The organism is Agromyces sp. Y182 (assembly GCF_059445385.1).
Window position 1 is genome coordinate 453,892 of sequence record NZ_JCAIUF010000001.1, and the last position, 115,343, is coordinate 569,234.

The following is a 115,343-nucleotide window of genomic DNA, read 5'->3' on the forward strand; positions in this document are numbered from 1 at the left end:
CGAGCAGGATGGCCCGGCCGAGCACGCGGCGGAACCGTGTGTAGACGGGGCTCACCCGCCGCAAGCCGCGCAGCGCGGCATCGACGATCGCGTAGAGCACGCCGATGACGATCGCCGCGACGCCGAGAACGTCGATGACCTCGCCAACTGCTTCGATGACGCTGCCGAATTCCATGGGGCCCCCTCGCGGCACACGCTAGCGCCGCACAGCCCGTGCGACCACGCGACGTGCCGAGGATGTCCGCGACGGATGCCGCAGGGCATGCCGCAGGGCATGCCGCAGGGGATGCGTACGACGGATGCCGCGGGCGGCGACGCACCTTCCCGAGCGCGCGCGTCCGCGGCATCAGTGACCCGCACGGCGGTGCGCCTCGCAGGCTCGCGAGGCGCACGGCCGACCGCGCTACCCGCCCTGGTGCTGCAGGTGGTAGCGCAGGCTCGCGAGTTCGGCCTTGAGCGCCGCGGGCACGCGATCACCGAACTGCGCGAAGTACTCGTCGGTGAGGTCGCACTCGGCGAGCCACGAGTCACGGTCGACGTCGAAGAGGTGCTCGAGCGCGGCATCCGTGATCTCGAGGCCGTCGAGGTCGAGCGAATCGGATGCCGGGACGAGGCCGATCGGCGTCTCGACGGCGTCGCTCGAACCCTCGATGCGCCCGACGATCCACTCGAGCACACGCGAGTTCTCGCCGAAGCCCGGCCAGAGGAACGAGCCGTCGGCCCCCTTTCGGAACCAGTTGACCTGGAAGATCTTCGGTGCGTTCGCGCCGAGCACCCGGCCCATCTTGACCCAGTGGCCCCAGTAGTCGGCCATGTTGTAACCGCAGAACGGGAGCATCGCGAACGGGTCGCGGCGCAGCTCGCCGACGGTGCCCTCTGCGGCCGCGGTCTGCTCGGACGAGATCGTCGCGCCCATGAACACGCCGTGCTTCCAGCTGCGGGCCTCGGCGACGAGCGGCACGTTCGTGGCGCGGCGCCCGCCGAAGAGGATCGCGTCGATCGGCACGCCGTCGTGCGCATCCCAGTCGTCGGAGATCTGCGGGCACTGCACTGCGGCGACCGTGAACCGGGAGTTGGGGTGCGCGGCAGGGCGACCGGATGCCGGCGTCCACGGCTTGCCCTCCCAGTCGGTGAGTTCGGCGGGCGGCGTATCGGTGAGGCCCTCCCACCAGACGTCGCCGTCTGGCCGGAGCGCGACGTTCGTGAAGATGGTGTTGCCCCAGAGCGTCTGCACAGCGGTGGGGTTCGTGGTTTCCCCTGTGCCGGGTGCGACACCGAAGAACCCGGCCTCGGGATTGATCGCGTAGAGGCGCCCGTCGTCGCCGGGTCGCATCCAGGCGATGTCGTCGCCGATCGTCTCGACCTTCCAGCCGGGGATCGTGGGGCGCAGCATCGCGAGGTTCGTCTTGCCGCACGCCGACGGAAACGCCGCCGCGACATGGTACGACCGGCCCTCGGGCGAGGTGATCTTGATGAGCAGCATGTGCTCGGCGAGCCAGCCCTCGTCGCGTGCCATGACGCTCGCGATGCGCAGGGCGAAGCACTTCTTCGCGAGCAGGGCGTTGCCCCCGTAGCCCGAGCCGTACGACCACACCTCACGCGAGTCGGGGAACTGCACGATGTACTTCGTCTCGTTGCACGGCCAGTCGGTCTCTGCCCGGCGGTGCCCGATGCCGTCCACGAGCGGGTAGCCGACCGAGTGCACGGTGCGCACCCACGGCTCGCCCGCCTCGATCAGGCGGTACACGGCGTCGCCCATGCGGGTCATGATGCCCATCGAGAGCACGACGTAGGGCGAGTCGGTGATCTCTACGCCGAGCTGCGAGATCGGGCCGCCGAGGGGGCCCATCGAGAACGGCACGACGTACATCGTGCGCCCCTTCATGGAGCCGTCGAAGACATCGGTGAGTTCTTCGCGCATCTCGCGAGGGTCGCGCCAGTTGTTCGTGGGGCCCGCATCTTCTTCGTAGGTCGAGCAGATGAACGTGCGGTCCTCGACTCGGGCGACATCGCCCGGATCGGTGCGCGCGAGGTAGCTGTTGGGTCGCCACTCCGGGTTCAGCTTGATGAGCTTTCCCTCGGCGACGAGCTGCTTCGTCAGCAGATCGGCTTCGTGCTGGGAACCGTCGCACCAGACGATCTCGTCTGGCTTGGTGAGGCCGGCGATCTCGTCGACCCAGGCGCGCAGCGTGGGGTCGGTGGTGCCGCGTCGGGCGCCGCCGACGGCGTCGGGAGCGGTTGCGGGGGCGGAGGCTGCGGACGCCTCGGATGCCGCGGTGCCGATCGAGGCCGTGCCCGATGCGAACTCGGAGATGGTCATCATCGTCCCTTCCAGAGTGTGTGCCGACCAGTGGCCGGAAACGGTTCGTACTTCAAGAATGCGCGCGGATGCGGCATCCGTTCGGTCAAATCACCCGTTAAGAACTGCGCTTCTTTCGCTATTCTTAAGGCATGAAGGCAGGCTCCCCCGACCTCGCGACCCTCGGCCAGCGCATCCGCCACTTCCGCGGCGAGCGCGGCCTCACCCTCGACCAACTCGGCGATGCGGTCAGCCTGGCGGGCAGTCAGCTCTCGCTCATCGAGAACGGCAAACGGGAGCCGAAGCTGTCGACCCTCGACGCCCTCGCTGCGACACTCGGCGTCGAACTCGCCGACCTCCTCGCGCGCGAGGCACCGAGTCGAAGGGCCGCGCTCGAGCTCGAGCTCGGCCGTGCGCAAGCAAGTCCGCTCTACGCGAGCCTCGGACTGCCGGCCATCAGGCCGGGCCGCGGCATCACCGACGAATCGCTCGAAGCGATCGTGGGCCTCCACCACGAGTTGCAGCGCCGGGCGAGCGAAGCCATCGCCACCCCTGAAGAGGCGCGACGGGCCAACACCGAGCTGCGCGAACTCATGCGCGAACGCGACAACCATCTCGCCGAGATCGAGCAGCTCGCCGAAGACCAGGTGCGGTCATCCGGCCACCGCTCGGGCGCCGTCACCCACCGCGAAGTGGGCGTCATGGCCGAGCGCCTCGGCTTCCAGCTCATCTACGTCGACGATCTGCCCGACTCGACCCGGTCGATCACCGACATCGCGAACGGCCGCATCTACCTGCCGCCGGCATCGATCCCCGGCGGACACGGACTGCGGTCGATGGCGCTCCAGGCGATGGCGCACCGGCTGCTCGGGCATGAGCGGCCGGCGAGCTACGCGGAGTTCCTCTGGCAGCGGCTCGAGATCAACTACTTCGCGGCTGCGTGCCTCATGCCGCGCGAGGCATCCATCACCTTCTTGCAGGCCGCCAAGAAAGAGAAGCGGCTCGCCATCGAAGACTTCCGCGATGCGTTCGGCGTGACGCACGAGGCGGCGGCGCTGCGGTTCACGAACCTCGCGACCACTCACCTCGACATGACGCTGCACTTCCTCCGCGTCGCCGGCGACGGGGCACTGCTGAAGGGCTACGAGAACGACGGCCTGCCGCTGCCGTCCGACGTCACCGGCTCGATCGAGGGGCAGTGGGTGTGCAAGAAGTGGAGCGCGCGCAGCGCGTTCCGGCACACGAACCGCACGACCGAGAACTACCAGTACACCGACACCCCCGTCGGCACCTTCTGGTGCGCGACGCAGACGGGGCGCACGGATGCCGCGGAGTTCTCGATCTCTGTCGGGGTGCCGTTCAACCAGGCCAAGTGGTTCCGCGGGCGCGAGACGACGCAGCGCGCCGTGTCGACCTGCCCCGACGAGTCCTGCTGCCGGCGCGCGCCGTCGGACCTCGCCGCACGCTGGGCCGGGCGGGCGTGGCCGAGCGCCAGGTTGCACGCGCACGTGCTGTCGCCGTTGCCGTCGGGCACGTTCCCCGGGGTCGACGACTCCTCGGTCTACGAGTTCCTCGAGGCGCACGCCGAGCAGTAACCGGCAGCCGCCCCTCACCCCACGCCCGTCGCCCCTCGCCCCTCGCCCCTCGCCCCTCGCCCCTCGCCCCTCGCCCCTCGCCCCTGCAGCAATTCAGGACAGGAGTCGGCGTGTCCGGACGACACGCCGCCCAAGATGGTCGCGACACGCCTCCCCTCCTGAATTGCTGCGCCGGATGGCGGGAGACAGTGCTGCGGGCGACGAGGCATCCGTCGCGCTATGAAGTGTGGGTTGCAATAGTGTGTGTCGCACAGTAACGTGTGAGGCATGAGCACAGATGAGACCACCGCGGGGCACCTGCAGGAACTGAGACGCGGCACCGTCGTGCTCGCCTGTCTCATTCGCCTGCGCACACCCGACTACGGCTACGCACTGCTCGAGTCGCTGAACGGGCTCGGCATCCTCGTCGATGCGAACACCCTCTACCCGCTGCTGCGGCGGCTCGAGAAGCAGGCCCTCCTCACGAGCGAGTGGAACACCGACGAGGCGCGGCCCCGAAAGTTCTACCGCACGAGCCCGACCGGCGAGGTACTCGCCGGCGCCCTCATGACCGAATGGCAGCGCATCGACGACGCGCTCGCCGGACTCACGACTGGAGACGAACGATGACCACCCTGACCGACCGCTACGTGTGGGCCGCCGCCCGCACCCTGCCCGAAACGCAGCGCCCCGAGTTCGATCGCGAACTGCGCGAGCGCATCGGCGACGCGAGCGACGCACTGGTCGAAGCCGGCCAGCGCCCCGACGACGCCGAGCGCGCCGCCCTCACCGAGCTCGGCGACCCGGCCGTACTCGCCGCGCATTACGTCGACCGGCCGCTGCAGCTCATCGGGCCGCGCTACTTCCTGACCTGGTGGCGCATGTTGAAGCTGCTGTTCGCCGTGGTGCTGCCGTTCGCCGTCCTCGGCGTAGTGATCGCGCAGGCGGTCGCCGGCACATCCGTCGGCGGCATCATCGGCGCCGTCATCGGCATCACGATCTCGGCAGCGGTGCACATCGGATTCTGGACGACGCTCGTGTTCGCGATCCTGGAACGCTCACCGGCCCCGGCCGGCCGGCGCGGAATCGACCTGCCATGGACGCTCGACATGCTGCCGGCCCTGCCCGAGCCGGGCAGGGCGTCGCGCCTTGCCGAGCTCATCGCGTCGGTGGTGTTCCTCGTCGTCTTCGCTGCCGTACTCGTCGCGCAGCAGTTCGGAATCCCGTGGGTTCCCGAGCTCGCATCGGTGCCGATCCTCGACCCAGCGCTGTGGTCGTTCTGGCTGCCGTACTTCCTCGCGCTCATCGCGCTCGAGGTGCTGTTCGCCGTTGCGATCTACGCCTGGGGTTGGAACTGGTGGCTCGCCGGGGCCAACCTCGTGCTGAATGTCGCCTTCACGGTGCCGGCGTTGTGGCTGTTCCTCACCGGCCAACTCATCAACGAGCCCGCACTCGACGCGATGCAGTGGCCATGGGGAGAGTCGGGGCCGATCATCGTGGCGATCATCGTCGTGGTGACGATCGGCGCTTCGCTCTGGGACGTCATCGACGGTGTCATCAAGACCGTCCGTGCCCGCTCGGCGGTGCGCAACGCACGAGCAGACTGAGCCGCACGGATGTCGCGGGGCGGGCGCTCGAGCTGGGCGCCCGCCCCGCGGCATCCCACCTGCATCGAGTGCCGAGTTGCACGACGACGCGCGTGACACGCCGTGAACACACGGCGCGCCGTGCGAATCGTCGTACAACTCGGCAACGGTCGTTCGTTCCGCGTGCTCGGCATTCGCCGCTCGGCGTTCGTGCAGGCCGGCCGACGCCCTACTTCGGCTGCATGCGAATCGCGCCGTCGAGGCGGATCGTCTCACCGTTCAGCATCGGGTTGGCGATGATCGACCGCACGAGCGCGGCGTACTCGGTCGGATGTCCGAGCCGTGACGGGTGCGGCACCTGGGCCTCGAGCGACGCGCGCACGTCGTCTGGCATTCCGGCCATCATCGGCGTCTCGAAGATGCCGGGCGCGATCGTGACGACACGGATCAGAAGCTTCGAGAGGTCGCGCGCGATCGGCAGAGTCATACCGGCCACTGCGGCTTTCGACGCCGCGTAGGCGGCCTGGCCGATCTGCCCGTCGAAGGCGGCGACCGACGCCGTGTTGACGATGACCCCGCGCTCGGCAGTCGCCGGACCGCCTGGCACGCTGCCGGAAGCCGGCTCGGTGGCCGCCATCGCCGCGGCTGCGAGCCGGGTCACGTTGAACGTGCCGATGAGATTCACCCGGATCGTGCGTTCGAACGCGTCGAGCGGCGCCGGGCCGTCGCGGCCGACCGTGCGGTTCGCGGTCACGATGCCGGCGCAGTTGACCGCGACACGTAGCGGTGCCAGAGCGGATGCCGCGTCGATGGCGGCCTGCACCTCGGCCTCGTTCGCGACATCCGCCGCGACGAAGCGCGCCCGGTCGCCGAGCTCGGCAGCGGCTTCTTCGCCGCGTGGGCCCGGCAGGTCGACGAGCACGACGGATGCCCCGCCGTCGACGAGTGCGCGTGCCGTCGCGCGTCCGAGGCCCGAGGCCCCGCCGGTGACGATCGCCGATGCTCCGTCGAGTTCCATGTGGTGTCCCTTCGTCGTTCGTTCGTTCGTTTCATCGAGAGTGCCGTTGTCGTCGCTCTGAGTCGGGTATTCCGACGGGAGCTGCACTTTCGATGTGCGTGCGGGTGAGCGGGTGAGTGAGCGAGTGAGCGAAGGACGGCGCGGCGTCAGGGGCGGGTGGGAGTCAGATGCGTTCGATGATGGTGGCGTTGGCCATGCCGCCGCCCTCGCACATCGTCTGCAGTCCGTAGCGGCCGCCCGTCGCCTCGAGTTGGTTCACGAGGGTCGTCAGCAACCGCGTGCCCGATGAGCCGAGCGCGTGGCCGAGAGCGATGGCGCCGCCGCGGGGGTTCAGCTTCGCGGCATCCGCCCCCGTGTCATGAAGCCACGCGAGCGGCACCGACGCGAACGCCTCGTTGACCTCGTAGGCGTCGATGTCGTCATGGCCGAGCCCGGCACGCTCGAGCACCTTCGCAGTCGCGGGGATCACGCCCGTCAGCATGTAGAGCGGGTCGCTGCCCACGACCGAGAATGAGCGGAACCTGGCCCGCGGCGTAAGGCCGAGCTGTTCGGCGCGCTCGGCGCTCATGATGAGGGCGGCGGATGCGCCGTCGGTGAGCGGCGAGGAGTTGCCGGGCGTGATGCGCCAGTCGAGCTCGGGAAAGCGTTCGGCGAGCTCGTCGGTGCGGAACGCCGGGTTGAGCCCAGCGAGCGATTCGACGGATGTCGCGGGGCGCACGGTCTCGTCGGTCAGCGCGTCGATGCCGGGCACCGGCACGACCTCGGTCGCGAACGCGCCCGACTCCCCAGCCTCTGTCGCGAGCGCGTGCGAACGGGCCGCGAACTCATCGAGCTCGGCGCGCGAGAAGCCCCACTTCGCGGCGATGAGCTCAGCCGAGACGCCCTGGTTCACGAGCCCGTCGGGATAGCGGGCGCGGATGCGGCTGCCGTACGGATCGGCGCCCGCCGCGCTCGATCCGAGCGGTACACGACTCATCGACTCGACGCCGCACGCGATGACGATGTCGGCGTGGCCCGAAAGCACGGCCTGCGCGGCGAACGTCGCCGCCTGCTGGCTCGACCCGCACTGCCGGTCGATTGTCGTGCCCGGCACACTCTCGGGGAAACCGGCCGCGAGCACCGCGTTGCGAGTGATGTTGTAGCTCTGCTCGCCGATCTGGCTGACGCACCCGCCGATCACATCGTCGATGAGCGCAGGGTCGAGGTCGTTGCGGTTCACGAGAGTGTCGAGCACCCCCGCGAGCAGGTCGACGGGATGGATGCCCGACAGGATGCCTCCGGGCTTGCCGCGCCCGACGGGCGTGCGGACGACGTCGACGATGACGGCTTCTCTGCTCATGCTGACAGCCTAGATCGGCTGCGATCCCGACACGACGCCTTTCAGCAGCCGAGCCGGTCGAGCACCGCGGACGCCACCGCGACGGGAGACGAGTTCGACCCATCGTCGCTGCCGATCGCGCTGCGCCATGCCTCCTCGATTCCGACGATGCGAGCGCGGAGCACCGCGACATCGGGTTCGGCTCCGTCCTCGGCGGCGTCGGTGGCCCCCGCAGCGTCGGCGGCCTCGGTAGCCTCGGCGAGCCACCCGGCCCACGCCTCCCAGCGAGGCAGGTAGAGATCGCGGATCAACCCGGACCAGTGCCGGCCCGAATAGTCGTGCAGGCCGCTCGACTGATGTCCCCAGACCGACACCAGGCTGCGCGCGTCCCGTTCCATCACCGCTGCCTCGCCCGGAGTATCGGCCCACCCTCGGGCCGCGTCGATCCAGGTCGATGCCCGCGATTCGGGGCGAGTGGCCGCCAATGCGTCGAGGTCGCGCAGGTCGATGGCCAGTTTCGCCGCGCAGACACGGATGCCGGCGGCGTCGCGGTGCTCGAAGGCGGCGAGGATGCCGCGAATGTGCTCGCGCGTGCGCTGGGCGAGCACGTGGCCGGTCAGTTCGACGAGATCGTGCTCGAGGGCATCGGGCGACGGCGAGACATCCGCCAGCCCGACGAGGAGTCGAGCCGCGCGAGCGATGCGCGGCAGGTCGCCGAGCACGGCCGGGTCGTTCTCGGCGTCGATGTTCGCCGACATGCGTGCGGCCCCCGTCGGCAGCGCCTCTCCCGCCAGCCGTTGCGTGGCGAACGGCGCGGTCGCACTCCAGGGACGCGCGAACACCGGCGACGGGATCGAACGTGTACGCCCCGGCGCGTACAGGGTCTCGGCCAGCAGGCGCCAAGCCTGCCGGGCGCGCTCGTCGTCGACGCCGTAGCGCTGCACCGCGAAGGCATCGAGCCAGTGCTCGACGACGACCGGGCCCCACACGAGGTCGCCGGCCAACTCGTAGAACACGGTGTTGTTCTCGATCGCCTCGGGCGCGAGCCCGATGCCCTCGAGTCGCTCCGGCCGCTCTCGTTCGAGCTCCGTGATGTCTCGAGCAAGTCCGGCGAGGTCGCCGAACAGGGCGAACCTCCCGCCGAAGTTGTGGATCGCGGTCCAGATCCACCGCCGTCCGTGCATGCCATCGCGCCACATCGGCGCGTGCTCGCCCCAGAGGTCGATGAGCAGAAGACTCTCGTGCGGCACCTCGGAGAGATACGCTGCAACGCGCTCGGGCGTCCAGAAATCTCGGTGGTAGTGGAACGGCCAGCCCTGCAGGAGCCAGGTCGCATCGGGGTAGACACCGGAGACGGCACGATGGATGCCCCGGCCCGCCGCCGCGAGCGCGGCCTCGTCGCCCGACGGCGGCAGCGACTCGATGTACGGGTCGACCGCGATGACGGGCCGCGGGCCGGGATCTCCGAGGAGTTCGCATTGCACCTCGAGGAAAGTGCGCACGAGATCCGCGTACTCGGCCGACGACGGCTCGAGCATCGGCGTGCTCCAGCCCTGCCACTCGATCTCCGCCGCGCCGGCACCGGCGAGGGAACGAGGTACATGCCCGCCCGTCACCGGCAGTACGGGCGTCATGCCGAGTTCGCGAGCGCGACCGAGGATCCGGCGCGCGAGCTCGACACGACGCTCCGACCAGCGTTCGGGCAGCGGCCCGCCGAAGTCGTGCATCCCGCCCACCGACATCCAGGGGGTGTGCGCGGCGCTGCCCACCCACGACCGCGCTTCTGTGCGCGGGACTCCGGATCTCGTCAGGGTCTCCTCGAGCACGACCTCGTACGCGGTGAGCACGAACGGATGCGTGACCCCGTGCAGCGCCATCCAGTCGAGTTCGCGCTCCCATCGGTCCCAGTCCCAGAAGGGCGTCGAGTAGGCGTGGGTGACCATGTTCAAGTGGGAGCGAATGGCGAACGGTGTGCGGATCGACGTCGGCGGGGAATCCGGCCAAGCCTCGAACGCCGGGTCGAGTCGCGGCGTCTCCCAGGTGATGCGGCGGCCGTTGCGCTGCAGGTACCGAGACAGCGCACTCAGCGCCGCCACCGGATCGGTCCCCCGCAGGGTGAGTACGCCGCCCTCCGCGGCATACTCGCCGACGGCGGCGTGCTCGCCGACCGCCGCGTCGTCCGATGTGTCGACGATCCGCTCGATCCTCACGCGATCCGCGTCACCCCCGATGCGGGCGACGATGCCGCGCACGGCCTCGGAGAACCCGTCGGAACCGGTCATCGCACCCACCTCACGCTGCCTCGTCGGGCGCGATGCCGAGCTCGCTCACCCATTCCGCGAACTCGATGCGCGACCCGCTCAGCCGCGACTCCTCCGCCGCGAACGCCATCAGATGGCTGTCGAGCGCCGTGCTGAACGAGAGCTCACCGGAACCCACCGTCCCCCGCCCGAGAGCGGCGACGAACTCGGCCATCAGCCCGGCATCGCCGCCGGCGTGGCCGGCGTGGTCGCCGAGATCGGCGTTCGGCATCGTGACGGTCACCGTGTGTCGCGAGTGCCCCATCGGCTTCATCGGGGTCACCTCGTGCCGGGCGATCGGCAGCCCGTCGGGCAGCGCGGCGCCGGGTGAGAACAGGTCGACGACGAGTTCGCCGCGTTCCATGTGACCCGTCAACTGGCCGCCCGACCCGGTGATCGCGACGACTCGCGTGTTCTCGGCCGTGAATGCCGACGCCGTCAACGTCGCCGTCAATCCGTCGGGGAACTGCATGGTCGTCTGCTGATGATCGGCCACGTCGTTGTCGCTGTGGAACACGCATCGGCCGTAGTCACCGGAGCGCAACGCCTCGAGCCGCCCGGCGATCGACGTGTCGTCGCCGAGGAGATGGACCGGATGGCCGTCCACATCGGCGAGCGCCTCGACGTAGTACCTCGGCGCGAAGAACGGGCACGTCTCGGCGACCGGGCATCCGTCGACGCAGAACGCGGGCGCACCGGCCGGTGCGTTCTCCGGGCGGAACCACGAGAGCCCCCCGATGCTGTACAGCGTCTCTGGGGCATTGCCCGCGATCCATCGGATGAGGTCGAGATCGTGGGAAGTCTTGGCGAGCACCATCGCGCTCGACGTGGCGGTGTTGCGCCAGTTGCCGCGCACATACGAATGCGCGAAGTGCCAGAACCCGATGTTCTCGCGGACCTCGATCGTCATGAGCCTGCCGATGGTGCCCGAGTCGACGATCTGCTTGATCGTGCGCCAGAACGGAGTGAACCGCAGCACGTGCCCGATCGCCAGTCGCGCCGAGACCCTGCCCGCGTGGATCGCGAGGCGTTCCAGCTCGGCGAGGGTGGGAGCCGCCGGCTTCTCGAGCAGGAACGGCACCCCGGCATCCGCCACTGCGATCGCGACGTCGACGTGCATCGCGTCGGGAACCGCGATGATGACGCCGTCGGCGGCGAGCGCGCCGAGATCGGCGACGACCTCCCGCCAGTCGCCGTACTCCGCCGCTCCGCCCGCGTCAGTCGCCAGTGTCGTGCGCCGAGCCTCGTCGATATCGGCGACCGCGACGATGCGCGCCAGGTCGGGGTGTTCGATCGCCCAGCGGCCGTACGCATCGCGACCACGACCGCCCGCACCGATGATGACGATCCGCTGAGGTGTCGAACTCATTTCTCCGCTCCAGAGGTCAAGCCGTCGACGAGATAGCGCTGCGCGACGAAGAACAGGATCACGACGGGCACGGTGACGGCGATGGATCCCGCCAAAAGCACCGGAACGGGCACGTTGAAGTCGGCGAGCTGCGAGATGCCGAGCGGCGCCGTCCACAGCGATTGGTCCTGCACGAGGAAGAGCAGCGCGTAGAAGTACTCGTTCCAGGCGATCATGAAGACGTAGACCGCCGTGGCCACGACGCCGGGGAGCGCGATCGGCAGCACGACGCTCCGCAGCATCTGGGGCAGTGAAGCTCCGTCGATGGTCGCGGCCTCCTCGATGCTCTCGGGCAGGGCGAGGAAGTAGTTGCGCATCATGTAGATCGAGACGGGAACCGTCGTGGCGACGTAGACGAAGAACAGGCCGACGAGTGATCCCGTCAGCCCTGCCTTGGCCAGCAGCACGAACAGCGGCACGGACAGCACGATGCCCGGGAACAGGTAGATGCCGAGGATGATCGCGTTGACCGTCTTGCGTCCGCGGTAGCGCAGGCGGGCGGCAGCGTACGCCCCGAGGATCGACACGATGATCGAGAGCACGACGGTGAAGCACGCGACGATGAGCGAGTTCAGCACGAACCGGCCGAGTCCGAATCCGCCCTGCGACTGATCGAGCATCGCCGTCGAGTAGGCGGAGAAGTCGAGTTCGCTGAACGCGGGGATGAGGTCGAGCGGCGCCTGGACGATCGCCGAGTACGGCCGGAGCGAGAGCAGGAACCCGTAGGCGACGGGCCCGATCGAGATCACGAGCGCGATGACGATGAGGATGACCCGGCCCGCGTTGGCCGCGGGACTCGGCGCCAGCGGGGAGCGTTTGCGGCTCATTCGAGGTCCACCTTCCGGCGTGAGAACACGACGTATACCGCCAGCAGCGCGATCAGCACCACAGACATGAGCAGGCCGTACGCCGCGGCGCTTCCGATGTCGGCACGCGTGACGAGTTCGGTGTAGACCTTGAGTGCCATCACCTGGGTGCCGCCGGCCCCCTCGGTGAGCAGGTAGATCTCGCTGAAGCTCTGGAACGTCCAGATGAAGCGCAGCAGGCACAGCAGCAGGATCACGCCCTTCAGTTGCGGCATGACGATGCGGGTGATGATCTGGAAGCCGTTCGCACCGTCGAGCGCTGCGGCCTCCTCGATGCCGGGGGTGACGCCCTGCAGGCGGGCGGTGATGAAGAGGAACGAGAGCGGCGCCGACGTCCAGATCTCGAAGAGGACGACCACGAGCAGCGCCAGCGGGACCTCGACGCCGAGGACCTCGTACCGAGAGGTGTTGAGGAACCCGATCGCGGTCTCCCACCCGAGGAACTCGCGGCCGAAGGAGTTGACGAGCCCGTACTGCGGGTTGAGCATGGTCTGCCAGATCGTCGCGGCCGCGATGAGCGGCAGCACGTAGGGCACGAGCAGCAGTGCCCGGACGATGCCGCGTCCGCGGAACGGCCGGCGCAGCGCGAGGGCGAGCGCGAGTCCGACGCCGACCGATCCGATCATGGTGAGCGTCGAGTAGAGCAGTGTCGTGCCGAGCGCGTTCCAGAACGACGGGTTGCGCAGGGCACGGGTGAAGTTGTCGAGCGTCCAGTCGATCGGCTGGGTGCCGAGGAGGGGGATGTCGACGAGGCGGATCTCGCTGAAGGCGAAGACCACGACGAGGATCATGGGAAGGATCGACGCCAACAGTACGACGACGAGCGTCGGCGCCGTGAGGATCAGGCCGTTGCGGTTCTCCCGCCGGGGGCGGCTGAGCTGCCGCCCCCGGTCGGTCCGAGCTGGTGCAGTGCGGGTCACAGGCCTGCCTGGACCTCCTCGACGGCCGTACGCATCGCGGCCGTCACGTCGGCCGCGGAAGTGCCGGTGTAGAGCTGGTCGATCTGCCCGGCGAGCACGCCTTGGCTCGCGACGAGTCCGGCCAGGGTCGCGTCGTCCGTGCCCATCCCCCACTGGTAGACGGCATTGATGCCGCTCTGGATGCCGGCGACGAACTCCTCGCCGTAGAGCTCGACGGAGGTCTTCTCCTGTCCGGGGCCGATGCCGAGTTCACCCCAGGCCGAGATGAACTCGGTCGGGTCATCGGCGGTGCCGTTCCGCAGCGGGATGCGACCCTCGGTCGCGACTGCGAGCGTGTCGACGTATCCGGTGCTCATCACGTACTCGATATACTGCTGCGCAGCCTCGACGTTCGCGCCGGTCGGAATGCCGTAGCTGAGGATCGCGCCGTACTGTGCAGGGTGCTCCTCGTCGACCACCGTGATGAACTGCGTGTTGTCCGCGAGGAACGTCGGGGTCTCGGCGCACTCCGCGCACGTGGCCGGGGTGGCCTCGTCGAGTCCCGCGAGCTCATCGAGGATGTGCGTCGAGAAGAGCAGCATCGCGGCGTCGCCGTTCATGTACGCAGCGCGTGCGCTCGTCACGTCGAAGTCGCCCGCAACTGAGGAGTTGCGGAGCGTGAGGAACTGTTCGGCGGCCCCTGTGCACTCCTTCGAGTCGATCGCGACCTCACCGTCGACGACGAGGTCGCAGCCTGCGCTCTGGAAGATCGACTGGATTCCCTCGGTCGCCGACGCCGTGCCGGCCTGGGTGCCGAAGGCGAGGCCCGTGATGCCGAGCTCGTCCTTGACCGTCGTCGCTGCGTCCGCGAGCTCCGCGACACTCGTGGGCACGTCGACCCCGACCTGCTCGAGCAGGTCGGTGCGGTAGGCGATCACATGCGTCCAGCCGTCGCTCGGCACGGCCGAGATCTGGTCGTCGAGCGTGATCGCCTCGATGGCGTGCTCATTGAACGTCTCCTGCCCGAGCGTGTCGACGACCGCTGTTGCTGCTTCGGTGTCGAGGAGGCCCTGCGACGTCCACGCGCCGGTCTGCGTCGAAGCGTGGAGGATCACGTCCGGCACGTCTCCCGATGCGGCGCCGGTGACGAGCGCCTGATCCTGATCAGCACCGGCCATGGGCACGACTTCGACCTCGATGCCGGTCTCCTCGGTGAATGCGGCAGCGATCGCCTCCTGCGCGGCGAGACGCTCGGGTGTGGTCTGCGGCGTCCAGAACGTCACGGACTGGTCGGCGACCGGTTCGTTGTCGCCGGAACAGCCCGCGAGCAGGGCGAGTGCGGCCACGGCCGCGATGGATGCCGCGATGCGCGGCTTGAACTTGGGGGTCATGTGCGTCACTCCTCGTGTCGTGGCGCGAAGCGCCGTTGCTGTCGTGCGGGGCGGGCCTGCCGCCACCGCGCGGGTACGCCGATCCTCTCTGCGATTGAGGGTCATCGACGACATTTGCGAGTAGGTTGCAAGAAAGCAACCCCGTCGACCCTACTCATGAATCGAAGGTGCATCCGTTGGATGATCTCGACCGTCGCATCGTCGGCGCCTTGATGGCCAATCCGCGCGCGAGCAATGCGCAGATCAGCGAAGTGGTGTTCACCTCCGAGGCGACCGTGTCCCGTCGCGCATCGCGTCTGCTCCACGACGGCACCGTGCGGGTCGTCGGAGTGCTCGACGGCGAGGCGACGAGGCGCACGCGCTCGTTGTTCGTCCGGCTGCGGTGCCGTCCGGGCGAGGCCCTTCGTTCGGCCGAACGACTGGCTGCCTGGCCGGAGTCAGGGTCGGTCAAGCTGCTGACCGGCAGCGTCGACTGCATCGCCGAGATCAGCTACACGACGAACGAGCACCTCCTGGCGATCACGCTCGAGCAGCTCCCCGCCCTCGATGGGGTACTCGCCGTTTGGAGCAACCAGGTGATCCGCCGCTTCGCGACGCCGCACAGCTGGCTTCCCGACCTGCTCGTCGGCGATTTGGTCGAGCAGCTGCGCAGCCAGCGACTGGATCCGTGGCACGAGCCACTGCCGGGTCAGCCTGCCGCGACCGACGCGCTCGATGAGCGGATCGCAGCATCGCTCGCACTCGACGGCCGGCTCGGCTGGCAGCGGCTCGCCGAGCTCTGCGGCGCCAACCCGGTCACGGTTCGTCGCCGTACCGAGGCGATGATGGCGTCGGGCGCACTGCGCATGCGCACGGTTGTCGAGCCCGAGCGCATCGGGCTGCCGGTGAACGCCTTCGTATCGCTCAACGTGAATCCGACCCAGCTCGGGCGCGCCGGGGAGTTGCTCGCCGAACACCCGTCGGTACTGATGATCGCGGCGACGACGGGCGACCGGAACCTATGCGGTGAGATCGCACTCGCCTCCGACGCTGCGCTCTACGGCTTCATCTCCGACACGATCGGCGGCCTTCCCGGACTGCAGCACGCCGACGTCGCGGTCGCGCTGCAGTCGCTCAAGCGCGCCGGCCTCACCGGTCCACCCGTTCCGGCCGAGCTCGCGATCAGACGGTGAGGCCTCTGAGCACGCCGTCCTGCGCGCCGACGATCGGCTGCCGTCCGACGACGACCGGGGTGGAGAAGGTGTTGGCCGTGAAGAGCTGACGATCCACCGTCACCGCACCGCTCGCCGGGTCGATCGCGACCAGTAGTCCGCCCGTGCCGACGAGCCAGACCGTGCCGCTCCGCTCGTCGCGCACCGGGCCGGCGTTGACAACGCGCGGCACTGCCTGCGTGCTCCACCGTCTCACCCCCGTCGCAGGGTCGATCGCGTCGACGATGCCCCACTCCGTCGTCAGCAGCAGGCTCCCGTCGTCGAGCATCACGCCGGGCGCGAAGATGTAGCTTCCGTCGATCCGCCACAGCTCCGCGCCCGTGCGCGGGTCCACGGCGATGGCGTTGGCGACGGTGCTGAAGAGCACGGCGCCCGTCGGGAGGATCTCGACCCAGTCGTCCCATGGCCCGTAGATCAATTGCCGGTACGTGTCGGGTCTGGTGTTCGTCAGCACCGACCACAGGCGCGCGCCGGTCGCCACGTCGTACGCGTATCCGCGCCCATCGCCCGCGCCGACGTAGACGCGCTCGCCGTCGAAGCCCGCTCGCCCAGCCGAGAGCCGCGGCACCTCCGATTCCCACACGATCGCTCCCGAGCTGTCGAGGCAGAAGAGCCGGTCGCCCGCCGCAACGATGACCTGGTCGACTCCTCCGACGTCGAACACCGCCGGTGTCGACATCACGGGGCGCCCGAGATCCGCGGCCCAACGGGTTCGACCGCTCGCAGCGTCGAGCGCCGTGAGCGTGTGATCGGCTCCGGGCACGACGACGATCGCGCCGTCACTCGAGAAGGCCGCGCCGCGGTGCACGGCGCCGAGTTCGCGCTCCCACAGTCGGTGGTGGGCGGCGCCCGTGATGCGCAGCGCCGCGACTCGGCCTGTTGTCGATGCGGCGACGACCGTCGACCCGAACGCCGCGAGCGCACCCTGGATCTGTCCGCCGAGCTGCTGCTCCCACTTCGGCTTCGACAGCGATCCGCCGCGACGCTCGACCGTGACCGTCTCGTGCCAGAGTGCACCGGCCCCGTCGACCGCTTGGAGGCGGACCCGGTGCACGCCGGGCGGGAGCGCCGCCGCGTCGAGGGATCCACTCCATGTGCCACCGGTGCGGTCGAGCGGTACCCAGACGCCGTCGGCCGCAGTGCCGAACAGCTCTTGCGGGTACAGCTGGGCCGACACGCCCGCGGCGGCCGATCCGGCGGTGGCGCTGACTTCGATGCGTTCATCGTCGATGCGTGCGCCGCCCCGAACCGGACCGGCCGCTTGGCCCGGCCCCGCGTCGAGCGGCATCTCCGTGAGGAGGTCGATCGTCGGCGGGTCGGTGTCGGCCGCGCCGAGGGTGACCTGTTCGACCACGAGCACCCGCCCTGCCTCGTCATCGCGTTCGGTGACACGGAGGTAGAAGGGCCCGCTGCGCGTGGCGACGGCCGCGACCTGCGTGAGTCCGTTGAACCGATCGACCTCGTTGCGGTGGATGTGCCCCGCGAAGATCCCCCGCACGGGGAACGGCTCGATGGTGCGCAGCAGCGCATCGGCGTCGTTGACGTAGTGATTGCGTCCTGCGAGGGGGAAGTGCAGGAACATCACGCTCGGCGTCGTGCCCGCGGCATCCAGATCGCGACGGATCGTGTCGAGGTCGTCGCCGAACAGTCCGGGTTCCTGCAGCGCCTGGGTCGGATCGAGCGCGATGAAGTGCACGCCGCCGGCGTCGAAGCTATAGCTCGTGGGCCCGAACCAGTGCTGGAACCGCTCTCGCGCCGTGACATCCCATCTGATCTCATGATTGCCGGGCACGTGGCGGATCCGCTCCCACAGCGCCGCGGGAATGGTCGAACGGTAGGCCTCGAATCCCGAGTCGTCGCCGTAGTCGCTGATGTCACCGCAGTGCAGCACGAACTCCGGGTCCTCGGCTTCGACGGCGGCGAAGACCCTCGACAGGTTCTCGAGACGAGCGGTCTCCTCGTCGTTGCCGTGGGTATCGGTGAGCACGACGAAGCGCATCGGGGCCTCGGATCCGGCGGCGCGCGCCGCGCCCACCGCGGCTCCGGGCCACGGCCCCCAGTCCGTCGCAGCCATGCCCAACCCGACTCCGACCGCCGACAGGCCGAGGAATCCCCGTCGGCTCACCCTCGGTCGCTTGCCTGTCTCGATCGCCCGGTCCACCATCGTCGCGCTCCACTTCGTCGTCGGTCTGCTCTTCCCTGCACCCAACCGACCGCCGCATGCCGACGGCCAGCGCGCCGCGATGGTTTGCGAGGGATCGACATGTGTCCGAGCATCGGCGCAAGAAACCGGCATCCGAGCGGGCGGATGTCGCTGAGGTGACGGATTCCCGTCAACCTCCCCCGCACGGTTCCCGGTTCCTTGCACGCACCGTGTCCGTGGTTGACCGACCCTCGACGTGCGCGCCAGCGTCGAAGCATCCGGGACCCCCGGTGTCCATTCGCCAGAACACTCAGGAGTCAGATCGATGCATACCCGATCCCGTTCCCTCGTCGCGTTCGCCGTGACGGCCCTCACCGCCGCTGGCATCGCGGGCGCCTCCGCGACGGCTGCGAGCGCGTTGCCGCCGCCCCCGGCCGAGCATGTCGTACTCATCGCCCTCGACGGGTTCGACGCCCGGTACCTCGACGACGCCCCGATGCCGAACCTCCGCCATCTCGCCAAGCGGGGCAGCCTCACGACCTCGACCGGGGTGATGACCTCGATCACGAACCCGTCGTGGTCGTCGATCGCGACCGGCGCCTGGCCCGAGACGCATCTGAACACGGCGTACTGGTTCGACGCCGAGACCGGCACCGCCCGCAGCCAGCAGCGCGACCTCGCAGTGCCGACCATCGCAGAGGCGATCCGCGATCAGGGCGGCACGGTGATGTCATCGCAGTGGTTCATCCTGCAGAACCACGGCGTCGCCTACGGCGATCCCGACGGGCTCTACACACAACCCGGCGGCACCTGCGACCGCCGGGCCGATGACGCCATCGCCGTACTGAACGGCGAACCCGTCGACAGCGGCGGGCAGCTGACCACCGCGAACGGCATCCCCGACCTGATCGCGGTGTACTGCGACACGCTCGACGTGCTCGGTCATGCCGACGGCTCCGCCGCGGCTGGCATGCCTGCAGCGCTCGCCGAGGTCGACGAGCAGATCGGGCGTCTCGTCCAGGCGACGAAGGACGCCGGCATCTATGGACGCACGGCCTTCGTCGTGACCGGCGACCACGGCATGAGCACCTTCACCCAGGGCATGCAGTCGCCGTTGCTCGCAGCGATCGACGCCCTCGGCTACGACGCCGAGATTCTCGCCGCGGGGCGCGCCCCGCAGCCCGCGACCGAGGTCGTGATCGTCGTCGGCGGGGTCGGGTCGCTGCACCTGATCGGCGATGCCGCCGGTGACGCCACGGCCGCTGCCCGTATCGAGCAGGCGGTCGCGGCGCTTCCGCACGTCTCCGCGGTGTACGACAAGACCGATCAGCAGGCCATGCACATGTCGCCGAAGTACGGCGAGCTCGTCATCGAGCCCGCAGAGGGCTGGTCGCTCGGCGCGACCCCGGCCGATGCCGCCGGGGTGCACGGCACGAGCCGGAACCTCGAGGTGCCGCTCGTGCTCTCGGGCGCCGGCGTACGCCCGAACGGTGCGCCGGCCGACCCGCGGCACATCGACGTGGCGCCGACGATCGCCGCGCTCCTCGGGTACGACGCACCTGCCGGCGCCGATGGCCGCGTGCTCACCGAGGCCATCCGCACTCGATGACAGCGACGAGGCACGAGCCTGACCGCCAGACCGGGCTCGCCTCAGCCAGCCAGCGGCTCGTCGTCGACGAATCGGATGTCGTGGACGGCGACCCGCTGCGGCACCCCGTCGAACACGGCTGCGCGCTCGGGCGAGGCCAGGTACGTCTCCTCGAGCCGCGCGAAGTCGTCGCGGTCGCCGACCGCGCTCACGGCCCACACGAACTCGTTCGACTCGCGGAGACCATAGGCGAACTCGATGGCGAACCCGGCGCCCGGCCGCACGATCGGCATGGACCCCCGCCACCACTCGACGAAGGCGTCGTATTCTCCGTCGACGAGTGTGTACCGGCGCAACTGAATCGTCTTCACCCCACCATTCTGTCGGGTGGTGGCCCGGTTCAGCGAGGCCTCGATCGGATGGGGCGTGCTCGCGGGGCCGACCGGCGGGTACGTCGGGTTCGTCCTCGCGGCAAGCCTCGTCGGCTGGTTCGCCGAGCGCACCTGGAACCGCACCATCTGGAAGGCGCTCGCAGCCTGCGCGGCCGGCACGCTCTCGACGTTCGCGATCGGCTTGCCCTGGCTCGCAGCGTTCCTGGGTTCGGTCGGAGCACCGAACGACCTCGCGTCGGTGCTGACGGCCGGGTTCACCCCGTTCCTCATCGGCGGCGTGATCAAGTCGGTGCTCGCCGCGGTACTCCTCCCCCTCTCGTGGAAGGCCGCCGACCGACTGCCGCCCCGGTAGACTCGCCGTCGTCCGGCGACGATCGCCGGTGCTCGAAAAAGGGGCACGCAGCCATCCGCCAGCGGGTTCGCGAGACACATACGGAATCGTTCGTCCGTCTGTCTCGTCAGGAGCCTCCATGCCGTCGGTCTCAGCCATCGTCGCCCGCACCCTCGCCACCCACATCGATCACGTTTTCGGGGTCATGGGCAACGGCAACGCGCTCTTCCTCGACGCACTCGATCGCACGAGCGCGAGCTACACCGCGCTGCGCCACGAGGCCGGTGCCGTGGTGGCCGCCGACGCCCACTTCCGGGCATCCGGGCGCCTCGCTGCCGCGACCGCGACCTACGGGGCCGGGTTCACGAACGCACTCACCCCGCTCGCCGAGGCGGTTCAGGCGCGCATCCCGCTGGTGCTCGTCGTCGGCGATGAGCCCACGACCGGGCCGCGGCCGTGGGACGTCGACCAGATCGCGCTTGCGGCCGGCGTGGGCGCCCGCACCTTCACGGTCGGTCGAACGGATGTCGCGGCCACCGCCGCGCTCGCGATCGAGCATGCCCTGGCCAACCGCACCGCTGCCGTGCTCGCGATCCCCTATGACGTCGGCGGCCTCGAGGTCGACGTCGACGAACACGCGTCGGCCCCTGCACTGCGCCTGCCGGCTCCGCTCGCTCCGAAGGGCGAGTTCGCGACGCGCGCGATCGCCGAACTCGCCGGGATGCTCGCCGCCGCACGTCGGCCGTTCCTGCTCGCCGGCCGCGGCGCCTGGCTCGCGAATGCAGGCGAGGCCCTCGGCGCGATCGCCGAGGCGACCGGCGCGCTCACCGCGTCGAGCGCACTCGGTCGCGGTGTCTTCCCCGACGCCCGCTTCGATCTCGGCGTCACGGGCGGATTCGGCGCGGCCGGTGCGATGGAACTCGTGCGCGAGGCCGACGTCGCGGTCGTCTTCGGCGCTTCGCTGGGCCAGTTCACGATGCGGTTCGGCGAGCTCTTCGCACCCGGCACCCGCGTGGTGCAGGTCGACGTCGCCGCCACGGCCACCCACCCGAACGTCTCGGGGTTCGTTCGCGGCGACGCCGCCGTCGTGGCGCGCGCCCTCGTGCACGAGCTCGAGGCCATCGGCGCCGAGTCGTCGGGATGGCGCGAGAGTGTCGACGTCGCCGCTGCGCGAACCTACGAGGCCGGCGATCCCGTGGCATCCGATGGCCGACTCGACCCTCGCAGCGTCGCAGCTCGCATCGGCGAACTGCTGCCCGAGAACCGTGTGGTCGTCTCCGACGGCGGGCACTTCATCGGCTGGGCGAACATGTACTGGCCGGTCGCCTCGCCCGACCGCATGGTGATGGTCGGCACGGCGTTCCAGTCGATCGGGTTCGGGCTCGCGAGCGTGCCCGGCGCCGCGATCGCACGCCCCGATGCGACGATCGTGCTGACGACCGGCGACGGCGGTGGCCTGATGGCGATGGCCGACCTCGAGAGCGCGGTGCGCACCACTGGCGGGCGCGGCATCGCAGTCGTCTGGAACGACGCCGCATACGGCGCCGAGGTGCACCTCTACGGTCTGAAGGGCCTCGCCGAGGCGCCCATGCTCATCCCCGAGACCGATTTCGCGGGCCTCGCCTCCGCCGTCGGTGCGGAGGGCATCATCGTTCGTGAACTCGCCGACCTCGATCGGCTCGCCGCCTGGACGGCCGAGCCCGTCGACTCCCGTCGCTTCCTGCTGCTCGACTGCCGCGTCTCGAGCACCGTGGTCGCGCCGTATCAGGAGGAGATCATCCGCGTGAACTCCTGACCGCGGATGCGGGACCGCGGCATCGTATACGATTCGTGCAAGAGTCCTCGACAACGAAGTGGAGCTTCCGTGATCGACCCCTCGCAGATCGCAGCGATCGCCGACGAGCTCATCGCCGCCGACCGCGACCGCTCGATCGTGCCACTGCTCACCACGCGGCATCCTGAAATGACCGTCGACGACGCCTATGCGGTGCAGGCGCTCTGGGCGAAGCGGCGCGTGGCCGATGGCCACCGCATCGTGGGTCGCAAGATCGGCCTCACCTCGAAGGTCATGCAGGTCGCCACCGGCATCACGGAACCCGACTACGGGGTCATCTTCGACGACATGGTCATCGAGTCTGGAGCATCCGTCGAATTCGACCGCTTCTCGAACGTGCGCATCGAGGTCGAGCTCGCCTTCGTGCTCGCGAAGCCTCTGCGGGGCCCGGATGCCACGATCTTCGACGTGCTCGACGCCACCGCCTACGTCGTGCCCGCGCTCGAGATCCTGAACTCGCACATCGAGATGGCGGGCCGCACGATCGTGGACACGATCAGCGACAACGCCGCGATGGGCGCGATGGTCATCGGCGGCCGACCGGTGAAGGTCGACGAGGTCGACCTCCGCTGGGTCTCGGCGCTGCTCTACCGCAACCAGACCATCGAGGAGTCGGGGGTCGCCGCCGCGGTGCTCGGTCACCCCGCGATGGGCGTGGCCTGGCTCGCGAACAAGCTCGCCCAGCACGGTCAGTCTCTCGAGACGGGCGAGATCATCCTGGCGGGGTCGTTCACCCGGCCCATGTGGGTCGAACGCGGCGACACCGTGCACGCCGACTACGGACAGCTTGGAGCCATCACGTGCCGATTCGAGTGACCCTTCCCGACACCCTCACGACCCGCATCGAGGCGTCCGATCGCCCGCTCGTGGGCATGTGGGTCTGCTCCGGCAGCCCGATCATGGCCGAGCTCGCAGCCGGCAGCGGCCTCGATTGGGTGCTCATCGATGCCGAGCACTCCCCCAACGGTCTCGAGTCGATCCTCGCGCAGCTCTACGCGGTCTCGGCCTACCCCGTCGCTCCCGTCGTGCGTCCGCCGATCGGCGACGCCGTCGTGATCAAGCAGTACCTCGACCTCGGCGTGCAGAACCTGCTCGTGCCCATGGTCGACTCCGCCGCGCAGGCCGCCGAGCTCGCTCGGGCGGTTCGCTACCCGACCGACGGGGTGCGGGGCGTCGGCGCCTCGCTTGCGCGTTCGTCGCGCTGGAACCGCGTCGAGCGGTACCTTCCGGATGCCTCGTCGACGATCAGCCTCACGGTGCAGATCGAATCCGGGGCCGCCGTGGCCGTGGTCGAGGAGATCGCGGCGGTCGACGGAGTCGACGCGCTCTTCGTCGGACCGGCCGATCTCGCCGCCTCGATGGGGCTGCTCGGCCAGCAGTCGCACCCCGACGTCGTCGAAGGCGTACTGCGATCGATCCGGGCAGGGGCGGCGGCGGGCAAGCCCGTCGGCGTGAATGCCTTCGTGGCCGATGACGCCGAGCGGTACCTCGACGCCGGCGCCGCCTTCGTGGCCGTCGGCGCCGACGTCGCGATCGTCGCGCGCGCATCGGAGGCGCTCGCCGATCGGTTCATCCAGTCGGATGCCGCGGCGTCGGCGCCGCCCGCAGCAGCCGAGCCGCCCCGCGCGGGCTACTGATCCACGCGACGAGGGCGTTCATGCCCGCTCGCACCGCGCTCGACACCGCTCGACACCGCTCGACACCGCTCGACACCGCTCGACACCGCTCGACACCGCTCGACACCGCTCGACAGATCGTATATGATTTCAGATATTGAGAGACGAGGGCGTCAATGACCGACGAATCCACCACCCCGGGCAAGATCATCGCCGTGCATCTCAACTACCGCTCGAGAGCCGAGCAGCGCGGTCGTACTCCGGCGCAACCGAGCTACTTCCTGAAGCCGGCATCCTCGATCGCGGCGACCGGAGGCACGATCGAACGCCCGGCGGGCACCGAGCTGCTCGCCTTCGAGGGCGAGATCGCACTCGTCATCGGCGAGCCCGCACGGCGCGTCTCCCCCGACGACGGCTGGCGCCACGTCGCATCCGTCACCGCTGCCAACGACTTCGGCCTCTACGACCTGCGCGCCGCCGACAAGGGTTCGAATGTGCGCTCGAAGGGCGGCGACGGCTTCACGCCGCTCGGCCCGGGGATGATCCCCGCGGCGTCCGTGTCACCCAACGGGCTGCGCGTTCGCACCTGGGTCAACGGCGAACTCGTGCAAGACGACACGAGCGCTGCACTGCTCTTCCCGTTCGGCCGGCTCGTCGCCGACCTCTCGCAGCACATGACCCTCGAGACCGGCGACGTGATCCTCACCGGAACGCCCGCAGGCTCTTCCGTCGTCGTGCCGGGCGATGTGGTCGAGGTCGAGGTCGATGCGCCGGATGCCGCGGGCGCTCCCAGCACCGGCCGACTCGTGACCACCGTGACTGCGGGCGACGCACCGTTCGGCGACTTCGGCGCGCAGCCCGCCGTCGACGATCTTCAGCGGGTCGAGGCTTGGGGCTCCGAGGCGGAGCTCGCCGCGGCCGTCGCCGCCGGGCGAGCGAGTTCTCCGCTCGCAGAGCCGGCGGAAGCGGACGTCGCCGAACGGCTCCCTTCGACCGGCTCAGGGAGCACGACAGGCTCGGGGCACGATCGGTTCGAGCTGACTGGCGAGCTGAAGGCCGCGATCGCCGGCGTCGCCGTCGCCACCCTCTCGGTCGCCCTGCGCAAGCGCGGCTACCACGACATCTTCATCGAGGGCGTCACGGCGAACCATCCCGGCGACCGCATCGTCGGCCGCGCGAAGACGCTGCGATTCATCCCGTTCCGCCCCGACCTCTTCGCAAGCCACGGCGGAGGGTTCAACGCGCAGAAGCTCGCCTTCGACACCGTCGCCCCGGGCGAAGTGCTCGTCGTCGAGGCCCGCGGCGAGCGCGGCACCGGCACGGTCGGCGACGTGCTCGCACTCCGTGCGCAGGTGCGTGGTGCTGCGGGCATCGTCACCGACGGCGGCGTGCGCGACTTCGACGCCGTCGCGGGGTTCGAGATCCCGGTGTTCTCGCAGGGCCCGCACCCGAGCGTGCTCGGCCGCAAGCACGTGCCCTGGGAGGTCGACGTCACGATCGCGTGCGGCGGCGCCGCCGTGCAGCCGGGCGACATCATCGTCGGCGACGGCGACGGCGTCATCGTGATCCCGCCGCAACTCGTCGAGGAGGTCGTCGCCGAGGCCGTCGAGCAGGAGCGGCAGGAGACGTGGGTCGCCGAGCAGGTCGCCGGCGGGGCATCCGTCGACGGACTCTTCCCCATGAACGCCGACTGGCGCGCCAGGTACGACGCCGCTGCTCAGCCATCTCGGGCACCGGCCCAGTGACCGGCGAAGACCGATGAACGCCGAGAGCAAATCGCAACTCGCCTACCGGTTCCTGCGCGAGCGCATCGATGACGGCCGCTATGTGCCCGGCTTCCGGCTCGTGCTCGGCCAGATCGCCTCCGAACTCGAGGTGAGCGTCGTGCCGGTGCGCGAAGCGATCCGGCGCCTCGAGGCGGAAGGGCTCGTCACCTTCGAACGCAACGTCGGCGCGCAGGTCGCGCTCATCAAGGAGACCGAGTACCTGCACACCATGCAGACGCTCGCCCTCGTCGAGGGGGCAGCCACCTCGCTCTCGGCGCCGCATCTCACGGCCGAGCACCTTCGGCGAGCGCGAGCGATCAACGAACGGATGCGGCGCACGCTCGACGATTTCGACCCGCACCGCTTCACCGAGCTCAATCTCGAGTTCCACGCGGTGCTCTTCGAGGAGTGCACGAACCCGCACATCCTCGACCTCGTGCACCGCGGGTGGAACCGCATGAAGGTGCTGCGCGACTCCTCGTTCAGCTTCGTGCCGGGCCGAGCCCACGAGTCGGTCGACGAGCACGAACGCATTGTCGCGCTCATCGAGACGGGAGCCGACCCGCTCGAGATCGAACTCGCGGCTCGCAGCCATCGCACCGCGACGCTCGACGCAGTGCTCGCCCACCAGTCGAAGCACAAAGCCGCGGGCTCGACGGATGCCGCGGCATCCGCTGCCCCAACCGACTCCACCGCCTCCGAAGCCCGCGCGGTCGACGCGACCGCCTGAGGCTCGAACACGAAGGAATCACCATGACCCACCACATCCCCGAGGGCCTGCCCGACCGCATCCGCCACTTCATCGACGGCGAGTTCGTCGACTCCGACGGCGGCGAGACGTTCGACGTGCTCGACCCGGTCTCGAACGAGACCTACGTGCAGGCCGCAGCCGGCCAGCAGGCCGACATCGACCTCGCCGTCGCCGCCGCGAGACGCGCCTTCACCGAGGGGCTCTGGCCGCGGATGCTGCCTCGCCAACGCTCGCGCGTGCTGCACAAGGTCGCCGACCTCGTCGAGGCGAGCGACGCGCGTCTCGCCGAACTCGAGACCTTCGACACGGGCCTGCCGATCACGCAGGCGCTCGGCCAGGCGCAGCGCGCCGCCGAGAACTTCCGCTTCTTCGCCGACCTGATCGTCGCCCAGCGCGACGACACGTACAAGGTGCCCGGCCGCCAGGTGAACTACGTGAACCGCAAGCCGATCGGCGTCGCAGGCCTCATCACCCCGTGGAACACGCCGTTCATGCTCGAGTCGTGGAAGCTCGCCCCGGCGCTCGCGACCGGCAACACGGTCGTGCTGAAGCCGGCCGAGTTCACGCCGTTGTCGGCATCGCTCTGGGCCGAGATCTTCCGCGAGGCCGGCGTGCCCGACGGCGTCTTCAACCTCGTCAACGGGCTCGGCGAGGAGGCGGGCGACGCGCTCGTGAAGCATCCGGATGTGCCGCTCATCTCCTTCACCGGTGAGAGCCGCACCGGCCAGATCATCTTCGGCAACGCCGCGCCGTTCCTGAAGGGGCTCTCGATGGAGCTCGGCGGCAAGTCGCCCGCCGTCGTGTTCGCCGACGCCGATCTCGACGACGCGCTCGATGCCACCGTGTTCGGGGTGTTCTCCCTCAACGGCGAGCGCTGCACAGCGGGCTCGCGTGTGCTCGTCGAGCGGCCGATCTACGACGACTTCGTCGCTCGGTACGCCGAACGCGCGAAGAACATCGTGGTCGGCGACCCGCACGACCCGAAGACCGAGGTGGGCGCGCTCGTGCACCCCGAGCACTACGACAAGGTCATGAGTTACGTCGAGCTCGGCAAGGGCGAGGGGCGGCTCGTCGCGGGCGGCGGCCGGCCGGCCGGCCTGCCGACCGGCAACTATGTCGCACCGACGGTGTTCGCGGATGTCCCGCCTGACGCCCGCATCTTCCAGGAGGAGATCTTCGGGCCCGTCGTCGCGATCACCCCGTTCGACACCGATGAAGAGGCGCTCGCGCTCGCGAACGACACCCGCTACGGCCTCGCCGCCTATATCTGGACGAACAACCTGAAGCGCGCCCACAACTTCGCCCAGTCGGTCGAGGCGGGCATGGTGTGGCTGAATTCGAACAACGTGCGAGACCTGCGCACCCCGTTCGGCGGCGTCAAGGCGTCGGGTCTCGGGCACGAGGGCGGCTACCGCTCGATCGACTTCTACACCGACCAGCAGGCCGTGCACATCACCCTGAACCAGGCGCACTCGCCGCGCTTCGGCCGCGGCTGAGGCCGCCCCGCCCCTCACACATCTCGAGCAAGGACGCTGACATGCAACTCCCCGAACCCATCGTGACGGCCACCGACCCGATCCCCGCCCCGGTGAACCGCATCCCGACCCCAGAGGCGACCCCGCCCGACATCGTGCGCTGCGCGTACATGGAACTCGTCGTCACCGACCTCGAGGCCTCGCGCCGCTTCTACGTCGACGTGCTCGACCTCGTCGTCACCGAGGAGGACGAGAACACCGTCTACCTGCGCTCTTACGAGGAGTTCATCCACCACAACCTCGTGCTGCGCAAGGGCCCGGTCGCCGCGGTCGCCGCTTTCAGCTACCGGGTGCGCACGCCTGAAGACCTCGACCGCGCGGTCGACTTCTACGAGGAGCTCGGCTGCCGCGTCGAGCGCCGCCCCGAGGGATACACCAAGGGCATCGGCGACTCGGTGCGCGTCGAAGACCCGCTCGGCTTCCCGTACGAGTTCTTCTACGACGTCGAGCACGTCGAGCGGCTCTCGTGGCGCTACGACCTCTACACGCCGGGCGCCCTCGTGCGGCTCGACCACTTCAACCAGGTCACTCCCGACGTGCCCAGGGCCGTGAAGTACATGGAAGACCTTGGCTTCCGAGTCACCGAAGACATCCAAGACGAACACGGCACGACGTACGCGGCCTGGCTGCGCCGGAAGCCCACGGTGCACGACACCGCCATGACCGGTGGCGACGGCCCCCGAATGCACCACGTCGCGTTCGCCACCCACGAGAAGCACAACATCATCGCGATCTGCGACAAGCTCGGCGCACTGCGCATGAGCGACGTCATCGAGCGCGGCCCCGGCCGCCACGGCGTCTCGAACGCGTTCTACCTGTACGTGCGCGACCCCGACGGCCACCGCGTCGAGATCTACACGCAGGACTACTACACAGGCGACCCCGACAACCCCGTCGTCACCTGGGATGTGCACGACAACCAGCGACGCGACTGGTGGGGCAACCCCGTCGTGCCGAGTTGGTACACGGATGCCTCGCTGGTGCTCGACCTCGACGGCAACCCGAAGCCCGTGGTCGCCCGCACCGACGACTCCGAGATGGAGGTCACGATCGGCGCCGACGGCTTCTCGTACACCCGCAAAGATGACGAAGCGCAGGGCTTCAAGCTCGGTCACACCCTGTAGCGCCCTGCTGCTGTGCAGAACTCCGGATCGGCCGCAGGACACGCGGTTCCTCGCGCGCATCATGCGGCGTGTCACCCGCCGAATCCGGAGGTGCGCACAGCACCCGCCGCGAGATGCACTCCACGCACCATCAGCAGTCGGATCGCGGTCTCGACCGACTCCCACTCGTGGAGCACCTGCCGGTGGCTGAACGAGATGTGCGTATAGCCGATCGCCTTCAGCCATGCCCACCGGCTTCGGTCGCGGTCGAACGCGCCGGGCTGAGAGTGCGGCCCCTCCCCGTCGACCTCGAAGATCAGCCGTTCGCCGATGAGGAAGTCCGCCCAGAATCCGCCGGGCAGCGCTACCTGCGGCGTCGCCGGGATCCCGGCGACGCGGAATCTCTCGCGCGCGACCGTCTCAGCAACGGCCTGACTGCTCGGACTCGAACGTCGCGCGATCCGTTGCAGTGAGCCGGGCAGTCGCTCGAGGAGCCGAGCGAAGCCGAGGTCGTCGAGGAGTTGCGGTCTCTCCGACCTCCAGTCGACCAGCTCCCGTGCGGAATCGAGCGCGCACAGCGCATCCAGCTCGGGCACGCAGGCGAGCATCTCGGCGAGGCAGTCCTCGAGCGACACGATGACGCCGTTCGCCGGCCGGTGCTGCTCCCAGTGCAACCGCACGCGCCCGCCCGCCTCTGCCACACGAACCGGCCTCGACCGGTCATCGGGATCGCGCAGGCGTGTCGCATGAGGTCCGACGTGAACGTGCAGTTCGGAGGCATCAGTGAGCACCCGCAGCCCATGAAGACGTGCGGCAGAGATGCAGGCGAGTCGGCCGCCCACCCGCACTGCACGCTTGGCGGGTGCGGGCAGGGCCGGTTCCACGAACACGCCGCGACGGGCGCGCTCGATCTCGCCGCGTTCGAGCGCGGCGGTGATCGCTCGACGGCTCTGTCCGGCCGCGAGCAGATCGGCCGCCGTGCAGACTCCGCCGAACGCACGCACGACATCTCGAGCATCGACCATGGCCCGAGCATGACGGCGTCCGCCGATGCATCCGCCGCCAGCCGCGCACCGGTGCCCGCCCGTGACAGATCCGCTCCTGTGGAGGCCGAGTGGTGGGACGGCCCCGTGCACAACTCCGGGGCAGGAACGTGACACGCCGGGTCAGCATCACGAGACACGGCGAGTCGCAGCTTCGATCCGGAGTTCGAGTCGGCTCCACCGTCTTCTCGTTCACCTGCTCGTCTCCAACGGGACATCCGCGCTCCCTAGCGTCGGTCGCGGCGCGCGCCCTCAGCGCCCGCCGCCGACGACAGGAGATCGACAGATGCCAGAGAAGTTGCCCATCAGCCGCCGAACGATCCTCACCGCGGGAGGACTCGGCGTGATCGGCGCCGCCCTGCCGACCGTGGCCCACGCCGAGACCAACGACGACGAGCTGCGGACGACTTCGGGTCGCCCGCGGCCGAAGGCACCGAAACTGCGCTTCCACGACGACGGCACCTTCAAGGTCGTGCAGTTCAACGACACGCAAGACGACGAGCTGACCGACCGGCGCACCGTCGAGCTCATCGAGACGACCCTCGACGCCGAGCAGCCCGATTTCGTGCTCATCAACGGCGATGTCATCACCGGCGGCTGCGAGACCCGACTCGCGGTGAAGCAGGCGATCAACAACGTCGTCTGGCCCATGGAGAGCCGCGGCATCCCGTGGGCCGTCACCTATGGCAACCACGACGAGGACTCGCTGCCTCAGTCGGGCGTGAACGAAGCGATGATGCTCGACTTCTACCGCAGCTATGACTTCAACATGAACGCCGAGAACATCGCCGGTGTCACGGGCACCGGCAACACGATCGTGCCGATCCGCACGGCCGGCCGCCGCGACGACACGGCCTTCAGCCTGTGGCTCCTCGACTCGGGGCGCTACGCGCCGGGCGATATCGACGGCCAGAACTTCGACGGCTATCCCACCTGGGACTGGCTGCGCATGGACCAGGTGTCGTGGTACCGCAACGAGTCTCAGCGGCTCGAGAAGAAGTTCAAGCGCAAGGTTCCGGGCCTGATGTTCGTCCACATCGCGCTCTGGGAGCACCGCTTCATGTGGTGGGGCGGCGTCGACACCCGCACCGAAGTGGATGCCGCGCGCGGCCTCGCCCGTCACGGCATCGTCGGCGAGCGCAACGAAGACGAGTGCCCCGGGCCCTTCAACTCGGGCATGTACAACGCGATTCTCGAGCGCGGCGACGTCAAGGGCGTGTTCGTCGGTCACGACCATGTCAACGATTACGTCGGCAACTACTACGGCGTGCTGCTCGGCTACGCGCCGGGCACGGGCTTCGGCGCCTACGGGCTGCCGGGCGCGGAGCGCAACCGCATGCGCGGCGGCCGCGTCTTCGAGCTCACGCAAGCCGGCGCCGACGTCACGATCGACACGCGGGTCGTCTACGCACGCGACTTCGGTATCGACCTGACCGCGGACGACCAGCCGATGGAGCCGACTCCCCTCGCGCCGAAGCAGGCTGCGATCTGAGCTTCGACCCGGTCACGATGCGGGGCGGGGCGGCGGCCCCGCCCCGCATCAGGTGCCCCGCATCAGGTGCCCCGCATCAGGTGCCCCGCATCAGGTGCCCCGCATCGGGACGGAGCGAGGGCCCCGCCCTGCATCAGGCGTTGGCGAGGAAGCCGATCGCGGCGTTCTTGAACGCCCGCGCAGTGAGCGTCGAGACGTGGTCGCGGCCGGGGATCGACACGAAGTCCGCGTCCCAGTCGAGCGCGAGTTCCCGGGCACCCAGGGGCACGGGGTCGTTCTCACCCGCGACGAAGAGCACCGGGATGCCGCCGGGAATCGACAGCGGCGCACCCGACACACCCTCGATGACGGCAAGGAGCGCCTCTCGGTCGGCGCCTGCCGTGATCGCGGGCCGGAGCACCTGCTCGATGAGCGGGTTCACCGAAGGCTCGTCGCGCAGCAACACAGCCCGCACCTCGTCGAGATCCCATGAGGCGAAGAGTTCGCTCGGCCCTGCGCCGCCGATGACGACTCGGCGTACGCGCTCGGGCGCGCTCGCGGCGAACGCCGAGACGACCCGGTTGCCCATGGAGTACCCGATGACGTCGACCTCGTCGACCCCCGCGGAGTCGAGCACGGCGATCAGGTCCGCTCCCAGCCGTTCGGGCGCGTACGAATCAGCGTCGACCGGCTTGTCGCTCTCGCCGTGACCGCGGAGGTCGAGGGTGATCGTCGCTCGTCCGGCATCTTCGAGCGCCCGGACCCAGCCCGTGCCCTCCCAGGTGACTGCGGCGTCGGAGGCGAAGCCGTGCACGAGCAGCACCGGTGGCAACCCGGCGGCCGCGCCGCGCACGCGATACCCGATGAGCACCCCATCGGGAGACTCGGCGTAGAGGGTCGGCGACGGTACGGCGCCGGCCATGCTCACCGCGCGGCCTCGTCGAGCGCCGTGGATTCCGCGATGACGGCGCCGGCATAGCCGAGCTCGGCGAGCGCGGCCTCCGACGACTCGGGTGCGACACCTGCCACGAGGTCGGTGAAGATCCGCACGCGCTGGCCGTGCTCGACCGCATCGAGTGCACTGGCCCGCACACAGTAGTCGGTGGCGAGGCCCACGATGTCGATCTCGGTCACGCCACGGGCGACGAGCACTTCGCTCACGGTCGCCCCCGCGTCATCCGTGCCTTCGAAGATCGAATACGCGGGCACGCCCTGACCCTTGCGAATGTGCACATGCACACCCGAGGTGTCGAAGTCGGGGTGATACTCGGCCCCTGGTGTGTCGGCGACGCAGTGCACCGGCCAAGTGTCGACGAAGTCGGGTTCGGCGTCGACGGCGAAATGGCCTCCGTTGTCGGAATCGCCCGAATGCCAGTCTCGGGATGCCGCGACGAGCTCGTAATCGCCCTGATGCTCTGTGAGCAGGCGGGTGATGCCGGCGGCGACCGCAGCCCCGCCGTCGACGCCGAGCGCGCCGCCCTCGGTGAAGTCGTTCTGCACGTCGATGATGAACAGGGCCCTGGTCATGGCTCGCTCCTTCGCACGTCGATCACGGCTCGATTCGGCCGCCGAGACCATTCTCCCAGTGTCGGCCTCGTGCCGCCGAAGTTCAGCGTTGAGCGAAGCCGGCGATCACTGATTGGAGAGGTTGTCGCCGCAGAGGAAGAACCCGGTCGTGAGCGTGTCGATCGCCTGCTTCGCGTCGTCGGAGACGTCGCCGAGGGCGTAGATCGCGAAGGTCAGCGTGGAGCCGTCTTGCGAGCGCACCACGCCCGCAAGCGTGTAGCCGGTGTCGATCCACCCGGTCTTGGCCGAAACGGCACCGTCGGCGACCGAGTTGTCGCCCGAGAACCGGTCGTCGTAACTCAGGGAACCTCGCTCGCCCGAGACGGGCAGTCCGTCCATGAGTACACCGAGGTTGCCCTCGCGCGCGTTGATCTTCACGAACAGCTGGGTGAGATACGACGGCGGCACGGCGTTGTTGTCGGAGAGCCCCGAACCGTCGACGATCGTGATGCCCGTCGTGTCGACGCCGTAGCCCGCAAGGCCCTGGAGCACACCGGCGTTGATGGCGCCGAAGGTGTTGCCCGAGCCGGTCTCGATCGCGACGAGCCGGGCGAGCATCTCGGCCGCGGTGTTGTCCGAGACGACGAGCGCCTTGTCGACGATCTGCGCGACGGTCGGCGACTGCACCTGACCGAGCTGCTGGGCGCCGCCGGGAGCGGTGCCGCGTTCGACGACGCTGATGCCACCGAGCTCGCTCGCGAATGCCTCGCCGGCACGGTTCACCGGGTCGGCGCTGCGCCACGAGGTGTTCGCACCGGGGTTGTCGCGGTCGCCGTCGACCATGAGCGCGGCGACGTTCGCCATGTAGCCGTCTTCGCGCTCCTTGATCGCCCAGCTCGGCTCCCACTCGTCGCCGCCGAAGTAGCTCGCGTCGAGGATGAGCTTCGTCAGCGGCGGGTTCGAAGGGTCGGCCGCCCACGCGGCCTTCACCTGTGCCGCGAGCTCGTCGAGGTGCGCAGCCCCCGGGTACACGGTCTCGGTGCCGCTCGGAGTGCGGGAGAGGGTGACGTCGCCGCCACCGACGAGTACGACGGATCCGGGCTCTGCACCCTTCACGACCGTCGTCGCGGCACGGTAGTCGGGGCCCAGCACCGATAGCGCGGCGGCCGAGGTCAGCACCTTCATGACGCTCGCGGTGCGCGAGGCGGTCGTGCCGCCCCGGTCGTAGAGCACCTCACCGGTCGACGCGTTCATCACGTGCGCCTGGAAGTTCGCGAGCCGCCCGTCGGCCGCGCGATCGGCGACCGAACAGGTGCGGAGCCGGGCCGCCGCGACCTGCGCGGCCGGTACCGGTCGCGCCGGATCGACCGTCGGCGTCGGGGTGGGCGTCTCACTGAGCGCAACGGATGCCTCGCCGCCGCCGTTGCTCGCCGCTCCGACTGCGACCGCGCCTGCCCCGAGCAGGCCGAACGCGAGCACGCCGCCCGCGATCATCAGCGGCATACGGTGCGTGCGTGCGAACGTCGCAATGGTGGTCAGTACGCCGTTCGTCGGCAGCGCGCCGGCAGGCCGGCTTTCAGCGGTGGGAGTCGTGGTGACGGGAGTTGTGGGATCCGGATGCTCGGCGGCCAGAAGCTCGGTCGCCGCGAGTTCGGTATCGAGGATCTCGGTAGGCAGGATCTCGGTCGCCGCGAGCTCACTCTCGAGGAACTCGGTACCCGCAGTTTCGGTCGCCGAGGGATCAGTAGGCGAAGGCTCGGTTGCCGAAGGCTCGGTCGCCGAGGGATAGGTCGCCGAGGGCTCAGCCGAGGGATCAGTCGCCGAAGACTCGGTCGCCGAAGACTCGCCGGCAGGCTCGGCGGCGCCGTTGGACGGGTCGCCTGTGTCAGGGGGCTCCCCTGCGGCATCCGTCTCGTCGATCACCCGGGAATCCTACGCGAGCCTTCCTCAAGAGAACCTGATCGTGCGCCGCAATCTCGCGCTGATCGAGTCATTCCCCTGGGTAGACGAGCCCGATCTGCCGGCGGATCTCGTCGAGCGAGGCCATGATCGCGACGGTCTCATCGATCGGCAGGAGGTCACCCGACAGGTTGCCTGAGGCGACGAGACGCTCGACCGCTTCGGCCTGATACTGCATGCCGCGCCCGGTGACCTCGGAGTGGTACTCCTCGATCACGGTGCCGTCGGCTGCGATGACGCGGAAGGTCGTCGGCGTGTACCAGACGTGGTCGATCTCGATGCGGGCGGCGGTGCCGAGCACGACGGCCGTGTTGGGGCCCTTCGTATCGCTCGCCGAGAACGTGACCGCCGTGCGCCCGCCCTCGTAGCCGAAGACTGCAGCGATGTGCGCGTCGGCGCCCGTCGGCTTGAAGGTGGCCGAAGCCTGGATGGTGCTGGGCTCGCCGAAGACGTCCCACGCGAACGAGATCGGGTAGATGCCGAGGTCGAGCAGGGCTCCACCGCCGAGTTCGAGCGCGTTGATGCGGTGTGCCGGGTCGTCGGAGAGCAGCTGCGTGTGGTCGGCGACGAGCGAGCGCACCTCACCGAGGGTGCCCTCGGCGATGATCTCGCGGATGCGCGCCATGTGCGGCAGATACCGCGTCCACATCGCTTCGAGCGCGAGCAGGCCCTTCGCGGCGGCGAGTTCGGCGATCGCACGCGCCTCACCGGCGTTGACGGTGAACGACTTCTCGACGAGCACGTGCTTGCCTGCCTCGAGGGCGAGGGTCGCATTCGCGGCGTGCATCGGATGCGGCGTGGAGACGTAGATCACGTCGACCTGGGGGTCTGCCACGAGCGCTTCGTAGCTGCCATGCGCGTTCGGGATGCCGAACTCCGCGGCGAACGCGTCGGCGCCCTCTTGCGAGCGCGAGCCCACCGCTTGCACGGTGAATCCGTTGAGCTTCAGGTCATTGGTGAAGGCATGGGCGATGCCGCCGGTCGCAAGGATTCCCCATCGCAGTCGTTCCGTCATACGCGACAGCTTATTCGGCGATCGACTCGCCACCTGCCCGACCGTGTTTCTGGGAACTGCGGTCGTCCCCGACGCCGACGTTCGGAGGTCCCTGTGTTCACATCCCCGCGGCATCTCACGGCCGCGAGCGTTGCCGACTTCCTGGAGGCGTGATGATCGCGGGGCGGCGCCGCGAGAGCGCGAGTGCCAGACCGCCGGCGATCATCGCGAAAGCGGCGCCGGTGACCAGTGGCGAAAGCCCGGCGCCGGTGGCAGCCAGCGGACGCGTCTCGGCGGAGTTCAGCGTCTCGGCGACGTTGGTGAGCGTCAACGCCGCGGTGGCATCTTCTCCGGTCACCGACATCGGGAGGACGACTTTCCCATCCGCATCGGGTGTGAGCGCCTCGCCGTTGACGATCCAGGTCGGCGTTCCCCACTCGACGCCGGGGATGCCGGGCAAGGCGCCCTCGCGCACCTCGATGATGGAGCCGACGGAGAACCACGGTGACACGAGCACGATGCCCTCTTGGACGGCGACCGGGGTCTGGGGCTCGTAGTCCCACCACCAGTCGAAGGGGAACTCGGTTCCGGTCGGGATCGATGACGCTCCGCCCCCTTGGATGGTTTTCGTCACGGCCCACCGGGTGAACTGCTCCACCGTGTTCGTGACTTCCAGCAGAGCCGGCTCACCCGAACTTACGATGATCGTGTTGCCGGGACTCCAGGTCGTTTCGGCCCACTCGTAGCCCGGCGGGAGAGCCGCAGCATCCGGCTCCGCCTCCTCGAGGCGGACGATCGTGCCGATCGGGAACACCAGTGCACTCCCGGCTTCATTGGTCGGACCCGCCGGCGTGCCGTCGGCGGGGATCTCGAAGCTTCCTGTGACGACTTCTTCGTCGGGAGCCCAGGCGGTGTATTCGATGGTGAAGGAGTCGGCGAGCAGCTGGGAGGGGTCGATGCCCTCGATATTCTTGGCGACCTCGAAAGTGCCGGTGACGAGGTCAGCGGAGTTGGTGAGGGTGGATGAGACGGTGCTCGCACCGTCGGCCCCGATCACCAGGTCGGCAGGGTCGAAGGTCGCGGCCTGCCATTGGATCCGGTTGATGAGCGGGGGCCCGAGTTCCTCGAACGCAACGACTGTGCCGTAGGGGAAGGTGAGCGGTGCTCCGTTCGCGTCGACCGGCCCCACCGGCGTACCGTCGGCGGGAAGGCGGATGGTGCCGCTGCTCACGTCGCCCGATGGGGTCGTGGCGGTCCATCCGACGGTGAACTCCATGCCTTCGGGTAGGTCGGCGCCCGAGACGTCCTCGAACTCCTTCGACAGCTCGAATGTGCCCATCTCGACGGCGTTCGCGACGTCGATGGCGATGTCGCCGGAGTCGGGAAGCGGGATCTCCACGATGGCTGTCTCAAGTGGCCCTGCACCCTCGAAGTTCCCGGGGGTGTAGGTCGTCGCCACCCCGTCGATGGTCACCGTGATGACCGGGAGCGCCCACCCTGCAGGGTCCACAGGTATGCCGTCGAGCGTGGGAAGGAGTTCCGCGAGCTGAAGCGTGTCCGCTCCGGTCTCGATGTCGTCGAGCAGCTCGGGATCACCGTGTGGAAGCGAGCGCGTGGTGCGTGTGCCCGACGGGTCCGTGTTGTAGCTGACGGTGTACTCGTACGCGGGATCGGTGGCCTCTCCCTCGGCCGACTTCACGATGGTGATGGTGCGGTCGCGTTCGGAGAGAGAGATTGCGTTCGTGAGATTCACGGCGACCACGGCGCCGCCCTCGTCGATCACGAAGGTACGGCTCGGCTCCCACCCGACGCCCGACCACTCGTAGCCGGGCGGCGGGTCGATGCCCGACAGGTCCTCAGTGAGGACGATGCGCGTTCCGACGGGGAATTGCTGACCGACTTCGACAGGCGTCCCGTCGAAGGGCACGTCCATGGTGCCGCTCGCGATCTCCGCGCCGCCATTCAGCGCCACCCAGTTCACCGGGACCGTCGCCTGTGATGGCTCGCCGGCATCGCCGCCTGACAGGTCTTCGATGCCCTTCGAGACGCTGAACGTGCCCGTCTGGGCGGTTGCCGCGTTTGTTACGACGATCTCCGCGTTGCCCGCACCGACCGTGAGCGGGTTGGGCGTGATGGTCGGCGTGCCCCACTCCCAGCCGGGCGCGCTCTCGGGCGTGATCTCCTCGAACTGCACCACGGTGCCGATCGGGAATTCCGAAAGTCCGGCAACCGGGCTTCCATCGGCAGGCACCTCGATCGATCCCGTGACAACTGTGCCGTCGGGGTCCGTCGCCGTGTAATTGACGGTGAACGTCGTTCCTGCGGGCAGATCAGATTCGTCGATCCCCTCCAAGGTCTTGCGCACCTCGAAGCCGCCGCTGTCGGCCTGGCACCTGATCTGGCCGGCGAAAATGAACGAGTGCACTTCTCCGCCCCCGACGGTCACATTCCGGCCGAGCACCTGGCCGTCGAGCGGCGCAGCAGTCACCGTGACATCAGCGGTCGGCGCGTAGACCGACCCGTCGATCCGCCCTCCTTCGGCCGCCGTGACGGCGACGTCGCCGGTGAGGGCGGAGAGATCCCAGAAGGTGTACTGCGAGTATGCGCCCTGCGGATCGGTGCGGGTCCCGATCACCTCGGTCGTTCCCGCGGGCACGCGGATGATGAGCGGGTTCGCCGCGCCCGGGGTGGGCCCCGGGGAGAACTGGATGAGCGCGGTTCCTGCGATGTCGGCGTAGTCCACGATGTTGGGCCGATCGGGACTGAGCGGTTCCAGCACCACCCGCGAGCCTACGTTCTCCGCCACCCCGACCGGATACCCCTCCGTAGCGAGACCGTCGAGGCAATCGGAGGCGGCTTCATAGGATGCCTCCGCATTCGCTTCGACGTAGTCGGCGACCGCTGTGGAGGCTGTGTCCACTGTGTAGATGCTGTTGTCGCCGCTCGTGCCGGCCGGCGGCGCGGCGTCGGCGGGGTATTGCTGGTGCGTCGCGTCGATGAGGGGCGTCTGATCCGGATTCGTCGGGTTCGTGTTCAACCGGATCCAGTCGGCACGGGCGAAGGGCCGCCACGGGCCATCGCGCTCGACCATCTTCAGGTCGCCCTGGAGTGCGGGGTCGCTTGTTCCGGCGCTGGTGATCGCCAGTATGCCGGTGCTCGACGGGCTGTAGCTGCCGACCAGGAAACGGGTGGGGTCACCGTCCACGGAGGGAAGCGTGTAGTCGCCGGTGCCCGCGGCAACATGGATGATCGTGTACGTACCGCTGGAGCCCTGCACCGTCGCAGTGCCGCCGACGGCGATGCTCCCCTCCGTCTCCTGGTTCGCCAACAGCGCGTTCTCGCGCGCATAGACCGTGAACCCGCCGTTCATCGAGAACGGGTTGAACGTGTCAGGGTACGCAGCGTGCGCCGGGGCGGCGAGCGACGCATCGAGCGCCACGGCACCCGACCCGATCAGGAAGATGGTGGCAGCCGCGGCCACCGTGCGACGAAACGACCGGGGTGAACGTGGCATTTCGAGAAATCCCTTCCTGGGCGCTTCTGCGGGCCGAGTTCAACCCCAGTACACCAAAGTGCAGCGCCCCGCGTCCACCCCCTCGCGTAAATACGCAATATCCGCCAGGGTGATCGAGGCAGCGTCGCGGTGCGGCGCGAGCCCCTCCAGGTGCCGTGTCGGGAGGGGCTCAGGAGGGGACGACCTCAACAGGTTCGAACAAGTACGAAAGCCCCGCATCTGGCGCGTGGCCAGGGAATGCGGGGCTTTCTCTCGGAGCCGCCTGTGGGAATCGAACCCACGACCTTCTCATTACGAGTGAGACGCTCTGCCGACTGAGCTAAGGCGGCGTGGCAGCCGGGCGCTCGAAGCGCACCGGTTGGCACGAGAATCAATGTTAGCGGGTTTCGCGGGCGTCGATGACCACCATCAGCACTTCGGATCGCTCGCCGGCACGGTGCCGTCGAGCAAGTACGATTCGACCACGTCATTGATGCACGAGTTCGATTTGTTGTACGCCGTGTGCCCCTCGCCTTCGTAGGTGACGAGCACTCCGCTGTCGAGCTGCTCGGCGAGGGCGACGGCCCACTCGTACGGCGTTGCAGGGTCGCCCGTCGTACCGATGACGAGGATCGGCGCCGCACCCTCTGCGTGGATCTCGGCCCGCTCGCGGTCACCTTGGTAGGGCCAATTGATGCATCCGAGGTCGCCGAACCCGAAGTACGGCCCGATGATCGGGGCGACCTCGGCCACGGCGGCCGCCTTCTCGCGCATCACCGTGATGTCGGACTGGTAGGTGTAGTCGAGACAATTGACCGCGCTGAACGCTTCGGCCGAATTGTCGAGGTACGTGCCGTCTTCGCTCCGACCGTTGTAGCCGTCGGCGAACGAGAGTGCCATGTCGGCGTCGCCGAACATCACGGCCTCGAACATGTCGTTCAGGTACGGCCACGAGTCGACGCTGTACAGCGGGTAGATGATCGCCGTGACGAGCGTGTCGGCGCCCACGAGGCGGCCGTCGGTACCGCGCAGTGGGCTCTCGTCGACGGATGCCAGGAGCCGGCTGATCTCGTCGGCGGCCTCGTCGACCGTACCGTCGAACGGACATTCAGTGCCCGACAGACAGAACTCGAGGTAGGCCTTCAGGGCGTTCTCGAACCCGACGGCTTGAGCTTGGGAGACTTCGGACTCGCTCGCCGCGGGGTCGATCGCCCCGTCGAGCACGAGCCGCCCGACCTTGTCGGGGTAGAGCTCGGCGTACGTCGCGCCGAGGAAGGTGCCATAGGAGTAGCCGAGGTAGTTGAGCTTCTCGTCTCCGAGCACCGCGCGCAGCAGGTCGAGGTCGCGCGCGGCGCTCTCGGTGTCGACGTTGCCGAGCAGCTCGCCGGTCTGCTCACTGCACGCCTGACCGAAGTCGGCCTCGATGGCCTCGGCCGCGGCGATCCACTCGTCGCTGCCCCGCTCGCCGGGCGTGATGCCGTAGAGGTACTCATCCATCTCGGCGGCGTCATAGCAGACCACCCCTGCCGAGCGCCCGACACCACGAGGGTCGAAACCGACGACGTCGTACCGCTCCTGCAGAGGTTTGCCGACGGCGTAGTCGAGGGAATCCATCACGAAGTCGTAGCCCGAGCCGCCGGGCCCGCCCGGATTCACGAGCAGCGAGCCGATCTTGTCACCCGTCGCGACGTGCCGCACGAGAGCGAGCTCGGTCTCGCCGGCCGCCGGATCGCTCCAGTCGAGCGGCGCCTTCACCGTGGCGCAGCCCATGTCATCGCCGCAGCGCTCCCACTTCAGCACCTGCGAGTAGAAGGGCTCGAGCTCTGCGTCGACTTCTTCGCCTGTCGGCGTCGAGACCGGCTGCTCGGCGTTCAGCATCGAGGGCACGCAGCCGCTCAGCGCGAGCAGTGCCGCGAGGGCGCCGACAATCGCGAGCGCACGGATGCCACGAGGCATTCCTTCGACTGGCTCGGGGCCGCGGCGTCGTCTGGCGGTGTTCTGACGCGTGTCGGTCATGCGGCCCCTCGTTCAGTGTTCGGTCGTCGGATCGCGGAGACGAGCATCGCCTCGAGTGCGAGAGCCGGCTGCACATTGCCGTCGATGCGGGTGCGCGCCAGCTGGATGGCGTCGAGCGTCGCGAGGGTGCGCGCAGGCGTCGCGGACGCCGCTGCCCGCTGCATGCCCGCCTCGAGTTCACGGTTGACGAGCGGCACGTCGGCGGCGAGCTGGATGAGCAAGATGTCGCGGTAGAGCGACGCGAGGTCGACGAGGATGCGATCGATGCCGTCGCGGAGGCTCCGGGTCGCTCGGCGTTTCTGGTCGTCTTCGAGGGCCTTCAGCTGCGGGCGCAGCGCGTTGGGCACCGCCTGCCCGGGAGCAACGCCGAGCGAGTGCAGCGCATGTGCCCGCTCTTCGGCATCGCGCAGCTCGCTGATCGCCTTGGCGTCTTCGCCGGCGATCTCGATGAACCGTGCCGCCGTCGCCACGGCTCCGGAGGTCGAACGCACCGCGAGCGCGAGCTCGAGGGTCTCTGACCTGCGACGCCTCGCCTCATCGTTGGTCGCAAGACGGTGCGCCATGCCGATGTGGCTCTGCGCTTCGCGTGCTGCGCGTTCGGCGAGCACGGGATCGACGCCGTCGCGGCGCTCGAGGAGGGCCGCGACATCCGCGACGCTCGGCACTTGGAGCCGAACCGAGCGCACGCGCGACCGGATCGTGGGGATGAGGTCGGCTTCGCTCGGGGCGCACAGGATCCACACGGTGCGCTCGGGCGGCTCTTCGAGCTCTTTGAGCAGGAAGTTCGAGGTCTGCTCGGTCATGCGGTCGGCGTCTTCGACGATGATGACCCGGTGCCGCCCGATCGATGGTGCGTAGTGCGAGCGGCGCACGATGTCGCGCACGTCATCGCGCTTGATGATGACGCCCTCGGTCGCGAGCACGTGCAGATCGGGGTGGCTGCGCGCATCGACCTGCGACTGGGTGCGCTCGTCGCCGTCGGGGTCGCCCGAGATGAGTGCGGTCGCGAACGCGTACGCGAGGTTCGAGCGACCGGAGCCGGGCGGCCCGGTGACGAGCCAGGAGTGCGTCATCTGCTGGGCCGCCGCGCCTGTCGGCGCCCGGCCTTCGTCGCTCTCGAGCGGCAGCGCGACCGTGGGGGCGCTGGCCGACTCGGCCGCCGCGCGGAACAGCGCGATCGCGGCATCCTGCCCGGTCAGTTCACTCCACACACTCACGACTCAACGCTACCGTCAGCCGCCGACTGCGGACTCGGCCGGCTCAGAGGAGGCCGGCCACGCGTGCGCGGATCGCCACGGCGATCTCGTCGGCCGACAACGAGGCGTCGACGACGAGGAAACGCTCGGGCTCGGCGGCGGCGAGCTCGAGGTACGCCCCGCGAACCCGGTCGTGAAACTCGGATGCCTCGGCCTCGAGCCGGTCGTAGCGCGTGCGCGCCCCGTCGAGTCGAGTACGAGCCGAGGCTGGGTCGAGGTCGAGCAGGATCGTGAGGTCGGGCAGGAGCCCCTCGGTGGCCCACTCGGACAGCCCGCGCACGGCTGCGGGGTCGAGCACGCGACCCGCCCCCTGGTATGCGACCGACGAGTCGATGTACCGATCTTGGATGACGACGTCGCCTCGCTCGAGCGCCGGTCGCACGACGGTCGCGATGTGATGAGCTCGATCCGCAGCGTAGAGCAGCGCCTCAGCGCGGGGCGCGATGTCGCCGCGGTGGTGCAGCACGATCTCGCGCACCTCCACACCGACGTCGGTGCCGCCGGGCTCGCGAGTGCGCACGACGGAGCGGCCCTCATCGGCCAGCCACACTCCGAGGCGCTCGGCCTGCGTGGTCTTGCCAGACCCGTCGCCGCCCTCGAGGGTGATGAAGAGCCCATCGCTCACTTCTTGGCCGCTGCCTTCTTCGCGGGAGCACGCTTGGCCGGAGCCTTCTTCGCGCGCGGCGCGGCCGGACCCTTGTCGCGCTTGATCTGCAGCAACTCCACGGCGCGTTCGAAGGTGACCTCTTCCACCGACTCCGCACGCGGGATGGTCGCGTTCGTGGTCCCGTCGGTGACGTACGGGCCGAACCGTCCGTCTTTCACCTTGATGGGCTTGCCGCTCACCGGGTCTGCCTCGAACTCCTTGAGGGCACTCGACGCCGTACGGGCGCCGTACTTCGGCTGGGCGAACAGCTCGAGCGCGCCGTCGAGGCCGATCTCGAGGATCGCGTCTTCGCTCGGCAACGTGCGGGTGTCGGTGCCCTTCTTCAGGTACGGACCGTAGCGACCGTTCTGGGCGGTGATCTCGACACCGGATTCGGGGTCGATGCCCACGACGCGCGGCAGGCTCAGGAGCTGCAGCGCGGTGTCGAGGTCGATCTCTCCGACCTGCATGTCCTTGAACAGTGACGCGGTGCGCGGCTTCTCGGCGACGGGCTTCTTCGCGGCGCGCTTCGCCTTCGGCTTCGGCGCGTCGGTCACCTCGCCTGTGACGGGGTCGACGGATCCCGCGGCATCCGTCTCGGGAACTGCTGCGGGCTCGGTCGCAGGCTCGAGCTCGGTGACGTACGGCCCGAACCGCCCGTCTTTCACGACGATCTCTTTGCCGTTCTCGGGGTTCACGCCGAGTACCCGGGCCTCTTGTACCGGCGCAGCGATGAGCTCGCGGGCCTTCGCCTCGGTGAGCTCGTCGGGGGCGAGACCCTCGGGCAGGTTCACTCGGCGGGGCGGCGCGTCGGGCGCGGCCGACTCGTCGACCGTCTCGAGGTAGGGGCCATACTTGCCGATCCGCAGCGTGATGTCGGGGGCGATGACGACGGAGTTGATCTCGCGCGCGTCGATCTCGCCGAGGTTGTCGACGACCTGGCGAAGGCCGCGGTGCTTGTCGGAGCCGAAGTAGAAGCTCGAGAGCCAGTCGACACGGTCGGCCTCGCCCGCGGCGATGTGGTCGAGGTCGTCTTCCATCTCGGCGGTGAAGTCGTACTCGACGAGGTCGCCGAAGTGCTCTTCGAGCAGTCGCACGACCGAGAACGCGATCCAGCTCGGCACGAGTGCCTGACCGCGCTGGGTGACGTACCCGCGGTCGAGGATCGTCGAGATGATCGATGCGAACGTCGAGGGGCGCCCGATGCCGAGCTCTTCGAGTCGCTTGACCAGGCTCGCCTCGGTGTAGCGCGGGGGCGGCGACGTCTCGTGGCCCTTGGCCTCGAGGTCGGCCATGTCGAGCGACTGGCCCTCCTTCAGCGGCGGCAGCTTGGCTTCGCCCGGCGTCTCGTCGGCGTTGCGCTCTTCGTCGCGGCTCTCTTCATATGCGGCGAGGAAGCCGCGGAAGGTGATGACGGTGCCGCTCGCGGTGAACTCGGCGAGTGTTCCGCCGACCGGTACGGATGCCTCGGCGGGTGCCGCCGCATCCGCTGCTGTGGGCCCGACCTCGATCGTGACCGTGGCCGTCTGGCCCTTCGCGTCGGCCATCTGGGATGCGACGGTTCGCTTCCAGATGAGGTCGTAGAGCTTGAACTCGCTGCCGCGGAGCGCGCTCTGCAGTTCGGAGGGGGTACGGAACACCTCGCCCGACGGACGGATCGCCTCGTGCGCCTCTTGCGCGTTCTTCGACTTGCTGGCGTAGACGCGGGGCTTGTCGGGAATCGAGTCGGCGCCGTAGAGCTTCGTCGCCTGCGCGCGGGCGGCGGTGATGGCCTGCTGCGAGAGTGACGACGAGTCGGTGCGCATATAAGTGATGTAGCCGTTCTCGTAGAGCGACTGCGCCACGCGCATCGTGTCACGCGCCGAGAGGCGGAGCTTGCGAGCCGATTCCTGCTGCAGCGTCGACGTCGTGAACGGCGCGGCCGGGCGGCGGGAGTAGGGCTTGGACTCGACCTTCGAGACGGTGCGCGAGACGGCATCGGCCGAGAGTGCGGTGACGAGCGCGGCGGCGGTCGCCTCGTCGAGCACGACGGCCTTGCCCTTCAGCTTGCCCGTGTCGTCGAAGTCGCGGCCGGTCGCGACACGTTCACCGCCGAGCCGCACGAGCTTCGCCTCGAACGAAGGCGAACCGTCGGATGCCTCGGCCGAGAAGCGCCCGGCGAGGTCCCAGTAGCCCGCCGCGACGAAGGCGAGGCGCTCGCGCTCACGGTCGACGACGAGTCGCGTCGCCGCCGACTGCACGCGACCGGCCGACAGTCCTGGCCCGACTTTGCGCCAGAGCACCGGCGAGATCTCGTAGCCGTAGATGCGGTCGAGGATGCGCCGGGTCTCCTGGGCGTCGACGAGGGCGGTGTCGAGCTCGCGAGTGTTGTCTTTCGCCTTCTCGATCGCGTCTTTCGTGATCTCGTGGAAGACCATGCGGCGCACGGGCACCTTGGGCTTCAGCTCCTGCAGCAGATGCCACGCGATGGCTTCACCCTCGCGGTCCTCATCAGTTGCGAGCAGGAGCTCATCGGCGTCTTTCAACGCACGCTTCAACTCGGCGACGGTCTTCTTCTTCGAATCCGACACCACGTAGTACGGCTCGAAGCCGTTGTCGACGTCGACCGAGAACTTGCCGAGCGGGCCCTTCTTCAGTTCGGGCGGCAGGTTCTTGGGCTCGATGAGGTCGCGGATGTGCCCGACCGAAGAGAGCACCTGATAGCCGTCACCCAGGTATTGGGCGATCGATTTCATCTTGGTCGGTGACTCGACGATGACCAGCTTTTTCGCGCCTGACACCAGACTCCTAATTGTTGACGATTGAGACGAGAACGCACATTGAATGCCGCGCCCCCGAGCGGTGTGCCATCAGCCGGCGAATGCTGCGCCGACAGCCACACCATACACATATCAGCCGGGAGGACGCGTACTCGGGGCGCCCCGAGCCGTCGCGACGAGGGCGCGTCCACCCCTTGCGGTTCGCCCGCGGTTGAGGAGAATTGGCCTCATGGAAACCTCAACGACGGGCTCGTACACGGCGAAGCTGATCGACGGACCGCTCGAGGGCAAGACGGTGGCCACCGCCTTCCTCGATTCGGGCGATCCGCGCCCGCGGCTCGAGTTGAACGCCGACCAGGGCAAGCATTACGTGTACTCGCGTGGGGCGGGCCTCGAGTTCGCGGCATCCGACGACGATCGTCCGAGCGCCGTCGAGTACCGCTTCATCGAGACCGTCTTCGACTGATCCGGACTCCGGAGTCGTTGCCGACTCAGTCCGGCGAGGCCGGCGGCCCCGGCCATCCCGGCGGACCGGCGCGGGCCGAGGCGACGAGTTCGAATCCCGGCACCGCTGCGATGGTGACGGTGACGGATGCCACCGCGCCATCGCTCTCGCACGCCCCGAGCTCGCCGCCGTTTCGGGCCGCGACGGCGGCGGCGAGCTGACAGGGCACTCCCGCCACGGCACCCGAGACTGCGTCGGCCGCAGCGAGCGCCGCGGCATCCGCGGCATTCACCGCCCGCTGCGACACGACGAAGATGCCGAGCATTCCGACGAACGCGATGGTGAGTGCGGTCACCGCCCCGATGATTCCGAGGGCGAGCACGGATGCCGCGCCGGACTCCTCGCCCGTGCCGGCACGTCGGTGCGCGGCTCGCCGCCCTGCGCGAGCAGCCGTGCCCGCCACCTCGCCCATCACCGCCCGCCCGTCACGGCGCAAGACTCTGCGCGCAGCTCGATAGCGGCGAGGAGCCCTGCGCCCGAAGTGTGAAGCGTCGCACAGACGAACTGACCGTCAGTTGCGACCGACAGCTCTGCGCCGCCCGAGATCCGGTCGGCGATGGCGCCCGCCGCCACATCGGACTCGCCTCGCCCGAGCGCTCGGGCTGCGTCGGCCGCGGCGTCCGTCAATCGCACCTGCTGGGCGACGAGCTGCACCGAGGCGAGGCACGCGGCCAGCACCAGCGCGATGGCGGGCAGCGCGACCGCGAATTCCGCGGTCACGCCGCCGCGCTCGCCGTCAGCCGACCGTGAGCGCATTCCGCACGAGGTCGGTGAGGATGCCGCGCACCTCGTCACCGCGCAGGATGATGACGAGGAGGCCTGCGAATCCGACGGCTGCCATGGTGGCCACGGCGTACTCGGCCGTCGCCGCGCCGCGTTCGCCCGCGAGGCGGCGGGCAACGAGACGGGCGACCCGGCGAGCGAGGTTCGGCCTCTCCTGCCCTCGAGCGCGGTCGGCGATGGAGTGTTCGGGCATGGTGTTCCTTCCAGTGGTGCCGGCGGGCCGGCAGTCGGGTGGCACGAGTCGGGTCGGGTCATACGGCACCGCCGAGGGTGCCCGTGATGACCGAGATCATGAGCGGCGCGACGCCGAGCAGCACGAAGGCCGGCAGCACGCAGAGCCCGAGCGGAAGCATGAGGCGCACCCCGAGTGCGGCCGCCCGCTCCGACCCCGCCGAGCGGGAGGCTCGACGCAGTCGAAACGCCTCGGCCCGCAGGAGCTCGGCGACCGGCGCCCCGGCTCTGGCAGCGAGACCGAGCATCGCCTCGACTTCGGCGCCGTCACCGGCGTGCGGCACGTGCTGCTCGATCGAACGACGGGCGAGGCCACGAGCGAGGTCGATCGAGACCCCGCTCGACATCGCGATGGCGAGCAGCTCGAGTTCGAGACCGGCGTCGACGCGCGAACGACCTGCTCGCGTGGCGAGCGCGGCGTTCCAGCGGTGACCGCCCCACAGGCACGACAGCCCGAGCCCGAGACAGACGAGCCCGACCGGATTGCCGAACAGCACGCCCAGCGTGTCGAACCCGAGCGTCGCGCCGAACACGACCGCGATCGCCGGCAGCGCCATGACGAGACGGGCGCTCGCCTCGGGTCCGGCGAGCGCCGTGCGCACCTCGCGACGCAGTTGCGCCTCATCGCGCAGCACCGCTGCGAGCTCCCGCAGGCTCCCGGCGAGGGGCGCCCCGGATTCGGCTGCGACCGCCCAGGCGGCAGCCAGTACCGGCCATGCGGCGGATGCTTCGGGATGCGCGTTGCGCGCTGACGCGATGGCCGGTGCCACGGGCTCGCCGTTCCGCGCCGCAGCCGCGGCCGCGGCAAGCACCAGAGCGTCGGAACCAGCGGCGGAATCGGGTTCGGAACCGGCATCGGAATCGGCACCGATATGAGTCCACGCACTCGATGCCGGCACCCCGGCTGCGAGCAGCACCGCGAGTCGCTCGGTGACGGCGGCGATCGCATCGACCTCTGCCGCGGGATCGGGGCGCCGGCGGAGACGGGCGATGCGTTCGCGCAGTCGGGTCGCGCGCGGCATCCGCTCGCTCACATCGCCTCGACGACGAGTCGGTCGCCGTGGAGCTCGAACCGCCCCATCTGCGCGAGACGCCGCCTGCCGTCGATGCGTTCGAGATGCAGCACCAGGTCGAACGCGCTCACCGTCTGCCGGGCAAGCGCGTCAGGCGAGAGGCCCGCGATCGACCCGAGCGCCTCGAGCCGGGCCGGAACATCGGCGAGCGAGTTCGCATGCAGCGTGCCGGCACCGCCGTCGTGGCCGGTGTTGAGCGCGGCGAGGAGCTCCCGCAGCTCCGCGCCACGGCATTCTCCGACGATGAGCCGGTCGGGGCGCATGCGCAGCGCCTCGCGGAGCAGCGCGTCGAGGCCGACGCTGCCGGCTCCCTCGAGATTCGCCTGCCGCGCCTCGAGCGAGACGACGTGCGGGTGCTCGACCTGCAGCTCGGCGACGTCTTCGATGATGACGAGGCGCTCTCGTTCGGGAGCCTCAGCGAGCAGTGCCGCCAGCAGAGTGGTTTTGCCCGTGCCGCCTGCCCCCGTCACCAGCAGGTTCTTGCGGGCGGCGACTGCTTCTCGCAGCATCGTCTCGTGCGTCGCGTCGACCATGCCGGCTCGTGCGAGCGCGGCGAGCGAGAACCCCCCGGCTCGTGGAACACGCACCGAGATCGCCGTGCCGGTCGCCGACACCGGCGGAAGCACCGCATGGACTCGGATGCCGCGACCCAGCCGCACATCGACGGCGGGCGTCGCTTCGTCGATGTGCCGGCCGCCGCGGGCGATGAGCCGCATCGCGAGGGCACGTACCTCGGCTTCGTCGGCGACCCAATCGGGCTCGCGCTCGGCACCCGCGCCGCGGTCGATCCAGAGGCCGCGCTCTCCATTGACGAAGAGATCGGTCACCGGCCCATCTGAAGCGAAGCTCTCGAGCGGCCCGAGCATCGAGAGGTCGGCGGTACGGTCGGTGGCGGTGCTGGCGGTGGACCCACTGGAAGCGGGTCTGCGGAGGGAACCCCCGACTGGCCGCAACGTCTGCCCCGTACCCGACGATGCTGAACCAGCCTCGACCGCGCGAGGCGGCGTGACGGTGTCGTGCGGCGCGAACGCCTGTTGCGCCGCAGACGACACTCGCGGCTCGCGCTGCCATGAGGGCGTCGCTACGAAGGGAGTACTCATATCGCGAGCGTATGGAGCAGCGGTGACTCAGCGGCATCCGCTGCACCGCAGGTATGGAAAGAGCCTCCCCCACGCCGTTGTGGAGGAGGACTCGACCCGCAGGCACCGCCGAAATCGCGATACCCCTTTAACGAAAAGGGGGCGGCACCCATTGGGGGGAACAGGTGCCGCCTCGGCAGCGCAAGGATTGGGGGGAATCACGAGCGCTGCAGGCCACGAAACGAGTGTCCGGGCGGTAATCAGCATACGGCCTGCAGAAAGATGCGCAAGCATTTTTTGTCCTCATTTGTGCCGACACACAGAATTCTCTGCGCTTGCCCACAGGAAGGCGCGCCAATCGGCCGTGGAAGTCCACTGCGACGCTACGCGACGAAGCGATTCCTCTCCTGCTCCGAGCGGCGGGTAGTGTGCTCCGTGGGGCAGGCGACCCATCGAAGAAGCACTCGTGAAGGAGCGACTGAAGAACCATGACCATTCAGATCGATCACGCGCTCGAGGAGATCAGGCGATTCCGCCCGAGCCCTGAGTTCGCCGCCCAATCCGTCGCCGACGAGCGTCTGTACGAGGAGGCAGCGGCCGACCGACTCGGCTTCTGGGCCGAGCAGGCTCGCGATCTCCTCACCTGGAGCACGCCCTTCACGCAGACCCTCGACTGGTCGAACCCGCCGTTCGCCAAATGGTTCCACGACGGCGAGTTGAACGTCGCCTACAACTGCCTCGACCGCCATGTGGAGGCAGGGCTCGGCGACCGCGTCGCCCTCCACTTCGAGGGCGAACCCGGCGACAGCCGCGCCATCACCTACGCCGAGCTGACCGCAGAGGTCAAGCGCGCTGCGAACGCATTGCTCGCGCTCGGTGTGAACGACGGCGACCGCGTCGCGATCTACCTGCCGATGATCCCCGAGGCCGTCGTCGCGATGCTCGCCTGCGCACGCATCGGCGCCGTGCACTCGGTCGTCTTCGGCGGGTTCTCGTCGAAGAGCCTGCAGTCCCGCATCGACGACGCGCAGGCCGAGGTCGTCATCACGGCCGACGGCGGCTACCGCAAGGGCAAGGCGTTCCCGCTGAAGCCGACCGTCGACGAGGCCATCGAGGCGGCCGAGACCACCGTGCGCTCGGTGCTGGTCGTCAACCGCACGGGCGGCGACGTCGCGTGGACCGAGGGCCGCGACGTGTGGTGGAGCGAGCAGCTCGCGGCGGTCGACGCCGAACACGTGGCGCAGCCCTTCAACGCGGAGCACCCGCTGTTCATCCTCTACACCTCGGGAACCACCGGCAACCCGAAGGGCATTCTGCACACGTCGGGCGGGTACCTCACGCAGACCGCATTCACGCACAAGAACGTGTTCGACCTGCACCCCGAACGCGACGTGTTCTGGTGCACCGCCGACGTCGGCTGGATCACGGGCCACTCCTACGTCGTCTACGGCCCGCTCGCGAACGGCGCCACCCAGGTGCTCTACGAGGGCACCCCCGACACTCCCCACCCCGGGCGCTGGTGGGAGATCGTCGAGAAGTACCAGGTCTCGATCCTCTACACGGCACCTACCGCCATTCGCTCCTTCATGAAGCAGGGGCGCGACGTCGTGCGCGACTTCAACGTGCGCTCGCTCCGCCTTCTCGGCTCGGTCGGCGAGCCGATCAACCCCGAGGCCTGGATCTGGTACCGCCACGTCATCGGCGGCGGCTCGATCCCCGTGGTCGATACATGGTGGCAGACCGAGACCGGCGCGATCATGATCTCGGCCCTGCCGGGCATCACCGATCTGAAGCCCGGCTCGGCGCAAGTGGCGATCCCCGGCATCTCGATCGACATCGTCAACGACGACGGCACGCCGATCGAAGGCGAAGGCGGGGGCCTCCTCACGATCACCGAGCCGTGGCCGTCGATGCTGCGCGGCATCTGGGGCGACCCCGAGCGCTTCAAAGAGACGTACTGGGAGAAGTTCGGCGACACGTACTTCGCCGGCGATGGCGCCCGCCGCGACGAAGACGGCGACATCTGGCTGCTCGGTCGGGTCGACGACGTCATGAACGTGTCGGGCCACCGTCTCTCGACCGCCGAGATCGAGTCGTCGCTCGTCGCCCACCCGTGGACGGCGGAGGCCGCCGTGGTCGGCGCCTCCGACGAGGCCACGGGCCAGGCGGTCGTCGCGTTCGTCATCCTGAAGACGAGTCAGGCCGACCAGGTCACCGACATCGCCGCGGCGAGCGATGAACTGCGCAAGCACGTCGCCCTGCAGATCGGCGCGATCGCCCGCCCCCGCCAGGTGTTCATCGTCAACGAGCTGCCGAAGACGCGCTCCGGCAAGATCATGCGGCGGCTGCTGCGCGACCTCGCCGAGGGCCGCGAGATCGGCGACACGACGACGCTCGCCGACACCTCGATCATGCAGGTCATCAGCGAGCAGGTGAAGTAGCGCCCGATCGTACTTCACGAACGACGGATGCCGCGGCGGGATCGCTCCCGACGCGGCATCCGTCGTTCGTTGTGTTGTTCGGTCGGCTACGCGAATTCGACGACGAGCTCGAGTTCGACCGGCGAGTCGAGCGGCAGCACCGCGACACCCACCGCCGACCGGGCGTGACGGCCGGGCTCGCCGAAGATCTCGCCGAGCACCTCCGACGCACCGTTGATGACACCCGGCTGGCCGGTGAAAGCGGGGTCGGATGCCACGAAGCCGACGAGCTTCACGATGCGGGTGACCCGGTCGAGTGAACCGAGCTCGGCGCGCACGGCCGCGAGCGCGTTGAGCGCCGCCGTGCGGGCATACTCCTTCGCGTCGTCTGCGGGCACCAACCCGTGGCCGTCGCCGACCTTGCCGGTGGCGGGCAGGGCACCGGCTGTGAAGGGCAGCTGTCCCGAGGTGTACACGTGGGAGCCCGTGACGACCGCGGGCACGTAGGCGGCGACGGGCGGCGCGACCTCGGGCAGTTCGATGCCGAGCTCGGCCAGGCGAGCCTCGATGGCAGCCATCAGGCTTCGCCCTCGAACTGCTTGGCGGCCAGCGCAGAAGCGGCGGCTCCGGCGGATGCCGCGGAAGACGACTCCCCACCGACTGGGCGCTTCAAGTAGGCGACGAGCCCACCCTCGGGGCCCTGCACGATCTGCACGAGCTCCCAGCCCTCCGACCCCCAGTTGTTCAGGATCGCCGCCGTGTTGTGGATCAGCAGCGGAGTGGTGATGTACTCCCAGGTCGTCATGGGTTCCTGTCTCTCTGTCGCGTGGATGACGCGCATTCTCGGAAATGTCGAACGAAGTACGGGATTCGCGGGCATCGGCGCGCCTGCGCCACGAAACGGCACAGTGCCTGCATAGCGGGATTTGCCAGCATTCTCCGTTAAGCTCCACTATATGTCTGCCCAAAAACGTACGATGAGCGACGTCGGTGCCGGAATCCTCGGCTTCGTCGGCATGAGCGCTCTCGCCGGCGTGCTCGTCACGGTCGCCGTGACTCCGGCTCTCGCTGTCACCGGCATGGCCGCGAACAACAGCATCTCGATGTTCGAGAACCTGCCCGGGTACCTCGAGATCGATGATCTTGCGCAGAAGTCGACGATCTACGCGACCAACTCCGATGGCACCCCGTTCGCGCTCGCGTCGTTCTACGACCAGAACCGCGAAGAAGTACCGTGGGAAGCCATCTCGCAGTACGTGAAAGACGCCGCAGTCGCTGGCGAGGACCCCCGGTTCTACGAACACGGCGGCATCGACGTGCAAGGTACCGTGCGCGGTGCGCTGAACACCGTGCTGAAGGGCAACACTCAGGGTGGGTCGTCGATCACCCAGCAGTATGTGAAGAACGTGCTGATCCAAGACGGCATCTCGGAGGCAACGACCCCCGAAGAAGAAGAAGCCGCCTACGAGGCCGCAACCGAGACCACGATCGATCGCAAGCTCAAAGAGATGCGGTACGCCATCGCGATCGAGAAGAAGTACCCGAAAGACGACATCCTTCGCAGCTACTTGAATATCGCGCACTTCGGTGGGCGCGTGTACGGTATCGAAGCAGCCGCTCGCTACTACTTCGCCGACACTTCGGCGGCCAACCTGACGTTGCCGCAGGCCGCGAGCCTCATCGCGATCGTGAACAACCCCGAGAAGTTCCGCCTCGACTACCCCGAGAGCGAGACGAACGGCGCTGCCACGGTCAACGACGAGGGCGAACCGGTGCCGTACGCCGCGAACAAGGAGCGTCGCGACTACATCCTCGGCGAGATGTTGAAGCTCCAGAAGATCACCCAAGAGGAGTACGACGCCGCGGTGGCGACTCCGGTCGCGCCGGCGATCCACGAAGGCAGCACGGGCTGCCAGAGTGCCGGTGGCTCCGCATATTTCTGCGACTACGTGACCTGGGTCATCAAGACCGAGTACGACGACCCCGCGACGACCGACGTCAACGAAGGCTCGCGCATGCTGCAGAAGGGCGGGCTCGACATCTACACGACCCTCGACCTCGAGCTGCAGGGCGAGGCCGAGGGTGCTATGGCCGAGAATGTACCGTTCACCGACTCCAGATTCGACGTCGGATCGGTCGCAGTGAGCGTTGAAGTCGGCACGGGCAAGATCCTCGCCATGGCGCAGAACAAGAAGTACACGCAGGATCCCGAGGTCATCGAGGCGAGCGCCGGCGATTACAGTTCGATCAACTACAGCACCGACTACGAACACGGTGGGTCGCTCGGCTTCCAGCCGGGGTCGACGTTCAAGGTGTTCACGCTGGCGGAGTGGCTGAACGAGGGCCATTCCCTACGTGAGTCGTTCAACGGCGCCCGACGCACCTTCACTTCCTTCCCCGCAGCCTGTTACGGAGGGTGGACCGGAAGCTTCAACCCGAAGAACGATGACGGCCAGGGTGCGAACAACGCAGTCGACGCAACGAAGTACTCGGTGAACACCGCGTTCGTCGCCATGGGTCAGCAGCTCGATCTCTGCAAGATCAAGGACACCGCGCAGGCCTTCGGCGTTCGGCGAGCCGACGGCCTCGACCTCGGCCAGAAGCCCGCCTACGACGACGAGACCGGCGCTCCATTGTTCAATGCCGACGGCACGCGGCAGGCGACCGAGGGGGATGTGTTCAGTCCGAGCGCCATTCTCGGCACCGAAGAGGTCTCGCCGCTCAGCATGGCGGCTGCCTTCGCGGGCGTCGCCAACAACGGTGCGACTTGTTCTCCGATCGCGATCGCTCGCATCGTCAACAGCAAGGGCGTCGACGAGGAGGTACCGCAGACGGCGTGCCCGCAGTCGGTCACTCCTGACGTCGCACACGCGATGGGGTACGCCATGGCGCAAACCTTCAACGGTACTGCGAGCGCGTCGAACACCGGCACCGGCGTGCCGCACATCGGCAAGACCGGAACGACCGACAACAACGAGGGCACGTGGATGAACGGCGCGTCGACCCGCGTCGCAACGGCCGTCTGGGTCGGCAACGTCACCGGCCACGCGAACCTCCGTCAGCTGAGCTTCGACAGCGGCGCCGCGGCGACCGCCCGCCACCGCATGTGGAAGAAGATCATGACCTTGGCCGACAACAAGTACGGTGGTGACGCGTTCCCCGATCCCGACCCGTCGGCGTTCAAGCAGGTGCTCGTCGATGTTCCGCAGGTCGCCGGCCTCGCACCAGACGCGGCCAAGCAGGCCCTCGAGGCTGCCGGCTTCGTGTACGAAGACGGCGGTCAGCAGGACTCGAACCTGCCTGCCGGCACCGTGACCGGAACCGACCCTTCGGGTCAGGCCGGAAAGGGCACGACCATTCGGGTGTTCACGAGCAACGGTTCGATGACCGGCGTGCCGAACGTCGTCGGCATGTCCGGCGATCAGGCCGAGGCGGCCCTCAAACAGGCCGGGCTCAAGGTGAAGCGACAGAACGAGGACACCACCGATCCAACGAAGGTCGGCGCGGTGATCTCGCAGAACCCGGCGGGAGGCGGTTCGGCGAAGCCTGGCGACCAGGTCACGATCACCGTTGGAAAGCTCGCCGGGGGCGGCGGGGGCGACAACCCTCCCGGCAACGGTTAGTCGGCGATCCACCCGTGACAACAGCTCGAACGTCCCCCGTTGCGGCGATCGCGATCGCCGTCGCCGCGACAGGGGCCGCCGCGCTCGCGTGGGGCACACTCGTCGAGCGCACCAGATGGACCCTCAGGCGAGTGGATGTCCCGGTGCTGCCGCCGGGCGCCGAGCCCATCCGCGTACTGCACCTCTCCGACTTGCACATGGCTCCGTGGCAGCGTGACAAGCAGGAGTGGGTGCGACGCCTGGTCGAGCTCGAGCCCGACCTCATCGTCGATACCGGCGACAACCTCGGCCATGTTCGAGGCGTCGAGGGAATCCGCAGGGCATTCGAGCCGTTCCGGGGTATCCCGGGTGTCTTCGTCAACGGTTCGAACGACTACTTCGGACCTCAGCTGAAGAATCCGTTCGGGTATTTCATCGGCCCGTCGCGGCTCCGCTCCGATGCCGAGCGGCTCTCCAAGGTGGAGCGGCTCGATATCGACGAGCTGCACGCGTACTTCGCCGAACTCGGGTGGAACGACCTCGACAACACCGCGGCCGCTCTCGACCTCCGCGGCACGCACTTCGAGTTCTTCGGTGTCGACGACCCGCACAAGGGATACGACCGGCTCGACCTCATCACGGCGGCGATCGACGAGTTGCGCGCTGATGACCCGCTCGGCGACGAGACCTGGCCCGACGAGGCATCCCTTCGGCAAGCTCAAGGCGGCGCCACCGGCCTTCGCCCCACCGTCACGGTCGGTGTGACCCACGCGCCGTACCAGCGGGTACTGAACTCGTTCGTGAATCATGGCGCGCAGCTCATGCTCGCCGGACACACGCACGGCGGGCAGGTGTGCGTGCCGGGCTTCGGAGCGCTCGTCACGAACTGCGACATCCCGCGCGACCAGGTCAAGGGGCTCAGCGTCTGGCGACACGGCTTCCGTGCGGCGTTCCTCAACGTCTCAGCCGGGCTCGGAACCTCGATCTACGCACCGGTGCGGTTCGCGTGCCCGCCGGAGGCGACACTGCTCACTCTCGTACCGACGGAGTGACACCGGGGTGCGAACCCGCCGCGCATCCGGCATCGTGACCGCGCCGAACCTGGTCGGGCGAGCGCCATTTATCGGCTATTCTTGTTGAGGCCCGCAAGGGTCACCCCGGGGTGTGGCGCAGCTTGGTAGCGCGCGTCGTTCGGGACGACGAGGTCGCAGGTTCAAATCCTGTCACCCCGACCGGGTGAAACCCCCTCCTCCGGGAGGGGGTTTTCGCATGCATCGGCGAGCCCGCCGTGTCAGGGGCGTCCGAGTCCGCGGTAGTACCACCCGGCCGCACGCCATGCAGCTGGATCGAGCACGTTGCGCCCGTCGATGATGTGCCGCTCCCCCACGAGCCGGCCCACGGCCTCGGGATCCAGCGTGCGGTACTCGCTCCATTCGGTGGCGAGGATGACCAGCTCGGCACCGAACAGCGCTTCGCGGGTCGTCGCGGCGTAGGAGAGCTCAGGCCACTTGGCACGCGCATTCGCGATGCCCTCGGGGTCGGTCACGACCACGAGGGCACCGAGTTCACGCAATTGCGCGGCGATGTCGAGCGCCGGCGAGTCGCGAACGTCATCGGAGTCGGGCTTGAACGTGACCCCGAGCACCGCGATCTTCCTGCCCTCGACAGAACCTCCGAGGTCGGCCGAAGCGAGATCGACGACACGCCGGCGCTGCCGTATGTTGATCGCGTCGACCTCGGTGAGGAACGCGAGGGTGTCGCCGAGACCGAGCTCAGCGGCGCGAGCGGTGAATCCGCGGATGTCCTTGGGCAGGCAGCCCCCTCCGAATCCGAGGCCGGCATTCAGGAAGCGCCGGCCGATGCGAGCGTCGTGGCCGATGGCGTCGGCGAGTGCCGTGACATCCGCTCCGGTCGCATCGGCGATCTCCGACATCGCGTTGATGAAGCTGATCTTCGTGGCGAGGAACGCGTTGGCGGCGACCTTGACGAGCTCAGCGGTCGCGTAGTCGGTGACGATGCGGGGCGTGCCGGCTTCGATCGCGGCCCGGTAGACGTGATCGAGCACGGATACCGCGTTGTCGTCGCCCTCGCCGACGCCGTAGACCAAGCGGTCGGGCGAGAGCGTGTCTTTCACCGCGAAGCCTTCGCGCAGGAACTCGGGGTTCCAGGCGAGGCTCGCGTGAGAAGTTTCGGCGGCGAGCCACGTCGCGAGCCGGGTCGCGGTGCCGACCGGCACCGTGCTCTTGCCGACGACGAGCGAACCCGAAGCGAGATGCGGCAGCAGTCCTCGGAACGCCGCATCGACGAACGAGACATCGGCGGCCCCGGTTTCGCTCGACTGAGGCGTGCCGACGGCGAGGAAGTGCACCTCGGCGTCAGCGGCATCCGCGATATCGGTGCTGAACCGCAGCCGCCCGCTCGCAGAGGCCGAGGTGAGGATCTCGGGCAGGCCGGGCTCGTAGAACGGCGGGCGTCCCGACGCGAGCGCCGCGATCTTGCCTGGGTCGACGTCGATGCCGACGACGTCGTGGCCGAGTTCTGCCATGGCGGAAGCGTGGACCGCGCCAAGATAGCCGCAGCCGATGACCGAGATGCGCATGCCATTCCTTCGTTTCGAGCGAACGGGTTCCATTCTGCCGCACGCGATGCGCGCCGTGCCGAACCGACGCCGTGCCGAACCGACGCAGCGATCAGCCCGTCATCAGCGGCGTCGTGAAGACCAGCGGCATCCGTTGACCGGGCTCGGCCGAGACGAATCGGTAGACGACCGTGGTGACCTGTCCGGGTTGGAGGTCGACTCCGACGTTGTTGGCGATGCGCCCGTCGGCAGCCACCGATTGATACCCCACGTCGACGCCATCGACGACGACGCCGGCATCGAACGCACCTACCGGTGAATACACTGCGACGTTCGTCGCAACCACGCCCGGGGGCACTCCGAACCTGCCTCCGTTGGTGGTGCGGTGGGGCAAGGAGACGGCCGCGTCTCCCGGCGCGGTGCTCGTCATGGTCACCGTCACCTCGATCTCCGAGCGCCCGTCGCTCCGGGTGGCGGCGACCTCGACGTTCGCCCCGACGTCGAGGTACGCGTCCATCTTGCCGCCGGACCGATCGTTCAGGTACACCGCATACGCCTGGTCTCCGAGCGAGGTCTGCGTGGCCTGCATGCCGGCGAGCGTCGTGTCGGCGAGTACCGCCTGTTCGTCGTCGTGAGCACTCCAGATCGCGATCCGGTGCTCCTCGGCGACGCGGGTGACCGCCGAGATGAGGGCGACGGGGTCGGTGCTGCCCGAAGAGATCGCCTGGAAGACCCCGGCTGCGGCCGATGCGAAGTAGTCGTCTTGTGCGGCCTCGTCGTCGAGACGTACGTAGGTGTCGACGAGTAATGACTGCACGGCGTCACCTTCGCTCAGTACGGTGCCACCGGCGAGGGTGACCGGACCGGTGGCACCGAGCACATAGCTGAGCCCGACCGGGTCGACGGCGATGACGCCGTCGACCACCGTGCCGTGGTCCCGTGCCCACATCGCGGCGGCCAGCCGGCCACTCACCGAGAAATCGGGGGTCGCCGTGACATTCTGGATGTACGTGCCGAGTTGATCGCCGAACAGCGCGGCATCGGCTTCCGGAAGCGTCAGCAACGGCTCGCTCAGGTGCTGCACATCGCTCGAGGCCGCCTGCGCGGCGAGCGAGATCACGCCGTCTTCGGTGTGCACGAGCGCGAGCGCCCCGATGATGCCCCCGCCGGTACGCAGCTCTGCACTGTTCTGGAAGAGGATGAGATAGTTGCGCGGTCCATCGGCGCCGAGCATCTCCGGCAGGATCCGAATGGCTCGATCGAGCGTCGCCATCGCATCGGAGGCCGTTCCGAGGGCGCCGGCGAACTCGCCAGTCGCTTCGGCGATCGGCCCGACGAGTGCGCCGGCATCGATCGCATTCACACGTGCGGATGCCTCGTCGAGAGCTTCGGCCGCGTCGCTGACGACGGGCCGGGCTTCGATCAACGGGGCCAGGTCGATGCGGCCGTCTGCGGAACGCAGCGATGTCGCGTCGATCGATCCCACGGTCGCGGCGAGCGGCACGATGACTCGCGATGCGACCCGATCGAGTTCGCTCGACAGTCCGCGCACTGCCGAGAGGTTTGTACCCGCCCAGGGCACCGATTCGGCCGCACGCCAGATCGGATCGCTCGTGAGCTCGGTCGCCGACGATGCGTGCTCGGCGAGCAATGCCGCGTTGCTCGAGGCCGCGGCTGCGTCGGCGGCACCGATGTCGTGCTGGATCTGCGCTGCGAGCGGCACGGCGGCCGCGAGCTCCGTGCTCGCGAGCCAGCCTCGGATGCCGATCCAGACGACCACGCCGACGAGCAGCCCCAGGGTCACCACTGCGATCCAGATCGCGACGCGTCGGCCGCGTCCGGCCGTTGATGCGGCCGATGCCACGGGTTACCGCTTCACGAGCCGGCGAGCCAACAGCACGACGCCGCCGATGACCATAAGCCCGAGGGCGCCGAAGGCGATCGTGAACGTGGCGTCGGAGACACCGGTCTCGCTCAGCATCGCGGTGTTCTCGACCACCGGTGCGGAGCCGGAGCCTCCGCCCGACGGGCCAGTCGCGCAACTCGGGGTGGACGGCGGGTACGACAATGGCACCGAGATCGACGGGTTCACCGTGATCGTGGCACTCGTGAGGCTTCGCGTCCAGGCGAAGTTGCCCGGGATCTCCACCCATGAGCCGTCGATGTAATCCCAGCCGGGCCATCCGGGGGGATCCACCGAAGCACCCGGCCAGAGCACGCGGCCGGTGAGCGAACCGTTGACGAGGGTGCCGAGCGGGATCTCGTGCGAGTTCGAACCGTCGCTCAGCACGAGCGTCGCGGTGTTGCCGGTGGACTGATTGTTCGGGTCGATCAGGTTGACGGTGTAGCCGATATAGGGAACGTCGCCATCGCAAATGCCGGTGACCGCAGACCCCGCGAGCGTGGGGTCGGCGGGTGGGGTCGTCGGCGGGTACTGTTCTGCGTAGGCCGCGGTGGGGACGGCGAGGAACGCCGCCACCAGTGCGATTACGGCAACTTTGCGGAGCACGGGTGCCTCCGTGGGTTCGGGTGGTGAACGGGTTGTGGTCGGGTAACGCTCGGAGTCTACGCGCGGTCGCGCGGCCTCGTCTGCGCCCAGTTGAGGGGTCAAGAACGCGGCAGTCGAGCGGCGCATCAACACGGTCGTGTTCGTCTCGCTAGCCTGAACTGATGGATCCGAATGAACTCGCATCCCGGCACGAGCGCGACGGGCTTACCGATGTCACGCCGAACAGCGCTCGCGCGGTTCGGCTCTCGCGGTGGATCCTCGCGCCCTACCTCGTCGTCCTCGGCCTCATCGTCTTCCTACCGGCCCGCGACGCCGGACGTATCACCGGCATCGTAGGCTGGGCCGCCGATGTTCTCGCCTCGTTCGGTGCTCCACGGGAGGTGAGCGCCGTCGTGTTCGAGTTCCTCGCGAACGTCGTGCTGTTCGTGCCCTTCGGAGTGCTGGTTGCGATCGCCTTCCCCGCCCTCTCGTGGTGGGCCGTGCTCGCCGCTGGCGCTCTCACGAGCGTCAGCATCGAACTCATCCAGATCGCGATCCCGTCACGCTTCCCCACCGTCTCCGATGTGATCGCGAACACGGCCGGCACGGCGCTCGGACTCGTGATCATTCTGTGGTGGGTGCGCGCGCGGCATCCGCTCGGCTCCGACCGCTCGCCCACCTGAGCATCCGTTCGAGCGGGCCACGACCGAGATAGCGTCGCCAGAGCCAGGCGAACAGCATCGAGCCGAAGATCAGGCCGATGAGCAGCCCGATGGAGTCGTCGGTGTAGTAGCCGTTCTCGACGCGCACCGACGCCGCGATCACCACGAGATGCAGCGTGTATACGCTGAGCGGCATGGACCCCATCGCGGTGATCGGCGAGAGCACGGCCGCGGCGATTCGGCGCACCGGCGCACGCGCGAACGAGGTGAGCAGCAGCATCCCGGCAACGACGAGCACGCCGACGCCGATGTTGCCGACGGCCTCGAGCGAGGTGCGCCACGCCGAGATCCACGGGTCCGGCTCGCCGGCTGCACTGCCGGCGAGCGGTGCGGATGCGGCGGCGTCACCACCCGGCATCAGGGCGACGATCGGCAGGAGCACGGCCGCCGCCGTGGTGCCCGCGAGCGCGGCGATCGTCACGACGCGCGGTGAATTGAGGTCGAGGCGGGCGAGTGCGAGCCCGATCAACATCACGGGGATCCAGACCACGACGGGGTAGGCACCGCTCACCACCCAGTCGACCACGATCGCGAGCGGTCCGGATTGCAGCTCGAGAACCGTGTCGGTGGCGCTCGCGATCTCGGCGAGTGCGGGCATGACCGCGAGCAGGGCGATGCCCGCGGTCAACGCCACGCGCGGCGGCAGGAAGAGGAACGGCAGCATCAGCAAGAACGCGACGCCGTACACGTCGAGGATGATGAAGACGAGCGGGTGCAGCGTGATGGCGATGAGCAGACCGAGGGCGATGAGAATCACCGCCCTGATCGCGATCTGGCGGCGGAGCCCGCCCCGGCCGGTCGTGATCGGTCGTGTGCCGCCAGAGATGAACGCCAGGCCCATTCCCGCCGTCAGTGCGAACAGTAGCCGAGGACGTTCGTCGGCGATTGCGATGAGCGCATCGAGATCAGCGGATGCTGCGATGGGCGCGACGTGCGCGACGAACATGCCGATGAGGGCGAGCCCCCTGGCTGCGTCGACCGCGTCGATGCGGGGCGGCATCGTCGAACCATCGGGCTTGCGCACCACTTGCACCGATCGGCTCATGAAGCCACTTTGGCGCACCGATGGCCGAGTCGGCAGCTCCCGAGCTCATCGATCAGTTCGGGAACTCCGCCGACTCGGCCCATCGATGCAGGCGGGTCTTTCTCGGCCGCGTCGGCTTCGGTCAGTTCTCGCTGCGTGCGCGGCGCACTGTGGTGAGCACTATGACCAGTGCTGCACCGAGGAGCAATGCCCCACCGGCGATCCAGATCCAGAGCATCGGATCGACACCGGTGTCGGCGATTCCACCGGTATCACTCGCGGAGTCAGCAGGCACGACCGTCAACGTACCGGTCGCGACGTACTGGCCCGCCGTCACCGTGACGGTGTACGTGCCCACCGCGTTCGACGAGACGCTGTATGAAACGGTGCCTGCTGCATCCGTCGGTCTGGTGGCCGTCGCCGCCTTGATGATGCCGAGTGTCACGGCATCGTCGGCGCTCGCGGTCGATGGTGTACTGGCGGGCAGCCCGCTGAACGTCATCGTGCCGACTTCGCCGACCGTGAGCGTCACGTTCGTGCCCTGGCCGGTATAACCGGCCGCGGTTGCGGCAGCAGGTGCCGCGATGAGTGCAACTGCCGCGATCGCGACCGTCGCAAGAATCTTCCGAATCATAATTGCGTTACCCCTCATCATGCATCACGAGTCTTCGCAAAGGCCCATAGCGTGGTTGTTCCCCGTCCGAACAACACGAGCACTACCATACGGCAGATTCACAGGAAAGCGCGACCCCTATCACCCCTGGTACTTTGACCAATGGCGTTGCTACAATGCGCGGCTCCTTCTCACCTGCCTCACCCCCGAGGAATCCGAACCGATACTCGGCGCTCTGCCCTGGCGCGAGATGCGAGACCACCTTGCTCAGCGTGTATCCCGAGTCAGAGGTCGGATGGTAGGCGGCCGGCTCTCCGGCGAGCTTCACTCCGAGGTTGTAGGTGCCGAGCGCACTGTAGACGTGCACCGAGGTCGTGATGTCGCCGGGCGGGGTGCCGTATTCACCGCCACCCGTGACGTAGCCGGGCAGCGACGTCGCAGCATCCGCCGGCGCCGTATTCGTGAGGGTGACGTGCACTTCGTACAGCGGTAGGCCGTCGTTCCGGCAGGTCACGGTGCCGACGCCCATCTTCACGTCGAGGTACGCATCCATCTTCGAGCCGGTCATGTCGTTCAGGTAGACGCCGAAGACCTGCTCAGCAGCGGTGCTCGTCGGGAGGGCGCCGGCGAGCGTGGTGTCACTCAGCAGAGCCTGTTCTTCGACGTCGGCGTTCCAGATGAGGATGCGGCGCTCCTCCCCCGCTTGCGCGAACGCCTCGATCAATGTGCGGGGGTCGGCGCCGCCAGCGGTGAGCGCTGAGAACACGGTCGATGCGGCGTCAGCGAAGATCGCGTCCTGCTCGCTGACCGGGTATCGCTCGTAGACGTCGCGCAGCAGGAACTGCACGGCGTTCTCGCTCGTGAGCACGTCGCCCGTGCCGATCGTGACCGGGCCGGTCGCGCGCAGCAGGTAGCTGAGCATCACGGGGTCGACGGCGACGACGCTCTGCACCTCGGTGCCGAACTTGCGCTTCCACATCTCTCTGGCGATCGTCGCCGTCAGCGGGAACTGGGGGGTGAAGTTGACGTCTTGCATGTAGCTGGCGGTGTTGTCACCCCAGAGCGCCCTCGTCTCGACGGGCAGTTCGACGACCGGCGGCGTGTACTTCGGGAAATCGCTGGCCGCGGCCTGCTGGGTCATCGACACGGCGCCGCCCTCGGCATGCACGAGCGCGAGCGCACCCGGGATGCCGCCGCTCGAGCGCAGCTCGGCATTGTTCTGGAAGAGCAGCAGCGTGTCGCGCGGCCCGTCGCCGCCGAGCATCGCCGGGAGCAGCTGCACGGCACGGTCGAGCCCGCCGACGATCGCACCGGTCTCGTCGATCAGCGCCGTGAGTTCGTCGCGCGCGTCGGCGAGCGGGCCGATGACCGCAGCGGATGCCACGCCGTCGGCCGCGAGTGCGGCCGATGCGCTGCCGAACGCGGCCCGGGCCTCATGCACCGGCTGCTGCATGTCGATCATCGGCTGCAGGTTCAAGGCGCCACCCGCCGGAGCGAAGGTCGCGAGGTCGATGGATCCGGCCGCCGATGCGAGCGGCACGACCGCATCGCTCGCGACGCGATCGACAGATGCTGCCATCACCCGCATCACCTCGAGATTCGGGCCCACGAACGGCAGTATCTCGACGACGCGCCAAATCGGGTCGCCCGTCAACGAGGCAGCGGATGCCGCGTGCTCGGCCAGTTCGTCGGCCGCCTTCTGCGCGGCCTCGGTGTCGCCTTCGACCAAGTGCTTCTGCGCCGCCTGTGCGAGCGGCACCGCCGCTTCGAGCTCACCCTTGGCGAGGAACGCCCGGATGCCGACCCAGGCGACGACGAAGACGACCACCGCCGCAACACCGACGATCGACCAGAGAATGATGCGTCGGCGCCGCTTCTGCTTGCGCTTCCTACTCGAGCCGTGGTGATGGTGCGAGCGGCCGGAGCCAGAGCCGGAGCTGGAGCTCGACCCCGATGTGGAGCCGCCACCGTGTGAACGACCCGAACCGGAACTCGATCCGTGGGATCGACCCGAACCCGAACTGTCCGAACGGCTCGACTCAGAGCGCCGATCGGATGCCCCATCCCCATGGTTCCGACTCGACGACTCCGAACCCCCGGATGACGGCGTCACGATCAGTAGCGTAACCAATCTTCGGCGGAATTCCGCCCACCACCCTCAACGCTCTCGTTCCGCTGCATCCGAATGCCGCACGCATCCTCGTCGGCCATGATGACTGGCCGGCCTCTCGGTCGCGCTTGGGAACAAGCTCGTCGACGGTCTCCGGCAACACAGCGTCCCTCGTGGGGTCGCGCGCTTCTTCGCCGGTGCCGTAAGGTATGGCCATCGCCACTGGCCAATCAATGAACGCGTGGTCTGCGGCGCATGGGCGAAATTGGGGGGTTGGCGCCATGGGTGGCACGGAGACCGCGATCTACAGGTCCGCAAGACGGGTGGAAGATTTGTGGCAGATCGCCACCCCTCATAAAGCTGTCGTCCCGAGTCCCGCCACCATCCCGGCCTGACGCGATCGGACTGCTCTTGACTACGCAGAAGGTCGGAGGGCACGGCATTGAGCAGGTAGTGGAGCGCGGCATGTGCGTCGGGTGCGGCGCGTGCTCAATCCGTACTCATGGCGCTATTCCTGTGACACTGGGCACGCGTGGCATGTATCAGGCCGATCTCGGCGATGCCAGCTCAGAACAACTCGCTCGCGCGACGCGCGTGTGCCCATTCTCGGATGCAGCGCTGAACGAGGACGAGCTCGCTGAAGATCGGTTCGGCGAACTCCGAAGCGACGACCGAATCGGTCGTCACTCGGCGGTCTTCGCCGGTCGTATCACCGACGACGATTCGGTTCTCGGCAGCAGCTCAGGCGGACTCACGACGGTCCTTCTCGCCGGCCTCTTGGAGAGGGACATCGTGGATGCGGTGCTGCACGTCGGTCGCGGGCCGGGACCGGCCCACTTCGAGTACGTGATCTCGTCGAGCCTTGACGACCTCAACGCCAACCGGAAGTCCGCGTACGCGGCGACCACGCTCGCGGAGGTCGGTGCCGCACTGGAACCGGGACTTCGATACGCGGTCGTTGGAGTGCCGTGCTTCGTCAAGGCGATGCGGTTGCTCGCAGGCGAGATGCCAGAGGTCGGTGAGCGGGTCGTCTTCTACGTGGGCATCGTCTGCGGGCACCTGAAGGGGACGTTCTTCGCGGAGTCCCTCGCCTGGCAGGGAGGGGTCGCTCCCGACGACTTGGACACGATCGACTTTCGTGTGAAGAACCCCGCACGCCCCGCGAATCGCTACGACTACGCGGCCGTTTCGCGGAGCGGCGAGCGCGTCGTCAAACCGGTCGGCTCCGCGATCGACGGCTCCTGGGGATACGCAGCATTCCAACCGGAGGCATGCAACTTCTGCGATGACGTCTTCGCCGAGACCGCCGACGTGGTCTTCGGCGATGCCTGGCTGACCCAGTACGAGCCCGAGTGGCGCGGCACGAACGTCGTCGTGATCCGTGACGAACGAGCGGGCGAGATTCTCCGCAGCGCGGAGGCGGCGGGGTCCGTGATGCTCGAGGATCTGACCGTCGAGCAGGCAGCCCGATCGCAGGCCGGGAACTTCCGCCACCGCCGAATCGGTCTCCGTGTCCGCCTTGCCGACGATCAGGCCGCCGGGCTCAGCGTGCCGACCAAGCGGGTACGCCCGGGCACGGACGGAGTCAGCCGTGGACGGCAGCGTCTCATCCGTCGCCGTCGGCAATTGTCGCGCCTCTCGTTCGATGCGTTCGGGGCGGCAAAGGCTGCGGGTGATCTCTCGCTGTACCTCGGACCGATGCGCTCCGCCATCGGAAGGTATCAACGTACGGAAGCGCTCCAACGAGGGCCCATGGGGATTCTGAAGTACGTCGCTCGGAAGGTGCTGCGGCTCAGCAGATGACGGCGAGAGAACGTCGTGGTCGCAGTGGAGGCACGGCGTCGGACCGAACGAGGGGAATGAATTGGCGACGATCACGTGCAATTGGTTCGCACCCGGGCGAAGTCTGCGGTCGCTGGCGGTGGAAGCTCGGCACCGCTCAACCGGATGGGCGTACCTTCTTGCGAACTCTCCCGGCCACTCCCTCACGAACTTCGGCGATGAACTCGCCCCCTTCGTACTCGAGGACGCGACCGGTCGCAAGGTCGTGTGGGCGCCATTCGGCAAAGAGGACGTCAACGTCATCGGATCGAATATCGTGCACTACGCCCGTGAGGGTGGCGTCGGGGCGATCTGGGGCATGGGGATTCACGATGCCGTTCTCACTGCGGAGGAGAAGGCCCGCGTGACGCCGAAGATTCTCGCCGTGCGCGGTCCGAACTCGCGAGATCATCTGGGTCTTCCAGCGGACACCCCACTCGGCGACCCGGGTCTCCTCGCACGCAACCTCCGCCCCGAACGGCTCCGCCGGTCGGGCAGGCGCCTCCTGATCGCCCACTTCTCAGCGTTCGCGTCGAAACGCTCTCGTCGAAAGATCACCGAACTCCGCAACGCCGGATACGACGTCGCACTTCCCAATACGCATCCCCTCGAGATGGTGCACCGGATCGCCGCCGCGGACTTCGTCGCGTGCTCGGGACTGCACGGCACGATCGTCGCCCACGCCGTCGGCACACCCGTGGAGCTGATCACCTTCTCCGACGATCCGGCGACCGCGCCCGGCTACAAGTATCGCGACTACCTGGAGTCGGTCGGTGCCCCCGTCTCCATCGTGCGCTGGTCGGACCTGCTCCGTTCCGTTGCTCGGACCTCGGTACGCATCGACCGGGCTGCCGAACATGGACAGCGCGTTTCGCAACGAATCGAACCGATGGTCGATGGGCTCTACCTGGCCGCGGAGGCGTTGCGTTGACGGGAGCGATCCGTTCACCTGAACGATCGCCCAGCGGTACTGATACGCCTGTCCGTGGGGAACGGTTCCGTCCGGATATACAAGGGCTGCGTGCCGTCGCGGTGCTGCTGGTCGTCGTCGACCACCTCGACCTCGGAATTCTCAAAGGCGGTTACGTCGGGGTAGACGTCTTCTTCGTGATCTCCGGATTCCTCATCACGGGCCACCTGTTCACTCGGCTCACGACCAACGGACGAATCGGGTTCGCCGGCTTCTACAGCCGCCGAATGCGACGGATCCTCCCGGCGTCTTTCGTCGTGCTCATCGTGACGACCATCGCCGCCCTGCTCTGGATGCCTCCGTTGACCTGGAACGACGTCCTGACGATGGCCGCGGCCACCGCAGCTTACGTCCCCAATCTCTATCTGGCGGTCGAGGGCACCGACTACCTCGCCGAAACTGCTCCGCTTCCGTTTCAGCATTACTGGTCGCTCGGCGTCGAGGAGCAGTTCTACCTGTTCTGGCCACTGTTCCTGGTCTTCATCTGGTGGGTTTCCCGGCGTTCGAGGCGAACCGTCTGGTGGCTCCTGGCGATCGCCGTTGCTGCGTCCTTCGTCTTGTGCATCGTGATGACCGCTCGCTCGCAGCCGTGGGCGTTCTTCTCATTGCCCACCCGCGCGTGGGAACTCGGCGTCGGCGGGCTGGCGGCCCTTCTCGCGACCAACCAGCGCGTACAGCGGTGTCGCCCCGCTGTCAGCGCTTCCTTCATGTGGGTCGGCCTCGCAGCGATCTTCGGAGCGGCCGTTCTGTTCGACGACCAGACCTGGTTCCCCGGGTACATCGCTTCCGTCCCAGTGATCGGCACGGCGCTGGTCCTCCTGTTCGGAGGGCAACGACAGTTGACGATGCCGCAACGGATCCTCGGTCTCGCGCCGATGCAGTACTTCGGTCGCATCTCGTATTCCCTCTACCTCTGGCATTGGCCGGCACTCGTCATCCCGCAGGCCGCAATCGGGCTCCGCTCGGAGCTCCCGGTCTGGGTGCGGATCGCCCTCATCGCGGGAGCGATCGGCCTTGCCGACGTGACGTATCGGTTCGTCGAGGAACCCGCGAGACGCGGGCCTCTGTTCTCGAGCGCACGGCCGGGCCTCGTCATCGCTGCGGGCCTGGCCATCTCCGCCGCACTCGTCGTCGGCGCGCTGGCACTGCGCCCGATCGTCATGCCTACGGCGCTCGCCACGGATGAGACCGTGACGGTGACCGATCCGACGGTCCCCCCACGATCGACTCCATTCGTGCCCGCGAACCTCGAGCCATCCCTGCTGCAGGCCTCGGCATCGACGACCGAGATCCATCGGAACGGATGTCACATCGCCGACGAATCGACGACCACCGTCAACGACTGCACATTCGGCGTCGCGGGCTCCGATCGCTCCGTGGTGCTCTTCGGCGACTCCCATGCCGCGCACTGGTTCCCTGCCGCCGACGGTTGGGCCGATCGTGCCGGCCTCGGCTTGGCAGCTCACACGAAGGTCGGATGCCCCTCGGTCGTCGTCACGGTCGTGAGCAGGTCGAACCCGTACAACGCGTGCGATGACTGGCGCAGCTCCGTCATCGAGCGCATCAACCGGACACTTCCCGATCTCGTCATCGTCGCGAGCTCGGCGAGCTACGATCTTGCCGGTGTCGGCGACGAAAGTCGTGACCGTGCATGGGCGCGCGGCATCGCGGAGCTCCGGGCCGAGGTCGACTCCCGGGTTCAGCTCGTGGTGCTCGCAGATACCCCCGAACTCCCCGAGAACCCGGCGCGATGCCTCTCGAGTCACCTCGATTCCACTCGAGAGTGCGGCATCGCCCGAACGGACGGACTCGACCGGGAGTGGGCCGACGCGGAACAGGAGGCTGTCGAAGCGACCGGTGTCGCGTACGTCGACCTCAACGACTACTTCTGCTCCAACCGGTGGTGCGGCCCGGTGATCGGAAACGTGCTGGTGTACCGAGACGTCACGCATCTCACCGAGGAATGGGCGACTGCGCTGTCCCCCGCTTTCGGCGAAGCCATCTCCAAGGTGGTCGGATGGTGAAGTCTGAGGGACCCGTGTCGACCGACGGCGAACGTTCGCCGCTTGTGACCATCGCGCCGGATAGGGTAGCCGCGAAGGCCGGTGAACTCCGGCGTCGGGTGTCCGCTCATGGGGAGGAGCTGGCCTTGCGAGGTGAGCGTCGTACGTTCGAACACACCCGCGGCCCAACATCGCTGCGGTACCTGCGCTTCATGCCTCAGCTTCGCAGCGCGTACATCGAACGGTTCCTTGGTGCTCCGGCGAGCATGACGCTGTTCCTCCAGCCTGAATACCTCGATGCGTCGCTGGTAGACCCGGCCAAATTCCGGCAGGTCAGCCGGCCCCGGCTGCTCGGCCAGGTGCTGCGCGGCGATTACGACGTGGTCGCACTCCCCGAGCCCCTGTGGATCGTGAATCTCCCGCTCGTCACCCTGCTCGCCTCCGCGGCCCGGATCGCAGGAGCCCTGCGGCGTCGACGAATCGGCGTCGTCACGTACGCGATTGAGAATGCACCCATCGAGGAGCTGTTGGGACTCCCGGGCTGGATGCCGGTCAACGTGCGGGTGGCGATGCTTCGACTGGTGACCGCTCCGTATCGTGCGGCACTGGACCGTATTGCGTTCGGCACCGATGGCGCCGAACGCAACTACCTGGCGCTCTGGCCGCACCGACGATCTCGGCTCGATCCCGAGATGATGACGTTCTCACCGGTGGCGCCGCGGTGCACGTGCACGCAGACACCGAAGGATCCGGACCTCGTGCTCTTTCTCGGTGCACTCGAAGCGCGAAAGGGACTCGACGACCTCCTCGCCGCTTGGGCGGGGGTGCGGGCCAATCGTCCGAGTTCACGCCTGATCATCTGCGGCAACGGCCCGATGCGGGCTCGCGTCGCGGCGGCGAGCGCGCAGGATGCCTCCATCACGCTTCGGACCGAATCCGATCGGTCCGAAATGCACGGGTTGCTTTCGCAGGCGACCGTGCTCGTTTCGCTCCCCCGCAGAGAGCGTCGCTGGCGGGAGCAGATCGGACTCAGCCTCACGGAGGGTGTGTCCCACGAATGCCACATCGTGACCACGGACGAGACCGGATTCGCCGACTGGCTCCGAGTGCACGCCCAGAGCGTGCTCACCACCATCGGTCCCGACACCGTGGCCATCTCCATCGCGACTGCACTCGATGCGCCGCGGCCGGTCGCGGCCCACCTTCTGCCCGAGTTCGGCGGCCGCGCACAGGCGGAGCATTGGATGCTCAGCGGAGCGATCGAGCCGGAGCACGTCGCATGACCGCCATGAGAGCGGACGTTCCCCGCTGGACCTTCGTCACGGTCACCTATAACAGCGCTGAGCACCTTCGGCACCATTGGGCCGCAGGCCTGCCGGAGTACGTCGAGTGGGTCGTCGTCGACAACGATTCGAGCGACGGATCGGCCGATCTCGCGGAGTCGCTCGGTGCGAAGGTCATCCGGCTCGCTCGGAACGTCGGGTTCGGCCGCGCGAACAACGTCGGCTTCCAGTCGTCACGGGGCAGATACCTGGCTTTCGCCAACCCCGACATCACGATCGACGTCTCGACGCTCGCAGCGCTCGAGCGGGCGATGGATCGTGAATCCGGGCTCGTGGCGCCGCAACTCCTGGATTCGGATGGGACGCCTCAACCCGGTGGCCGCACAGCTCCCTCCCTGTGGAACAAGGTGCTCAGCCGCCTCGGTTCCGCGCGGACCCGCGGGAACTACTACCGTCTCGCCGGCCCGGCCGAGACGATCTACGTCGACTGGGTCATCGGCGCCGCGGTGGCCGCGAAACGCGAGGATTGGCACCGGCTGCGCGGCGAGTCGGGGCCCTGGGATCCGGCGTACTTCGTCTACTACGAGGATTCCGATCTCGGGTTGCGCGCCTGGGCGAAGGGGCTGACAGTCCGCGTGATCGGCGAAGCCCGCTGGCTGCACGGATGGGAGCGTGCAACGACGAACGCGAACTGGAGCGCATGGCGCCTCGAGATCGATTCGATGGTGACCTTCTACCGCCGCTACCCACGGTTGCTGGTCGGATCCGGTTCTCGACGCTCCCCATCGCGAACTCACGCGGCAAGTCCTCCTCCAGTCACCGCACGACACCTGCAGCCGGCGGATCGAGTGGTGGAAGCGGCGACGCTGTGCCTCACCGTCCGTAACGAGGGAGGGTCCATTCTCGGATTCCTCGAAGGCTTGGAGCGGCAGACGCGCCTGCCCCGAGCCATCGTCGTCGTCGACGGGGGCTCGACCGACGACACGGTCGCGAAGCTGTCCTCCTGGGTTCCGCCCGCCGATGTCGACTTCCACCTCATCAGCTCGCCCGGCGCGGGCATCGCCGAAGGCAGAAACCTCGCGATCGACGCAGCGGACACGGAGTGGATCGTCGTGACCGACGCGGGAACGGAACTCGCGCCGAATTGGTTCGAGCGCCTCAGCGATCGGATGACGGTTGAAGCCGACGTGGTCTCCGGTTTCTTCAAGCCGCTCGAGGGCCGCACGCTCCCGGCCGTGATCGGCGCGACCATCACGCCCCTCGCCGACGAGATCGACCCATCGTCCTTCCTGCCGTCGAGTCGCTCGGTCGCGTTCCGGAAGGCGGTGTGGGCCGACGTCTCGGGCTACCCGGAGTGGCTGGACTACTGCGAAGACCTCGTCTTCGACCTCGACCTTCGAGCGAAGGGCCACCGGTTCGTCTTCGCGGGGGATGCGATCACCCGATGGGACGCACGACCTACGCTTCGTGCTTTCGCACAGCAGTACTACCGTTACTCGCGTGGCGACGGGAAGGCCGGGCTCTGGGCCAAGCGCCATGCGATCCGCTACTCCGCTTATGGGGTCGGACTCTTGGTCGGCCTGTTGTCGATCGTGTCGCGTCGCCCGTACGCGCTCGCCCTGTTGCCGTTCGTCGCGGCATATCTCCGGAAACCGTGGTCGAGAGTGCTGCGCCACGACACGCTCACCCGACGGCAACGCTTCATCGGACTTCTCGTGGCCCCGGTCGTTGTCATCATCGGCGATGTCGCGAAGATGCTCGGATACCCGGCCGGCCTCCGCTGGCGGCGGAACAACCGGCGAGGTGGAACATGATCGAGCGCGACCTCCCCAGGACGCCGACGACTCCCACCGGATCTTCGATGGAAGGTCGGTCGGCCGGCTGGACGGCACTCGTCTTCATTTCGCTGCTCACGGTGGTCTCGAGGGGACTCTTCGAGATCTTCCTCGGCAAATCGGTCGCGTACGGGGTGCAACTCGGCGCCATGATCTTCCTGACACTGTGCCTGCTCGCCTTCGGTCGGCCTCGTGTTCGACGAGGGATGAGCTGGGTCGCAGTGTTCGCCTACCTGTTCGTGCTCGCGGCGCTGCTCTCCATGTGGGCATCGCTGAGCATCGAGGGGATCACCTACTCGGGCGTCTACGTCGCCGTGATGGTCTTCCTCGCCGTTCTCCTCGCGACCTATTCGTTCATCCGTTTCGAGGTGGCCGAACGGATCGCCGTCGCGCCGGTGCTCTCGGCGATCGGCATCCTGCTCGTCGCCGTCGCCGTCGTACAGCAGTTCGGCGGGCTCGCCGCATTGCCGGGCAACGATATCGGGACGTTCGGCACGTACCGGCGACCGGCCTCCCTGACGGGCAGCTTCCTGCACTACCCGATCGTGGTGGCGCTGATCTCGTTCTACCTCCTCGGCTGCTGGGCGAAGCTTCGACGCACGAGGTACCTCCTGATCGCCATCCTCCTTCTGGCCGGCGTGGCATTGAGCCTGTCACGGTCCGGCATCCTGATCGTGCTCATCGCTCTCGCCTTGGGCGCTGTGCTCCAGCCCCGGTTGGGCGCACGACTTCGGACCGTCCTCCTCATCGTGTTCGGCGGCTTGCTCGCGATCGTCGTACTGCCGGAGAATCGACTGCTCGATCGGGTCCTTTCCATCGCCGACACGAGTTCTGGCGGCAACCAGATCAGGGTGAATCAATGGGGGCGGGTGCTCGACCTCTGGACCCAGAGCCCGCTCCTGATCGGCTCCCACGCCGGCGAGTACACGAACGTCACGTCCAACTTCACATCCGCAGACGTCTCCGTCGCCGAATCGGGCGTCTTGCAGATCTTGATCAGCTTCGGCCTCATCGGCCTCGTCGCGTTCTATGCCATCATGCTCGGCACCGTGATTTCGCTCCCCCGCACGTCGCCGTGGTTCGTCGCCGGCACGATCGCAGCGATCGCGCAGACCTTCGTCTACCAGTCCATCGAAGTGCTGCCGTTCATGGTCATGTTCGGCATCGCTCCGCTCGTCGCGGAGAGCGTTACTCCGGAGATCGCCGACGGTCGCACGCAGACGAGAGCGACTTCGGATGGGACTCGGCGGGGCACGACCGCCGAGTCGCTCGGTTCCGGTAATAGGCTGAGGCGGGGCGGAACGTGATGCCGGCGCGGCGTACGAGGGGGCAAATTGGTGGCACGCTCGGTCGTCTTCGTGACGAAAACCCTCGCCGACAACTCGATCGGGAGGACATACAGTCTCTGGCTGCTTGCTCGCCATCTCCGCTGGCCTAGCACCGTGGTGGCGACTCGCGGGGAACAAGTCTGGAAGCCGCTCCGTGATTCCGAGTTCGGGAGGTCGGCCCGGTTGGTCGACGCGAAGGACATCTCGTCCGGGGCGGCATTCGGCGACAGCGAACTCGTCATCGCGGTGAAGCCGCTGCCCGACACATTCGGCCTCGCGATGCGCGGCGCGGCGGCCGTCAAGCGCCCCCTGCTCCTCGACATCGACGACCCTGACTTGGAGGGCCGACTCTCCTTCGAGCGCCCGCTGCGGGCAATCGCGCGCGAGGTGCTCCGGTTCCCGCGCCAGCAGCGAATCCGCGCCGTCGCCAGGATGATCGCCAGGTATCCGGTCATCGTGAGCAATCCAGTGCTCCAGGCGACCTACGGCGGCACGATCGTCCCGCACGCGCGAGAGTCCGCGCCGGTCGGTTCCGATCACGTGAGCGACAACCCTGTCGTCGCCTTCGTCGGCACAGTGAATCCTCATAAAGGATTGGACGTGCTGCGCACCGCTGTGGCCGGGTTGGCATCGGCCGGCTTCCGACTCGTGGTCACCGCTGATGCGCCGGACGACGCGCGCCCGTGGGAGCAGTGGACCGGACGGACGACGCTCTCGGAAGGCCTGGAAATCGTGAACCAGGCCGACATCATCGCGATTCCGAGTCTCGATTCGGCGTTCGCCCGGGGCCAGTTCCCCGCGAAGGCGGTTGACGCCTTGCTCGCCGGGCGGGCCGTCGTCGCATCCGACCTTCCTCCCATGGAGTGGGTGCTCGATGGCGCGGGGCTGCTCTCCCGCCCTGGTTCGGCGAGTGACCTCGCCGCACAGCTGCAGACCCTCCAAGACCCCGCTGCGCGTCGCGAACTCGGCCAGCGCGCCCGGGAGTCAGCGATCCGACGATTCACGGTCGAGGTCGTCGCCGCCGCGTTCGAGCAAGCCTGCGCGGCAGCGATCTCGGACATGGCGCGCCCCGCATGAACGCGGGCGAACCCGAGCAGAACGCGCCGGTGGCGCTGGTTGGTGCATATGAGCGCGACAACTTCGGCGATCTCCTCTTCCTCGTCTTGACACGCGGCCTGCTGCGCGACCACCAGACCATCGCCACCGCCCCGATCAGTTCGAACGTCTCGACACTCGGTGTCGAGCCGGGCGAGATCACTGCATACGACGGGTTACTCGAGCGAGGCGACCTCGCCGCGCTCTGGGTCGTCGGTGGGGAGGTCGGCGGGACATCGATCGCGAAGGCAGCCTTCATGGCGGGCGGGCGCACGCCTTCGATGACAACGCGTTGGGCGGCATCACCCTACCTGCCGCGTCCCTCGTCTCACGCTCGCAGCCTGAGCATCCCCCTGATCGTCAACTCGGTCGGTGTTTTCGGCGTGATCGGCCTTCGCGGATCTCGGCGAATCGAGGCTGTCGCCGCACTCAGGGAGGCGGACTTTCTCAGCGTGCGCGACCATCGATCGAGCCGAGCCCTCGACGTTGCCCGGATCCCGCATACCGTCGCACCGGATCTCGTTCAGTCACTGTCGCGGACCCACCGCCTCCCGGTCCTCCGACCTCCGGGATACACGATCTTCCAGATCAAGGAGAAGTGGGCGGCGCGCACCGGTGTCGATGATCTCGTCCGATCAATCGCGCGCAGTGACCTCGTCGGAACCGAACGCCTGCTCCTGCTCCCTGCCGGGCTCGCGCCGGGTCATGACTCCATCGAGATCTATCGCCGAGTCCGCGATCGGCTCGCTCGGGAACTCCCTCGACTCGGCGTGGAGATCGTGGAGGATCCCGATCCCATGTCGAAAGCCGCACTGATCGCGGGTGCCGACCTGTTCGTGGGCACCTCGCTGCACGGGCACGTCATCGCGTCGGCTCACGGCGTCGCTCGAGTCTCGCTCCTGCTCGAGAAAGTTCATGCGTACGCCGCCACCTGGGGCGACCCATCGCCGACGGCGGTGCTGCCCGAATATCTCGGTGATGCCACGACTGCGGCGTTGCGCGTCGGCGGAACCGCGAACGACCGCGAACGAGGACTCGAACTCGCGGATGCCGCGCTCGCGAACGCGGGCTCCGGCGTGGCTGCGCTTGACGCCGCCATGTCGCAGCAGGATCGGGATCGGGCGCGGTCGGTGCTTGCCCGAGCTGTCTCCCGACGGCTGGCATCACCCGACGTCTGGCTCATCGATACGGCCACCCGAACGAAACAGTGGCTCCGGGGAAAAGCATGAGCCTCCCAGACGTGGCCGCATCAACAACACCGGCATCGCGATGACGGTCAGCAGCCTGGGCGACTCCGCCGCGCGGGGAGCCAGACATGTCGGCACGGGCCAGGCCGTGCGGCTCGCCCTGCATGCTGCAGGCCTGGTCATCCTCTCCCGGTTGATGTCGCCGGAGGACTTCGGCTACGTCGCGATCGCCGCGACCGTGATGGCGCTCACCGAGACGGTTCGCGATCTCGGTCTCGGGTCTGCCGCGATCCGGACACCCGATCTGACCGTCCCCCAGCGTTCGTTGCTGTTCTGGCTGAATACGGCATTCGGGCTCGTCTTCGCTGCAGCGCTGTACGCCTCATCTTGGCTACTCGCCGACCTCTTCGATAAGCCAGCCCTCGTCTCCATTTTGCAGGTGCTCGCCATCGCCCCGCTGGCCAACGGAATCAGTTCGCAGTATCGGGCCGGACTCCAACGAGAGATGCGGTTCCGCGCCGTCGCACTCGTGGATGTGACCGCAGCGGCCATCGGACTGGTGCTCGCGGTCGTGCTCGCGCTCCTCGGCTACGGCTATTGGGCCCTCGTCGCGCAGGCCCTCGCCATCCCGCTCGTCACGCTCATCGGCTCGGTTGCCACTGGCCGGTGGATACCTGGACGACCCCGCCGCCGCGTCGGAGCCCGGCGCCTGATCAGGTTCGGGCTCCACGTCTCAGCGTCGCAAGTGCTGCTGCAAGCGGGCAACTCGATCGACACCCTCGTCCTCGCCTGGACGGGGACCGCTGCTGCTGTCGGGTACTACACCAGGGCCTTCCAGCTCACCGTCGTACCGCTGACTCAAATCAGAGGCCCAGCGACCATGGTGGCGGCATCTGTGCTGAGCAAGCTGCAGGCGGAGCCGACCAGGTTGGCTGCCTACGTGCGAACGGGCCAAACCATGCTCCTCTTGGCCACGCTGCCCGTAGCAGGAGTGATCGTCTCGGCCCCGGCCGCATTCGTCGACGTCTTCCTCGGGCCGCAGTGGAGTCTCGCTGCACCGGTCGCCGCGATCTTGGCCTTTGCAGCCGTCATGCAGTGCTTCGGCGTCGTGGCGAACTGGTTGTTCGTCGCCTCCGGCCATGGGCCTGCGCTGAGTGCCTACTCCGCGCTTTCGCTCGTACTGAAGCTCGCCGCGATCACTGCACTGGCGTGGGCGGGCCCGGTCGGAGTGGCCGTGGGCCTGACAGTGGCGCTCACGCTCGGGGCGCCGATCGCGTTGATCTGGTCGTGCCGAGCCTCTGGGATCCGAGCACTGCCACTTGTGGCGAATGGCGTCCGTCTCCTCGCGCTCGCCGCGGCGGCGTCCCTCGCAGGATGGTGGTGCGCATTCGCATTGCCCGACTTGGCTTCCGTTGTCGTGCTCATTCTGGCCATTGCTGCGAATGGCGCGGTGTACCTCGCCGCGGCACTGGTTCCGGCGATCAGACACGAGTACGTCGTCGCGCTTGCGCTCATCCGTCGCTCGTTCCGCTCCGGCGGCTGACGCGCCAGTGGGGCTCTGTTGCTCAGACAGCGCTTCGCCCGGGCGAGACGACAGCTCTGAACGTCCGAACCAGAATCGTCACATCCCCCGTGATCGACCAGTTCTCGACGTAGTAGAGGTCGAGCCTCACACTCTGCTCCCACGACAGCGTCGAGCGACCGCTCACCTGCCACAACCCGGTCATGCCCGGCTGCACGAAGAGACGCCGACCCGCCGCGCGGTCATAGAGCTCGACCTCGGCCCTGCGCTGCGGGCGCGGCCCGACCAGGCTCATGGAGCCGTGCAGCACGTTGAACAGCTGCGGCAGTTCGTCGAGCGAGTACTTTCGCAGCACCCGGCCGACGCGCGTGACCCGCGGGTCGTCACGTACCTTGAACAGCGGCGTCGTGTCGGTGCCGTTCTGCGCGAGCAGCCCCGCGAGTTGCGCGTCGGCTCCATCCGACATCGAGCGGAACTTGAGCATCGCGAAGGGTCGGCCCTTCAGGCCCACCCGCTCTTGGCGGTAGAAGACCGGCCCCGGCGATGACGTCTTGACGAGCACGGCCAACACGAGGAACAGCGGCGAGAGCACGACCACGAGCGCGAACGCGACGATCAGGTCGAATACCCGTTTCGCGACGAGCTTGCGGCCCTCGAACTTCGGCGTCTCGACGTGCATGAGCGGCAGACCGGCGACGGGCCGCGTGTGGATGCGTGGGCCGCCGATATCGATGAGGCTCGGGGCGACGACCAGGTGCTCGGCACCGGGAATGAGGCCCCAACTGAGTTCGCGCACGCGTTCGGGACCAAGCTCGTCGGCGCTCGTGATCACGATCGTGTCGGCGCCGAAGTCCCTCATCACGGCGAGCGCATGCTCGACGCCGTACTCGACGGGAATCCGCGAATCGGGCAGGTAGTCGCCGCCACTGCCCGGCACACAGGCTCCGGCGATGCGATAGCCGGCCTCCGGCATCCGTTCGAGCTCGCGAGCGATGACCCCGACGGATGCCACGGAGCCGACGAGCAGCACCCGCGACGAGTATTCGCCGCGTCGGCGCATGACGCCAAGCCACTGCCGCCACATCCACCGGGAGTAGATGAGCACGAGCACGCCGAGCGGGAACGAGATGAGGATGTACCCGCGGCCGATGTCGATCTTGAACAGGAACGCCACGATCGCGACGAGCCCGAACAGGCGCACGGCGGCGTCGGCGACCGCTCGATACTCCTGCGACCCGACGCCCAGTACTCGGGGCGAGCGGGTGTCGTACAGCTCGAGGGCGAGCATCCACGCGGCGACGATGACGAGTGAGACGATCGTGTAGCTGATCTCGATATCGCCGCGCGACCCGCTGAACCCGGTCGCGGTGTAGTCGAGGCCGACCCAGCCGATCTGGGTGCCGAACACCACCCACAGCAGCACGAGCAGGTCGGTGATGCGCACGCGCACCGCCAATTGCGACGACCAGGCCGAGGTGGTCATCGTGGCGGCCGCATAGAACCGGCGCATCACCAAGTCGCACCCCCGTCGCCCGACCGGGCGAGTACTCCCCCGGTGACTGCCCACAGTGTGCCGTCGGTTGCCACGTCGAGAGCCGTCGAACCCGGTGTCGTCTCGGCGGCCAGGCACGCGCCCGGCGCTGCAACCGGAGCAACGACGACGATGCGGATGCCGCGGCATCCGTCGCCCGTGATCGCGCCGAGATATCCGTCGGGCGCAGCAGCGATCGCCACGATGCCGGCTGTCGCGGGTACGGGCGTCCACGTTGCACCGGCATCCGCCGTCGAGAGCACCGCGCCCGATTCGCAGAGCACGGCCGCCGACTCTGCCGATGCGGCGGCCACTTGCGCAGTGGCGCCGTCGCACGGCGACGACGGCCCGCTGGGCGCCACCACCTGGGCTCCGTCGAGGTACCACGTGGGTTCGAGCTCGCCGGTCGGCCCCCAATCGGCGCCCTGCACATAGCTGCGGTACCGCCCGATGGCGCACGTGCCCGGGTCGCGGGCGACCATCGTGACGATGTCGGCGTCGGCCGGTTGGATCGACTGCAGGTCGGAGAGGCCCGCCGTGACCGCCGGCGACCAGGTGGCACCGCCATCGATGCTCACCTCGAGCGACGATGCGGCACCGGGGCATCCGCCGGCATTGCCCCGATAGGCGATATCCGCGTTCAACGCGGCCAGAACCACGGTCGGCCGTACGGCCGGCGTGGTCGCCGCGGGCGTGTCGGTCGATGGCCCGGCCTGCGAGGCTCCCGGGGTCGCGGCCGACGGGATCGTGGGCAGCACCTCGTCCTGCGCTGCGCCCGTGTCGGTGCGAACCGACGCGATCGCCCACCAGACGAGCGCCGCATCGACGATCACGAAGACCACGACCGCCACGACCACCCACGGAAACGCAGGGTGGCGCGTGTGCAGGTATTCGCTAGGAGCCACCACGACCACCCGACACCGACGTCGCACCGAGCGCGGTCACGACTTGATCGACGGCATCGTCGATCAATCGGCCGGCCTCGTCGTAGACCGCGAGAGGCGCTCGGTACGGGTCGAGGATGTCGTCGTCGTTCGGGTCGAGCGGCGGTGGCGCGAAGCCACGGGATCGGCCGGCGGCATCCGTCGCCCGTTGAAGGCTCGAATCACGAGTGGATTCCGCGAGGTCGAGACTTTCGAGCGCGCCCTCGGCTGCGAGGAAGGTGAGCACTCTGGCGAACTCCCGCAGCGTGTAGGCGCGCCGCGCCGCACGAGGCACGAGCTCGGCGACCTGTGCGCGGTGAGCACGGGTCGCGGTCAGCACGAGGTCGGCGCCGTCGACCATCTGCTCGGTCAGCTGGCGTGCCACATGCCCGGTCGGGTCGCCGCCGAACCGGATCGACTGCGCCGCCGCCTCAGGCGTCATCGGCTCCCCGCGGAGAGCACTCGTACCGGCGCTCGAGACGAGTACGTCGCCGACCTCGGCCGCCTCGAGCTTCGCCGCGAGCAGCTGCTCGGCAACGGGAGATCTGCACACGTTTCCGGTGCACACGATGAGCATCTTCACACGCCGCCCACCGTCTCCTCTTTGGGGGCTTCGCCGTATCCGTATCCGTACCCGTAGCCGTACCTGCTGTAGCCGTACGCATCGGGACCTTTCGTGGGCAGCATGGTCAGCACGATGCCGGAGACCTTCGCATCGACGTTGTCGAGCACCGAGAACGCGCCCTTCACCTGGCCCTTGTGCACATGACCCACCGCGACCACGAGGATCGCGCCACCAGCGGCACGCGTCAGCACCGCGGCATCGGTGACCGGCAGCAGGGGCGGTGCATCGAACAGCACGACATCGAACGCCTTGTTCAGCTCGGTGATCGCCCTGGCCATCGCTGACGAACCCAGCAGCTCGCTCGGGTTCGGCGGCACTCGCCCCGCCGGGAGCACGTACAACTGGCTGCGACCCCAAGGCTGAATCACGTCGACGAGCTCGGCGCGGCCGATGAGCACGTCGGTCAGGCCCACCGCACCCTCGATGCCGAGGTACGACGCGACCTTCGGGCGTCGCAAGTCGGCGTCGACGAGCACCACCCGCGCACCGGCATCCGCCAATGCGATGGCGAGGTTCGCCGCCGTCGTCGACTTGCCCTCGCCCTCGATCGACGAGGTCACCACGAACGACCGCTCGGGCCGTCCCGCATCGAGGAACTGCAGGTTCGTCCGCAACGCACGGAACGACTCGGCGCGCGGCGAATGCGGGTCGGCATGCACGATGAGCGGGCGCTGCTTGGCATTCGGATCGAAGACGATGCCGCCGATCACCGGCGTCTCGGTGATCAGTGCGACGTCGCGCTCGTTGCGCACGCGAGTGTCGAGCGTCTCCCGCAGCACCGCGGTGCCCACGCCGAGCGCCAACCCGATGAGCCCGCCGAGCATGACGTTCAGCAGCACGTTCGGGCTGAACGGTTTCTGGGGCACGGACGCGTGCTGCACGAGCGTGAGTCGCACCGGCGACGCCGTCGTCGGCTCGCCCGCTGCATCGGTCGCCCCCGTCGTCTCGATGGATTCCACCACCGTCGTGAGGCTCTCGGAGATGGCCGTCGCCAACTCTGCGGCGAGCGCCGGATCCTCGTCGGTCACCGTGATGTCGATCAGCGTCGTGTCGAGCATCGCCGTCGCGACCACCTTGCGCGCGAGCTCGTCGCTCGTGATGTCGATGCGCAAGCCGGCGATCGCGGGCAGCAGCACGATGGGCGTCGTCGTGAGATCGGCATACGTCTTCACACGCTGCTGCGTGAACGCGTTGCCCTGCTGCATTTCGCCGATCGAACCGCCCGTCGACGTCGACACGAATACCTTCGCCGACGAGCTGTACTGCGGGGTCTGCGTGATCGAAAGGAGCGCGCCGGCAGCGATGCCGAGGAGTGTGAGCAACACGATCAACACCCAGCTCTTGCGCAAAATGCGGATGTAGTCACGTAGTTCCACGTTGTTCAGTCCCCGTCCCCGCAGCGTCCTGAATCGTGACACGGATACGCTTACCCCCGTGGCACCCTCTCAAGATGCCCCGCGGAGTGGGGGGCTGTCAACAACCGACACTCCCCAATCCGAAGTCTTCGCTGCGTCGGGCCAGCGCTGGGGGCTCGCTGATGGCGTCTTCGGCGTCGTGCTCGCGATCGCCTGCTCGCTCGCCTGGGGCCAGATCACCCGCACGGTCGTGATCGACGAGTGGGCACAAGTGCTGGTCGCCTACCTTGCCGTGTGGGTGCCGCTCGTCGTCGTACTCTGGGTCGCGGATGCCGCGCGCGGCCGTCGTTCGCACTGGCGTGACTTCGGCCTTCGATTCTCGTGGCTCGACGTGCTGTGGGGCGGCGGCGTCGGCCTGCTCGCGCGCGGCGCCGTCAGCCTCATCGAACTCGCCGCGACCGGCCGCACCTCACTCGAGGGCAGCGTGCTCGCGCTGCCCACCGGTTTCACGCTCTGGTTCGGAGTGATCTTGGCACCCGTCGTGCTCGGCCCGGTCATCGAAGAGACCTTCTACCGCGGACTCGTGCTGCGAGCCATCGCACGGCGCATGGGCGGTGAGCGTCGGGTCGCAGCATCCGTCGCCGTCGTGGCGAGCGCGCTCCTCTTCGCCCTGTCGCACCTCGCCGTGGGAACGAACCTCTCGGCATCGGCCGCCGCCATGACATTCACCAGCGCACTCCTGCTGGGCCTGGCCACCGGCGTGCTGGCCGTGACCACCGGCCGCCTCGGCGGTGCGATCATCGCGCACGTCGTCTTCAATGGCCTGCTCATCGCCGCTGTGGTCGCGGGTTGACGAACCGACGGCCGGCAGGACTCATCGAATGACGACCGTCGGGGCCTCGAGGCTGGCGAGCACCCCATGGCTCACGGAGCCGAGCAGGAACCGGGCGAGCGCGCCGCGCCCGTGACTGCCGACGACGAGCAGCGAAGCCGCGGCCGCAGCATCCGTCAACACCTGCACCGGGTCGCCGGGCACGACGCTGCGCTGGATCTCGAGACCGGGGTGTTCGACGATGACCGGCACGAGCGACGCGTCGAGGATCTCCGACTCGGTGCGCTCGAGGTCGTCGGTGGCGATGAGCGGCGCACCGTACCCGTATTCACCACCGACCATGGCGACGACGTCCCACGAGTGCACGGCGATCAACGGCTCGCTGCGGCGATCGGCCTCCTCGGCGGCGAAGGCGACGGCGTGGTCTGAGGCATGCGACCCGTCGACACCGACGACGACCCCGCGGCGCCCGCTCGGATCGAGATCCGGGATCACCGCGACAGGCGAACGGCTCGCCGCGGCGATGCGCAGGCTGTGCACACGGCGACGACTCGCTCGTCGCCCTCCGTGCCAGTCGCTGCCGATGACGAGCATCGCGGCGTGCTCGGAGATGCGCTCGAACACCTCGACGGGCGACCCGCGCTCGAGCGTGGTGACGATCTCGAGCGCGGGGTCGATGGCCGATGCCGCGGCGGCGGCATCGTCGAGGCTCTCCCGCGCGCGGTCGTCGACGGCACGGAGCACGTCGCCCTCGGCCGTCTGCTCGCCGGCCGTGTCGGTGCCGGTGTCGCCGGCCGCGGTGTCGTTGCCGGCGGTGTCGCTCGCCGCGATACCCGTCGCGGCGGTGTCGTCGATGACGTGCACCAGCCGGAGTGGGAGTCTGCGCGCCGAGGCCCATTCGGCCGCCCAGCGCACCGCTCGAGTCGTTGCCGAGCCCCCCGAGCTGACACCGACCGCAATCTCGTTCATGGCGCACCTCCGCGGGCTTTCCTCCATCTTCACGCGATCCACCCGGTAGCGCCAGCCGTCCAGACTGGCGAGCGGCAGACGGTGCTCTCGAGCCTCAGCGGTGGCGCCCGTTCAACACCCCGCCGCTCTCTTCGAGGTAGCAGACCCCGCAGAGCGACTCGTAGGTGACCGCTTCGCCGTCGATCGCGACTTGGTCGCCGTCGAAGACGAATCGACCATCGATCAGCCGGGCGTTGAAGATCGCCTTGCGACCGCATCGGCAGATGGTCTTCAGCTCTTCGAGGCTGTGCGCCACCTCGAGCAGTCGGCGACTGCCGGGGAACGCAAGCGTCTGGAAGTCGGTGCGGATGCCGTAGGCCAGCACCGGCACGCCGTCGATGAGGGCGATGCGCAACAGGTCGTCGACCTGCTCGGAGTTCAGGAACTGCGCCTCGTCGACGAGGAGGCAACTCACGTCGCGCCCGTGCTCCTCGATGACCCGGTTGCGATGCTGCTGAAACAGGTCGAGCACGTTCGTTCCGGGCGCGATCGTGAAGTCGACCTCGCGCATCACGCCGAGGCGCGACACGATGTCGCGGTCGCCCTTCGTGTCGATCGCCGGCTTCGCGAGCAACACCTGATGGCCCCGCTCTTCATAGTTGAACGCCGCTTGCAGCAGCGCCGTCGACTTGCCGGAGTTCATCGCGCCGTAGCGGAAGTACAGTTTCGCCATCTACTCGAACCACCCGTCTGCCGCCCTGCGGTGGATCGGCGTCGGTCGCGGCTCACTCGATGTCATAGCTCAACTCCACCGTCACATTCTCTCGCGTCAGGCGCGATTCCGCTCGCAACGCGACGGCACGCGCCACCGCGACGAACCGGTCGAGCTCGCGCCGTGTCGGCGGCGACGCTCCCACCTCGGTGGCGAGGCTGATGCGGCCGCGCTCGCCATGCTCGCCGTCATTCGAGAACGAGACCCTGATGAGCCGGGAGCGATCCGCGTCACCGATCCACGAGACGAGCGCCGTGAGCGCCGAACGCTGGTCTGCCCGAAGGTCGCCGGCGGCACCGGCGGGGTCGTCGATGATCGTGTCGACTCCGCGGTTCAGCCGCACGTCGGCGGCGAGATCGTCGAGCCAGGTCGACTCGATGCCTGCTCGGAGGGCCCGGCGCAGTGCCTCGGCGAGCTCGCGCGCCCGGTCGGCGTCGGCCACCGAGATGCGTTCGGCCGTCATGACCCCGGCGAGGAAGGGCAGCACCTCCCGACCCAGTACCGAGACCGGGCTCTGTCGCACCGACCGGGCGATGCCCGCGCGCAACTCCGCGTCGCGCTGCAGCGCCGCCCGGTTCGCCTCGCGCTGCCAGGCCAGGGTCTCCGCGACGATGCTGTAGGAGTACCCGGCGGCCGCGGCCGACATCGCCAGCACCGGGGTCGAGTTCACCGCGATGAGCGCCGCCAACGGGACATCCGTTACCGTGTACGCCGCTGCGCCCACGACGAGGATCGAGAGCACGGCCGTCGAAAGCACCCCGGCGAGCGCCGATGACACCCACGTGCAGAACGGGGCGAGCGCGAGGATCAGCATGCCGATCACCGCCGGCCCGAAATCGTCGTAGAGATACCGGTTGCTGCCGATGGTGCTCACGTACTCGGCGATCGCCGCGCCGACCGACAGGGTCACGACGAGCCAGAACCGCTCGGCGGTGAGCGGCGCGCGAGCCGGTGATGCCGACACCGCGGCCGCCGTGCCGGCGCCGGCCACGAGCACGAGCGCAACGGCCGCGGCAACCGGCGAGCCGACCTCGTCCCGATGCCACCACGTCAACGAACTCGCCAGCACGAACGCGAGCACCGCACCGATCGTCACGATCGGTGACGCGCTGATCGCCCCGATCGGATCAGCCTCCTGTTGCGTGAGCCGCATGCGCCCGTTCATTCGCCGCCCTCGGGCACGGTCAACACGATGGTCGTGCCGATGCCCTTCGTCGACCACAGGCGCACCGTGCCCTGCTCCTGCTCGATTCGGGCGCGAATCGAGGTGCGCAATCCGATGCGGTCGGGCGGCACCTCGGCCTCGTCGAAGCCGACGCCGCTGTCCATCACCGCGACCGTCACCTCGCCACCGCCGAGGCCCAGGGCGAGCTCGGCTTCCGAGACCCCTGCGTGTCGGGCGACGTTGATCAGGCATTGCGCCACCGCTGCGTCGAGGGCCGCCACGCGCCGCGGACCGAGGGTGCCGAGCACCGCGAAATCACCGGTGACGCGCACCTCGAGGCCGGCATTCGCGGCTGAAGAGAATGCGTGGCCGAGCGAGGGTACGGTCTCTTCGGTCGGCGCGCGCGGGTCGACGGATGCCGCGTTCCGGCCGCCGCGCTGTCTCGAACGCCGTGCGCTGGACCGTCCGCCGGCTCCCGGAGCGCCGCCGCTCGGACGATCGGTGCCGGCCATGCCTGCCGCTCCAGCCGCGCCTGCCGCACCGGCCGGCGAGTCGCCCGGGGACGGCTGGCGGCCACGCCCGCCCTCCGCACCCTCGGTCGGCGCGGTACCGGCCACGGCCACCGCGTGGTCGATCGCCCAATCACGGCCGACGATGAGACCGAGATCTTGACGAATGCCCACGCGCAAGCGTTCGTCGACGGGGCCCGATCCGCCCGCCGCGATCGCCACGAGATGGCTGAGCGCGGTGTCGTGCAGACGAGCGGTTGCGCGGAGCTCGTGGTCGTGCCGGCTCGAAAGCTCCCGAGTCTGCTGACTCGCCTGATGCAGCCCGGTCTCCCGACGCATGTCGAACCGGCGCGTGACACCGTCGAACACGCGCACGACGACGACGAGGGCGAACGCGAGCCCGGCGGAGGCATTCGGAGCGTAGGTGCCGCCGATGAGCGCGACCCCGAGGAATGCGGCCGCCTCACCGAGTCCGAAGCCGAGGGTCGCCCACGTGAGCGCGATCACCGAGCCGCTGCCCGCGCCGCCGACGAGGAGCAGGGCGATCCGGGGCAGGGCGAGCACCGCGTTGTTCGTCGTCGTGAATTCGCCACCCGGCCTCATCATGATCACGGTCAGCGCGAAGACGGCACCAGTGCCGATGACGAGATAGACGACGGTGAGGAGGACCGTGGGATACCGCGAGGCGAAGGCGAGCAGCACGATCATGACGAATGCGAGCGCCGCACCCGCCCATCCCTCGGATTCACCACCGATGGTCGCCATGACGATGCCCAGGATCGTGCCGACGCCGAGGCACGCGAATGCAGCGCAATGACCGGCATCTGCGAGCGCCCGACTCAGCGAATCCCGCGCCAGATGTCCTGGCAATCCCAGAGTCATCCTGACCCTCCGCTCGTACCCGCCCGTGCGAACAACGATGTCCGGGCTTCTGCGGATTATCCCAGTTTCGAGGCCATCCGCGCGGACGGCACGATCAGAACAGCGCCGATGGATCGGGCGGCAACCCGAGCATGTCGGGCAGTTCATCCCCCGAGATGGCCACGGGACGCACCCCACCGGCCCGTTGTACGCTGCCAACGACCCGCCCGAGCGCTGACGACCGCACGCCACCCGTCACCGGGTCTTCACGCCCGCGCTCGAGCCCGTGCGCCCTGATCAGCGGTCGAATGCGCTCGCCGAGCCACTGCCGATACGCCTTCGGCGCATAGGCGTTGCTGCCGTAGTACATCGAGCGGTACTTCGGCACGAGCTCGGGGTGAGCCCGCTCGAGCCACTGCATGAACCAGGGTTTGACCGTGCCGCGAAGATGCAACGCCGTATAGAGCACACTCGTGCCCCCGGCGGCCTTCACTTGGCGCAACGCCTCGTCGAGGTGGGCCTTGGAGTCGGTGAGGTACGGCAGGATCGGCATGAGGAACACGGAACAGTCGAGACCCGCCTCGCGCACGGCGGTGACCGTCGCAAGTCTCGCCTTCGCGCTCGGCGTGCCGGGCTCCACCGATTGCTGCAGCTCGTGATCGTAGATCGCGATCGACATCGCGAGATCGACGGGCACGTGCTCGGCCGCCTCGACGATGAGCGGCAGATCTCGGCGAAGCAGGGTGCCCTTCGTGAGGATACTGAACGGCGTGCCGCTCGAGGCGAGCGCGTCGATGATGCCGGGCATGAGCGAGTAGCGCCCTTCGGCCCGCTGGTATGGGTCGGTGTTGGTGCCGAGCGCCACGGGCTCGTGCCGCCACGACCGCTTCGCGAGGTCGGTGCGAAGCACCTCATCGACGTTGACCTTCACGATGATCTGCCGGTCGAAGTCGTCGCCCGCGTCGAGGTCGAGGTACTCGTGCGTCGGCCGAGCGAAACAATAGGCGCATGCATGTGTGCACCCCCGGTAGGGGTTGATGGTCCAGCCGAACGGCATCGCCGACTGACCGGGCACACGATTGAGGGCCGACTTCGCGAGCACCTCGTGAAAGGTGACCCCGGCGAAGTCGGGAGTCTGCACCGAGCGCACGAGATTGTTGAGCTTGGCGAGGCCCGGCAACGCGCCGGCCTGCTCGACCCCCAGCTCCTGCCCGCTCCACCGCATACCAACATTCGAACACATGTTCGAATGAGAAGCAAATGGATGCCGCGGCGCGCCGTGCACACCGCGGCATCCGTTCGCTTCGCGCGTGCGGTTCGTCGGACGAAGACCGCCTCTGCAGGACCAGAAGCGACCCACCTGTCATACATTGCGGCGTTCGGCTACGAACTCGCGAGTGCCGGGGCGACGAACCCGGCTGCGCGATGCCCGGCGGTGCGGCCCGCGGCGAGCTCCAACGTCTCGCCCGACCAGCGGCGTCGCAGCCACCGGTCGTGGCTCGCGATGACGACCGCTCCGGGGTAGGCGCCGAGCGCCTCCTCGAGGTCGGTCGCGAGCGCGAGGGAGAGGTGGTTCGTCGGCTCGTCGAGGAGGAACACGTGCGGCGGCCGTGCGATCACGAGCGCGAGCGCGAGACGGCGCTGCTGCCCCACCGACAGCGACCCGATCGGGCGCGCCTCATCGCGCGGGGCGATGAGGCCGAGCGTCGCGAGCGGCACCTGCTCGGAGCGCCGCTCACCCAGCACGCGCTCGTAGAGACGGTGCGGCGAGGCATCCGGATCCGCGAATCGCACGTCCTGCTCGAGCAACTGCACGCGCAGCCCCTTACGCCGGTGCACCGTGCCACGATCGACACGCTGCGTACCCGCGAGCACGTTCAGGAGCGTCGACTTGCCCGCGCCGTTCGCACCCGTCACGAGCAGCCGCGTGAGCGGCGCCACCCGCAGCGCATCGAGTGCGAGCCGCCCGTCGACCGCGACATCCGTCAGTTGCAACAGCAGGCCGGATGCATCTTCGAGCGCGTGGGAACCAGACGGAATGCCGGCGAACGCGAGCGGCGCAGGCGGCTTGCGCACCTGTTCGCGTTCGAGCGTGTCGAGTCGGAGCTCGGCATTCCGCACGCGGCGAGCGACCGTACGGTCGACGTTCTCGCCCTTGAAGTGCCGGATGAACTTGTCGTTGTCGGTGGCCGCCCGGCCGTGGGCGACGTGACGGGCTGCCCCGGCGACGTCGGCCCGAAGCCGCTTGAGCTCCTGCTGCTCGTCGTCGAACTGTCGCTGCCAACGCTCGCGTTCATCGGCCTTGACCGCGAGGAATTCGCTGAAACCGCCGCCGAAGACAGTGCCGCCTGCCGCCGCGAGCAACTCGTCGCTCGAAGCACCCGAACCACCACCGGCACCAGAACCAGTACCGGCAGCCCCCGAGCCGACGAGCGCGAGCGCCCCCGCCCGCCCAGGGTCGAGGTCGAGCAGGCCCGTGGCCGCACGATCGAGGAACTCCCGGTCGTGGCTCGCGAACACGACCGGCCCGCGCCACGCGCGAAGCCGACCCTCGAGGTACGCCGCAGCGTCGTCATCGAGGTGGTTCGTCGGCTCGTCGAGCAGCAGCGCGTCGGGCGCGCTCAGGAGCAGCGCGGCGAGCGCGAAGCGCGACCGCTGACCGCCCGAGAGCTCCTCGATGCGACGGTCGAGACCGAGCATGCCGACACCCAAGCCGTCGAGGAGTTCGTCCCGGCGCGCGTCGGCACTCCACACGTCGGCGCGTTCGGCTGCGTCGAGCGCCGCCGAGTACCGTGCGGAGGCACCGGAGTCATCGACGGCGAGCGCCGCCGCGGCGTCGTCGAGCTCGCGTTCGATGGTACGCACCTCGGCGAGGGCCGCTTCGAGCACCTCGCCGACGCGATCCTGCGGGTCGAACGGCAGCTCCTGCGAGAGCAGCCCCGTGCGGTGCGGGCGCGTGATGCGGCCCGAAGCAGCCGCGTTCGATGGGGCGGATGCCGCGGCATCCGCTCGCTCGAACTCGCCGGCCAGCAGCCGAAGCAGCGTCGACTTGCCGGCGCCGTTCTCGCCGATCAGCCCGAGCCTCTGGCCCGGCGCGACGGCGAAGCCGAGGTCGGAGAACACACGTCGATCGGGGTACGAGACCGAGAGCCCGTCGACGCGGAGATAGTGGGAGTGGGTGACGGATACAGCCATGGGTACGCCCTTTGCGGGAATGCCCCCGGGCGGTCGACGGATGCCGCGGCGCGCGTCCGTTCGAACGATGCACCGAACTGGCGGAACGCCGGCGCGCGGCGCCGGCGACCGCCCGGGAGCGGAATGAAGCCCCGCCGGGCATTGCCGTCAATGGGTGCGCGCAGATGCTGTCGCGATCAGCACGGTCGTATCAGAACCGTGTGCACACACCACATGTCAACGGCGCCTCAGGCGCGGGACGATGGTGTGTACTCACTTCATAGCGGGCACGACGATACCAGACGCCACCGTGAATGCAAAGGGCTCGACTCAGGCTGCGAGGCCCAGCACCTTCGCAGTCTCGGCGAGCGTGGCCGATGCGACCGCCGGATCGCTCGAGAGCTCGGTGCCGTAGCTCGGGATCATCTCTCGCAGCTTCGGCTCCCATGTCGCCATGCGGTCGGGGAAGCAGCGAGCGAGCACGTCGAGCATGATCGGCGCCGCGGTCGACGCACCCGGAGAGGCACCGAGCAGACCGGCGATCGTGCCATCCGCACCCGTGATGATCTCGGTGCCGAACTGCAGGATGCCGCCCTTCTCAGGGTCTTTCTTCATGACCTGCACGCGTTGGCCGGCGGTGATGAGCTCCCAATCTTCGCTCTTGGCCGTCGGCATGAACTCCCGCAGGGCCGCGAGCTTCTTGTCGCGCGAGGCGAGCAGCTCGGAGACGAGGTACTTCACGAGGTCGAAGTTCTTGAAGGCGACCTGCAGCATCGGACCGAGGTTGTGCAGGCGCACCGAGAACGGCAGGTCGAACCACGTCGAGGTCTTCAGGAACTTCGGCGTGAAGCCCGCATACGGACCGAAGAGCAGGGCGGTCTCGCCGTCGACGACGCGAGTGTCGAGGTGCGGCACCGACATCGGCGGGGCACCCTTCGCGGCCTTGCCGTAGACCTTCGCCCGGTGCTGCGCGACGAGCTTCGGGTTCGTCGTGCGGAAGAACTGGCCCGAGATCGGGAACCCGCCGAAGCCCTTGATCTCGGGGATGCCCGAGTGCTGCAGCAGCGCGAGTGCGCCGCCGCCGGCACCGACGAAGACGAATCTCGCGTTCACCGTCTTCGGCGTGTTGCCGACGAGGTGGCGCAGCCGCAACATCCAGGTGCCGTCGCTCTTGCGCTTGAGCGAGGTGACCTGGTGGTTCGTCGCCACCTGGGCACCGCGCTGCTCGAGGTCACGGAACAGCGAGGTCGTGAGTGCACCGAAGTCGACGTCGGTGCCCGCCACGATGCGAGTCGCTGCGACACGGGCCTTGGGGTTGCGCTTCTTGGCGAGGAGAGGGGTCCACTCGGCGATGCGCTCGAGGTCTTCGGTGTACTCGACATCGGGGAACAGCGGCTGGTCTTGCAGGGCGGCGACGCGCTTCTTGAGGTACTCGATGTTGGCTTTGCCCTTGACGAAGGTCATGTGCGGCGTCGAGTTGATGAAGTTGTGCGGCTCGGGCAGCGCCCCCTGCTGCACGAGGTACGACCAGTACTGGCGACTCACCTGGAACTGTTCGTTGATCGAGACGGCCTTGTCGGCACTGACCGTGCCGTCGGGGTTCTCGGGCATGTAGTTGAGCTCGCAGAGGGCCGCGTGGCCCGTGCCGGCGTTGTTCCACGCGTTCGAGGACTCTTGCGCGACCTCGCCGAGGCGCTCGTAGACGCGGATCGACCAGTCGGGTTGGAGTTGCGAGAGCAGGGAGCCGAGCGTGGCGCTCATGATGCCGCCGCCGATCAGCACGACGTCGACGGTTTCCTCGGAATTCACGGATTCCAGTCTAGTTGGCGCTCGAGGCGCCTCCGACCGGGGGTGGCTGCTCCCCTGCGTGCTGCTCGCCGCTACTCCCCGCCGAGCACCGGGAGGCCCCGGTCGTCGAGCGGCCACGACGGGTTGTGCGCGAGTTCCCAGAGGTTGCCGTCGGGGTCGGCGACGTACCCGCTGTAGCCGCCCCACTCGGTCACGGCCGGCGCTTTCGCGATCGATCCGCCCGCCAGCACCCAGTCGCCGAGTGCGTCGTCGACCTCTTCGCGCGAGGCGAGGTTGATGGCGAGGGCCACCGCGCGGAACCCCGGCGCGTGCGCGTGCATCGTCGGCAGCGCGGCATCCTTCGCGAGTTCGGCGGTCTCCCACAGCGCGAGCACTCCGCCCGGCGTCGCGAAGAACGCGACCTCACCGGCGACCGACGACGGGGCTTCGCGCCAGCCGATCCTCTGGTAGAACGCCGTGGCGGTCTCGACATCGGCGACGCCGAGTGTGATGAGGGAGAAGCGCTGCGGAATGGCCATGCACCGACGCTACGCCTCTCGCCCCGGCGCCCGCACCCTCCTCGCTCTCTTTCCCTCTTGCAGCAATTCAGGACGGGAGGCGTGTCACGTGATGCTCGGGCCGAATGCCGGTGCGACACGCCACTCCTCTCCTGAATTGCTGCACGGAGAATGGGGTGGCGCGGGGCGCGGGGCGCGGGGTGCGGGCCCCAGAGGGCCGCAATGCCGCCCGCGATCAGGCCGATGCCGGCGGTGATCAGCGCCGCAGCGAGCGAGAGGACGCCGACCCAGAGCAGGACGATGAGTCGGTTCGGCTTCTCGGGGTCGCGGCTGAGCACCGAGAGGAAGAACCCGGCCGGCACGAGGATCGCGGCGATCGGCACGCCGACGCGGGCGAGCCACATCCAGAAGCCGTCGAGCGCGGCGTACGAGATGACCGCGAGGATCGCGACCGAGAACACGAGCAGCACGGCCGCGTGCGCATGGCCGGCCCGGAAGAAGCTCAGCTGCAGTCGATTGGCGGGCACTCCCCCACCAGGCGCCGAGCCGGCCGAGGCGGCCGACCCGTACCCGCGCGCCCGCGTCGCGCTCGAAACCCGCGGGCAGGTCTACGACCCCGACTTCGCCGCCGTCGCCCAACTCGAAGGCGCACTCGCCGCGGCAGAAGACGCCGGTATGCCGATCACGCCCGAACGACTCGCCCGATACGGACGAACCGTCGCCGAACTCGCCGAGTACGACCTCGAGCGGATGCCTCCGGAGCCGCACGCCGCCGTCGAGTACACCGTGCTCGGCACCGCACTCTACGAACCGGTGCTGCTCGCCCTCCGGCGCCTCGCCCATCAGGACGCGGCGGTGCGCCGCCTCGGAGGTGCCGACTGAGTCGTGGCGGCCCTGCGTCGTGTGCGGAATTCAGGTCGGGAGGCGTGTCGCGCTCCGCCCGGCGAGAATTCGAGCACGACACGCCTCTCCCGACCTGAATTACTGACGACCGTGGGTGGGGCATCGCGCCGCGGACCCGAGTGTGCGGCGGGGCTTCAGTGTGCGGCGGGGCTTCAGTGTGCGGCGGGCTGCACCTCGCGCGCGGCATCCTGCGTCGCCCGCATCACCGCGGCGCGGGCACGGTCGATCGCCTCATGTGTCGCGCCGGCGTGGCTGAGCGCCAGCAGCGCCGCACCCACGATCGGCGCCACCTCGAGAATCTCGATGCGGGCCATGGGCGCAACCTGCGCAAGCCCCGCGGTGATGCCGGCGATCAACCGCTCGTCGCCGGAACGGATGATGCCGCCGCCGAGCACGATCGGGATCGGATCCGCCGCGAGACCGAGACGCACGACGCAGGCCCGGGCGAACGCCACGAGCTCTTCGGCCTGCCGGTCGACGAGCGAGGCCGCGACGGCGTCGCCCGACCCGGCCGCCGCGAACACCGCGGGCGCGAGCGCCGTGAGCTCGCTCGACTCACGGCGACCGAAGTGCAGGTCCTCGATGAGCGCTGGGACCGAAGCGACGCCCAGGTGCTCGATGATGGCCGCGGTGAGCGAGGTGCTCGGGCCGCGACCGTCGGAATCGCGCGCCGCATGCCAGAGGGCCTGCTCGCCGAGGCCGCTCCCGCCGCCCCAGTCGCCCGAGATGCCGCCGAGCGCCGGGAAGCGCACGTCGGCGCCGTCGGCGCGCACGCCGATCGCGTTCACGCCCGTGCCGCACACGATGGCGACCGCGTCGGGCTCATCGGTGCCGGCACGGAGCAGTGCGTAGAGGTCGTTGTCGACGACGGTCGACGCGTCGGCCCAAGCGAAGCCGGCGATCGCACCGGCGTACTGCTCGATCTCGACCGGCAGGTCGAGGCCCGAGATGTACAGGCTCGCATGCACCACGCGCTGCCCGCCCGCGACGGCGCGAACCAACTCGTCGACGACCGAGACCGCCTCGGAGAGTCCCTCGAAGTGCGGGCTCGAACCCGAGCCGCGTCGGTGCGCGACCAGCTCACCGTCGATCGTGAGGGCGACCGCGTCGGTCTTCGATCCCCCGCCGTCGACCGCGACGATGACGCCGCTCGCGCCACCGTCGGCCACTCCGCTCGCGCCGATCATCGGGCCCACTCCAGGAACGGCGCATTCTCGGCCATGAGCAGGTCGGTGAGCTGCTCGGCCCGGTCGTGCTGCAGCACGAGGGGGTGTGCCCGCATCGCACGGAGCACTCGGTCGCGCCCGCCGTGCACCGCCGCGTCGAGCGCGAGCCGCTCGTAGCCGGCGACACCGGCGATCAGGCCGCGGATGTCGTCGGGCAACGGCGCGACCGGTTCCGCGACGAATCCCCCGTCGCGGAACACGGCCGGCACCTCGATCACGTGGTCGTCGGGCAGGAACGGCAGCACGCCGTCGTTGCGCAGGTTGACCACGCGGGCACGGCTGGCTCCGTCGCGCATCGCCGCGAGCAGCTCGATCGCGGCCTCGGAGTAGAAGGCACCGCCGCGACCTTCGAGCGCCGCGGGCTTCTCGTGCTGCGACGGGTCGGCGTAGACCTCGAGCAGCTCGCGCTCGATCGCGCGCACCGCCTCGGCCCGGGTCGGCTCGTGCAACTGCTCGCGCAGCACTTCGTCGTGCGCGTAGTAGTAGCGCAGGTAGTACGAGGGCACGACGCCGAGCTGGGCGATCAGCGCGGACGCGAGGTGCACCTCGTCGGCGAGTTCGCCGAGCCGATGCGCCAGCAGGCCGGGCAGCCGGTCGTCGCCGTCGATGACGACGCTGCGCTCCCACGTGAGGTGATTGAGGCCGACGTGGCCGAGGCTCACCCGGTCGTGCTCGACATCGAAGAGCGACGCGAAGCGACGCTGGAACCCGATCGCCACGTTGCAGAGGCCGACCGCCCGGTGACCGGCCTCGAGCAGAGCCCGGGTCACGATGCCGACGGGGTTCGTGAAGTCGACGATCCAGGCGTCGGGCTTCGCATGCGCCCGCACGACCTCGGCGATGTTCAGCACCACCGGCACGGTGCGCAAGGCCTTCGCCAGCCCGCCGGGGCCGGTGGTCTCCTGACCGATGCATCCGACCTCGTGCGGCCAGGTCTCGTCGGCGTGACGGGCGTCCTGCCCCCCGACCCGCAGCTGGATCAGCACGGCGTCGGCATCGGCGACGCCCGCGACGAGATCGGTCGTGCCGATCACCTGCGCGGGGTGCCCGGCGTGGGCGAGCATCCGCCGGGACATCCCGGCGACGAGCGCGAGCCGGCCTTCATCGGGGTCGACGAGACGGATCTCCTCGACCGGCAGGGTGTCGCGGAGCCGGGCGAACCCGTCGATGAGTTCTGGCGTGTACGTCGATCCACCGCCCACGATCGCGAGCTTCATTGGTCCTCATTCCAGTGCGTCGTGCGCCCCGCACTCTCGAGCGCGAAGACGGGTTCAGGGTCGGGCGAACGGATGCCTCAGGAGCATCCGGATGCCGAAGGGGGAGGTCAGGTGGCGAGTGAGATATCTGCCTCGAGATGGTCGCGGATCTGATCGACGAGCTGCTGGCGCGCACCGAGCAGTACCGGCTGCGTGCCCGCGCCGCTCGTGCGCACCGTGAGTTTCGGATGCGCCGCCGGGTCGACGCGGGCTGCGACGAATTCGGCGAGGCGATCGCCACCCGCGTTGCCGGTCGGGCCGCCGAGCACGATCATCGACGGGTCGAGGATCGCGAGCAGCGGATTCACGGCGAGGATGACGCGGTCGGCGAGCGCCGAGAGCGCGGCGCCATCATCCGCGAGTCGGGGCAGCATCGCGGCGAGCGACTCGCCGTCGGTACCGCCGAGCAGCTTCGCGACGGCCGGACCGCCCAACAGGTCGGTGAAGTCGTTCGCGGCCGGCGCGAGCGTGGCAGCGGTGCGCGGCACCGCGAGGTATCCGATCTCGCCGGCGCCGCCGGATGCACCGCGGTGGACCGTGCCGCCGAGATCGACGCCGACGCCGAGCCCGTCGCCGATCCAGAACAGGGTGAAGCTCGCGGCGTCTTGGGCAGCGCCGGCCGATCGCTCGGCCATGGTTGCGAGGTTCACGTCGTTGTCGATCGTCACCTGCAGCCCGAGCGCCTGCTCGATGCGCCGACGCGCGCCCACCGCCGGCCACCCCGGCAGCGTGTCGGTGAACGAGAGCTCATCGCCGTCGACGAAGAACGCAGCCTGCACGCCGATCACGACGCGACTGACCGAGGACTCATCGATGCCGGCGGCCGCGCACGCGGCACGGACGGCGGCGCGCACGTCGCCCTCGGGGCTGCGGTCGGCCACCTCGGTCGCGATTTGCACGATGGGGTGCTCGTGGTCGACGGCGTCGACGACGACGGCCTCGATCGATCGCTCGAGGATGGAGATTGCGACGCCCGTGATGCGGTCGGTGCGAACGCCATAGGTGACGGCGTTCGGCCCTCGACCGCCCGAGAGCTCGCCGACCGGGCGGATCAGGCCCACTCGCTCGAGCCGCGTGAGCATCTGCGACGCGGTCGGCTTCGACAGCCCGGTGAGTTCGCCGAGGCGTGATCGGGTGAGCGGACCGTGTTCGAGCAGGAGGCGGAAGGCGGCGCGGTCATTGCGTGCCGCGAGCCACGTCGGGGTGCCCGGATCGATCTGGTTCATTTCATCCGCCTCTCTGTGTCGGTCATTTGTCGCTGGTCGTCACTCTATCTGAAAACATTCTTTACTGATTGCGGCCTCACCGCCGGCCTCACCCGCCGCTCCGCACCTCGTCTCGTAGCTGCCCGAGCCGGTCGGGATCGGCCGCCGCCTCCAGCAGGGTCTTCGTGTAGTCGTGCTGCGGATCGAGGATCACGCGCTCGGCCGCGCCGCGCTCGACGATCTCGCCGCGGTACATCACGAGGATCTCGTCGGAGAAATGCCTGGCGGTGGCGAGGTCATGCGTGATGTAGAGCACCCCGAGCTGCTCCTGGCGCTGCAGCTCGGCGAGCAGGTTCAACACCTCGAGCCGGATCGAGACGTCGAGCATCGAAACCGGCTCGTCGGCGACGATGAATCGCGCCCCGGGCGCCAGCGCCCGCGCGATCGCCACCCGCTGGCGCTGCCCGCCTGAGAGCTCGTGCGGCCGCCGCTCGGCGAAGCGCGACGCGGGCGTCAGTGCCACCCGTTCGAGCAGCTCGTACGCTCGCTCGCGCGCCTGGCGGCCGGTGAGGCTCGGATGGTGGATGCGCACCGGCCGCTCCACGTGATGCAGGATCGTGTGGAACGGGTTCAGCGAGCCGAACGGATCCTGGAAGACCATCTGCACATCGCCGCGGTATCGGGCGAGGCCCGCGCCGTGGTTCGCGCTGCGTTCGCCGTCGAGCAGCACCCCGCCCGAGCTCGGCGTCTCGAGTTTGGCCATCATGCGCGCGATCGTCGACTTGCCCGAGCCGCTCTCGCCCACGAGCGCCACGGTGCGGCCGGGCTCGAGGGTGAACGAGACATCCCTCACTGCGCGCAGGGTGCGCACCTGGAACCCGCTCCGGAGCCGGAAGTTCTTGACGAGGTGGCGCGCTTCGAGACTCGGCGACCGATCACCGACGGCGCTCATGCCGCACCCCCTGCAGCCTCGATGCCGCGTCCGGTGCCGGCTTCGATGCCGCCGCCCGTGCGCACGAAGTCGCCGCGCTCGCCGCGCAGGCTCGGAAAGCTCGCGAGCAGCCGTTTCGTATAGGCGTGACCGGGCGAGCGGTAGATCTCCTCCGCGCTGCCCTGCTCGACGATCTCGCCGTCGAGCATGATTGCGATGCGATCGCTGATCTCGATGAGCAGCGGCAGGTCGTGCGTGATGAAGATCACCGCGAAGCCGAGTCGCTCGCGCAGCCGCATGATCTCGCGGATGATGCCGCGCTGCACCACGACGTCGAGGGCCGTGGTCGGTTCGTCCATGATCATCACCTGCGGATCGAGGGCGAGCGCCATCGCGATCATCACGCGTTGGCGCATCCCGCCCGATAGCTCGTGCGGAAAGCTCGAGAGCCGCGAAGGGTCCACGCCGACGAGAGAGAGCAGCTCAGCGCTGCGCGACTCGCGCTCGGTCCGCCGCATGCCCGGGCGATGCGTCGTGAACACGTCGTGGAGTTGCTTGCGCACGTTCATGACGGGGTTCAGCGAGTTCATCGACCCCTGGAAGACCATCGACACCTTGTTCCAGCGGAACGACCGAAGCGCCTCGCCGTCGAGCGCGACCACGTCGATGTCCCGAGCGGATGCATCGTGGAACACCACCTCGCCGCCGGTCATGAGTGCTGGCGCCTTCAGAAGTCGGTTCAGCCCGTAGGCGAGGGTCGTCTTGCCGCAGCCCGACTCCCCCGCCAGCCCGAGGATCTCCCCGCGGTGCAGGGTCAGCGACGCCCCGCGCACTGCCTTCACCGGCGGGTCGACCTCGTACTCGATCGAGACTTCGCGTGCGGTCAGCACGGGTTCAGCGGTCATGGTCATGCGAACGCTCCTGTGTCGGCGATGCCCTTGCCGGCCTTCGCGGCCTTGCGCTGGCGCTTCGCGTTCTCAGGCGCGAGCCTGAGTTTCGGGTTCACGACCTCGTCGATCGCGAAGTTGATGAGTGAGAGGCCGGCGCCGAGCGCCGCGATGATCAGGCCCGGTGGCACGAACCACCACCAGGCTCCGGTGCCGACGGCTTGGCCGGTCTGCGCATCGTTCAACATCGTGCCGAGGGTGATCGAGCCGGTGGGGCCGAGGCCGAGATACGACAAGCCGGCCTCGCCGAGCACCGCGAAGATGATGCCGAAGATGAACTGCGCGGCGAGCAGCGGCACGAGGTTCGGCAGGATCTCGACGAAGATCACCCGCATCGGCTTCTCACCGGCCACGCGCGCCGCTGCGACGTACTCGCGGGTGCGCAGCGACTTCGCCTGGGCCCGCAGCACGACGGCCGAACCCGCCCAGCCCGTGATGCCGAGCACGAGTGCGACGAGCAGTGAACTTCTCGCGAGCGGTCCGAGCCCCTCGCTGTTCTGCACGTAGGCGGCGATGACCATGACGAGCGGCAGTCCGGGGATCACGAGCATGATGTTCGTGAACAGCGTGAAGAGCTCATCGAGCACGCCGCCGAAGTAGCCCGCGAGCACTCCGAAGACGACCGCGAGCACGAGGGCGACCACGCCCGCGACGACGCCGATGAAGAGCGAGCCCTGCGTGCCCCACGCCAGTTGCGAGAAGACGTCGTAGCCGAGCTTCGTCGTGCCGAGCCAGTGCTCGGGGCTGGGCGGCAGCAGCGCGGGGTTGTCGGAATCGCGCGGGGGCTGGGCGATCAGCGGGCCGAAGATGCCGAAGACGACGATCAGTCCGACGATGACGAGGCCGGTGATGAGCTTGGCCGAACGGCTGGGCAACAGGTGCCGGAACCGCCCGCCGCGAGTGGCGGCAGCGACGGCCATGGCCGAGGTCGCCGTCGCCTCGCGCGCGGCCTCCCTCGCGGCCTCGGCCGTGGCCGGCGCCTGGAACGGCGTGGGATCGGCGTTCTCGTCGAGACCGCCGGGGGCGAGGTCGAGCGTGCGCTGCGAGTCATCCATTGTGTCGTACCCTCGGGTCGATGAAGCCGTAGACGAGGTCCATGATGAAGTTGGCGGCGAGCACCGTGAGGGTGATCACGAGGAACACGCCCTGCATGAGCGCGTAGTCGAGCCCCTGCACCGCCTGGATCATGAGCTTGCCGATGCCCGGGTAGCTGAACACCTGCTCCATGACGATCGATCCGGCGACGACGAAGCCGAGCGCGATGCCGAAGCCCGCGAGGCTCGGAATGGCGGCGTTGCGTGCCGCGTACTTCGTGCGCACTCGCCGCGGGGTGAGGCCTTTGGCCTCGGCGGTCACGACGTAGTCCTCCGACATCGTCGAGACCATCATGTTGCGCATGCCGAGGAGCCACCCGCCGACCGACGAGAGCACGATCGTGATCGCCGGCAGGATCGCGTGGTAGATCGCGCTGCCGACGAACGCCCAGCTGAGCTCGGGCCCCGCCGGGAACCCGAACACGTCGTAGCCGCCGACGATCGGGAACACGCCGAGCTGCACCGCGAAGACGGCGACGAGCACGAGCGCGAGCCAGAAGTACGGAATCGACTGGAAGACCGTCGTGATCGGCACGAGGTGGTCGAGCCAGGTGCCGCGCCGCCACCCCACCCATGCACCGACGATGATGCCGAGCAGGAATGAGATGACGGTCGCGACACCGACCAGGACGATCGTCCACGGCAGGGCGCTCGCGATCAGGTCGGCGACCTGGGCCGGATACCTCGTGGAGGAGACCCCGAGATCTCCCTGAAGCAACCGGCCCCAGTACGCGAGGTATTGGTCCCAGAGACTCATGTCCTTGCCCGCGCCGAGGATCGAGGTGATCGCCTCGATCGTCTCCTCGGAGAGCGGGCGACCGCCGCTGGCACGCCGGAGCTTGCCGAGCATGATCGCGGCGGGGTCGCCCGGCAACAGCCGCGGCAGCATGAAGTTGAGCGAGATCGCCGCCCAGAGGGTCACCAGATAGAAGGCGACCCGCCGAAGGTAGAAGCTCATGTCGCTGCCGTCCTCAGGGTTGGGAAGGTTCGTTCCACGGGACCGGTGGCGTTACTTCGCCGGCGTGAGGTGCGCGAGCACGATCGCGTTCGCCACCGCGAGGTACGGCAGCGGAGCGGCGTACAGGTCGTCCTCCGTGGGCCAGCCCGAGAACTTCTCCGTGTTGAAGAACGACTGCGAGGCGTTCAGCACCACGGGGATGTAGGGCAGGTCGCGGGCGATCTCGGTCTGGATCGTCGCGTAGGCGGCCTTCTTCGTGGCCTCGTCCTGCGTCGCGCCGGCGGCGAGCACCGCGGCATCGACTGCCGGGTTCACGTAGCGGGAGTAGTTCTGTCCGTTCAGCGGGCTCTCGCCGGCCTTGACGGTCGAGTTCCCGGCGAAGTACTCGTGATAGTTCGAGTACGGGTCGGCCACGAGGCTCTGGGCGAGCCCGTAGAGCGCCATCTGGAAGTCGCCGGCCTGGACAGGGGTCCAGTACTCGGCGTCGGAGACCGTACGGGCATTGATGCGGATGCCGGCGTCCGCCGCCTGCTCCGAGATGAGCTTCGCCGCGTCGTTGTAATCGGTCCAGCCGTCGGGCGAGAACAGATCGATCTCGAAGGCCGTGCCGTTCTTGCCGTAGAACCCGTCGGAGTCCTTCGAGTAGCCGGCGGCTTCGAGGATGGCGCCGGCTTCGGCGGCATCCGATTCTTGCGGGCTCGTCGTGAACTCGGGGTCGCTCAGCCACTGCTCGTCGCGCGGTAGCAGCATGAACGACGGGGAGGACTCGCCGGCGAGACCGGCGAACGCCTTCTCGCGGATCGTGGTGCGATCGATCGCCGCGTTGATCGCCTGGCGCACGGCCGGGTCGGTCTGCGGCCCATCGCAGCCGAGGTCGGCGTTCGCGCACGTCATGATCGTCGTCGGGTCCTGCTGCAGGTTCAGCGTGGTGATGTCGCCCTTGCCGGTGACGGCATCGGGGTTCGCGATGAACTGGCCGACCCAGTCGATCTTGCCGGTCGTCAGCAGGTCTTGCGCCGACTGGTTCGAATCGAGTCCGAGGTACTGCACCTCCTCGACCGCGGGCGCTCCGTCGCGGAAGTGCTCGTTGCCCTCGAGCGTGTAGGCGGCCTCGGAGAAGCTCTTCAGCACATACGGGCCCGACCCGACGGGCTCGGGGTTCGTCTCGGCCATGAAGTCGTCGATGTCTTCCCAGATGTGCTTCGGGAGGATGTAGGTTCCGCCGAGCGTGAGCGATGCGCTCGTGAATTGCGGCTCGGTGTAGGTGAGCACGACGGTCGTGTCATCGGTCGCCTCGGCCGAGATGAACTGCTCGCCCTTGTTCGAGCCGTAGCCGAAGGTGAACGCGACGTCGTCGGCGGTGAGGTCTTCGCCGTCGCTCCACTGCTGGTCGGGTTTGATCGTGACGGTGAGGGTCTTGCCGTCTTCGCTGTACTCGTAGGTGTCGCCGACGAGGCCGACGGGCGCGTCGGCCGAGACCTGGTTGAAGAAGAAGAGCGGCTCGTAGATCGCGCCGAACGTGGCGTGCACGGCTGTGTCGGCGGAGAACGGATTGAAGTTGTTGTTGATGGGGGTGGTGCTGCCCGCCCAGACGCGGAGCACGGAGGCGTTGCCGCCGTCGCCTCCCGTCGAGGGCGTGCACCCGGACATTCCCAGGGCGAGTGCGGCCGCTCCGGCGGCGAGTGCCACCGCGAGGGAGCGTTTGGTTCGAGTCATCTCCGGCATTCCTCTCGTGCTTCGTTGCGTGGAAGGTGGTGCAGTGGTGGTGTGACGCCGCCTGCAGAATCTCAGTGCGTGGCGTTACTGGAAGTGACCCTAACAGAAAAGATAGTAACTAGAAACAAGTCATTCAGTTTCTGTTTCCCGCGCGTTTCCCCGCTGATTCGGGGAGGTGAACGACGCCGGGCGCACGCAGATCGCCCCGTCTCGGAACCCGAGACGGGGCGATCGAGGAGCGCCGGTGGGGAGCTACTTCACGATGAGCTCGGCGAGCGCCGCCAGCTGCGCCGGGTCCTCCAGCGCGGAGCCGACGGCGATCGTGCGCACGCCGCGGTCCAGGAACTCCTGCGCGTTCGAAGCATCCATGCCTCCCGTGGCGACGAACCGGGCGCCCGGGAACGGGCCGGCCATCGCGGGGAACCAGGCGGATCCGAGCAGCGACGCCGGGAACGCCTTCAACCACGTCAGTCCCGCTGCCATCGCCGACTGCACCTCGGTCGCGGTCGCCACGCCCGGCAGCGGCGGCAGCCCGGCTTCGGCCGACGCGCGCGCGACGAGCGGGTCGAAGCCGGGGCTCACGGTGAAGGCCGCGCCGGCGGATGCCGCGAGCTCGACATGCCGGGTGGAGACCACGGTGCCCGCTCCGACGAGACGGCCCGCCGCTCGTCCGGCGGCCGCGACGACCGTGAGTGCTTCGACGTCGGCAACGGACTGGATCGGCAGCTCGACCACGTTGATGCCGAGGCTCCATGCCCGCTCGGCGAGTTCGAGGCTGCGTTCGGCGCCCAGACCTCGGAAGATCGCCATGAGCGACTGCCCTTCGAAGATCTCGTCGAATCGGGCGTTGTCGATGCTCATCACGTGGCGCTCCTCGAGGTGGCTGCTGTGCGGGGGAAGTCTGCGGTGTCGCCGAGTACGCTCACGGCTCGGGCATGCCCGGCGGCGAGCCGATCGTCGGGGTCTGCGCCGGCGAGCAGCGCGGCGAGGTAGCCGGCCGCGAAGGCGTCGCCGGCGCCAACGGCCTCGACGACTTCGACCGATCTCGCGGGCACGTGGGTCTCGCCCGGGATATCAACGAGCCCGGTCGACGCATCGACGGCGCGCGCCCTGAACTCGGTGGCGCCGACATCGCCATCTTTCACGACGAGGAGCGCGGGTTCGGGAAGCAGCGCGCGCACCTCGTCGGGCGTCGCCGTACCCCAGAGCGTCTCGGCCTCGTCGAGGCCGACGAAGACGAGGTCGGCGCGCGAGGCGAGCTCTCGAAGACGGGATGCCGCGACATCCGCGGGCCAGAGTGCGGGCCGGTGATTGACGTCGAAGCTCAGCATGGCCGGTGACGCGGCGACGCGCGCGAACAGCTCGTCGACGAGTGCATCGCACGATGCGGAAAGCGCCGGGGTGATGCCGCTCACGTGCACGACCCGCGCCGAGTCGAGCGGCAACCCGTCGAGGAATGCCGGCGCCATTCGCGAGGCGGCAGAGCCCGCGCGGTAGTACAGCACGCCGCGGCCGGGATCCTTGAAGTACACGCCGGTCGGGGCTTCGGAATCGACCTCGACCCAGCGAGTGTCGACGCCGCGCCCGCGCAGGTGCCGCACGACCCGGCGACCGAGGGCATCATCGCCGATTCGGCCGACCCATGCGGCCCGGCGGCCGAGTGCGGCGAGGTGTGCGGCGACGTTGGCCTCGGCGCCGGCCGTGTCGACGTGGAAGTCTTCAGCCGACTCGAGCGGTTGGGCGAGCGCCGGCGTGACGAGCGCCATGGTCTCGCCGAGGGCGACGACCTCGGGCAGCGGCGGTGCAGTGGTCACGAGCTCTATGCTGACTGGTGTGCACGGACGGTGCAAACGCGTTGCAACATGCGCAACGTCAATCGACGTTGGAGGTATGAGGATGCCGCGGAGCGCGAAGCTCGCAGAACTCGGAGACGAGCGGCTCAGTGAGGTCGACAAGGGGCTGCCCGCCCGGGCCGCAGGCCTCACCGTGCGCGACTTCCTCGCGACGGGGCCGCGACTCGCCGAGTTCTGGACCCCGCTGCTCGCCCTCGACGACCGAGCCCTCGCCCGCAACGCAGCCGTGATCCAGAGCTGGTGCGACGACCGCGGGCTCGAGCTCATGCCGCACGGCAAGACCACGATGTCGCCGGCGCTCTGGCAGCGCCAGCTCGACGCCGGCGCGACCGGCATCACGCTCGCGACCCCGGGCCAGGTGCGAACGGCGCGTGCGTTCGGCGTGACGTCGATCATGCTTGCGAACGCACTCGTCGCGCCGGCAGCCCTCGCGTTCATCGCCGCCGAGCTCGCCGACCCCGGCTTCACGTTCCATGTGTGGGTGGACTCCCTCGAGACCGTCGAGGCGATGGAGCGGGGCCTCGCGGATGTCGCACTCCCCCGCCCCATCGACGTGCTCGTCGAACTCGGCGCGGCGGGCGGCCGCTCCGGCGCGCGCGGCGTCGACGAGGCCGCTCGCATCGCCGAACGGGTCGCCGCCTCTGCGGTGTTGCGCCTCGCGGGCACAGCCGGATACGAGGGCAGCCTCGGACACGACCGATCCCCCACCGCGCTCGCCGCCGTACGCAGCTACCTCGCCGAGATGCTCGAGCTGCACGGGCGCGTGCGTGCGCTCACCGACGGCCCGCTCGTCGTCACCGCCGGCGGCAGCGCCTACCTCGACCTCGTCGCCCAGGTGTTCGCTCCCGCGACCGCCGCAGAGTCGTCGTCGACCCCGAGCCCGACCCCGAGCCCGACGTCGACTCGCTGGATCCTCCGCTCGGGCGCCTCGCTCGTGCACGACGACGGCTTCTACCGCGGCATCTCTCCGCTCGACGGGCGGCTCACTCCCGCCATGCGCGGCTACGCACGGGTCGTCTCCCGCCCCGAGCCAGGTCTCGCCCTGCTCGACGGGGGCAAGCGCGACTTCCCGTACGACGAGGGGTTGCCCGTGCCGTTCGGCGTCACGGCGGCACCCGGTGGCGTCGAGCGGACGCTCGCCGCGGCATCCGTCACCGCACTCAACGACCAGCACGCCTACGTGCGCTCGGATGCCCCGCTGCCGGTCGTGATCGGCGAGGTCGTCTCGCTCGGCCTCTCGCACCCGTGCACGGCGTTCGACAAGTGGCGCTTCATCCCGGTCGTCGAGGGCGGCGGCTCCGACCGCGTCGTCGAGCTCGTGCGCACGTTCTTCTAGGAGTCAGCGATGTCCGTGCTCATTCGCCCTGTGCTCACTCGCCCAGTGCTCATTCGAGACGTGATCGTCGTCGATGCCGACGGCGTGGGCTCCGGGGCATCCGATGTGCTCATCGATGGCGAGCGCATCGTGCGCATCGCACCGACCGGCAGCCTCGATCGCACCGCCGTTCGAGGCGCGCTCGTGATCGACGGCCGCGGCCGCCTGCTCATGCCCGGATTCATCGACGCCCACTCGCACGCCGACGGCCGGCTGTTCGACCCCGAGGTGCAGCTCGGGCTGCTTCGGCAGGGCGTCACGACCGTCATCGGCGGGCAGGACGGCGTGTCGTACGCACCTGGCACGGGCGAGTACGCCGCCGAGTACTTCGCGGCGATCAATGGCGCGCATCCCTCGTACCGGGGCGGCGGGGTCGGCGCACTGCTCGCGGCCTACGACGGCGCGACCGCGCTGAACGCCGGGTACCTCGTGCCCGCCGGCACCGTGCGCTTCGAGATCATGGGCCGGTCGACGGATGCCGCTTCACCCGCCGAACTCGATCGCATGCGCACCCTCGTGGCCGACGGTCTCGCGGCCGGTGCCCTCGGGCTCTCGACCGGACTCGACTACACGCCAGGCATCTTCGCGTCTACCGACGAGCTCGCTGCGCTCGCGGCACCGGTGGCCGACGCCGGCGCGGTGTACGTGTCGCACATGCGCGGCTACGAGCACAACTCGGCGGCGGGCATCGCCGAGGTGGCGGCGATCGCGCTCGCGTCGGGCGCTCGGGTGCACGTGTCGCACTTCCACGCCGAACCGCAGCTCGTGCACGGATTGCTGTCGGGGCTCGCCGACGCGGGCGTCGACGCGAGCTTCGACGCGTATCCCTACAGTCGCGGGTGCTCGATCCTCGTGATGCCGATCCTGCCCGCCGCGCTCACCGTGCGCCCGGTGGACGAGGTGGTCGCGGTTCTCACCGACCCCGCAGGGCGCGCGCGGCTTCGCGAGGAGTGGTTTCCCACCATCAGCTGGCACGCGAGCCTCGGACCCGACTGGCCCTCGATGCTCACCCTGGCACACATCGCCGCCCCGGCCTACGAGTGGGCGCACGGCCTCACGATCGCGGAGGGTGCGGCTGCGGCATCCGCTCGCGCTGGTTCAGGTTCTGGTTCCGGCACCCGCGCCGACCTCGACGCGATCGAGTTCGCCCTCGACGTGCTCGTCGCGTCGCGGCTCGAGGTCAACGTCGTCATGGCGGTGCAGCACGAACGCGGCGACGCTGGACTCGCCGAGATCCTCGCTCACCCGGCCGCGACCGGGGGCTCCGACGGCATCTTCCTCGGCAAGCATCCGCACCCCAGGGCGCGCGGCTCGTTCTCCCGGTACCTCTCGCTCCTCGTGCGCGAGCAGGCGGCGCTCGGCTGGGCGGATGCCTCGGCGCTCGTGTCGGCACGCGCCGCCGCGCGGTTCGCGCTCGGCGACCGCGGATTCGTGCGCGAGGGCCACCTCGCCGACCTCGTGCTCGTCGACCCCGATGCGGTGCGCGCGGCCGCCAGCTACGACGAACCGCTCGGCCTCGGGGTCGGCATCGACGACGTCCTCGTCGCTGGTGTGCCGGTGCTGGCAGGCGGCGAGCTCACCGGGGCGACGCCCGGCCGGGGCATCCGTCGCGCCACCGCCCGTCGAGTAGCGACGAAGGAGCGTATCGAGACCCAGCCGTCCGAGAGCGTCTCGCCGGGGCTCGATGAACGGCTTCCTTCGCCGGCTGAGACCCGACCGACGGACTTCGGCGAGGACGACTGACATGTCGCAGAGCGTGAAACGCGCGGCACGCATCATCGATGCGATCGCCGCCGACCCGCGCACCGTCGCCGAGCTCGCCACGGCCTTCGAGCTGCACCGATCGACGATGTTCCGCGAATTGCAGGCACTCGAAGAGGTGGGCTGGGTTCGCAAGCTCGGCTCGGGCCGCTATACCCTCGGCACGCGGCTCGCCGCGCTCTCGAGGGAGTCGCTCGAATCGCTCGACCTGCGAGAGGTCGGAGCTGAGCACGTGCGCCGGCTGCAGCGCCGAATCGGGAACACCGTACACCTCGCGGCGCTCATGGACCGCTCGATCGTCTACGTCGACAAGGCCGAGAACGAGTCCGGCGTGCGCATGTACTCGCGCATCGGCCGCGCCGTGATCCCGTACTGCTCGGCGGTCGGCAAGGCCATCCTCGCCGACCTCGACGCCGCGGGCCGTGACGCCGTGCTCGCCGGCGTCACCTGGGAGCGCCACACCGACCACACGATCACGACGCGGGAGCGCCTCGACCACGAACTCACCCTCGTGAGCGCGCGCGGCTGGGCCACCGACGACCGCGAGTTCGAGGCGTTCGTGAACTGCGTCGCCGTGCCGATTCGCTCGTCGATGGGTATCGTCGGAGCGCTCTCGGTCACTGCGATCCGCATGGTCGCCGACCTCGAGCGATTGAAAACCGACCTGCCCGCGATGCGCGAGACGGCCGAGCTCATCGCACGCGAACTCGGTTGAGTGAGCGGATGCCGCGGCATCCGCTCACCTGGAGCCCACCACCCCACACCACCACCACCGAGTTGCCCGAGAATGTACAAAGACGGGCAACTCGAGAACATCGTCACACAGGAGGAAACATGTCCAAGATCGCCGTCACTCTCTCGAACGCCCCGAAGCCCGCCGGCCCGTACAGCCACGGCGTCGTCGCCAACGGCTTCCTCTACACGGCCGGCTTCGGCCCGCAGGATCCGGCGACCGGGGAGGTCGTGGCAGGCGGCGCCGCAGAGCAGACCCGGCAGGTGCTGCGCAACATCGGCGCGGTGCTCGCCGAATACGACCTGACCTTCGACGACGTCGTGAAGGTCACGGCACACCTCGAGGATCTCGCGGACTTCGCCGAATACAACGTGGCCTACGCGGAGTTCTTCACCGAGCCCTACCCCGTACGCACCACGGTGGGCTCGCGCCTCGCGAACATCCTCGTCGAGATCGACGTCGTCGCGGCGATCCCGCAGCCCTGAGTCCAGGCGCCCGCCCACCGTTCCCAGCGAGCCCGAGCCCGAGCCGGAGCCCGAGCCGACCTCTGCCCCGTTCGTAATTCAGGTCGGGAGCGGCGTGTCGCACGCTGTGCGCGGCGTGTCGCGGTCGCGACACACCTCCCGACCTGAATGACGCACGAGACGGTCGCCGAATTGCGCACGCGACGCTCAGCGCATTGCGAGCGGACGCTCGCGCGCAGAGGATTGGCCGGCCCCGACGGGACCGGCCATTGGCGCACGACGACGTCGGGCTAGACGCGCGCGGGCACCTTCGCCGCCACGAGCTCCGCGATCTGTACGGCGTTCAGCGCCGCACCCTTGCGCAGATTGTCGTTCGACACGAAGAGCACGAGGCCCTTGCCGTCTGGCGCTGACTGGTCTTGCCGAATACGACCGACGTAGCTCGGGTCGGTGCCGGCGGCCTGCAGCGGCGTGGGCACGTCGGAGAGCTCGACGCCCGGGGCATCCGCGAGCAGCTCGGTGGCGCGCTCGGGCGTGATCGGGTTCGCGAACTCGGCGTTGATCGAGAGCGAGTGTCCGGTGAACACGGGCACGCGCACGCAGGTGCCGGCGACACGCAGGCCGGGCAGCTCGAGGATCTTGCGGCTCTCGTTGCGCAACTTCTTCTCTTCGTCGGACTCGTAGTCGCCATCGTCGACGATCGACCCGGCGAGCGGGATCACGTCGAACGCGATCGTGCGCGGGAACTTCACGGCTTCGGGGAAGGTGACGGATGCCCCGTCGTGCACGAGCCCGATCGTGTCTTGGGCGACGGCGGCACGGGCCTGCTCGAGCAGTTCCTCGCCACCGGCGAGCCCTGCGCCGGAGACGGCCTGGTAGGTGCTCACGATGAGTCGCTCGAGACCCGCTTCTTCGTGCAGCACCTTCAGCACCGGCATCGCGGCCATCGTCGTGCAGTTCGGGTTCGCGATGATGCCCTTGACGGCGTCGTCGATCGCGTGGGGGTTCACCTCGCTCACGACGAGCGGAACGTCGGGATCCATACGCCAGCCGCTCGAGTTGTCGATCACCGTGACGCCGGCAGCGGCGAACCGGGGTGCCTGCGCCTTCGAGAGCGTCGCACCGGCGGAGAAGATCGCGATGTCGAGGCCGCTCGGGTCGGCCGTCGAAGCGTCTTCGATGACGATATCGTCACCTTTCCACGGCAGCGTCGAGCCCGCCGAACGCGCCGAGGCGAAATAGCGGATCTGCGCGACCGGGAAGCCCCGCTCCTCGAGCAGCTTGCGCACGACTGCGCCGACCTGGCCGGTCGCGCCGACGACGCCGATGTTCACTGCGTTGGTCATTTGCTCTTCCTCATTCCCGGCCGGATACCTCAGACGCCGCCCGTGCATCACTTCCAGTTTGTATGACATCGACCGCTGTGGAGGACGAACGAGTCCCCGGGCGTCCTATACAGGCAGGATCGTCCTCCAAAGCGGCAGGAATTCGGTGAGCGGATGCCGCGGCATCCGCTCGATCGCAGCTCAGCGCCCCGTGCCCCCGTGCACGATCGCGTCGTCGTCGCCGTCGAGCTCGAACGCCGTGTGCACAGCGCGTGCCGCGGCGTGCACGCTGTCGGCGCGCGTGACGACCGAGATGCGGATCTCGCTCGTGGAGATCATCTCGATGTTGATGCCCGCCGCGGAGAGCGCCTCGAACAGACGCGCCGAAACGCCGGCGGCCGAACGCATCGCGGCGCCCACGAGCGAGAGCTTGCCGATCTGGTCGTCGTACTGCAGCGAGAGGAAGCCGATCGCCTCTTGCGCGCTCGCGAGCGCCGTGAGGGCCCGCTCGCCGTCGGACTTCGGAAGGGTGAACGAGATGTCGGTGCGCCCGGTCGAGGCGGCCGAGACGTTCTGCACGATCATGTCGACGTTCGCGTTCGTGCCGGCCACGATCTTGAAGATCTTCGCTGCAACACCCGGCTTGTCGGGCACGCCGACGACCGTGATCTTCGCCTCGGTCAGGTCGACCGCGACACCGGCGATGACGGACTCTTCCACAGCTTCTCCTTCGGGCAGGCGCGCGGGGTCGTAGACGATGGTCCCCTCGCTGTTGTTGAACGACGAGCGCACGTGCAGGGTCACACCGTGGCGGCGTGCGTATTCCACCGCGCGGATGTGCAGGACTTTGGCTCCGGATGCCGCGAGCTCGAGCATCTCTTCACTTGTGACGCGGTCGAGCTTGTGCGCCCTCTTCACGATCCGCGGGTCGGAGGTGAACACGCCGTCGACGTCAGTGTAGATCTCGCACACGTCGGCGCTGAGCGCGGCTGCGAGGGCCACGGCCGTCGTGTCGCTGCCACCGCGGCCGAGGGTCGTGATGTCGCGGGTGTCACGGTTGAATCCCTGGAATCCGGCGACGATCACGACCGCGCCGTCGTCGAGCGCTTCGCGCAGGCGCACCGGAGTGACATCGACGATGCGGGCGGCACCGTGCGTGGCATCCGTGATCATGCCGGCCTGGCTGCCCGTGAAGGAGCGCGCGTCGTGGCCCATGCTCTTGATCGCCATCGCGAGGAGCGCCATGGAGATGCGCTCGCCCGCGGAGAGCAGCATGTCGAGCTCGCGCGGCGCGGGAATCGGCGTGACCTCGCCCGCCAGATCGAGCAGCTCGTCGGTCGTGTCGCCCATGGCTGAGACCGCCACGACGACGTCGTTGCCGGCCTTGCGAGTCTCGACGATGCGCTTCGCGACCCGCTTGATGCTCTCGGCGTCGGCGACGGATGACCCGCCGAACTTCTGCACGATCAAGCTCACGTGGTCTCCTGGGGATGGTCTCGCTGGCAGCCGCTCGAGCGGCCGGCGCCGGAAGAACCATCATACGGCGGGCCGCATACGCGCCCGGATATGTGACGTTCTGCGGGGCGACGATAGCGTGGGCACATGTCGGAGGCACTCGAGGGCTGGTCGGAGTTCAACGTCGCGATGGTCGGGGCGACGGCCGCCCTTGCCGGCCTGCTCATCGTCGCGATGTCGGTGAACATCGCGACGATCATGACGTCGGTGACGCTGCCGCCGCGCGCGGCTACCTCGATCGCGGCCCTCGTGCTGGCGATCGCCGCCGGCGCATTCGGGCTGATCCCGGGCCAGCCGATCGTCGCGTACGGCATCGAAGTGCTTGTCGCGGCCCTGCTTGCCGCCATCTTCCAGGTGCATGCGATCCGAGTGGTCATGCGTGAGGACCATGTCTCGCTGATCGAACGAATGGGCAAGGCCATCGCGGGCGTGCTGCCGGTCGGCGCGTTCCTTCTCGGTGCCGTGCTCGTCATCGTCGGCACGGTGGAGGCCGGGCTCATCGCGATGGCCGTCGGGTCGGTGCTCAGCATCATCGCCGCGCTGCTCATGGCCTGGGTGGTGCTCGTCGAAGTGCTGCGCTGAGTGCACTGCCGCCGCCGACGACGGATGTCTCGATCAGCCCTTGCGCGGCCTCGGCATGTACCACTCGGTGAACTCGGTGGCCCGGCCGTCCGGCGCGAGCCGGATGATCCAGAGGTTCAGGTAGTCCTTCTCGGCCGGATACTCGGTGCGGCCCTGCACGACGACGAAGCCGTCGTCTTCGTGCACGATGTGCCAGTCGAAGGCCCACGTGCCGGGCTCATCGAGATCTTCGACCCACCCGGCGACGATCGCCGCACGCCCCGCTCGCGGCTCGGAGTCGGGACTCGTGAGGTACCGCGCATCGTCGGTGAAGAGCGCTCCGATCTGCCCCGGGTCGTTCGATTCCCACGCCGCGACGTACCCCGCGACCCACTCCGCGCCTTTGCTCGCCATGCCCCCGTTCTATCCCGGGTGGGTTGGAGCGTCAAGGGTTACTCCGCATGGTGCCGGTCGCGCGCCGCGTCGGCGCTGTGCTAGCGTCTTGGCGATCGTGATCCGTCGGCAGGAGGTGAGACCCATGAACGCAGTATCCACAGTGGGCGCTCCCTTGCAGTCCACGATCTTGCGACTGAGGTAGTCGTCACTGGGAGCGCCCGTCACGCAATTCGCGAAAGGCGACTCCCATGAACACAACACCTTCTTCATCTCTGCAATTCACCTCGACGACTGGCTCCGCCCGATCGAGCTCCGACCAGGATCAGCCGCGGGTCGACGCCACATGGCGGGTGCCCGCCGCGGGCGAGCGAGCGTTGGTGCTCGGCGGCGGCGGCTCGACCGGCAACGCCTGGCTGATCGGCGTCCTCGCCGGCCTCTTCGATGCCGGGCTGGACGTGACCACAGCCGACCTGACCATCGGCACGTCGGCCGGCTCGACGGCCGCGGCCCAGATGGCCGGCGCGACCCCGACCGAACTGCTCGCCGCCATCCTCGCCGCTGCGCCCCAGCAACAGACCAGGCCGGTCGGATCCGACCGAAGGCGCGCTCCGAACAAGCCGGTGGCCGACCACCTGGAGCGGGTCGGCAACATCATCGCCGCGGCTTCGGATGGGGCCGACATGCGCCGCAGAATGGCCGCGGCCGCACTCGAGATGGATGCGGCGTCGGACGGCTCCTGGCAATCGCAGTGGCGCGCCACCGTCGCCTCGCGGCTGCCCGGTCAGCGCTGGCCGGAACGAACGGTGCTCATCACCGCGGTCGATGCCCAGACCGGTGAACCGGTCGTGTTCGACCGTCACAGCGGTGTCGACCTCGCGGACGCCGTCGCCGCCAGCTGTGCCAGCGGACTCCCCTACAAGATCGGCGGCGACCGGTACATCGACGGCGGCTACCGATCCAACGCCGAGAATGCCGATCTGGCAGCCGGATACGCACGCGTGCTGGTGTTGTCACCATTCGGCGGCCGAACATTGGCGCCGCTGGAGTGGGAAATGCATCTCGCAGCACAGGTCGACGAGCTCCGTGCGCGCGGCAGCAGAGTCGAGACGATCTTCCCCGACAGCGACTCCGAGCACATGTTCGGCGCCAATGCGATGGACGGGTCGCTGCGTCCGCCCGCTGCGCGGGCTGGTTACGACCAAGGCAGAGCCCTCGCGGAGCAGCTCACCGAATTCTGGCGCTGACTCCGAATGCCGCCGCTGACCGACTCACTCCGGTGGCCGGCGGCGGCATCCGCGCCAGCACGCCCCCGCGCGCGCGTCGCGCTCGCGGCGTTCGCGCACGCACGCACACCATGCACCAGGACAGCGGGTCAGGTGACGACGCGGCGGCCTTCGAATGCTCGGCCGAGGGTCACTTCATCGGCGTATTCGAGGTCGCCGCCGACCGGCAGACCCGACGCGAGTCGTGTCACGCGGATCTCGAGGGTGGTCAGCAGGCGGCTGAGGTACGTCGCGGTCGCCTCGCCCTCGAGGTTCGGGTCGGTCGCGATGATGACCTCGGTGACGGTGGCGTCGGCGAGGCGTTGCATCAACTGCCGGATGCGGAGCTCGTCGGGGCCGATGCCGTCGATCGGGCTGATCGCGCCGCCGAGCACGTGGTAGAGCCCGCGGAACTCGCGGGTGCGTTCGATGGCGACGACGTCTTTCGCCTCTTCGACGACGCAGATCAGCGCCGGGTCACGTCGCGGATCGCGGCAGATGAGGCAGGTCGCCTCTT

General features: G+C 68.7%; 96 protein-coding genes and 2 tRNA genes (2 of these 98 only partly in view). 37 read left to right on the top strand and 61 right to left on the bottom strand.

Translation table 11 applies throughout. From position 1 onward, the window contains the following. Both AC1C2R_RS02100 and AC1C2R_RS02105 read right to left on the bottom strand, forming a co-directional pair. Positions 1–175, bottom strand: partial view of a DUF1622 domain-containing protein gene (locus AC1C2R_RS02100; protein WP_495350893.1) — the 5' portion only. The gene continues 209 nt to the left of window position 1, outside the view; only the first 175 of its 384 coding nucleotides appear in the window; the start codon lies at positions 173–175; its stop codon lies off the left edge, out of view. A 228-nt stretch (positions 176–403) separates the two neighbouring features. Beyond that, positions 404–2,320: a phosphoenolpyruvate carboxykinase (GTP) gene (locus tag AC1C2R_RS02105; RefSeq protein ID WP_495378776.1), complete on the bottom strand. Its 1,917-nt coding sequence runs from the start codon at positions 2,318–2,320 to the stop codon at positions 404–406. Between the two features lie 131 nt (positions 2,321–2,451). Between AC1C2R_RS02105 and AC1C2R_RS02110 the strand changes: the two genes are divergently transcribed. The 3 genes from AC1C2R_RS02110 (at position 2,452) to AC1C2R_RS02120 (ending at position 5,480) form a co-directional block, all read left to right on the top strand. Next, positions 2,452–3,894, top strand: a complete 1,443-nt coding sequence (locus AC1C2R_RS02110) for a helix-turn-helix domain-containing protein (protein ID WP_495378777.1) — start codon at positions 2,452–2,454, stop codon at positions 3,892–3,894. A 267-nt stretch (positions 3,895–4,161) separates the two neighbouring features. Next, positions 4,162–4,503, top strand: coding sequence for a PadR family transcriptional regulator (locus AC1C2R_RS02115; protein ID WP_495350896.1), 342 nt, complete (start codon positions 4,162–4,164; stop codon positions 4,501–4,503). After that, on the top strand, positions 4,500–5,480 hold the full coding sequence (locus AC1C2R_RS02120) for a permease prefix domain 1-containing protein (RefSeq protein ID WP_495378778.1): 981 nt from the start codon (positions 4,500–4,502) through the stop codon (positions 5,478–5,480). The genes AC1C2R_RS02115 and AC1C2R_RS02120 overlap by 4 nt, the downstream gene beginning before the upstream one ends. A 208-nt stretch (positions 5,481–5,688) precedes the next feature. Here the strand turns inward: AC1C2R_RS02120 and AC1C2R_RS02125 are convergent, their stop codons facing one another. The 7 genes from AC1C2R_RS02125 to AC1C2R_RS02155 all read right to left on the bottom strand — a co-directional run bounded on the left by AC1C2R_RS02125 (position 5,689) and on the right by AC1C2R_RS02155 (position 14,659). Beyond that, the gene (locus AC1C2R_RS02125) at positions 5,689–6,477 is read right to left on the bottom strand and encodes an SDR family NAD(P)-dependent oxidoreductase (protein ID WP_495378779.1); all 789 of its coding nucleotides are present in this window, start codon (positions 6,475–6,477) and stop codon (positions 5,689–5,691) included. Positions 6,478–6,640: 163 nt separating this feature from the next. Next, positions 6,641–7,816 carry a thiolase family protein gene (locus tag AC1C2R_RS02130; RefSeq protein WP_495378780.1) on the bottom strand — a complete coding sequence of 392 codons (1,176 nt, stop codon included), beginning with the start codon at positions 7,814–7,816 and terminating at the stop codon, positions 6,641–6,643. 41 nt (positions 7,817–7,857) lie between these two features. Then, positions 7,858–10,077 carry an alpha-N-acetylglucosaminidase gene (locus AC1C2R_RS02135; protein WP_495378781.1) on the bottom strand — a complete coding sequence of 740 codons (2,220 nt, stop codon included), beginning with the start codon at positions 10,075–10,077 and terminating at the stop codon, positions 7,858–7,860. A gap of 10 nt (positions 10,078–10,087) precedes the next feature. Next, on the bottom strand, positions 10,088–11,464 hold the full coding sequence (locus tag AC1C2R_RS02140; protein WP_495378782.1) for a Gfo/Idh/MocA family protein: 1,377 nt from the start codon (positions 11,462–11,464) through the stop codon (positions 10,088–10,090). Continuing rightward, positions 11,461–12,330: a carbohydrate ABC transporter permease gene (locus AC1C2R_RS02145; protein WP_495378783.1), complete on the bottom strand. Its 870-nt coding sequence runs from the start codon at positions 12,328–12,330 to the stop codon at positions 11,461–11,463. The genes AC1C2R_RS02140 and AC1C2R_RS02145 overlap by 4 nt, the downstream gene beginning before the upstream one ends. Beyond that, positions 12,327–13,289 (bottom strand): carbohydrate ABC transporter permease, encoded by a 963-nt coding sequence (locus AC1C2R_RS02150; protein WP_495378784.1) that lies wholly within the window; start codon positions 13,287–13,289, stop codon positions 12,327–12,329. The genes AC1C2R_RS02145 and AC1C2R_RS02150 overlap by 4 nt, the downstream gene beginning before the upstream one ends. Continuing rightward, positions 13,286–14,659, bottom strand: coding sequence for an ABC transporter substrate-binding protein (locus tag AC1C2R_RS02155; protein ID WP_495378785.1), 1,374 nt, complete (start codon positions 14,657–14,659; stop codon positions 13,286–13,288). Before AC1C2R_RS02155 ends, AC1C2R_RS02150 begins: the two co-directional genes overlap by 4 nt. Positions 14,660–14,835: 176 nt before the next feature. Here AC1C2R_RS02155 and AC1C2R_RS02160 point away from each other — a divergent pair, with 176 nt between their 5' ends. Beyond that, positions 14,836–15,831 (top strand): Lrp/AsnC family transcriptional regulator, encoded by a 996-nt coding sequence (locus AC1C2R_RS02160; protein ID WP_495378786.1) that lies wholly within the window; start codon positions 14,836–14,838, stop codon positions 15,829–15,831. Here the strand turns inward: AC1C2R_RS02160 and AC1C2R_RS02165 are convergent. Continuing rightward, entirely contained in the window at positions 15,821–17,944 is a 2,124-nt protein-coding gene (locus AC1C2R_RS02165) for an outer membrane protein assembly factor BamB family protein (RefSeq protein WP_495378787.1), read from the bottom strand. The two genes, AC1C2R_RS02160 and AC1C2R_RS02165, sit on opposite strands and share 11 nt — an antisense overlap. Positions 17,945–18,338: 394 nt before the next feature. Between AC1C2R_RS02165 and AC1C2R_RS02170 the strand changes: the two genes are divergently transcribed. Next, on the top strand, positions 18,339–19,622 hold the full coding sequence (locus AC1C2R_RS02170) for an alkaline phosphatase family protein (RefSeq protein WP_495378788.1): 1,284 nt from the start codon (positions 18,339–18,341) through the stop codon (positions 19,620–19,622). A gap of 41 nt (positions 19,623–19,663) precedes the next feature. Here the strand turns inward: AC1C2R_RS02170 and AC1C2R_RS02175 are convergent, their stop codons facing one another. Then, positions 19,664–19,972 carry a hypothetical protein gene (locus AC1C2R_RS02175; RefSeq protein ID WP_495350908.1) on the bottom strand — a complete coding sequence of 103 codons (309 nt, stop codon included), beginning with the start codon at positions 19,970–19,972 and terminating at the stop codon, positions 19,664–19,666. A 19-nt stretch (positions 19,973–19,991) separates the two neighbouring features. Between AC1C2R_RS02175 and AC1C2R_RS02180 the strand changes: the two genes are divergently transcribed. The 8 genes from AC1C2R_RS02180 to hpaD all read left to right on the top strand — a co-directional run bounded on the left by AC1C2R_RS02180 (position 19,992) and on the right by hpaD (position 28,950). Further along, on the top strand, positions 19,992–20,345 hold the full coding sequence (locus tag AC1C2R_RS02180) for a biotin transporter BioY (protein ID WP_495350909.1): 354 nt from the start codon (positions 19,992–19,994) through the stop codon (positions 20,343–20,345). A gap of 118 nt (positions 20,346–20,463) precedes the next feature. Then, the gene (locus AC1C2R_RS02185) at positions 20,464–22,119 is read left to right on the top strand and encodes a thiamine pyrophosphate-binding protein (protein WP_495378789.1); all 1,656 of its coding nucleotides are present in this window, start codon (positions 20,464–20,466) and stop codon (positions 22,117–22,119) included. A 69-nt stretch (positions 22,120–22,188) separates the two neighbouring features. Further along, a complete protein-coding gene (gene hpaH, locus AC1C2R_RS02190) occupies positions 22,189–22,974 on the top strand; it encodes a 2-oxo-hept-4-ene-1,7-dioate hydratase (RefSeq protein ID WP_495350911.1) in 786 nt (261 codons plus the stop codon). Next, positions 22,959–23,795, top strand: coding sequence for an HpcH/HpaI aldolase family protein (locus AC1C2R_RS02195; protein ID WP_495350912.1), 837 nt, complete (start codon positions 22,959–22,961; stop codon positions 23,793–23,795). The genes hpaH and AC1C2R_RS02195 overlap by 16 nt, the downstream gene beginning before the upstream one ends. A gap of 155 nt (positions 23,796–23,950) precedes the next feature. Continuing rightward, positions 23,951–25,519, top strand: a complete 1,569-nt coding sequence (locus AC1C2R_RS02200; RefSeq protein ID WP_495350913.1) for a fumarylacetoacetate hydrolase family protein — start codon at positions 23,951–23,953, stop codon at positions 25,517–25,519. Between the two features lie 13 nt (positions 25,520–25,532). Then, positions 25,533–26,270, top strand: coding sequence for a GntR family transcriptional regulator (locus tag AC1C2R_RS02205; protein ID WP_495378790.1), 738 nt, complete (start codon positions 25,533–25,535; stop codon positions 26,268–26,270). A 23-nt stretch (positions 26,271–26,293) separates the two neighbouring features. After that, positions 26,294–27,787 carry a 5-carboxymethyl-2-hydroxymuconate semialdehyde dehydrogenase gene (gene hpaE, locus AC1C2R_RS02210; RefSeq protein ID WP_495350915.1) on the top strand — a complete coding sequence of 498 codons (1,494 nt, stop codon included), beginning with the start codon at positions 26,294–26,296 and terminating at the stop codon, positions 27,785–27,787. 41 nt (positions 27,788–27,828) lie between these two features. Then, positions 27,829–28,950 (top strand): 3,4-dihydroxyphenylacetate 2,3-dioxygenase, encoded by a 1,122-nt coding sequence (gene hpaD, locus AC1C2R_RS02215; protein WP_495378791.1) that lies wholly within the window; start codon positions 27,829–27,831, stop codon positions 28,948–28,950. A gap of 71 nt (positions 28,951–29,021) precedes the next feature. Here the strand turns inward: hpaD and AC1C2R_RS02220 are convergent, their stop codons facing one another. Then, positions 29,022–29,954, bottom strand: a complete 933-nt coding sequence (locus AC1C2R_RS02220) for a type IV toxin-antitoxin system AbiEi family antitoxin domain-containing protein (protein WP_495378792.1) — start codon at positions 29,952–29,954, stop codon at positions 29,022–29,024. 304 nt (positions 29,955–30,258) lie between these two features. On the opposite strand from AC1C2R_RS02220, the gene AC1C2R_RS02225 reads away from it, so the two are divergent. After that, positions 30,259–31,464, top strand: coding sequence for a metallophosphoesterase family protein (locus AC1C2R_RS02225; RefSeq protein ID WP_495378793.1), 1,206 nt, complete (start codon positions 30,259–30,261; stop codon positions 31,462–31,464). A gap of 133 nt (positions 31,465–31,597) precedes the next feature. Here the strand turns inward: AC1C2R_RS02225 and AC1C2R_RS02230 are convergent, their stop codons facing one another. The 10 genes from AC1C2R_RS02230 to topA form a co-directional block, all read right to left on the bottom strand. Next, on the bottom strand, positions 31,598–32,365 hold the full coding sequence (locus tag AC1C2R_RS02230) for an alpha/beta fold hydrolase (protein ID WP_495380361.1): 768 nt from the start codon (positions 32,363–32,365) through the stop codon (positions 31,598–31,600). A gap of 2 nt (positions 32,366–32,367) precedes the next feature. After that, a complete protein-coding gene (locus AC1C2R_RS02235; RefSeq protein ID WP_495378794.1) occupies positions 32,368–32,970 on the bottom strand; it encodes an isochorismatase family protein in 603 nt (200 codons plus the stop codon). 105 nt (positions 32,971–33,075) lie between these two features. Beyond that, complete coding sequence (locus tag AC1C2R_RS02240; protein WP_495378795.1) at positions 33,076–34,872, bottom strand: D-alanyl-D-alanine carboxypeptidase/D-alanyl-D-alanine-endopeptidase; 1,797 nt, start codon at positions 34,870–34,872, stop codon at positions 33,076–33,078. A 67-nt stretch (positions 34,873–34,939) separates the two neighbouring features. Further along, complete coding sequence (locus AC1C2R_RS02245; RefSeq protein WP_495378796.1) at positions 34,940–35,923, bottom strand: Gfo/Idh/MocA family protein; 984 nt, start codon at positions 35,921–35,923, stop codon at positions 34,940–34,942. Between the two features lie 115 nt (positions 35,924–36,038). Continuing rightward, positions 36,039–39,416 carry a DUF5979 domain-containing protein gene (locus tag AC1C2R_RS02250; RefSeq protein ID WP_495378797.1) on the bottom strand — a complete coding sequence of 1,126 codons (3,378 nt, stop codon included), beginning with the start codon at positions 39,414–39,416 and terminating at the stop codon, positions 36,039–36,041. A 256-nt stretch (positions 39,417–39,672) separates the two neighbouring features. Then, positions 39,673–39,745, bottom strand: a tRNA-Thr gene (locus AC1C2R_RS02255). Between the two features lie 79 nt (positions 39,746–39,824). Further along, positions 39,825–41,411, bottom strand: a complete 1,587-nt coding sequence (locus AC1C2R_RS02260; RefSeq protein ID WP_495378798.1) for an alpha/beta hydrolase — start codon at positions 41,409–41,411, stop codon at positions 39,825–39,827. Beyond that, a complete protein-coding gene (locus tag AC1C2R_RS02265; protein ID WP_495378799.1) occupies positions 41,408–42,628 on the bottom strand; it encodes a DNA polymerase III subunit delta' in 1,221 nt (406 codons plus the stop codon). Before AC1C2R_RS02265 ends, AC1C2R_RS02260 begins: the two co-directional genes overlap by 4 nt. Before the next feature lie 43 nt (positions 42,629–42,671). Continuing rightward, positions 42,672–43,292: a dTMP kinase gene (gene tmk, locus AC1C2R_RS02270; RefSeq protein ID WP_495378800.1), complete on the bottom strand. Its 621-nt coding sequence runs from the start codon at positions 43,290–43,292 to the stop codon at positions 42,672–42,674. Continuing rightward, complete coding sequence (gene topA / locus AC1C2R_RS02275; protein WP_495378801.1) at positions 43,289–46,093, bottom strand: type I DNA topoisomerase; 2,805 nt, start codon at positions 46,091–46,093, stop codon at positions 43,289–43,291. Before topA ends, tmk begins: the two co-directional genes overlap by 4 nt. Positions 46,094–46,301: 208 nt before the next feature. Between topA and AC1C2R_RS02280 the strand changes: the two genes are divergently transcribed. Further along, positions 46,302–46,538, top strand: a complete 237-nt coding sequence (locus tag AC1C2R_RS02280) for a hypothetical protein (RefSeq protein WP_495378802.1) — start codon at positions 46,302–46,304, stop codon at positions 46,536–46,538. Positions 46,539–46,563: 25 nt separating this feature from the next. Here the strand turns inward: AC1C2R_RS02280 and AC1C2R_RS02285 are convergent, their stop codons facing one another. From AC1C2R_RS02285 to AC1C2R_RS02305, 5 genes are read right to left on the bottom strand one after another with little or no spacing between them, the layout of a single operon-like run. Then, entirely contained in the window at positions 46,564–46,989 is a 426-nt protein-coding gene (locus AC1C2R_RS02285) for an Rv3654c family TadE-like protein (protein WP_495378803.1), read from the bottom strand. Then, complete coding sequence (locus tag AC1C2R_RS02290; RefSeq protein WP_495378804.1) at positions 46,989–47,297, bottom strand: TadE family type IV pilus minor pilin; 309 nt, start codon at positions 47,295–47,297, stop codon at positions 46,989–46,991. Before AC1C2R_RS02290 ends, AC1C2R_RS02285 begins: the two co-directional genes overlap by 1 nt. 16 nt (positions 47,298–47,313) lie before the next feature. Beyond that, positions 47,314–47,553 carry a DUF4244 domain-containing protein gene (locus AC1C2R_RS02295; RefSeq protein ID WP_495350930.1) on the bottom strand — a complete coding sequence of 80 codons (240 nt, stop codon included), beginning with the start codon at positions 47,551–47,553 and terminating at the stop codon, positions 47,314–47,316. 58 nt (positions 47,554–47,611) lie between these two features. Continuing rightward, positions 47,612–48,613: a type II secretion system F family protein gene (locus tag AC1C2R_RS02300; RefSeq protein WP_495378805.1), complete on the bottom strand. Its 1,002-nt coding sequence runs from the start codon at positions 48,611–48,613 to the stop codon at positions 47,612–47,614. A gap of 8 nt (positions 48,614–48,621) precedes the next feature. Next, a complete protein-coding gene (locus AC1C2R_RS02305) occupies positions 48,622–49,764 on the bottom strand; it encodes a TadA family conjugal transfer-associated ATPase (protein WP_495378806.1) in 1,143 nt (380 codons plus the stop codon). Between the two features lie 467 nt (positions 49,765–50,231). Here AC1C2R_RS02305 and acs point away from each other — a divergent pair, with 467 nt between their 5' ends. Continuing rightward, the gene (gene acs / locus AC1C2R_RS02310; RefSeq protein WP_495350933.1) at positions 50,232–52,184 is read left to right on the top strand and encodes an acetate--CoA ligase; all 1,953 of its coding nucleotides are present in this window, start codon (positions 50,232–50,234) and stop codon (positions 52,182–52,184) included. Positions 52,185–52,270: 86 nt separating this feature from the next. Here acs and AC1C2R_RS02315 read toward each other — a convergent pair whose 3' ends face one another. Continuing rightward, complete coding sequence (locus AC1C2R_RS02315) at positions 52,271–52,741, bottom strand: RidA family protein (protein WP_495350934.1); 471 nt, start codon at positions 52,739–52,741, stop codon at positions 52,271–52,273. After that, the gene (gene sp36, locus AC1C2R_RS02320; protein ID WP_495350935.1) at positions 52,741–52,968 is read right to left on the bottom strand and encodes a Sp36 family protein; all 228 of its coding nucleotides are present in this window, start codon (positions 52,966–52,968) and stop codon (positions 52,741–52,743) included. The genes AC1C2R_RS02315 and sp36 overlap by 1 nt, the downstream gene beginning before the upstream one ends. A gap of 172 nt (positions 52,969–53,140) precedes the next feature. Between sp36 and AC1C2R_RS02325 the strand changes: the two genes are divergently transcribed. The 3 genes from AC1C2R_RS02325 to AC1C2R_RS02335 all read left to right on the top strand — a co-directional run bounded on the left by AC1C2R_RS02325 (position 53,141) and on the right by AC1C2R_RS02335 (position 56,997). Further along, positions 53,141–55,786, top strand: coding sequence for a transglycosylase domain-containing protein (locus tag AC1C2R_RS02325; RefSeq protein ID WP_495378807.1), 2,646 nt, complete (start codon positions 53,141–53,143; stop codon positions 55,784–55,786). Positions 55,787–55,800: 14 nt separating this feature from the next. Next, entirely contained in the window at positions 55,801–56,817 is a 1,017-nt protein-coding gene (locus AC1C2R_RS02330; protein WP_495378808.1) for a metallophosphoesterase, read from the top strand. Positions 56,818–56,923: 106 nt separating this feature from the next. Then, positions 56,924–56,997, top strand: a tRNA-Pro gene (locus tag AC1C2R_RS02335). A 59-nt stretch (positions 56,998–57,056) separates the two neighbouring features. On the opposite strand, the gene AC1C2R_RS02340 is transcribed toward AC1C2R_RS02335, so the two are convergent. The 3 genes from AC1C2R_RS02340 to AC1C2R_RS02350 form a co-directional block, all read right to left on the bottom strand. After that, positions 57,057–58,364, bottom strand: a complete 1,308-nt coding sequence (locus AC1C2R_RS02340) for a UDP-glucose dehydrogenase family protein (protein ID WP_495378809.1) — start codon at positions 58,362–58,364, stop codon at positions 57,057–57,059. 91 nt (positions 58,365–58,455) lie between these two features. After that, on the bottom strand, positions 58,456–60,207 hold the full coding sequence (locus AC1C2R_RS02345) for a DUF4012 domain-containing protein (protein WP_495378810.1): 1,752 nt from the start codon (positions 60,205–60,207) through the stop codon (positions 58,456–58,458). A 3-nt stretch (positions 60,208–60,210) separates the two neighbouring features. Continuing rightward, positions 60,211–60,852, bottom strand: a complete 642-nt coding sequence (locus AC1C2R_RS02350; RefSeq protein WP_495350940.1) for an LPXTG cell wall anchor domain-containing protein — start codon at positions 60,850–60,852, stop codon at positions 60,211–60,213. A gap of 161 nt (positions 60,853–61,013) precedes the next feature. Between AC1C2R_RS02350 and AC1C2R_RS02355 the strand changes: the two genes are divergently transcribed. Further along, complete coding sequence (locus tag AC1C2R_RS02355) at positions 61,014–61,514, top strand: VanZ family protein (RefSeq protein WP_495378811.1); 501 nt, start codon at positions 61,014–61,016, stop codon at positions 61,512–61,514. Here AC1C2R_RS02355 and AC1C2R_RS02360 read toward each other — a convergent pair. The 3 genes from AC1C2R_RS02360 to AC1C2R_RS02370 all read right to left on the bottom strand — a co-directional run bounded on the left by AC1C2R_RS02360 (position 61,456) and on the right by AC1C2R_RS02370 (position 65,018). Beyond that, positions 61,456–62,598: a heparan-alpha-glucosaminide N-acetyltransferase domain-containing protein gene (locus tag AC1C2R_RS02360; protein WP_495378812.1), complete on the bottom strand. Its 1,143-nt coding sequence runs from the start codon at positions 62,596–62,598 to the stop codon at positions 61,456–61,458. The two genes, AC1C2R_RS02355 and AC1C2R_RS02360, sit on opposite strands and share 59 nt — an antisense overlap. Positions 62,599–62,719: 121 nt before the next feature. Continuing rightward, complete coding sequence (locus tag AC1C2R_RS02365; protein ID WP_495350943.1) at positions 62,720–63,211, bottom strand: hypothetical protein; 492 nt, start codon at positions 63,209–63,211, stop codon at positions 62,720–62,722. A gap of 82 nt (positions 63,212–63,293) precedes the next feature. After that, on the bottom strand, positions 63,294–65,018 hold the full coding sequence (locus AC1C2R_RS02370) for a DUF4012 domain-containing protein (RefSeq protein ID WP_495378813.1): 1,725 nt from the start codon (positions 65,016–65,018) through the stop codon (positions 63,294–63,296). 819 nt (positions 65,019–65,837) lie between these two features. Between AC1C2R_RS02370 and AC1C2R_RS02375 the strand changes: the two genes are divergently transcribed. The 9 genes from AC1C2R_RS02375 (at position 65,838) to AC1C2R_RS02415 (ending at position 78,365) form a co-directional block, all read left to right on the top strand. Continuing rightward, complete coding sequence (locus AC1C2R_RS02375; protein ID WP_495378814.1) at positions 65,838–67,103, top strand: Coenzyme F420 hydrogenase/dehydrogenase, beta subunit C-terminal domain; 1,266 nt, start codon at positions 65,838–65,840, stop codon at positions 67,101–67,103. A gap of 61 nt (positions 67,104–67,164) precedes the next feature. Beyond that, a complete protein-coding gene (locus AC1C2R_RS02380; protein ID WP_495378815.1) occupies positions 67,165–68,052 on the top strand; it encodes a hypothetical protein in 888 nt (295 codons plus the stop codon). Continuing rightward, positions 68,049–70,115 carry an acyltransferase family protein gene (locus AC1C2R_RS02385; RefSeq protein ID WP_495378816.1) on the top strand — a complete coding sequence of 689 codons (2,067 nt, stop codon included), beginning with the start codon at positions 68,049–68,051 and terminating at the stop codon, positions 70,113–70,115. The genes AC1C2R_RS02380 and AC1C2R_RS02385 overlap by 4 nt, the downstream gene beginning before the upstream one ends. A gap of 191 nt (positions 70,116–70,306) precedes the next feature. Continuing rightward, complete coding sequence (locus tag AC1C2R_RS02390; protein WP_495378817.1) at positions 70,307–71,377, top strand: glycosyltransferase; 1,071 nt, start codon at positions 70,307–70,309, stop codon at positions 71,375–71,377. Beyond that, positions 71,374–73,191, top strand: coding sequence for a glycosyltransferase (locus AC1C2R_RS02395; RefSeq protein WP_495378818.1), 1,818 nt, complete (start codon positions 71,374–71,376; stop codon positions 73,189–73,191). Before AC1C2R_RS02390 ends, AC1C2R_RS02395 begins: the two co-directional genes overlap by 4 nt. Before the next feature lie 47 nt (positions 73,192–73,238). Continuing rightward, entirely contained in the window at positions 73,239–74,519 is a 1,281-nt protein-coding gene (locus tag AC1C2R_RS02400; protein WP_495350950.1) for an O-antigen ligase family protein, read from the top strand. A gap of 204 nt (positions 74,520–74,723) precedes the next feature. Beyond that, positions 74,724–75,617 carry a glycosyltransferase gene (locus AC1C2R_RS02405; protein WP_495378819.1) on the top strand — a complete coding sequence of 298 codons (894 nt, stop codon included), beginning with the start codon at positions 74,724–74,726 and terminating at the stop codon, positions 75,615–75,617. Then, positions 75,614–76,864, top strand: a complete 1,251-nt coding sequence (locus tag AC1C2R_RS02410; RefSeq protein WP_495378820.1) for a polysaccharide pyruvyl transferase family protein — start codon at positions 75,614–75,616, stop codon at positions 76,862–76,864. The genes AC1C2R_RS02405 and AC1C2R_RS02410 overlap by 4 nt, the downstream gene beginning before the upstream one ends. Positions 76,865–76,904: 40 nt before the next feature. Next, positions 76,905–78,365 (top strand): lipopolysaccharide biosynthesis protein, encoded by a 1,461-nt coding sequence (locus tag AC1C2R_RS02415; RefSeq protein ID WP_495378821.1) that lies wholly within the window; start codon positions 76,905–76,907, stop codon positions 78,363–78,365. A 22-nt stretch (positions 78,366–78,387) separates the two neighbouring features. Here the strand turns inward: AC1C2R_RS02415 and AC1C2R_RS02420 are convergent, their stop codons facing one another. Genes AC1C2R_RS02420 through AC1C2R_RS02435 form a run of 4 tightly spaced genes read right to left on the bottom strand, consistent with a single transcriptional unit; the run spans position 78,388 to position 82,799 of the window. Beyond that, entirely contained in the window at positions 78,388–79,827 is a 1,440-nt protein-coding gene (locus tag AC1C2R_RS02420; RefSeq protein WP_495350954.1) for a sugar transferase, read from the bottom strand. Positions 79,828–79,853: 26 nt separating this feature from the next. Then, entirely contained in the window at positions 79,854–80,780 is a 927-nt protein-coding gene (locus tag AC1C2R_RS02425) for a beta propeller repeat protein (protein WP_495378822.1), read from the bottom strand. Further along, positions 80,770–81,375 carry an arsenate reductase/protein-tyrosine-phosphatase family protein gene (locus AC1C2R_RS02430; protein WP_495380362.1) on the bottom strand — a complete coding sequence of 202 codons (606 nt, stop codon included), beginning with the start codon at positions 81,373–81,375 and terminating at the stop codon, positions 80,770–80,772. Before AC1C2R_RS02430 ends, AC1C2R_RS02425 begins: the two co-directional genes overlap by 11 nt. Before the next feature lie 2 nt (positions 81,376–81,377). Beyond that, a complete protein-coding gene (locus tag AC1C2R_RS02435) occupies positions 81,378–82,799 on the bottom strand; it encodes a tyrosine-protein kinase domain-containing protein (protein WP_495350956.1) in 1,422 nt (473 codons plus the stop codon). A gap of 58 nt (positions 82,800–82,857) precedes the next feature. Here AC1C2R_RS02435 and AC1C2R_RS02440 point away from each other — a divergent pair, with 58 nt between their 5' ends. Next, a complete protein-coding gene (locus AC1C2R_RS02440; protein ID WP_495378823.1) occupies positions 82,858–83,631 on the top strand; it encodes a CPBP family intramembrane glutamic endopeptidase in 774 nt (257 codons plus the stop codon). 21 nt (positions 83,632–83,652) lie between these two features. Here the strand turns inward: AC1C2R_RS02440 and AC1C2R_RS02445 are convergent, their stop codons facing one another. From AC1C2R_RS02445 to AC1C2R_RS02480, 8 genes are all read right to left on the bottom strand, one after another. Next, complete coding sequence (locus AC1C2R_RS02445) at positions 83,653–84,579, bottom strand: universal stress protein (protein WP_495378824.1); 927 nt, start codon at positions 84,577–84,579, stop codon at positions 83,653–83,655. 94 nt (positions 84,580–84,673) lie between these two features. Then, a complete protein-coding gene (locus tag AC1C2R_RS02450) occupies positions 84,674–85,291 on the bottom strand; it encodes a thymidine kinase (RefSeq protein ID WP_495378825.1) in 618 nt (205 codons plus the stop codon). A gap of 52 nt (positions 85,292–85,343) precedes the next feature. Then, positions 85,344–86,483 (bottom strand): hypothetical protein, encoded by a 1,140-nt coding sequence (locus AC1C2R_RS02455; protein WP_495378826.1) that lies wholly within the window; start codon positions 86,481–86,483, stop codon positions 85,344–85,346. A gap of 8 nt (positions 86,484–86,491) precedes the next feature. Further along, the gene (locus AC1C2R_RS02460; RefSeq protein ID WP_495378827.1) at positions 86,492–87,886 is read right to left on the bottom strand and encodes a sensor histidine kinase; all 1,395 of its coding nucleotides are present in this window, start codon (positions 87,884–87,886) and stop codon (positions 86,492–86,494) included. A 94-nt stretch (positions 87,887–87,980) separates the two neighbouring features. Continuing rightward, on the bottom strand, positions 87,981–89,090 hold the full coding sequence (locus AC1C2R_RS02465) for an Rv2578c family radical SAM protein (protein ID WP_495353179.1): 1,110 nt from the start codon (positions 89,088–89,090) through the stop codon (positions 87,981–87,983). Positions 89,091–89,248: 158 nt separating this feature from the next. Continuing rightward, positions 89,249–91,060, bottom strand: a complete 1,812-nt coding sequence (locus AC1C2R_RS02470; protein WP_495378828.1) for an ABC-F family ATP-binding cassette domain-containing protein — start codon at positions 91,058–91,060, stop codon at positions 89,249–89,251. 309 nt (positions 91,061–91,369) lie between these two features. Then, entirely contained in the window at positions 91,370–92,848 is a 1,479-nt protein-coding gene (locus AC1C2R_RS02475) for a malate:quinone oxidoreductase (RefSeq protein ID WP_495378829.1), read from the bottom strand. 71 nt (positions 92,849–92,919) lie between these two features. Then, entirely contained in the window at positions 92,920–93,366 is a 447-nt protein-coding gene (locus AC1C2R_RS02480; RefSeq protein WP_495378830.1) for a VOC family protein, read from the bottom strand. Between the two features lie 279 nt (positions 93,367–93,645). Between AC1C2R_RS02480 and AC1C2R_RS02485 the strand changes: the two genes are divergently transcribed. After that, positions 93,646–94,227 carry a hypothetical protein gene (locus AC1C2R_RS02485; protein ID WP_495378831.1) on the top strand — a complete coding sequence of 194 codons (582 nt, stop codon included), beginning with the start codon at positions 93,646–93,648 and terminating at the stop codon, positions 94,225–94,227. 173 nt (positions 94,228–94,400) lie between these two features. On the opposite strand, the gene AC1C2R_RS02490 is transcribed toward AC1C2R_RS02485, so the two are convergent. From AC1C2R_RS02490 to AC1C2R_RS02535, 10 genes are all read right to left on the bottom strand, one after another. Further along, positions 94,401–95,435: an N-acetylglucosamine kinase gene (locus AC1C2R_RS02490; protein ID WP_495378832.1), complete on the bottom strand. Its 1,035-nt coding sequence runs from the start codon at positions 95,433–95,435 to the stop codon at positions 94,401–94,403. After that, entirely contained in the window at positions 95,432–96,691 is a 1,260-nt protein-coding gene (locus AC1C2R_RS02495; protein WP_495378833.1) for a family 4 glycosyl hydrolase, read from the bottom strand. The genes AC1C2R_RS02490 and AC1C2R_RS02495 overlap by 4 nt, the downstream gene beginning before the upstream one ends. 107 nt (positions 96,692–96,798) lie before the next feature. Beyond that, complete coding sequence (locus AC1C2R_RS02500) at positions 96,799–97,956, bottom strand: ROK family transcriptional regulator (RefSeq protein WP_495378834.1); 1,158 nt, start codon at positions 97,954–97,956, stop codon at positions 96,799–96,801. An 88-nt stretch (positions 97,957–98,044) separates the two neighbouring features. Further along, a complete protein-coding gene (locus tag AC1C2R_RS02505) occupies positions 98,045–98,887 on the bottom strand; it encodes an ABC transporter ATP-binding protein (RefSeq protein ID WP_495378835.1) in 843 nt (280 codons plus the stop codon). Next, positions 98,884–99,771: an ABC transporter ATP-binding protein gene (locus tag AC1C2R_RS02510; protein ID WP_495380363.1), complete on the bottom strand. Its 888-nt coding sequence runs from the start codon at positions 99,769–99,771 to the stop codon at positions 98,884–98,886. The genes AC1C2R_RS02505 and AC1C2R_RS02510 overlap by 4 nt, the downstream gene beginning before the upstream one ends. A 2-nt stretch (positions 99,772–99,773) precedes the next feature. Further along, positions 99,774–100,868 (bottom strand): ABC transporter permease, encoded by a 1,095-nt coding sequence (locus AC1C2R_RS02515; RefSeq protein ID WP_495350970.1) that lies wholly within the window; start codon positions 100,866–100,868, stop codon positions 99,774–99,776. Then, positions 100,861–101,865, bottom strand: a complete 1,005-nt coding sequence (locus tag AC1C2R_RS02520; RefSeq protein WP_495350971.1) for an ABC transporter permease — start codon at positions 101,863–101,865, stop codon at positions 100,861–100,863. The genes AC1C2R_RS02515 and AC1C2R_RS02520 overlap by 8 nt, the downstream gene beginning before the upstream one ends. Before the next feature lie 51 nt (positions 101,866–101,916). Continuing rightward, on the bottom strand, positions 101,917–103,581 hold the full coding sequence (locus tag AC1C2R_RS02525; protein ID WP_495350972.1) for an ABC transporter substrate-binding protein: 1,665 nt from the start codon (positions 103,579–103,581) through the stop codon (positions 101,917–101,919). Between the two features lie 252 nt (positions 103,582–103,833). Continuing rightward, the gene (locus tag AC1C2R_RS02530) at positions 103,834–104,442 is read right to left on the bottom strand and encodes a bifunctional 4-hydroxy-2-oxoglutarate aldolase/2-dehydro-3-deoxy-phosphogluconate aldolase (RefSeq protein ID WP_495350973.1); all 609 of its coding nucleotides are present in this window, start codon (positions 104,440–104,442) and stop codon (positions 103,834–103,836) included. After that, entirely contained in the window at positions 104,442–105,395 is a 954-nt protein-coding gene (locus AC1C2R_RS02535) for a sugar kinase (RefSeq protein ID WP_495378836.1), read from the bottom strand. The genes AC1C2R_RS02530 and AC1C2R_RS02535 overlap by 1 nt, the downstream gene beginning before the upstream one ends. An 82-nt stretch (positions 105,396–105,477) precedes the next feature. Here AC1C2R_RS02535 and AC1C2R_RS02540 point away from each other — a divergent pair, with 82 nt between their 5' ends. From AC1C2R_RS02540 to AC1C2R_RS02555, 4 genes are all read left to right on the top strand, one after another. Beyond that, positions 105,478–106,770, top strand: a complete 1,293-nt coding sequence (locus AC1C2R_RS02540) for a type III PLP-dependent enzyme domain-containing protein (RefSeq protein WP_495350975.1) — start codon at positions 105,478–105,480, stop codon at positions 106,768–106,770. Positions 106,771–106,779: 9 nt separating this feature from the next. Then, a complete protein-coding gene (locus AC1C2R_RS02545; RefSeq protein WP_495378837.1) occupies positions 106,780–108,552 on the top strand; it encodes an N-acyl-D-amino-acid deacylase family protein in 1,773 nt (590 codons plus the stop codon). 1 nt (position 108,553) lies between these two features. Next, entirely contained in the window at positions 108,554–109,285 is a 732-nt protein-coding gene (locus AC1C2R_RS02550) for an IclR family transcriptional regulator (RefSeq protein ID WP_495378838.1), read from the top strand. A 119-nt stretch (positions 109,286–109,404) separates the two neighbouring features. Beyond that, positions 109,405–109,788 (top strand): RidA family protein, encoded by a 384-nt coding sequence (locus AC1C2R_RS02555; RefSeq protein ID WP_495350978.1) that lies wholly within the window; start codon positions 109,405–109,407, stop codon positions 109,786–109,788. 269 nt (positions 109,789–110,057) lie between these two features. On the opposite strand, the gene AC1C2R_RS02560 is transcribed toward AC1C2R_RS02555, so the two are convergent. Continuing rightward, a complete protein-coding gene (locus tag AC1C2R_RS02560) occupies positions 110,058–111,113 on the bottom strand; it encodes an aspartate-semialdehyde dehydrogenase (RefSeq protein ID WP_495350979.1) in 1,056 nt (351 codons plus the stop codon). Between the two features lie 180 nt (positions 111,114–111,293). Continuing rightward, a complete protein-coding gene (locus tag AC1C2R_RS02565; protein ID WP_495350980.1) occupies positions 111,294–112,568 on the bottom strand; it encodes an aspartate kinase in 1,275 nt (424 codons plus the stop codon). 126 nt (positions 112,569–112,694) lie between these two features. Between AC1C2R_RS02565 and AC1C2R_RS02570 the strand changes: the two genes are divergently transcribed. Continuing rightward, positions 112,695–113,189: a hypothetical protein gene (locus tag AC1C2R_RS02570; protein WP_495378839.1), complete on the top strand. Its 495-nt coding sequence runs from the start codon at positions 112,695–112,697 to the stop codon at positions 113,187–113,189. Positions 113,190–113,222: 33 nt separating this feature from the next. Here AC1C2R_RS02570 and AC1C2R_RS02575 read toward each other — a convergent pair whose 3' ends face one another. Further along, complete coding sequence (locus AC1C2R_RS02575; RefSeq protein ID WP_495378840.1) at positions 113,223–113,582, bottom strand: nuclear transport factor 2 family protein; 360 nt, start codon at positions 113,580–113,582, stop codon at positions 113,223–113,225. Positions 113,583–113,812: 230 nt separating this feature from the next. Here AC1C2R_RS02575 and AC1C2R_RS02580 point away from each other — a divergent pair, with 230 nt between their 5' ends. After that, positions 113,813–114,808, top strand: a complete 996-nt coding sequence (locus AC1C2R_RS02580) for a patatin-like phospholipase family protein (RefSeq protein WP_495378841.1) — start codon at positions 113,813–113,815, stop codon at positions 114,806–114,808. Positions 114,809–114,936: 128 nt separating this feature from the next. Here the strand turns inward: AC1C2R_RS02580 and recR are convergent, their stop codons facing one another. Continuing rightward, positions 114,937–115,343 carry the 3' portion of a recombination mediator RecR gene (recR, locus tag AC1C2R_RS02585; RefSeq protein WP_495350984.1) on the bottom strand. 190 nt of this gene lie beyond the right edge of the window, so only the last 407 of its 597 coding nucleotides appear in the window; the start codon falls outside the window, past its right edge; its stop codon occupies positions 114,937–114,939.

Bases quoted from the DNA above. Each gene is read 5' to 3' on its own strand.
- AC1C2R_RS02105 (WP_495378776.1), bottom strand. From the start codon at position 2,320: ATGACCATCTCCGAGTTCGCATCGGGCACGGCCTCGATCGGCACCGCG.
- AC1C2R_RS02110 (WP_495378777.1), top strand. From the start codon at position 2,452: ATGAAGGCAGGCTCCCCCGACCTCGCGACCCTCGGCCAGCGCATCCGC.
- AC1C2R_RS02115 (WP_495350896.1), top strand. From the start codon at position 4,162: ATGAGCACAGATGAGACCACCGCGGGGCACCTGCAGGAACTGAGACGC.
- AC1C2R_RS02120 (WP_495378778.1), top strand. From the start codon at position 4,500: ATGACCACCCTGACCGACCGCTACGTGTGGGCCGCCGCCCGCACCCTG.
- AC1C2R_RS02125 (WP_495378779.1), bottom strand. From the start codon at position 6,477: ATGGAACTCGACGGAGCATCGGCGATCGTCACCGGCGGGGCCTCGGGC.
- AC1C2R_RS02130 (WP_495378780.1), bottom strand. From the start codon at position 7,816: ATGAGCAGAGAAGCCGTCATCGTCGACGTCGTCCGCACGCCCGTCGGG.
- AC1C2R_RS02135 (WP_495378781.1), bottom strand. From the start codon at position 10,077: ATGACCGGTTCCGACGGGTTCTCCGAGGCCGTGCGCGGCATCGTCGCC.
- AC1C2R_RS02140 (WP_495378782.1), bottom strand. From the start codon at position 11,464: ATGAGTTCGACACCTCAGCGGATCGTCATCATCGGTGCGGGCGGTCGT.
- AC1C2R_RS02145 (WP_495378783.1), bottom strand. From the start codon at position 12,330: ATGAGCCGCAAACGCTCCCCGCTGGCGCCGAGTCCCGCGGCCAACGCG.
- AC1C2R_RS02155 (WP_495378785.1), bottom strand. From the start codon at position 14,659: ATGACCCCCAAGTTCAAGCCGCGCATCGCGGCATCCATCGCGGCCGTG.
- AC1C2R_RS02165 (WP_495378787.1), bottom strand. From the start codon at position 17,944: ATGGCTGCGACGGACTGGGGGCCGTGGCCCGGAGCCGCGGTGGGCGCG.
- AC1C2R_RS02170 (WP_495378788.1), top strand. From the start codon at position 18,339: ATGCATACCCGATCCCGTTCCCTCGTCGCGTTCGCCGTGACGGCCCTC.
- AC1C2R_RS02185 (WP_495378789.1), top strand. From the start codon at position 20,464: ATGCCGTCGGTCTCAGCCATCGTCGCCCGCACCCTCGCCACCCACATC.
- AC1C2R_RS02200 (WP_495350913.1), top strand. From the start codon at position 23,951: ATGACCGACGAATCCACCACCCCGGGCAAGATCATCGCCGTGCATCTC.
- AC1C2R_RS02205 (WP_495378790.1), top strand. From the start codon at position 25,533: ATGAACGCCGAGAGCAAATCGCAACTCGCCTACCGGTTCCTGCGCGAG.
- hpaE (WP_495350915.1), top strand. From the start codon at position 26,294: ATGACCCACCACATCCCCGAGGGCCTGCCCGACCGCATCCGCCACTTC.
- hpaD (WP_495378791.1), top strand. From the start codon at position 27,829: ATGCAACTCCCCGAACCCATCGTGACGGCCACCGACCCGATCCCCGCC.
- AC1C2R_RS02220 (WP_495378792.1), bottom strand. From the start codon at position 29,954: ATGGTCGATGCTCGAGATGTCGTGCGTGCGTTCGGCGGAGTCTGCACG.
- AC1C2R_RS02225 (WP_495378793.1), top strand. From the start codon at position 30,259: ATGCCAGAGAAGTTGCCCATCAGCCGCCGAACGATCCTCACCGCGGGA.
- AC1C2R_RS02230 (WP_495380361.1), bottom strand. From the start codon at position 32,365: ATGGCCGGCGCCGTACCGTCGCCGACCCTCTACGCCGAGTCTCCCGAT.
- AC1C2R_RS02235 (WP_495378794.1), bottom strand. From the start codon at position 32,970: ATGACCAGGGCCCTGTTCATCATCGACGTGCAGAACGACTTCACCGAG.
- AC1C2R_RS02245 (WP_495378796.1), bottom strand. From the start codon at position 35,923: ATGACGGAACGACTGCGATGGGGAATCCTTGCGACCGGCGGCATCGCC.
- AC1C2R_RS02250 (WP_495378797.1), bottom strand. From the start codon at position 39,416: ATGCCACGTTCACCCCGGTCGTTTCGTCGCACGGTGGCCGCGGCTGCC.
- AC1C2R_RS02260 (WP_495378798.1), bottom strand. From the start codon at position 41,411: ATGACCGACACGCGTCAGAACACCGCCAGACGACGCCGCGGCCCCGAG.
- AC1C2R_RS02280 (WP_495378802.1), top strand. From the start codon at position 46,302: ATGGAAACCTCAACGACGGGCTCGTACACGGCGAAGCTGATCGACGGA.
- AC1C2R_RS02285 (WP_495378803.1), bottom strand. From the start codon at position 46,989: ATGGGCGAGGTGGCGGGCACGGCTGCTCGCGCAGGGCGGCGAGCCGCG.
- AC1C2R_RS02295 (WP_495350930.1), bottom strand. From the start codon at position 47,553: ATGCCCGAACACTCCATCGCCGACCGCGCTCGAGGGCAGGAGAGGCCG.
- AC1C2R_RS02300 (WP_495378805.1), bottom strand. From the start codon at position 48,613: ATGCCGCGCGCGACCCGACTGCGCGAACGCATCGCCCGTCTCCGCCGG.
- AC1C2R_RS02305 (WP_495378806.1), bottom strand. From the start codon at position 49,764: ATGAGTACTCCCTTCGTAGCGACGCCCTCATGGCAGCGCGAGCCGCGA.
- acs (WP_495350933.1), top strand. From the start codon at position 50,232: ATGACCATTCAGATCGATCACGCGCTCGAGGAGATCAGGCGATTCCGC.
- AC1C2R_RS02315 (WP_495350934.1), bottom strand. From the start codon at position 52,741: ATGGCTGCCATCGAGGCTCGCCTGGCCGAGCTCGGCATCGAACTGCCC.
- sp36 (WP_495350935.1), bottom strand. From the start codon at position 52,968: ATGACGACCTGGGAGTACATCACCACTCCGCTGCTGATCCACAACACG.
- AC1C2R_RS02325 (WP_495378807.1), top strand. From the start codon at position 53,141: ATGAGCGACGTCGGTGCCGGAATCCTCGGCTTCGTCGGCATGAGCGCT.
- AC1C2R_RS02340 (WP_495378809.1), bottom strand. From the start codon at position 58,364: ATGCGCATCTCGGTCATCGGCTGCGGCTATCTTGGCGCGGTCCACGCT.
- AC1C2R_RS02355 (WP_495378811.1), top strand. From the start codon at position 61,014: ATGGATCCGAATGAACTCGCATCCCGGCACGAGCGCGACGGGCTTACC.
- AC1C2R_RS02360 (WP_495378812.1), bottom strand. From the start codon at position 62,598: ATGAGCCGATCGGTGCAAGTGGTGCGCAAGCCCGATGGTTCGACGATG.
- AC1C2R_RS02365 (WP_495350943.1), bottom strand. From the start codon at position 63,211: ATGATTCGGAAGATTCTTGCGACGGTCGCGATCGCGGCAGTTGCACTC.
- AC1C2R_RS02375 (WP_495378814.1), top strand. From the start codon at position 65,838: ATGTATCAGGCCGATCTCGGCGATGCCAGCTCAGAACAACTCGCTCGC.
- AC1C2R_RS02390 (WP_495378817.1), top strand. From the start codon at position 70,307: ATGCCTCAGCTTCGCAGCGCGTACATCGAACGGTTCCTTGGTGCTCCG.
- AC1C2R_RS02395 (WP_495378818.1), top strand. From the start codon at position 71,374: ATGACCGCCATGAGAGCGGACGTTCCCCGCTGGACCTTCGTCACGGTC.
- AC1C2R_RS02400 (WP_495350950.1), top strand. From the start codon at position 73,239: ATGGAAGGTCGGTCGGCCGGCTGGACGGCACTCGTCTTCATTTCGCTG.
- AC1C2R_RS02410 (WP_495378820.1), top strand. From the start codon at position 75,614: ATGAACGCGGGCGAACCCGAGCAGAACGCGCCGGTGGCGCTGGTTGGT.
- AC1C2R_RS02415 (WP_495378821.1), top strand. From the start codon at position 76,905: ATGACGGTCAGCAGCCTGGGCGACTCCGCCGCGCGGGGAGCCAGACAT.
- AC1C2R_RS02420 (WP_495350954.1), bottom strand. From the start codon at position 79,827: ATGACCACCTCGGCCTGGTCGTCGCAATTGGCGGTGCGCGTGCGCATC.
- AC1C2R_RS02430 (WP_495380362.1), bottom strand. From the start codon at position 81,375: ATGCTCATCGTGTGCACCGGAAACGTGTGCAGATCTCCCGTTGCCGAG.
- AC1C2R_RS02445 (WP_495378824.1), bottom strand. From the start codon at position 84,579: ATGAACGAGATTGCGGTCGGTGTCAGCTCGGGGGGCTCGGCAACGACT.
- AC1C2R_RS02450 (WP_495378825.1), bottom strand. From the start codon at position 85,291: ATGGCGAAACTGTACTTCCGCTACGGCGCGATGAACTCCGGCAAGTCG.
- AC1C2R_RS02455 (WP_495378826.1), bottom strand. From the start codon at position 86,483: ATGCGGCTCACGCAACAGGAGGCTGATCCGATCGGGGCGATCAGCGCG.
- AC1C2R_RS02460 (WP_495378827.1), bottom strand. From the start codon at position 87,886: ATGACTCTGGGATTGCCAGGACATCTGGCGCGGGATTCGCTGAGTCGG.
- AC1C2R_RS02465 (WP_495353179.1), bottom strand. From the start codon at position 89,090: ATGCGGTGGAGCGGGCAGGAGCTGGGGGTCGAGCAGGCCGGCGCGTTG.
- AC1C2R_RS02470 (WP_495378828.1), bottom strand. From the start codon at position 91,060: ATGGCTGTATCCGTCACCCACTCCCACTATCTCCGCGTCGACGGGCTC.
- AC1C2R_RS02480 (WP_495378830.1), bottom strand. From the start codon at position 93,366: ATGGCCATTCCGCAGCGCTTCTCCCTCATCACACTCGGCGTCGCCGAT.
- AC1C2R_RS02485 (WP_495378831.1), top strand. From the start codon at position 93,646: ATGAGTCGGTTCGGCTTCTCGGGGTCGCGGCTGAGCACCGAGAGGAAG.
- AC1C2R_RS02490 (WP_495378832.1), bottom strand. From the start codon at position 95,435: ATGATCGGCGCGAGCGGAGTGGCCGACGGTGGCGCGAGCGGCGTCATC.
- AC1C2R_RS02495 (WP_495378833.1), bottom strand. From the start codon at position 96,691: ATGAAGCTCGCGATCGTGGGCGGTGGATCGACGTACACGCCAGAACTC.
- AC1C2R_RS02500 (WP_495378834.1), bottom strand. From the start codon at position 97,956: ATGAACCAGATCGATCCGGGCACCCCGACGTGGCTCGCGGCACGCAAT.
- AC1C2R_RS02505 (WP_495378835.1), bottom strand. From the start codon at position 98,887: ATGAGCGCCGTCGGTGATCGGTCGCCGAGTCTCGAAGCGCGCCACCTC.
- AC1C2R_RS02510 (WP_495380363.1), bottom strand. From the start codon at position 99,771: ATGACCGCTGAACCCGTGCTGACCGCACGCGAAGTCTCGATCGAGTAC.
- AC1C2R_RS02515 (WP_495350970.1), bottom strand. From the start codon at position 100,868: ATGGATGACTCGCAGCGCACGCTCGACCTCGCCCCCGGCGGTCTCGAC.
- AC1C2R_RS02520 (WP_495350971.1), bottom strand. From the start codon at position 101,865: ATGAGCTTCTACCTTCGGCGGGTCGCCTTCTATCTGGTGACCCTCTGG.
- AC1C2R_RS02525 (WP_495350972.1), bottom strand. From the start codon at position 103,581: ATGACTCGAACCAAACGCTCCCTCGCGGTGGCACTCGCCGCCGGAGCG.
- AC1C2R_RS02530 (WP_495350973.1), bottom strand. From the start codon at position 104,442: ATGAGCATCGACAACGCCCGATTCGACGAGATCTTCGAAGGGCAGTCG.
- AC1C2R_RS02540 (WP_495350975.1), top strand. From the start codon at position 105,478: ATGCCGCGGAGCGCGAAGCTCGCAGAACTCGGAGACGAGCGGCTCAGT.
- AC1C2R_RS02545 (WP_495378837.1), top strand. From the start codon at position 106,780: ATGTCCGTGCTCATTCGCCCTGTGCTCACTCGCCCAGTGCTCATTCGA.
- AC1C2R_RS02550 (WP_495378838.1), top strand. From the start codon at position 108,554: ATGTCGCAGAGCGTGAAACGCGCGGCACGCATCATCGATGCGATCGCC.
- AC1C2R_RS02555 (WP_495350978.1), top strand. From the start codon at position 109,405: ATGTCCAAGATCGCCGTCACTCTCTCGAACGCCCCGAAGCCCGCCGGC.
- AC1C2R_RS02560 (WP_495350979.1), bottom strand. From the start codon at position 111,113: ATGACCAACGCAGTGAACATCGGCGTCGTCGGCGCGACCGGCCAGGTC.
- AC1C2R_RS02570 (WP_495378839.1), top strand. From the start codon at position 112,695: ATGTCGGAGGCACTCGAGGGCTGGTCGGAGTTCAACGTCGCGATGGTC.
- AC1C2R_RS02575 (WP_495378840.1), bottom strand. From the start codon at position 113,582: ATGGCGAGCAAAGGCGCGGAGTGGGTCGCGGGGTACGTCGCGGCGTGG.
- AC1C2R_RS02580 (WP_495378841.1), top strand. From the start codon at position 113,813: ATGAACACAACACCTTCTTCATCTCTGCAATTCACCTCGACGACTGGC.